Origin of the sequence: Martinezella multihospitum (genome assembly GCF_900094585.1) — a bacterium.
In the GTDB taxonomy this organism is placed as follows: Bacteria; Pseudomonadota; Alphaproteobacteria; order Rhizobiales; family Rhizobiaceae; genus Rhizobium; species Rhizobium multihospitium.
Genome location: NZ_FMAG01000004.1, coordinates 519,045 through 633,293, shown reverse-complemented (window position 1 = coordinate 633,293; position 114,249 = coordinate 519,045). Strand labels below are relative to the sequence as shown.

Here is a 114,249-nt window from a genome sequence, read left to right as displayed (position 1 = left end):
CTTGCCAGAAGAATCGCAATGCCGGGCATGACGGCGACCCACCAGAAATCGAGCATGTATTTGCGTCCATTGGAAATCATCGCGCCCCATTCCGGCGCCGGCGGCTGGGCGCCTAGCCCGAGGAAGCCAAGGGACGCCGCCGTCAGGATGATGCCTGCCATGTTGAGCGTCAGTCGCACGATGACCGACGGGACGCACATCGGCGCGATGTAGAAGAAGAGGATACGCAGCCTCGAGGCTCCATAAAGCCTCGCGGCGGCGACATAGTCGGTGTTCCTGACGACGAGCGCTTCCGCGCGCGCCAATCTTGCAATCGGCGGCCAGGCCGTCAGAGAGATGGCGATAATCGCCGTCGTCAGACCGGCACCGAGTGCCGCGGCAAAGGCAAGCGCCAGGATCAACGACGGAAAGGAGAGCACGATATCGGTGGCGCGCATCAGGAGCGCGTCGATACGTCCGCCGAAAAAGCCGGCGACCACACCAATCAGCAGACCGATCGGGCCGACGATCACCGAAATCGACAGCACCGTCTGGATGGTGATGCGCGTGCCAAAGATCAGGCGGCTGAGAATATCGCGGCCGAACTCGTCCGTTCCGGCGAGATGCGCTAGGCCCGGTGGCTTCAAGGCGTCCGACAGCACCTGTACGTTCGGATCATAGGGCGCCAGAAGCGGCGCGAAGATCGCGATCAGGCATAGCAGGGCGAGGATGATGAAGCCCGCAAGGCCAAGTGGTTCATGGGCAAGCTTGCCGCCGGCGCTTTTCAGCGAGCCTATCAAGCGGCTCGTGATATTCGGTGGACGGACGGTCACGTCCGCATGGATCGCGTCGCTCATCGGACGGCCTCCCTGGTGCGCGGATCGAAGACCGCATAGGCGATATCCGCTAGGAAATTCAAAAGCATGAAGAAGAATCCGACGATGATGGTCGCCGCAAGGATGGCATTCATATCGCCGATCATCAGGGCATTCGTCATGTATTGGCCGATACCCGGCCAGGAGAAGACGATTTCCGTCACCACGGCACCCTCGAGGAGCCCGCCATAGGAAATAGCGAGAATGGTGATGAGCTGCACGGCGATGTTCGGGAGAACATGGCCGATGATCGTTCGCGCCGGACCGACGCCCTTGGCGCGGGCCGCAATCACATAATCCTGGCTGAGCTGCTCCAGGGTAAAACTGCGGGTCATGCGGGTAATATAGGCAACGGCCGCATAGGCGAGAATGAAGGCTGGCAGGATGATGTGGCTCAGCGCATTCCAGAAAATGTCCGTCTCGCCCTGCAGGAGGCTGTCCACCAGCAGCAGGCCGGTTTGCGGCGTGACGATACCCTCATAATAGACATCGACCCGGCCAGGGCCGCCGACCCAATTCAGGCCCGCATAGAAGACGACAAGCCCGACGATCCCGAACCAGAAGACCGGAATGGAATGGCCGACGAGAGAGATGACACGCGCGATCTTGTCGATCAGCCGGTCACGAAACAGTGCTGCCACCAGACCGAGCGGCACGCCGACGAAGGTCGAGATGATGACAGCAAGCGTCGCAAGCTCGAACGTTGCCGGAAAGGCCTGGGCAAGATCGGCTGAGACGGGATTTCCCGTCAGGATGGCCGTGCCGAAATCGCCATGGGCGAGACCCTTCAGATAGATGAAGAACTGCTCGTAAACAGGCAGATCCAATCCGAGCCGCTGGCGCATCGCCGCGTAGGCGGCGGGATCGGCCAGCTCGCCGACGATCGCCCCCACTGGATCGGCCGGCAGGACGCGGCCGATCACGAAGGTGACCAACAGGAGGATGAACAGGCTGACGATCAGATGCGCGATGCGTCGGCCGAATTCGGCTACGGATAGTTCCTTCATGATCGGCTGCCTTCGATTGCTTATTCGGCGTCGGCCTTGGTCACGTTTTCAAGGCGGGTCATCTGGTTGGGATGCCCGAGATAGCCTTTGACCCTGGCAGAGAGAACAAGGGGTTCGAACCGTTCGAAAAGCGGCAGGAGCGCCGGCTTCAGATCGACGAACATCTGCTGCATCTGAGTATAGAGTTCGGCCCGCTTCTTGGCATCGGGCTCCACCGAGGTCTTTTCCGCGAGCGCCGTCAATCCGGGGATATCCCAGGCCGAACGCCAGGCAAAATTGCCGGCATTGTTGGCCTCGAGCCGGTTGTCGGGATTGTTGGCGAAATCATCCATCGAGCCGAGAACGTTGGGCATCAGCGCGCTCGTCTGCGGCAGCAGCAGGTCGAAGTTGCGCGCGCGGTGGGCGGCGATGATCTCGGAACCGTTGCCCTGCTGTATTTCGACCTTGATGCCGATCTGGCCGAGGGAGGCCTGAATGGCGGTTGCCAGATCGATGCGCGGCGTCTGCGAGATCGTCTTCAGCGTCAGCGAAAAGCCGTCCTTGAAGCCCGCGTCCGCGAGCAATTGCTTTGCCTTGGCGACATCGAGATGCCAGTCCGGATTCGGAAGCGCGTATTCGAAGTTTTCCGGAACGGGAATGTTTCGTGCCCGGCCGTAGGGACCCATGATGGTCTTCTCGATGCCTTTGTAATCGATGCCATAGGCGATGGCTTCACGAACCTTGGGGTTGGCGAGATATTGGTTGCCCGCATTCATCGCCAGTACGTAGAAACCGCCGGTGGGCACGCGCTGGATGACGAAATTGCTCTTGGTCTCGAAGGTTTCTAGATCGGACTTGGACAGCGCATTGCCGATATCGATATCGCCGCGGTCGAGCATCAGCCGCTCGACCTGGCTTTCCGGCACGTGGCGAATGATGACGCGCCGCATTTTCGGTGCGCCGCCGACATAGGCCTTGTTGGCATCCAGAATGACGATCTCGTTCGGGGTCCATTTGTTCAGCGTGAACGGCCCGGAACCTGCCGAATGGGTACGCAGCCAGGCGTTTCCTGAATCGTCGTTTGCAACATGCTTTTGCACCTCGACACTGTCGACGACGCTCGAAACGCCCAGCGCCAGCCGATAAAGCAGCCCTTCAGCCGTCACCTTGTCCGTCAGGTCGATGCGCACCGTCTTGGCATCGACCGCATGGATCTGATTGGCGACGGTTTCGGTGGAATAACCGATGCGCTTGAAATAGGAGGAACCAGACTGGTTGAGCTTCATCAGCCGGGTCAGGGAGAAGACGACATCATTGGCGGTGACTGGATTGCCTGAAGCGAAAGTGGCATCCCGCAATTTCAGCGTCAGTGACTTGCCGTCATCCGTCCAGCTTTCCGCCAGCTGCGGTACGATCTTGCCATCCGTGGTCGTTGCGACAAGCCGATCATAGAGATTGGCAAGGATTTCAAGTGCTTTGGGTTCGGTGGCCTGCTGCGGATCGAGGGACAGCACCTGCGCGAGCGACGTGCCGATTACCAACTGATCTTTAGGCGTGGCCGCCTGAAGTTGCGGCGCAGCCAGTGTCAGCATGCCGATTGTAACGCCTACAAACATGGCTTTCGAAAAGTGCTTCATTATGCTTCCTCCCTCGAATACTATATAATACGTATGATGTTATCCGCATGTCATATTATGATTTATCGAAGATCGGCGTGGTTTGCAAGGCCATGCCGGCGGCTTGATGAAAATGAACGGGGCGGGAATGACGATACTCAGCAGGAGCCGGCAAAGGCTGGCACAAAGGGTCATCGATGACTTGCGCATGCAGATTGAGACGGGCAAGCTTCAGGCAGGCGACCAGCTTCCGACGGAACCGCAGCTCGAAGCGGCCTTCGATGTCAGCCGGACCGTGGTGCGCGAGGCGATTGCCGATCTTCGTGCCGCAGGCCTCGTCAAGCCTGTTCAGGGCAAGGGCGTATTCGTTTCCGAAACGTCGGCACGATCCGGCCTGCTGCTGACGCCGGTCGAGGTCAAGAGCATTCCCGAGACGCTGGAACTGCTGGAATTCCGCATGGCTGCGGAAGGCGAGGCGGCGGCAATCGCTGCCTATCGCAGAACGGCCGAACAGGAAGCGGCGATAGCTGCCGCCAACCGCAGGATGGCGCTGCTGATAGAGCAGGGGCTATCGACCGTCGAAGCGGATTATGAATTCCACATGGCGATAGCCGCTGCCACGAACAACCGTTTCTATGTCGACGTGCTCCGGCATTTCGGCGCCCGAACCATTCCGCGTAGACAGTTTCCGACATTGCCTGAAGCGAATGATCGCGCCTATCTGGAGAAGGTGCATGCCGAGCATGCGGAAATCCTGACGGCGATTGCCGATCAGGACCCTGAGCGAGCGCGTCAGGCGATGCGGGCACATATGCTGGCCAGCCAGCGACGCTATCGCCTGCTCGCCGAGTTGCAATAGCTCTCGACACTTCACGAAATTCATATTATGTCATATGACATGGATCAATCATACGGGAGAGACGCTCGGTGTATGTAGGAACACAGGTCGAGGCGCGGGACGACGACGATTATCGCGTTTTCGCGCAATTGGGGCTGAAGCATATATGTGCGGACCCGCCGGGAAAGCCGGAGAGCTGGACGCTGTCCGATCTTGAGCGCCTCCGCGACAAGGTCGAGAGTTTTGGACTGATTCTGGATATGATCCAGCTTCCCTTGCCGTCTCAGCCGATCGAAAAGGCATCCTATCCTGATATTCTGCTTGCCGGGCCGGATCGTGATCGCCAGATCGATGCGGTCTGCAAGCTCATCGAAGATGTGGCGGCGGCCGGCATTCCCGCCGCGAAATACAACCTCAATCTCATCGGCATTCCACGCACGCCGGAAGAAGCTGGACGCGGCGGTTCGATGAATGCGAGCTTCCGCTGGGATAAGGCGGATCACCAGGCGGCCCCCGGCCTCGCCGGCATCTTGTCGGAAGATGAGAACTGGGAGCGCATCGACTATTTCCTGGAGCGGGTCGTGCCCGTGGCGGAGAGCAACCGCGTCCGCCTCGCTTGCCATCCGCACGATCCCTATACGCCGCCGGGTTATCGCGGCGTCACGCGCGTGCTCGGCTCCGTCGAAGGCTTGAAGAAGTTCGTGCTGATGCGCGAAAGCCCCTATCACGGGCTGAACTTTTGCCAGGGATCGGTCGGCGAGATGCTCGACAATCCGCGCGAGGAAATCGATGACATCATCCGCTGGTTCGGCACGCGCGGCAAACTCTTCAACGTTCATTTCCGCAACATTCGCGGCGGCAAACTCTCCTTCATGGAGACTTTTCCGGACGAGGGCGACATGGACATGGTCCGCTCCGCGAAGGTCTACAAGGAAGTCGGCTATCAATACATGCTGATGCCCGATCATGTGCCGACCATCAGCGGCCGGGACCCGACCGGCGTCGCATTCGCCTTCTGCTATGGCTATATCGCCGCCCTCATTCAGTCGCTCGAAGGCGCCTGAGACCCATTGTCCATACCGATCGATAACAGGATTCCAAGATGAACCCGATTGAACTGAAAAAGGCGGTTGGCAGCGGTCTGCTGTCCTTTCCCGTCACCCATTTCGACAGCGACCTCAAATTCGATGAGGCGAAGTACCGCCGCCATGTCGAATGGCTGGCAGGCTATGACGCCGCCGCTCTTTTTGCCGCCGGCGGAACCGGCGAATTCTTCTCCCTCAATCCCGCCGAAATCCCGCAGGTCGTCCGTGCGGCAAAGGCATCCGCGGGCAATACGCCGATCATCTCCGGAGCGGGCTACGGCACGTCGCTCGCCATCGAGATCGCCAAGGCGGCCGAGAAGGCGGGGGCCGACGGTCTGCTGCTCCTGCCGCCTTATCTCATGTTTGCGGAACAGGCCGGCCTGATCGCCCATGTCAAGGCGGTATGCCAATCCGTCGGGATCGGCGTCATCGTCTACAACCGCGACAATGCGGTGCTCAGCGCCGACAGCATCGCGCGGCTTGCCGACGAGTGCCCCAATCTCATCGGCTACAAGGACGGGGTCGGCGATGTCGACAAGGTGATCGAGATCACCACGACCCTCAAGGACCGTCTCGTCTATGTCGGCGGCATGCCGACACATGAAGTCTACGCCCAGGCCTATTTCGCAGCCGGTGTCACGACCTATTCCTCCGCCGTCTTCAATTTCATTCCCGCGCTTGCCCAGCGTTTCTACAGCGCGTTGCGGAGCGGGGACCAGGCAACGGTCGATGAAATCCTCACGGGCTTTTTCTTCCCATTCGTCGCCCTGCGCAATCGGAAGAAGGGCTATGCGGTCTCGATCATCAAGGCCGGTTTGCGCGTTCTCGGCAAAGATCCCGGCCCGGTGCGCCCGCCGCTAACCGATCTGACGCCGGAGGAGTTGGCAGCGCTCGCAAAGATCATCGAGACAGCCAAGGCTGCGTAAAGCGTAGCCAAGCGGACGCAAATGATCGTCGGCAATGCCGGCGATCGCTCTTTGTGGGAGGAGGATACTGGTGGTTAGATTATCATCTGGAATTTTTGTCGCGATCATGGCGACCTCGACAATGCTTGCGTCGACACAGGATGTGTTTGCCAGGACATTCGTCTATGTCTCCGCGGCGACGAACGGGAAGATCGACAGCTACAGCATGGACGAGAAGGCTGGCACCCTGACGCCGGCGGCGACCTTCGATGCGGGCAAAATGGTCATGCCGATGACCGTCGGCCCCGACAAGAAGCATCTCTATGCCGTCGTGCGCTCGCAGCCTTACCGGGTGCTGACGCTGGCGATCGATCCCGCAACCGGAAATCTGACACAGGCGGCGGTCGCGGCCTTGCCCGATAGCATGCCCTATGTCTCGACCGATCCCTCCGGACGCCTGCTCTTTACCTCGTCCTATGGCGGAAACAAGATCGCGGTCCTGCCGATCGATCCGGATGGCCGCGTGACGGATGGCACTCGCCAGATGATCCTGACCGGTCGCAATGCTCATTCGATCGTCAGCGACCCCACAGGCAAATATGTCTTTGCGACCAACCTCGGTTCCGACGTCGTGCTGCAGTTCGTGCTCAATCCCGAGACCGGCATGCTGGAGCCGAACAATCCGCCTGAGATCGCCACCAAGCCGGGCTTCGGGCCGCGCCATATCATTTTCTCGCCGGGCGGCAAATCGGTCTATGTCGTCACCGAACTCACCGGCCACGTCATTCACTACAGCCTCGATCCGGCAAAGGGGACGCTCACCGAAATCGAAAGCGTCGCGTCCGTTCCGGACGATGCAGGCCTGTCTCCGGGCATTGCCCCGCCGTCTCCGCCGCCGTTCAACGCCACGGCGCCGGCGGCCGCACCCGTCGATGACGGCAAGCCGAAGGTCTGGGCTGCCGATATCGGCATCACTCCGAACGGCAAATTCCTCTATACGACCGAGCGGACCACCAGCAAGCTCGCCCTCTTCCATGTTGCGGACGGGAGCGGCAACCTCACTTACGTTGCCAATTATCCGACCGAGAAGCAGCCGCGCGGCATCCGCATCGATCCGTCGGGCCGCTTCCTGATCGCGACCGGCGAAAAATCCGACAGGATCGCCGTCTATGCCATCGACCAGGCGAACGGCGCGCTCACGCCGATCAACCGCTATCCCGTCGACGCCGGCGCGAACTGGGTCGAGATCGTCACTCTTCCCTGAAAATAAACAGGGATCACGGCCACTTCGTCTCGCGGTGAGGCGAGTGGGCGTGTAATCCATTGCGGCCGAGGCGATACCTAATCGATACGGCCTGCGGCTTTGAGCGGTCCGATTGTCAAACCGACCGCTTCCTTAGGCCAATGACGGTCATGAGCACGCGATGAGCGATCGCCATGAAGCTGCCGCGCCATGGCCAGCGGATCGCCACGCTATTGCCTTACAGAAAACGTTTGACGGCCACATTGCCGCCGGATCGTTCCTCAACCCTAACCGGCGGCTGAATCTAATACGATATGCCAACCTTCGCTCTACGCCATCAAAGAGGTGTTCCCCCCGCACGACTAAGAGGAATTGAGATGATTATTCGTCATATCCCCGCTGCATCGTTGACCGCTGCAGCCTTGAGCCTGATGGTTCTCAGCAATCAAGCGTTTGCACAGCAAGCAACACAAGAGCAGCAGCCTGCCCAAGCGCAGCAGCCCGCTAGCAATGCTACTGCTGCCACAGTCAGTGATCAGAAAATAGAGGCTTTTGCGGTCGCTTATCTCCAGGTGGACAAGATCAGGCAGGAATATTCGGCCAAGATCGGCGCAACACAGGATCCGACCGCGAAACAACAGCTGCAGACCGAGGCAAGCAAGCAGATGGTGCAGGCTGTTCAGACTTCTCCGGGGATGTCGGTAGACGAATACAACGCAATTCTAACGGCTGCGAAGAAGGATCCGGCACTCGTCAAGAAAGTCCAGGACAAGATTCAGAAAGCCGCACCTGCACAGCAGTAAACGACGGCACGAGATCTCCACGTGGAGTGATACCAGGTCGATGCCGCGCCAGGTGCCGCATCCTGGCGCGGCATCGACCGGCTTCTTCATCGCGATGTCGGTAAGGCGATCGGCCGGTCTATCGCCCGGCTGCTTTCAGCAGGCCGTTTCGAGCGAAGGTCTCGCGCAGCCGCTCGTCGATGGCGACGTAGGAATCGAGTGTCAGCGCGAGTTTTTTCGCAATGACCGGTACGCTTTCGGCCAGCTTTATCAGACGCCTCGGATCGGAAAACACGATTTCTGCATAGGTATTGAAGTCATTCTCCGAGGTCGTTGCGCCATAGGCGGAGAGAAAGCCGGTTTCCACCGGCGGCGCAGTCTGGCCATTGCGAGCGATCTGATCGGTCGCACTGTTCTGAAATTGCCAACCGGCCGGCTCGAGCGCGGTGAAAGCGCGTTGCAGGGCATCGTTGCGCAGCCAGATGAAGGAGCTCGTTTCGTGGTGCACGCCAAGCTCCGCGGTCAGCTGACGCGTTTCGGCCGATACGTTGGAGGGTGCGGCGAGAAAAATCCAGTCGAGCCCATAGGTGCCGCCTGCTTCGGCGCCGTCGATCAAGATCTTGCCGGCGATGAAGATCGCCTTGATGATCCGGCCAAGGCATTGTTCCGGATAGGCTTCGAAAGCCCTGGCAATGCCGTGCAGCGAGTCCTTTACGGCAGTGCGGTCGGCTGGACTCAACGCGACGCCCTCTACGGGCGCATCGGCGGGTAGATAGGGCGGCACGTAGAAGGTTGATGGATCGCCAAAGCCGATCGTCAGACCCTGCTGCCGCCCAAGCTTGGCTGCATACGCATCAGGATCGGCAATGGCATCCTCTTCCGGTGTCGACCGGCCGAGAAGGTAGGAACCGCTCCCGGCCAGAACCACCGCTGCGCCAAGTAGAAGGCGCCGTGAGACAATCAATGCGCCAGTCCGACCCGGGCACCGACGTGCACGGCGGCCGGAACCATTGCGCGTGGCAGGGCTGTGGTGGCCGCACCGCGAAGCATCGCGAGGCCCCGCGTCAGCGAGGCGCCGGCGGCCGCGAAGGAGGCCGGATCATCGGCAACACCGACGCCGCCGGAGAAGAAATCCTCGACGAGGGTGCCGACGACAATAACGCCAGCGCCGATGACCAGGCCGGTGCCGATGACACGGCTCCAGTTGGTTCCTTCCTCGGGCTCGCGGACACGCACCGCGTCACGCACGGCTTGGGGCGAGGGCGCAGACGGAGGAATCTGTGCCTTGGGCGTGATCAGGATCACAAAGGCCACGCTCATCGCGACATAGTGGAAGGGGCCGATCCTGCCTTGCAGCTTGGAGAAGCGGACCTCGGCGCGCAGCTTCGGGATCGGGCTGCTGGAGCTGAACTCGACGCCAACCGCGGTAGCGGCCGCGTTCGGCGTTGTGCTCTGGCTGACCAGCATCGAACGCACCGTCACTTCTTTCTTCTTCGAATCATAGATGAAGCGCGTGTCGCCGACGAGCTGGCCGAAGGCGACGTTGGCCTGCTGCGAGATCTGTGTCTCCAGCCGTCCGCCGTTGCTCACGTAGGTTGCCGGGTAGCGCTTGTCCGTCATCAGGACGACATCACCGGTCATGCGGAACTCGATCGTCGCCGTCGGAGTCTCAATGACAGGCATCGTCAGATCGTTCAAGCGGTACTTGATCGAGATCGGCGAATAGACGTGCGGCAATTCCTTCTTCAGCTCCGTAGCCGGGTTGTCGGTGCGAAGCGGCTGCGGGGAGGCAGAATGCGGTGCCGGCGTGGTGGCGGACGTCGAGGGATTATGATGCTGCGAAGTATGCGGCTTATGGTGATGACCATTGCTGCCATGCTCGCGTTGACCCGGCAGAACGGGGATCAGAATTGTGTTGCCGGCATGGATCAAATCCGGATCGGGAATTCCATGGCCGGTGGCGCGGATGACATCGCGGCGGTTGTTGTAGCGCCAGATACGCGGCCATTGCGCACCATGGCCGAGATGTTCGTGGGCAATAGACCAGAGCGTATCGCCCGCCTTGATCTGATATCGTGTGCCGATCATACTTTTCCCCCGTGTGTTGTTTAACGGAATAGGATAGTTGGCTGGAGCGCCTGTCAACGCCGTATCAGTTTTTCGCTATCGTCATATGACAATAAGATTACTAATCATACCTGACGTAGAGATATTCCACCGTTAGGTGCATGCAAACGGTCGCGCTGCCGATGGCCGCGGCAGTCAGGGGCGGTGCGGAATTCAACTTGCGCGGTGCGTCGAGGCTGGCCGGCCGGAACGGCGTATTGGTTCACGACTCTGGCATAGCCGCGATTTATTGGAGCTTGGCCCGGAAGAAATTGACCAACTGCGCATTCATGCGGTGGTGAAACGCTGCTCGATCGAAGCCATTCGGATCGGCGCAGATGTCGGGCGCGTGCTTGGCGAGCACCGCACTGCATGGCGGCAGAAAGTCATAATGCCCTGCATCTGCCACGATGTGCATCTCGGGCGGATGAGGCAATGCGATGCGCACCGCCTCATCGTACCAGGGATTGGGTTGACGGTGGTCATCGGCGGCGCGCCACAGCTGGACCGGAACCGTTACATCGTTCAAACCGCCGGTCGAGAAAGTGAACCCAAATGCCGGAGCGGCCACGGCTATCGCCTTGATGCGCTGGTCTCGCACCCAGGGATCGGGAGGAACCGGTAAAGCGGCCACGGAGCTGACGCCGGCCTTCATAAGCGTGGAGCACAGATCATGAGTGGGATGATCGCGGCAATAGGGGTCGATCAGGTTCAGGTCGGGTTTTCCTCCGGCAGCCACGAGTACGGTGAAACCGCCATTCGAGAAACCGAAAGCTCCAATCCGTCTGGAGTCAACGTGAGCATGATCTCGCCAATCGTCGAGGACGAAGGTGATCAGGCGATTCAACTGCATCGGCCGCCGCCAAAGTTTCAGCACCTGTCGCTGATCGTCGAAAGTATCGCCCGCGTGATCGACCGCGGCAACGATGAAGCCTGCATGGGCGAGCGCGAGGGCGGTGTCGTAATGGCTGGCGAACGATCCCGCCCCACCGTGAGAAATGACGACCAGCGGCAACTCGCGTCCGGCGATCGCACCGTCCGTCGCCACCAATTGGCTGAAGGTCTCCAAACGTGTTTCCTGGGGCCGGGCAAGCGTCGGATACCAGATACCCGCGTGCAATGGAGGCTCGCTGCCGTTCGGAAGGGCTATCTCCTGAAAGCCGACAAACGCATGATCTTCAGAATGAGCGGTGCCCGAAAAAACCATAACGAATACAGCGGCGGCCTGCCACAAAAGGCGGAAAATCGACAGGATTGAATGCGTCTTTCCACTCATTGTCGGTCAATCTCCGTAAGATGCACGAGTCGATCTGCGTCGCGTTCGGATTGTCACTGTGCGATAGCGGCAGTGCTCTTGATTGCCGCGAACGGAGCCATGTTTCATCAAAGCTGCTTGCTGGCGGGGGATTGAACATAATAGAGGCCGTCATGAGGTTGCATGCTTATCTCACCGATCCGCGTTGCCAGGCCTATGCTCAATGCCTCCTGCGGTCTTACAAATCGGAGCTGCGGACCGAAGAAATCGCCGTATTGCTTGTCGTTGATTGTAAGCCGTTCCTTGAATATTTCCTTCATTCGATCATTGTCGATCTCCAGTACATTTGATCTTTCGGTGATCTCGTCCGGATTAAGCTTTTCGTTGCTGAAGTCTTCTCTGGCGGAGTGAAATGCAAATAGCGATTCTTTATTTGCGACCCTTTCCTTTCCCGCCAAAAACAACAGAATTGCCGCTGAATCAACATTGGAAATGGCGTATGTATTGATCGTTATATCCATAGCGCATAGCAAGTGATACAGGGCAATGCCTGATGATATGTTCCCGCCATTGGAATTCAGCATAAGATATATTACTTTGTAGCCCTTGGCCCTGAGGTCGATCAATCCATTGGTTAGACTAAGCGTCGATTTGTCGTCGATCGGTTGGGAGAAATACAAATAGGCCGTTGAGGTGCCGTTCGCATTTGCCTTCTCTTGAGCAGAGGCGAATTTGGGCTCAAGCATACCTGTAGCTAATGCAGATAGATACAGGCAGAGATCGCGGCGGTTCATGATTGCTGACATATCATATAGTCCTCGAATGGGATAAATGACTTGATGGAGCATGCGGCTTTCACAAGCATCGGCAGCACTATGCCAATGCCGTTATCTGAAAGCCGTTTGATTTCATGAGTTCCAGGATGCCGTCATTACCCAGTAAGACAGCCAACGGGAGAAGAAGAAAATTCTTCGTCGACTCAATTTTCAAGACCTGCTTCAGGAGTAACGCCTTGAATTGCGGACCTGCCAGAGAACCAAGCGGACTGACCACTCCTTCTTTGGCTATTTCCTCTCGCAACTGCGTGATCTCTGATACGCGCCGTTGCCTGTAAAGTGTTTCCATATAGCCACCGATAGGCCCCAGCTGACGGCGCTTCTCGAGAAGATAGCTGATTTGATGTGCGCCAACCGCTTTCAGCGTGAAAGTATCGGGTGGCGACCATATCGACATCAGGTCCTCATCGCTTATCAGCGGGGAGATTTGCTTTCCAGTGAAGCGAACGTGATCCATGATCACCCCCTCGACGGTCGGCGCCCATGGGTGTTGCCCTTCGCCCATCAGCAACAAGGCCACCACATATCCTGGAAGGCGATCGACCGAGGAACCTGCGGCAGCCGGCATGATGCGGCGCAGGTCGTCTGCATCCGTCGGTGCCAAATCGGAAAGAACCGGTGGTATTTGTTTTATATTCGTCGAGTACTTCAAGTGCGGAGCATTCGGGCCGATGTCGGTATAGACCGAAGTTGCCTGGTCGGATATCCGCTCTCCATCGCGAACGATGTCGGATGCCATTGCGGCACTGATGCGTTCATAGCCGAAAATGGCGATTGATCGGTCTGCCAGGTTTGCTTGCCAGAACACTGCGTTATCGTCACTTGCCGCGGCGCTTCGGCCTGCCGGAACCGTCAAAGCGCAAGCCAGAACGGCAAACTGCCGACGTGTTAGATGCATACTGGTCCTCCATTGACCATCTCAGATGGGTCAGAAGCGCAGGTCGATAGGGTCGTTCCGGATATCGCCACTAGGGACGCTCCGTTGTTGGGCGTCCACTCCAGGCGGCCGTCACGTTGCCACCGAGCCGCGGGTTGATAAATGGGCGGCGCCGAGCAATCAGGGTCGCCAATCGTGGATCGTGGAAGCGAGCCTGATACGGCTCCATCCAGGCGAGGTCGCCGGCAAAAGTCCAAGGGAAAAGATGCTGCGGTGTCGAAGTATAGGCTGAGAAGCTGCTTTCATCGAGCGCCGCATCGATCACCACATTTGCCAGGCGTCGAATGGCTCCGTTGTTTTCTGAATAGAGGTCAACATGGTGCGCTTGCGCCAGCTCCGCGGTGAAGACCAGCGGGATGAGCGCAAAATTATGATAGTGAAGCGCTCGGTCGCCGCGTTTCAGCTCGCGCTCCAATGTGCCGTTCGGCTGGATATCCTTGATACCTTCGCGCGCACGGGCAATGCCGGCGTCGATGAGGTCGGACCGTTTCGTCAGCGTTCCTATTGCCGTGAGATTCAGGCCTGCCCAGTAAACTAGATTGTTGTGGAGGCGGTTGATAGCATTTGCATCCCGCGTCGAGGCAGCTATCTCGATAAGCCATTTCGAGATAGGCGGCGCAACGGCGGGAGCGTCATCCTTTGATTGGGGAAAGAATCTGAGCAGGACCAAAGCAAAATCAGTTCCTGCCCATGAGCGCTCATAATATCCCTGATAGCCCTTGATCGGCGCCATCAAGGCATTCGCACGCGCCCAAGTGTCCAGAAGCTCGACCAGGCACGCCTTGTCGCCGCTATCGGCTGCCTTATTCACCGTTTCGACAAAGGCATGCAACGGCTTTATCGCCCTGCCATAACCATCCGGATCATCGTAGAAACCGGGTGGATCGATGGCAGAAATTGGCGGCGGGACCGTGCAGGCTTCCGCGCGTGCGGCGAAGGGAAAGGCAAAGACGAGCAACATGCCGAGCAGCATTGCCGGATATATCCGCTTCTGGCCCGCTGGCGTTTTGAATGATGCAACCATTCTCATTCTCCAGTATCGGACCGCAGCCTGCCTCGACCTCAAGAAGCCTTGTCATTCAGGTTCTCGTCAGATCTTGCGCTGCTTGAACGTGCATGCGATCGAAACCCGTCGGTCAATTTGAAAAAATTCTTCGCTGCCAGGAGCCAATGAGGTGACTTGTGGTTCGCATCCGGAAACAGCAACTGGAGCCACGAACTGCGGGCTAGTCGTGGTGGCAGGGCAGCGGCCCAACACAGCTGCCGCTGGCTGCGGGAAAATCTCCTGAACGCAGGCGTTTCCAGGTCGGTGAGGATTGCCTCTAGCTGGACCCAGGAAAAGTGGTTCGCCTCGCCAGCCCATGGGTGAATTTATCCGCTTCGCGGCTTCCACGGGCGACGGAAGCCGCTCTTCTTGTAAGGCCGTCCAGATAAAGGGCCTGGGATTTCGCTTCTCCCCGGCGGCGGCTTTCTTTGATCGGCGGGACTATTTTTCGAGCAAATGGCGTTGTCAGCGGCTAGCCAAATTCGTCGTTCCGGGGCAAATCCAGAGCGAGACGCTATCGGCTATGGTGAAGAAGTCACGGTCCGGTCTGCTGGTGCCGTCGAGCTCGTCATAGAAGGTCTGGCCGTCCCAGAGATCGGCATGGCCAAGAGCACGCGTGCCATCCGGATTCGGCCCAAAGACGATGTCGAAAATGATAATCCCCTTCTTGCCGGCAAAACTGTCGCGGCTGACGGGCTTGCCCTTCACGATAAGGTCAGGCGCGCCGAGGCGCTGTTTCAGCCATTTGTGAAATTCCTGAACCGCATAGGCATAGCGCAATCCATCTTTGCCCGCCAAAGTTCGCAAGCCCGGAAAATGTGCTGGGATCTGATAGCTGGAACCATAATTGAACGCGCGGCTCATGCGAAGGGTGCAGCTGTCGCCGATGCTGTTCATCGCCCAGTCCGTCGTAAGACCGCCGCCGATAATCTCCTTCAGGGGCTTCAACTTGACCCTTCGCGGATCGGGATAGTTCTTTACCAGATCATCGAAAGAGGGTCTCAAATGAGAACGTACCTGCTGATTCATCTCACGTCATCCTCCGGTTGACATTTTGGTCGCGTCTATATCCATTGAGTTGATGTATTGCGGATATTTTCCATCGCCTTTCTTGGCGGGAACTTGCATTTCGATCTTTTCGATATCCGTCAGCTCCAGCTTGTAGCCATGGGACTGGAAAGCCTGGGCGATGGGTGACGACTGAAGGATCGTGTTTAGCTCGGCCGTGACAACCTCGTTGAAATGGCCGCGCTTGGGTTGACCGGTCTTCGGATTCCAGTTGGCGTCCTTTTCATGCAGCTTGGCCGCCAGCTCCGTCGTCAAGCTATCCTTGGTTCCCGTCAGGAAGAGGGGAAAGGTCGCCGGCAAGTCCTTATGTTCGCTGACCAACTGACCCAGCAAGCCATCCAGGAGCTTTCCCTGTTCTTCGATGGATGGAAGCGTCTTCAGTGGTTGGCCTGTTTCACCGATGACGAAGACGACCGAAATACCGTCTTGCGGAGAGAAGTAGTTCAATCTTACCGGTACGCCATCCGCAGAGGTCGCCGTATAGCTGCTCGTCGGCCGCGGGAGCCCAGTCCCGCTTGATGATTGGCCGGCATCATCGGCCCACGCAGCAGAGAGCGCACAGGAAAGGATAAACAAGGCAATTAGGAAGGGCGCTCGAAACACTTTGGCAAGTGAAGCCATGCCGTTGGTACTCCATAGGTTTCCGCTTGAATTCCGGCGTTTGACGGCGAATGAAGCCGCCAAAAGGCACGGGCAACATAGCCTCGCAACACCTCAGATCACACTACCACGCGTGATCTAGGCCTCCGGTTGATTTTTTCGAGAGGGATGGGAGCTTTTAGTTGCCGTTATGATCGCGTGACGTGCAAAGGCAGCAGCCAGCTGGATCGATAAGGCGAGAGTTTTCTTCGACAGCATCACGCCGATTCGTCGGCGCTTGCTCAATCTGATAGGGATTTCGGTTCGATAGCCCCGGAGAGCCGACGGGGGACAGGTGTGCCCGGCCAACCGCCGGGCATACCTATTGCTTGGATCAGGTCTTTGCGGCCTTGGCGAAAGTCGGATCGAATGTCTTCTCGAAGGGTACGTCGGCATTGGCGAGCTCGGGATCGAGCGTCTTCAACACGCCCATCATGGAATTATAGCCTTCCATCGTGACCATGCCGTCCGGGGAATACATTTCCTTGGAATTCTTGAAGGCCTGCATATAGAGATCGCGATTGCCGAGCAGATATTCTTCCGGAACGACGCCGGCGACATCTTCGGGGCTTGCCGTCGCGATCCATTTCAGGGCCTTCATGAAGGCATTGACTGTCTTTTGCGTGGTGATCGGGTTCTCTTTGGCAAATTCGCGCTTGATGTAGACGGTCGCGGCCGGGTTCGGGCCGCCGAAAAGCGCACGCGTACCGGCCTCGGTGCGCGTGTCCAGAAGCACCGTGATGTCGCCGTCATACTGCAACTGCGCGATAACTGGATCGAGATGGGAAAGGCCGTCGATCTGACCGCTCTTGACCGCGGCTACCGCGCCGGCCCCGCCTCCGACGCCGATCAGCGATGCATCGTCGGTTTTCAGCCCGTTCTTCAGCATGGCATATTGGAACATCAGCGCCGTCGACGATCCCGGCGCAGTCACGCCGATCTTGCGGCCCTTCATGTCGGCCATCGACTTGATCTCGCCGGCCAGATCCTTGCGCACGGCAATGACAATCCCCGGATAACGGCCGAGATTGCAGATCGCGACGATATCCTGCCCCTTGTTCTGCATGCGGATCGTATGCTCGTAGGCGCCGGCGACGACATCGAGCGAGCCGCCGATCAGGCCTTCGAGCGACTTCGAACCGCCGGCGAAATCATTGATGGTGACATTCAGCCCTTCTTCCTTGAAGAAGCCTTTCCGCTCGGCGATCGTCAGCGGCAGGTAGTAGAGCAGCGGCTTGCCGCCGACGCCGATCAGCAGATCCGGCTTTTCCGGCTTCGCGTCCTGAGCCATCGCCGGCAGAATGCCCGCAAGCGAGGCGGCGATGCCGACGCTTGCCGTTCCGATCAGAAATGTTCTGCGTTCCATAGTTTTTCCTCCACGTCACTGTTTTCTTTCGCTACTGGCCGCGCCAGGCAAGCAGCCGTCGTTCAACCATCGTCATCACCCAATCCACCAGCAGAACGAAGGCCGTCAGCACAACCATGCCTGCAAAAACGCCGGTCACATCAAAAACACCCTCGGCCTGCTGGATGAGATAGCCAAGACCGGCGGCGGAGCCCAAATATTCGCCGACGACCGCGCCGACGACGGCAAACCCCACCGAGGTATGCAGGCTGGAAAACACCCAGGAAAGTGCGGAGGGCAGATAGACATGGCGCAGCAGCTGACGCTCGTTCATGCCAAGCATGCGGGCATTGGACAGCACCGGCTGGCTGACCTCCTTGACGCCCTGATAGACGTTGAAAAAGACGATGAAGAAGACCAGCGTGATGCCGAGCGCCACCTTGGACCAGATACCAAGGCCGAACCACAGCGCGAAGATCGGCGCGAGCACGACGCGGGGCAGGGCATTCGCCGCCTTCACATAAGGGTCGAATACCGCCGCGACCAGCGGCCGGCGAGCGAACCAGAAGCCGAAAACGATGCCGCCGAAAGCCCCGAGCAGAAAGGCCAGGATCGATTCCGACAAGGTGATCCAGAGATGGTACCAGATCGATCCGCTCGTAAACCATTGGATGACACGCAGCGCCACCTTGAGGGGATCGGCAAAGAAGAAGGATATGGTCTTCGGATTGCCGAAGAGGCCGGTATTCGTCGCCAGATGCCAGAGGACCAGAATGACTAGCGCCACCAGGATCTGCAGCAGGAGAAGGAGGGAGCGGTTCATGCGATCTCCCCGCTGCTTTGGCGATATGCCGTCATCACTTCATCGCGGAGCGCCTGCCAGATATCGCGATGAAGCTGATTGAAGACCGGATCGTGCCGGATTTCGCCGATTTCGCGCGGCCGTTCCAGCGGCACCTTGAAGTCGCCGATGATGCGGGACTTCGGACCGGCAGACATGATGACGACACGGTCGGCAAGGGCAATCGCCTCGTCGAGATCGTGTGTCACGAACATCACGGCCTTGCGGTCCTCGGACCAGAGTTTCAGTAGCAGATCGCCCATGATCAGGCGGGTCTGCGCGTCGAGCGGACCGAAAGGCTCGTCCATCAACAACAGCTTGGGATTGCGGATCAGCACCTGCGCAAGACCGACACGCTTGCGCTGGCCGCCCGAGAGCATGCGCGGAAAGCGATCCGCGAAAGCGGCAAGACCGACGCGCCCCAGCCATTCGCGAGCGCTCTTCCTGGCTTCGGTATGGCTCGCCCCGGCGATATCGAGGCCGATCGCGACATTTTCCAGCACCGTCTTCCAGGGCATGAGCGAATCCTGCTGGAAGAGATAGCCCGCCTGGCGATTGATGGATTTCAGGGGTTGGCCGAAGACTTCGACCGTACCGGACGCCGGCGTCAAAAGGCCCGCTGTTGCATTGAGAAGTGTGGATTTGCCGCATCCCGTCGGGCCGACGATGACCACGAATTCATGTGCACCAACATCCAGATCGGTGGCCGCTACGGCGTCGAACCGCGTCTTGCCGGCCATTTCAAAGGAAATCGCCACCTGCTTCAGGCTGACCGCCCGCACAGCCTCCATCGTCATGCTCTGCTGTTCCTCCCGCACGTCCATCAGCCTCGGTGGACATCAGGCATTGCCATATTCGGCGAACAGATCAAACGAGGTCGGGCCAGTCAATATGCGATCGATTGCACAGCTCGTTATGTCGCAGGAGAGGACTGAGAAGTCCTACCAAAAGCCCGGCATCAGCCGAAACCGGACATGCTTGGCATAGTCGGCATAGCCGTCGAGCTCCTGGTGCAGCAGCGCGTCTTCCCAACTCGTGCGCAGGATCAGCAAGGCGCTTGCCCACGCGGCTGGGATCAAGGCCCACCAGGAGCCGAGCGATAGGGCAAGCCCGGCAAACACCAGGATCGCGCTGACATAGCCGGGATGACGCACGAAGGCATAGGGGCCATTGCTGATGACGTGCTGGCCGCGCTCGCGCTGGAGGCGGACGCCGGGTTCGAAGAAGCGATTGACCGCCTGAGCCCAGGTTCCCACAGCGATGCCGGCGCCGAGCAGGATATAACCAAGGACGATGATAGAGATCGGCATGACAGACCATGCCATTCTGCCAGCGTCGAGCGTCGCAAGCGGAATTTCGGAAACCATGCCGAGGCACATGAGCGAAACCAGGATGATGTCCCAGCGTTTGGTGCCGGCCTGGAAGCGATTGCGAGCTCGGAAGATCGCCGGGTTGACGCGCAGCATGATCAGGATCGCTATCGCATAGCTCACCACGAGAAAGGCGATGAAGACCCATCCGGGCAGCCAGTCGAGGCGGCCGGCAGGCAGGAAGACAAGCACAAGCAGTAGCAAGGGCAGGCCGATCGCATAGGATATGGCGGCCGTGCGGGATATGGGATCGGGTTCGGTAACGGTCATGCATTTGCTCCTTGCAAGGCAAACTTGCCGCGCCCTTCGATGGATTTATGCTGCGTAGATGATGGAAGCGGACGGATCCGGCAGTTCGAAGCCTTGACACGCGATGCGCCGGGTTTAGACCGGCCGAATATCATTATGCTCCTTCCCCCGGAGATTCCATGAAATTCCTGGCATCCTTTTCCGCCTTCGTCGGCAAGACCTTTTCCATTTGGGTTATCTTGTTCGCCGTGCTCGGCTTCTTCTTTCCTGCTTTCTTCAAGCAGTTTGCACCCTGGATCGTGGTGCTTCTCGGCATCATCATGTTCGGCATGGGGCTGACCATATCCATAGACGATTTCCGCGAGCTGGCGCGTCGCCCCCACGAGGTTGCGATCGGCGTCATCGCACATTTTGGCATCATGCCCGCACTGGCACTGCTTTTGACACGAATCATTCCGATGCCGCCGGAGGTCGCCGCCGGCGTCATTCTGGTTGGCTGCTGCCCAGGCGGCACCTCGAGCAATGTCATGACCTATCTTGCCCGTGGCGATGTGGCGCTGTCGGTCGCCTGCACGAGTGTGACGACGCTTGCCGCACCGATCGTCACGCCCTTCCTCGTCTGGATGTTCGCGAGCCAATATCTGCCCGTCAATGCCTGGTCGATGTTCATCAGCATCGTGCAGGTCATTATCGTGCCGCTGCTGCTTGGCTTCATCGCGCAAAAGGCCGTGCCCGGCCTGGTTCGCGCGGCGATCCCTGTTCTGCCTCTCGTCAGCGTCATCGGCATCGTACTGATCGTTGCCGCCGTCGTCGGTGCCTCGAAGGCGGCCATCGTGCAGTCCGGCCCGCTGATTTTCGTCGTCGTCGTGCTGCACAACGGTCTCGGCTACCTCTTTGGCTATTATGCGTCGAAGGTGCTCGGGCTTAATTTCTACAAGCGCAAGGCGCTGGCGATTGAAGTCGGGATGCAGAATTCAGGGCTGGGTGCCGCACTGGCGACGGCCTATTTCTCACCGATAGCCGCCGTTCCGAGCGCGATCTTCTCCGTCTGGCACAATATTTCCGGCGCGACCCTGGCAAACTGGTTTGCCTCACGTAACGACCCGGACGCGCCGCCGCGCGCCTGATGCGGGCCTGAAGTGCGCGCACAGCCTCGACGGGGTCAGCTCATATCCCTGGCAAGGGCGCAATAGACCGGCTGACCGGCCGGTCCGGCAAGCCGGGTTACGGTGAGTACAATTGGCGGCAGCCGCGATCCGGCGCCAAGATGGATGGTTGCGCCATCGGTGCGGAGAAGGTTCAGTTGCGTCGCCAGATCGGGTTCGTCCAGCCCGTCGAATATGCCGCGACCGCTGATCTTCAGCGCAGCCTCCTTGGCGACCCAGAGGCGGTAGCAAGTCTCCAGTGCCGTCGCGCTATCGAGGGCGGCGACCGCAGCCGCTTCCTTCGGTGAAAAGTGATCGGCGGCAAAGGTCACCGGTTCGAAGCCGTTGACATCTTCGATCTCTATATCCACGCCGACAGCGCCGTCAGGCGCAAAACCCGCCAGTAGCAGATCGGCGCGATGTGAAAGCGAAACACCCAACTCGTGATAGGGCTGCCTCAGCGCCGGCCGCTCGCTCGGCCGGCGATAGATGGCAAGATCGTCCCGCTGTGTGGCTGTTCTCAAGGCTGTTTGCGCGATCTGATCACGCTCTGCTCGTCCGCCGGGCATCGGGCGGACGAGGATGGCGATCGCATCCGCGACCGTCAGGACGACCTCAAATCGAGGGGTCGCCATCCCACGCTCACGCAGCGGCGGGGGGCAGGGCCTCTTTCTGAGCCACCCGAGCCGGCTCCTGCTCGGCTTGAACCGCCTGGGCGGGGGCACCGACCCACGACGTTCCTTGCGGGATGGCCTCACCCTTCATGACCAGTGTCAGCGGTCCGATCTCGGCAAAATCGCCCACATTGGCCTCGTACAAGACGGTGCTGCCTGAGCCGATAGAGACGCCTGTGCCGATCGTGATACGGCCGACCTTCATGATGCGGTCTTCATAGAGGTGGGTCTGCGGGCAGGATCCCATATTGAGGACGGCATGGTCGCCGATATGGGTGCAATCGAACTCGCAAATGTCGGTGCTATTGATCCATGCACCCTGGCCGATCTTGGTGCCGAAGGGACGGAGCAGCCAGGGCAGGAACGGCGTGCCGCGCAGATAGTCGAGCAGCATCTTGCTGGCGAGCCCGCCGTAGAAGACCGCAACGGCTTCGGTACGCATCGCCCACCAGGACCACATCGGCCGGTTCATCGGCTTGTAGGTGCCGATGAGCGCCCATTTGAAGGCGACGGCGACGAGATACAGGATAGCCGAGGTCGCCAGGCCGGCGGCCATCAGCGTCCAGAAAAGGCTGCCCCAGGCACCATTGTCGATTTCGCTGGCCAACATGTCTGACATTGCGAGCGCCATGACGATGAGAATGGCGGTCGGTAGCGAGGTATGCATGGCCTCGAACACGATGCGCACAAGGCGCATGCGCAGAGGCGGCGCATAGGTGGCGGTCGCAGCTGCCTGCAGCCTCTCGCGCGTCGGGAACTGGAAGGCAGGGCTGCCGCACCAGGTTTCACCTGCCTTGACGTGCAGGGAGTCGGGCAGGCGCGTCTTGATACCGACGAGCGAGTCGCTTTCGATCACGGCACCCTGCGAGATGACCGAAGAGTTGCCAAAGAAGCAGCGGTCGCCGGTCTTCAGGCGCTTGAGTATCATCCAGCCGTTCTGGATTTCCTCGTCGCCGAAGATGGTCTCGTCACCGATGAAGTTGTCGCGGCCCATTTCGATCAGGTCGTAGCGACCGGCGAAGTTTGCCGAGATCTCCGTACCCTTGCCGATCTTGGCACCCATCAGGCGGTACCAGTTGCGCATGAAGACGGTGGCATAGAGCGAATTCAGGGTTTCCAGCATGGCCTCGGTGGTCAGGCCGACAACCCATTTGCGGAAATAGAGATTGCCGAAGATGGAATAGCGACCCGGTACGACACGGGGTAGCAGCACCCATCTGAGCGCCACGACGACGGCCATGGACACGACGATCAGCAGGAAGGCGGCCGGCCAGGAGAGCGCGGCGATCATCCCCCAGGACAAGGCCTCGTCGGAGCCGGGCGCGTAGATCTGCTGCACGGCGGAGAATAGATAGAAGGCCGGGAAGATCGGCAGCAGGCCGACGACGAGGCTGAGATTGTAGGCGACGAAATAGGCCGCGAACTGGAAGACGCGCCCGACGGTTCCAAGCTCCGGATGGGCAGGCATCTCTTCGTGTTCTGCGTGGCCGGTTTGGCGAGCGGGCGAGCCGTCCCAGCGCGTATGCGCCTCGACATGGGTGCCGGCGGCAATTGCCGTCAGATCGCCGATGATGGCGCCGTCGCCGATCTTGACGTTATGGCCGATGACCGAGCCATTGCCGATCTGCACGCCTTCGCCGATATCGATCGTGCCGACATGGATCTCATTGCCAATGACTTCGACATTGGCGAGCTTGATCTTGACGCCGAGGCTGGATCTTGCGCCGATGTGCACAAGATCGATCGCGCCTTCCTCGAACTCGTCGATCATCGCATCCTTGCCGACCTTGGCGCCGAGTGCGCGCATATAGACGCGGATAAGCGGCGAACCTTTAAGGAATTTCGGAGCGGTGAGCTGGACGATGCGCTGCATCAGCCAGATGCGGAAATAATAAGTGCCCCAGAGCGGATAGACGCCGGGCTTTGTGCGGCCGATGACAAGCCATTTGAGGGCGACGACGACAAGCTTCTCACCGAGATTGAGAGCGAGATAGACGCCGCCCAGAATGAGAATTTCATTCCAGACCGACGCACCGTCATCGATCAGCAGGATCGAGGCGAGCAGAAGGCCGATCCATTGCAGCGTTGCGATCGCGACGATGAAGGGTAGCACCACGGCCTGAGCGAGACCGCAAAGGAAGCGCCGGCGCCATGGAGCTGGTTCGAAACTCTTGCGCTCCTGGCTGGAGGTGCGCTCCACGCGCTGCTCCAGGATCGCGGCAATGCCGCGCAATGTGCGGCCAGCATAGACGTCGCGCAGGGCGATACCCGCGAGAAGCGGAATCTTGCGGACTTCGGAAACGAAGCGGGCCGCCAGCATGGAATGACCGCCGAGTTCGGTGAAAAAATCGGCTTCGAAATTGATGGAGCGGAGCCGAAGCGCCTCGGTCGCCGCCTTCAGCAGCTGCGCTTCGGTCCATGTGCGCGGCGGCTCCTGCGTCTGAGCCGACTGATCGGCCACCAGCGGGATTGCGGCAAGCGTCTTGCGGTCGATCTTGCCGGAGGGAAGCCGCGGCAGCGACACATGGCTGTGCCAGGCGGCAGGCACCATATAGGGCGGCAGCTTGGCGGCGAGCACGGCGCGTGCCTTGTCGCGATCGAAGTTGCTGCCTGTCGTGACCACATGGGCGACCAGCATCTCCTCGCCATCCGGCGGCCTATGCACGACTACGGAAGCAGCTTTCACATCCGCGAGCTCACCGACCACGGTCTCGATTTCGCCAAGCTCGATGCGATAGCCGCGTATTTTCACCTGATCGTCGATGCGGCCGAGGAAATGGAGCTGGCCCTCTTCATCCATCAGCACGGCGTCGCCGCTGCGGTAAAGCACCGGATCGTTATGGGTTGCGAAGGGGTTGGCGATGAACTTGGCAGCGGTCAACTGCGGCAGGTTTCTGTATCCGGCAGCAACACCCGGTCCGCCGATCAGCAATTCACCGGTATCGCCGCGTGCGACAAGCTGCTGGTTTTCATCGACGACATAGGCCGTGGTGTTGGCGATCGGGCAGCCGATCGTGATGGGTCGGGAAGGGTCGAGTTCGGCGTAGGTTGCAACCACCGTCGTCTCGGTCGGGCCATAGGTATTGATCAGGCGCCGACCCGGCTTGGAGAAACGGCTGACGATTGCCGGAGGGCAGGCTTCCCCGCCGACGATGATGACGCGCAGGCTTTCGACGTCACGTTCCAGCATAGTGAGCAGGGTCGGCACGGTATCGATGACCGTGATCTTTTCCGCCTCCAGCACGTCGGCGAGTCTGTCGAGCTCCGCCATGACAGCAGATGTCGCCACTTTCAGCGTCGCGCCGACCAGATAGGGAACGAATATTTCTTCAAGCGAAAGGTCGAAGGCGACCGAAGCCTGCTGCAGGACGACATCCGATTCGACCATGCCGAGGACGTCGTTACCCGCCCGCAGATAATGGCAGATGTTCCGGTGCGTGATGACGATGCCCTTCGGCTTGCCGGTGGAGCCGGATGTATAGATAGCATAGGCGGGATCGCCGTGAGCGGCGACACGCGGCGCAATGCCATCGTCATCTTCGGCGAGCAGCGTCTTGAGGAGCAGCGTCTGACCATCGAATTCGGGTGCAAGAGCGGCCTTCTCGTCATGCGTCAGCAGCCATGTCGCGCCGCAATCGGCCAGGCTGACGGCAACGCGGTCCGCAGGGGCAGACGCATCGAAAGGAATATAGGCAGCTCCGGCCTTGAGAATCGCCAGAAGCGCGACATGTAGCTCGAGGGAGCGCTGGAACCAAAGGCCGACGAAATCGCCGGGGCCGATACCGCGACGGCTGAGCGCGCGTGCGGCCTCATCGGAGAGTCGGTCGAGCTCGGCATAGGTCATCGCCTGGTCGGTTCCGATCAGGGTCAGTGCCGTCTTGTCGGGGCTGCGGGCGACCGTTGCCTTGAATATGTCCACCAGGGTTTCATTGCGGACGAACTCAGGCCGAATGCCGCCTGAGGAAACCGAGAGGCTGGCATTTGGGGTAATCGACGAGATCTGGATAGTCATGGTAACTTCTGCGAAACGAAACTCGGCACAATCAGCGTGCCATCTATCAATGCTTATACACCTTTCAATTTGCAGCTCTCTTACGGGCGCTGTCAGGGAATTGTAATGTTGGGAAAGCTATGTTTGGATCGGCGTGGGGCGAGCCCTGCGTGCCATCTCGGAAGAAGGATTGATATCGTTGCGCATATTCGGGCGAAGAGCCGGCTGGCCCCGCTGGCTGTCCGTTCTCTTGGTGACGGCTTTGTTGACTTCGCCAGGTGTGGAAGCATTAGCTCGTTCGCATAGCAGTGTTCTGGTCGAAGATGCCGGCACCTTGCGGCCGCTGCGCGAGATTTACGCGGTCGTCGCGCGTGAAATGCCGGGAAAGGTACTGCGAATCAAGCGGGTTCGCCGGGCTGGACGTCAGGCTTATGCCGTGCGCGTATTGAAGCCGGATGGCAAACGTGGTGACATAGTGCTCGACGGTGCAACACTCGCCGTGATCGAGAGACGCTGAAAATGCGCATTCTGATTGCTGAGGATGAGCCCAGTATTGTGGCGGACATGCGCCGCTGCCTGGAGGATCAGCATTATGTCGTCTCGACCGTGAGCAACGGCGAGGAGGCTTGGTATCGCGGCGATATCGAGCATTTCGATCTTGTCATCCTCGATCTCGGACTTCCCAAGCTGGATGGCCTGACGGTGCTGCGACGCTGGCGTGCAGAACGCCGCGGCATGCCTGTCATCATATTGACCGCGCGAGACGGCTGGCGCGACAAGGTCGACGGCATGGATGCGGGTGCAGACGACTATCTGACGAAGCCTTTCCGCATGGAAGAACTTCTAGCCCGCGTGCGCGCGCTGATGCGCCGCGCCGCCGGACAATCCTCTCCGATCCTTTCCAACGGCGTGCTGGAACTCGACACGCGCCAACGTACCGTTTCGTTCCGCGGCCAGCCGGTGCAGGTGACGGCGCTCGAATACCGGCTTCTTGCCTATCTGATGCACAATGCCGGCACAGTGCTTTCCCGAACGCAGATCGCCGACAGCATCTATGACGAAGAGACGGAGCTTCTGTCGAACGCGCTTGAAGTCGTCGTCGCACGCCTGCGCCGCAAGTTTGATGGTACCGTCATCGAGACCCGGCGCGGCCAGGGCTATATCATTCCGCGCGAGGCGCCGCCATCATGACGCCGTTTTCGCTGCGGGGGCGGTTGCTGCTGGGGTCTGCGGTGGCAATCATCGTCGCAACCTTTCTGGCAGGCGTCGGCATCAATGCCATTTCCGGCTTGGCCGTCAGGGCGCTTGCCCTCTCTGAGATAGACGAGGAATTGCGCGTTCTCTTGGCCGCGGTGGATATCAATACGTCCAACCAGCTCTTTCTCGACGATACGCCGACGGATTCCCGTTTCGGCATCCCGAATGGCGGTTTCTATTGGCAGGTCGGCCGCAACGGCAATGTGGAGCTGCGCTCGCAATCCCTCTGGGAGCAGAATCTGCCCTGGCTTCGTTCCCGCCCTCGCGATGCCGGCCGGGCAACGGATATGAAGGGACCGAATGGCAGTCATCTTCTTGCCGTCGAACGTTCCATCTCCATCCCTTCGGCCACGGGCGATCAGATGGTCGATATCTTGATGGCGCTCGACAATCGCGAGCTCGCGCCGGCGCGCTGGCGTTTCTTCTACGCCATGGCGCCATCCCTCGGAGTGCTGTCAGCCGCTCTCATCGTGGCCGTCATTGCCTTTCTGCGATACGGGCTGCGGCCGCTCAACGACCTGCGTGCAGCATTGATGGCAGTGCAGGAGCGATCCGCGCGCAAGATCACCGGTCAGTTTCCGCGAGAAGTCCAGCCTCTCGTGGACGATCTGAACGGCCTGCTCGCATCCCGTGAGACGCAGTTGACGCAGGCGCGTGCCCGCGCTGGCGATCTGGCGCATGGTCTGAAGACCCCGCTCGCGGCGCTAGAGGCGACGGCGCGCATTCTCTCCGAGGAGGGCATGTCGGAGCGGGCTGCGGCGATCCAGACGGAGGTCAGCCGGATGGAGGCGCAGATCAAGCGAACGCTTGCTCAAACCCGCGCAAGCCTGGCCGCCGCCCATACCGTCGGCGTCATGGATGCCAGCGCCGATCTCCAGAAGATCATCTCGGTCATGCGGCGTCTCTCGGCCGAGCGGAAAATCGATTTCGAACTTATGGCGCCGCCCGAGATGTGGCTGGCGATCGACGAGGCGGATTTTGCCGACATCACCGGCAATCTGATCGACAATGCCAGGAAATGGACGGCCGGCAAGGTCCAGGTTCGCTTGTCGCAGTTGCCCGAGGGGGTGGAACTGTGCATAGAGGACGATGGTCCGGGTCTGCCCGAAGATGCGGAAATGGCTTTCATCCGGCGCGGCAGACGGTTGGACGAAAGCATTGCCGGAACCGGCTTCGGCCTGGCGATCGCCAAGGATCTGGTTGAAGCCTATGACGGCAAGCTGACGCTCGCCCGCTCCAGCCTCGGGGGTCTGTCCGTCACCGTCATTTTGCCGACGCGGTTGGTCAAAGACAAGCAGGCGGCGCTGGAAAACTAGTTCGCGACATTCAGCTCAAGCATTGCCGCCCGCCTTCTTGCTTTCGCAAGGCAGGCGGACGGATTGCAGTTTGGATCTTGCCGCCTCAGGCAGCGCGGCGGGTGCGTGTTTCGTTAACGGCCTGCTCGGCAATGCGAAACTGTGCGAGCAGCTCGTTCAAGGTCGCGGCTTCCGATGCCAGGCCGTGGCTTGCGGCCGTCTGTTGCTCGACCATGGCGGCATTCTGCTGCGTGCCCTGATCCATGGTGTTGACTGCCGTGTTGATCTCCTGCAGTCCGGTCGACTGTTCGCGCGAGGCTCGCACGATCGCTTCGATGTTGCGGTTGATCTCCTGAACCTCCCGCACGATCACCTCGAGCGCTTCGCCCGTCTGGTTGACGAGGGTAACGCCGTTCTTCACCTGCTCGCCGGAGGCGGTGATCAGGGACTTGATCTCCTTGGCCGCCTGTGCGGAGCGCTGTGCGAGCTCGCGGACTTCCTGCGCGACCACGGCAAAGCCCTTGCCCGCTTCGCCGGCACGTGCCGCTTCGACACCGGCATTCAGGGCCAGAAGATTGGTCTGGAAGGCGATATCGTCGATGACGCCGATGATGTTGGAGATTTCGCCGGAGGATTTTTCGATCATATTCATGGCGCCGACCGCTTTTTCGACGATCTCGCCGGATTTTTCCGCTCCGCCGCGAGCACGCGTGACGAGCTGGCCGACCTCTTCCGCTCGACGGGCGCTATCCTTGACCGTTGTCGTGATTTCTTCGAGGGCTGCCGCAGTCTCCTCGACGGAAGCGGCCTGCTGTTCGGTGCGGCGTGCAAGATTATCCGCAGCAGCACGGATTTCTCCCGCACCCGTGTCGATTGCCCGGGCATTGCGCCCGACGGTCGCCATGGCGTCGTGGAGCCGTGCGACCGACGTATTGAAGTCGGTCCGTAGGCGGTCGAGGTCACCGGCAAAGGGAACGCTGATGCGGTGGACGAGATCGCCATTTGCAAGACGGCCAAGCCCGTCGGCGAGCGACTGCACGGCGGAAGCGATCTGCTCCTCCTCACTGGCCTTGAGGGCTTCGCGGTCGCGCCGCTCTTGCTCGCTCAGCATCCGCGTATCTTCGGCCTCCTTCGCAAGGCGGCCGCGCTGGATCATGTTGTCCCTGAAGACGGCAACTGCCGCGGCCATGCGTCCGAGCTCATCCCTGCGGTCTGTTCCCGGAATTTCGGCGGAGACATCACCGCCGGCAAGCGTGCCCATGGCGCTCGTCATCTGCAGGACCGGGCGGACCACCAATCTTGATAGCAGCACCGCCAAAACGGCGATCAGAGCGATGACGCCGATAACGGTTGCGGCGGCAGCAGCGATCCGGAACTTGGAAACACCGGCAAATGCGGCATCGCGGTCTATCTGCACACCGAGATACCAGTCGGCACGCGGCAAGCCCTGAACCGGCAGGAAGCTGACAAGGACGGGCTTGCCGTTGAAGGTCGTTTCGGAAATGCCGGAGCCGATCACGGGCGTTGCCTGCGGAAAGGCATCAGCGAGCTTCTTGGTGACCAGCTGCTGATCCTGATGGACAAGAATGGTCCCATCGCTCTTTACCAGGAATGCCGAACCTTTGCCGCCCATGGTGACCGACTTGATCATGGAGACGAGCGAGCCGAGCGAGAAATCGCTGGCGGCAACGCCGAACAGCTTGCCGTCGTGCTTGACCGGCATGGCGGCGCTGATGATGAGGTTACCCGTCGAGGCGTCATTATAGGGATCGGTCAGGACCAGCTTGTCGGCTTTCACGGCATCCTTGTACCAGGGCCGCTTGCGCGGGTCGTAATCCGCCGGAAGCGGCTGGTTGGGAACGCTGGTGAAAACACCTTGCTCGTCGCCGACATAGGTGGACATGAATTCGCGCAGCAGAACGGGATTGTCGAAGGCGCTGCTGATGCCGGCCGGATTTCCAGCCTTGGCGGCGGCATTGGCGGCAAGTTCGGTCAGCATGACGCGTGCGCCCAGCCAGTTCGAAATACTCTGCGACGCCTGAAGGCCGGAGGATTCGATCTCTCCCTTGACCGCCTCGCTGGCGGCGGTGCGCTGAAGGCTGTCTATGTAAATTGAAAAACCAGAGAGGGCGGCGATGACGACCAGAGATGCCACCACCAAAATCTTCGTCATCAAATTGAAACGGGTTTGCACGGGATCGGTCCTTTACGGTGATCCAGCGCGCCGATGACTGAAGAAGCCGACGCGCCGGATGGCCAAACGTCATGGTCATTCCAGCAAATGCCGTCATGGCGCCGCGTATGTCTTGACGAGACATGCGGTCAGATATGCTTGAGAAGCGTTAAGTTGCATTTAATCATGATCGACCCAGGCGTTGCAGAAGGGGCGGGCAGTGGAGACGGTATCCATAGCTCATTGAAACCTCAACTTACGATCGCCTTCAGGTATCTCTCCGTAGAACGTTCCACCACGCGGTTGCCGCCGCTCTCGACCGTTCGGCCGGGGAATGCGCCGTAGATGGCTTCGAAACGATAGGGTCGGACGGCTTCCGATATCGCCGTCACGGCCTTGGCATCGAGCGGAATGAGGTTCGGGTAACTGCGCATGAAGCTGACGAACTTGCGGTCCATGGTCACCTGCATCGTGTCGCCGACGAAGAGTGCGCCGCGGCCGCCTTCGAGCCAGGGGCAATGGAGCACGGAACTGCCGTCGAAATGGCCGCCACAGCGGATCATGGTCGCCTGGCCAATCGACAGCGTCTCGCCTGTCCATGGACGTAGCGTCGCATCGCGCCTTTGCACCCATTCACCATCGTCGGCGTGGATATGGATCGGCACTCCGCCACGGGCGGCACTCCATTCGGTCATCGACGAATAGAAATGAGGGTGGGAGATCGCGATCGCGCTTAAGCCGCCCATGGCGACGATCCGTGCCTTGCTGGTCTCGTCGATAAGGCTGAGGCAGTCCCAGAGGATATTGCCATCAGGTCCTTCGATCAGAAAGGCGCGCTGGCCAATGCCGAAATGGGGCGAGATCTGCAGACTGTGGACGCCTTCCGCTTCCTCGTTCCAGATTACCTCATGCTTCTGGCCGAGCCTTGCCATGTCGGTCCATTCCTGCCCCGATTGAGGTACGAACTGGCGTTCGTCTTCGCAGATTGGGCAAGCCGGAGGTGGTCCGTCGCCTTCATCGAACTGTGTGCCGCATGTGATGCAGATAAAATGCGTCATTTCGAACTCCCCGCCAGTCTGCCTTTCCAACCTGCGACCACGGACCCGCCGCACGGCAAGTGGAGGCTTCTGTGCTATATTGGCCAGACCTTGGACGGATCAAAGCAAAAAGGCGACGCAACAACCCTCAGACGATCTCGTTGAAGACAGAAAATCGTCGCTTTCAGGCCGACCTTTCCTGGAAAAATGGATATTCCTAACGAATAATGATAGGATTCATGGTAGCCTATCATTATGATTTTTAATGTAAAAATTCTTATTTCATCGATTTATGACAATCTGGCCTTGCAAAAGGCGCGAAGACAAAGAAACATAGTCGGCTAATGAAAGTTTAAACAATCGCGATATTGATGCCCGGCATCGTAGGCATATGGAGGACCACTATGGCGCTTATTTTCGGCCTCATCGCTCTGGCCGGTCACATCGCCCTTTTGCTCTGGGGCACGCGCATGGTCCAGACCGGTATCCAGCGCGCCTTCGGCCCTGATCTGCGCTCCTTTCTTGGCCGCGCGCTCAGCAATCGCACGAAGGCATTTTTTGCCGGAATCGGCGTCACCGCCATCCTGCAGAGCAGCACGGCGACTGGCTTGATGGCCTCGGGCTTTGCCGCCGGCGGGCTGGTGGATCTCGTGCCGGCGCTTGCCGTCATGCTGGGCGCCAATGTCGGCACGACCCTGATCGTTCAGGTGCTGTCCTTCGATGTTGCCGCCGCCTCGCCTGCGCTTATCCTTATCGGCGTGCTGATGTTCCGCCGGACTGCGAATTCGCGCGTGCACGATCTCGGGCGCGTCATGATCGGGCTTGGTTTCATGCTTCTGGCGCTGCATCAGCTCCTTGACCTGATGACGCAGTATGAGGGATCGAAGGCGCTCGCCTACGTCCTTGACGCGATAGCCTTGACGCCGGTGCTGAGCATGCTTCTGGCTGCCATTCTGACATGGGCAGCCCATTCCAGCGTCGCCGTCGTCCTGCTCATCATGTCGCTTGCAAGCAAGGGTCTCGTCAATGTCGATCAGGCCTTTGCGCTCGTTCTCGGTGCCAATCTCGGGACTGCAATCAATCCCCTGATCGAAGGGCAATCGGGCTTCGACCTGTCCGTCAAGCGACTGCCCATCGGCAATATGCTGACACGTATTGTCGGCGTCGCCGCGATGATCGGCCTGCTGGAGCCCGCTACCCGGTTGTCGGCGCTGGTCGATAGCGACAGCGCCCGCGCCGTGGCCAATTTTCACACCGCCTTCAATGTCGTCCTGGCTCTCATTTTCATGCCGCTGTTGCGACCCTATGCCGATCTATTGACCAGATTGCTGCCGCAGAAAGTCGACGAGGCCGATCCGACGCGCCCGAGATATCTCGATCCGGCGGCCAAGGAAACACCTGTCGTCGCTCTCGGTGCCGCGGCGCGGGAGGCGCTGAGACTGGTCGATGTGCTCTCGGAAATGCTCGGCGGCGCCAAGTCTGCCTTATCGGACACGGATCGAAAGGCACTGACGCGATTGCGGTCGCTGGACAATATCCTCGACAGCCTGAACACGGCGGTAAAGACCTATCTGACCTCGATCGATCCCGATGAGCTCGGCGAAGCCGACCGGCGGCGTCTGAACGAGATCCTGCTGTTTTCGATGAATATGGAACATGCCGGCGACGTGCTCGACCAGAACCTTCTGCCGCACCTGGCAAAGCGCCTGCGCCGAGGTTTGAGTTTCTCGAAGGAAGGACAGCTCGAACTGGCAAGATTGTTCGACCGATTACAGTCGAACCTCCAGACGGCGGCTGCTCTGTTCATGACGCAGAATGAAAGTGCCGCCCGCATGCTGGCAGAGGAGAAGGTGATTTTCCGCAAAGCGGAGCGCGAGGGGACGGAAGCCCATTTCCAGCGCTTGCGCCAGGGCGGGATCGAGACCGCCGAGACCAGCTCGCTTCACCTCGACCTTCTGCGCGACCTCAAGCAGATCAATTCCCATCTGGTCGCAGCAGCTGCTTATCCCGTTCTGGAGGAGCGCGGCGAACTCCTGCAGAGCCGGACGCCGAGCCCGGCTCCACCGGTTGTAGTGACTGCACATGACTAGACAGACCTATCTCAGCCGTCTGGCGGACGGCTGAGCCGGAATGCGGGACGCCGATATGGGTTCGAAACGTCCATTGGCTGCAGCTGTCTTATCGGCCGCAGCGCTGCGCCATCAAAAGTTCCTTTGACCCCATCGTGAGAGCCATCGTGTAGGGAAGTAGTCAGCCAAACGCTGCCATTATCCATTGGATTGCGGGAGGTGCTCCGAAATACCGAGTTCTCGCATGGATCTGTCGAAGATAAAAACACTGATCGATTTTGTTGGACGATCCAACGTTACCGAACTCACGGTAACGGAAAGAGATGTCACGGTTCGGATCTTCCGAACGCCCAATCCGACGGATTCGTTCGCGCCAGCGCAGGTGGCCGCCAGCGCAGCAACTGGTCACGCTCAACAGGGCTGCGATGTTTCCGGAAAATCACAAGGCACGGCCGTCACCGTGAAGGCGCCGATCTTCGGCGTCCTGCACCGGGCGCCGGCACCCGGGCAGGAGCCTTTCGTTAAGATCGGCGACATGGTGGAGGAGGGGCAGACGCTCTTCGTCATCGAAGCGATGAAGGTCTTCAACAAGATCGCAGCCCCGCAGGCCGGTCGCATCAGGCACCTCACCGAAATAGATGGCGGTGAAGTCGAGACGGGCGAAGTCCTGGCGGAGATCGTATGATGGCGGATTCTCTCGACAAGACCGGACTGGCAAGCCGACGTTTCGATACGGTCCTCATTGCCAATCGCGGCGAAATTGCTGTGCGAATTCAGCAGGCCTGCCGCGAACTCGGCTTGAAGACGGTCGCGATCTGCTCTGAAGCCGATAGGCAGGCGCCTTACGGCAAGACCGCCGACACCTTTCTGTGCATCGGTCCGGCGAACGCAGCCGGCAGTTATCTCAATCAAAATGCGATCCTTCTTGCCGCGCATCTGACCGGAGCGGGTGCGATCCATCCCGGCTACGGTTTTTTGTCCGAGAATGCCGCCTTTTCCGAAGCCGTCGAGAGAGCCGGCCTCGCATTCATTGGGCCGGAAGCTTCCTCGATCGCGATCATGGGCGACAAGATATCGGCGAAACGGGCAATGATTGCTGCCGGTGTGCCCTGCGTGCCTGGTCCGGATACGTCGCTTCCGGATGATCCGGCGTCGGTCGAGCAGATCGCCCAGGAGATCGGCTATCCCGTGATCATCAAGGCCGCCGGCGGCGGAGGCGGCAGAGGGATGCGGGTGGTTCCGGACGCAAGCGAGCTGCACGAGGCCATCATCCTGACACGGGAAGAGGCTCGCCAGGCTTTCGGCTCTCCGGCGCTCTACATGGAGAAGTTCCTTCAGCATCCGCGTCACATCGAAATTCAGGTGCTCTGCGATATCCATGGTAATGCCGTCTGGCTCGGGCATCGCGATTGCTCCATGCAGCGCCGGCATCAGAAGGTGGTGGAAGAGGCCCCGGCACCCGGGATCTCTTCGGAAGTGATCGAGCCCGTCGGCCTGGCTTGCGTGGAAGCCTGTCGGCAGATCGGCTACCGCGGCGTCGGAACCTTCGAATTCCTCTACGAAAACGGCGCCTTCTATTTCATCGAAATGAACACGCGCCTGCAGGTCGAGCATCCCGTCACCGAGATGACCAGCGGGATCGATATCGTTCAGGCGCAGATAATGGTCGCCCAGGGCAATTCCCTCGAAATGCGTCAGGATGATGTGGCATGTGCCGGCCATTCGTTCGAATGCCGCATCAATGCCGAGGACCCCGAAAGTTTCCTGCCTTCGGCAGGCACGATCTCCGATCTGGCACTGCCGGAAGGGCCGGGTATCCGGGTCGATACCCATATTCATGCCGGCTATCGCGTCTCGCCTTATTATGACTCGCTCATCGCCAAGTTGATCGTTCATGCGCCCACCCGGGCAGACGCGATGACAAGAATGCGCGAGGCACTTGCCGCCACCCGGATAGGTGGGATTTCCACCAACCTGCCATTGCTGCGCGCATTGTTCGAGGATGGAGGGTTTGCCCACGGCGAGACGGATATCCACTATCTGGAGCAATGGCTTCGGCACAGGAGGGCGGCGTGAGCTTGATCGACTTTAGCGACCCTTCGACCATCGCAGCCCTGGCCGATGCGCTCACGGCGGCAGGCGTCGATGGTCTGGAAATTTCGCGGCCGGGCGCCAATCTGCGCATCGTGGTTTCGAAGGCTGGGGATGCTCAAATCAGCCTGACAGGAGATGTGCAGCTTCAGCCGGCGATACCGGTGGCGGTGGCCAAAGCGCCAATGGCGGGCCACTTCTATCTCTTGCATCCTTCGGATTCCGACGAAACCGCGCATTTTCCCCGCGCTGTCTCAAGCCAGGATGTGATCGGCTTTATCCGCATCGGTTCCGTCCTGCTTCCCATTCCCGCCGGCAGGTCCGGTTTGCTGGCCAGGCAATTGGTCGAGCCCGAAACCCTGGTCGGATTTGGTGATCCCCTGTTCGAAATCGAGCCGCTATCATGATCGCTACCTCGAACACCGTCACATCGTCGCGCGAAATCGTTCCTGCCACCAAGGGCCGGGCCAGGATCTCCTGCATCGGCGCCCGATCTTTCCTGCTCGAAGCGCCGGGCGAATTCGATCTGCCCGCACAGCGGTGGATCTGGGCTCTGGCGCAAACGGTGAAGGGCTGGACTGATATAGCGGAAGTGATCCCCGGCATGACCAATCTTCTGGCGATCTTCAAGCAGATCCCCGAGGACCCCGAACTGGTGACGGGCCGGCTTCTTGAGGCATGGAACAAGGCCGAGAGCCTCGATCTGGCGGGAAAGATCATCGAAATTCCCGTTCACTATGGCGGCCCCTATGCGATTGACCTTCCCGCGATCTGCGATTTTTGCGGCTTGAGCGACCGCGAGGTCGTGCGCATCCACTATGAGGCGAGTTACCGCGTCTTTGCCTTGGGAAGCGCCCCCGGTTTCGGCTACCTGCACGGGCTCGATTCGCGCATCTACATGCCGCGCAAGACCGTTCCGTCGCTCAGGATGGAGAAGGGTAGCGTGACGATCGGGGGGATGCAGACAGGTGTTGCGATGCTGACAGGTCCGAACGGGTGGAACTCGCTCGGCCATGCGGATCTGCAGATGTTCGATCCGGCCTCCGCGACGCCAGCCCTGATGGCGCCCGGCGATACGGTGCGCTTTCTGCCGGCAAGGATCGAGCTATGATCGAGATCATTGAAACTGGCCCATTCAATACGGTTCAGGATCTCGGCCGCCCCGGCTATCGCGACATCGGCGTCACAGCCAGCGGCGCGATGGACCCTCTTGCGGTGAGGATCGGCAATATCCTCATTGGCAATGATGACGACGCGGCTGCGATAGAGGTCCAGACCTTTCCGTTCAAACTGCGGTTCGAGGCTCGTGCGGTCTTTGCCGTCACGGGCGCGGACGGCAATCCAATACTGGACGGACGGGAGTTGCTTTCCTGGTGCACCCACGTTGCCGAACCCGGTCAGATCCTTGAGCTAAGGCAGCCGCCCAGGTTCGCACGTGCTTACATCGTTTTCCGTGGCGGACTGGATGTGCCGGTTCTTATGGGCTCGCGCAGCACGTCCCTGCGCGGCGGCTTCGGCGGCAATGCCGGTCGCGCGCTCGTCAAGGGCGATCGGATTGAATTTGGCACGTCCGCGGATGAACTCCCCTTGCCGGCAGTTGGTCTTGCTGTGGTCGAGCCGGCGGTGGCGCTACGTGATATCTTTCCGGCTCCGGTCGATGGCGTGCTATCCATCCGTGCGATCGTTGCCGGCGAACATGAGCTGTTCGCCTCAGAAGGTGAGGCCTTCTGGGGCCAGATCTGGCGCATATCGTCAAGCAGCGACCGCACCGGTTATCGACTCTCCGGCGAACCCATAAGGCCGATGGCGACGGTCGAGATGCGCTCTCATGGCGTGGTGCCTGGCGTGGTTCAGGTCCCGCCCGGCGGCGAGCCGATCATTCAGATGAGCGATGCCAATACCGCAGGCGGCTATCCCAAGATCGCCGGCGTCATCGAATGCGATCTGTGGCGGCTCGGTCAGGCACGGATCGGAAGCCGGTTGCGGTTCGTCCGTTCGACGCATGCCGAGGCACGCGCGGTGGAGCAGGCCGTGACCCGCTACGTCGAGGATATCAGGCGGACGTCGCAGATGGTCAAGCGTGCTTTGAAGGCAATGGCTTGACGGCATTTTCAACGATCAGGGGAGGAAGCGATGAAGATCGATCTGAATTCCGACATGGGCGAAGGTTTCGGTCCTTATCGGCTATGCGATGACGAGGCGATGATGAAGATCGTCTCAACGGCCAACATTGCCTGTGGTTTTCATGGCGGTGATCCGGAGACGATGGCGCGCATGGTTCGTCTCGCCAAGGAGCATGGGGTGGGCATCGGCGCGCATCCGGGTCTGCCGGACCGCTCCGGCTTCGGCCGCCGCGAGATGCCGTTCCAGCCGGACGAGCTTAGGCAGCAGATGCTCTATCAGCTTGGCGCGCTGATTGCGATCGCCAGGAGCGAGGGTATGACCGTCGGACATTTCAGCTTTCACGCGGCCATGGGCAATATGGTCAATCGCGATCCGGCGCTCGCCGATCTGATGATGAATGCCATTGCCACGGTCGATCCGCATCTCGTCGTGTTTGTGACGCCTGACAGCGAAATCGAAAAGGCGGCAAAACGCGCGAAGCTCAAGACGCTGGCGCTGTTTCTGGCCGACCGCGCCTATGATGCCGGCGGCAGGCTCGTTTCCCGCGGCCTGCCGGGCGCGCTGGTCAAGGACGAGGCTTCGGTCCGGGCGCGAGTGCGCCGTTTCCTGACCAGCGGGACAGTCGAGGCCATTGACGGGACCACGATCCAGATGCCCGCCCGTTCGATCCTTGTCCACAGCGACACGCCCGGTTCGCTGGAGCTCGCCCGTATCGTCCGCAGTGAAATCGAAGCTTCCGGCGCCACCCTCGCGCCTGCGGCCGAACTTGCATCCTGATTGCCTTCAGTAGTCAGTTTTTCATTTCCATCGAAAGAGCACGCCAATGCCCTCCACAGCCGATCGTCTGAAGAACGTTTCCATCTCCGCTTCCGCCGCCATGACCCAGCGCGCCCGCGAACTGGCCGCCAAAGGCATCAAGGTCGTCAGCCTTTCATCGGGGGAGCCGGATTTTCCGACCCCGGCCCATGCGATCGAGGCGGCGCATGCTGCCGCACTGAGCGGCGATACCAAATATCCGCCGATGGATGGCACGCCGGCACTGAAGGCTGCGATCAGCCGAAAATTCAAGCGCGACAACAATCTCGATTACGATGCAAGCCAGATCGTCGTTTCCGGCGGCGGCAAGCAGGTGATCTTCAACGCGATGCTTGCCACCTGCAATCCCGGCGACGAGGTCGTCATTCCCACGCCGTCGTGGGTCAGCTACGCCGACATCGTCAAGTTTGCCGGCGGCGTCCCGGTCGCCGTCCCTTGTTTCGAGCAGGCCGGGTTCAAGTTGCGTCCGGAAGATCTGGAGGCGGTGATCACGCCGCGCACCAAATGGCTTCTCCTGAACTTCCCGAACAATCCGACAGGTGCTGCCTGCTCGCGCGCGGAAATGGCCGCGATCGCCGAGGTCATGCTACGTCACCCGAATGTATGGATACTCACCGATGATATCTACGAACACCTGGTCTATGACGGGTTCGAGTTCTGCACGATTGCCGATGCGGAACCCAGGCTCTACGACCGGGTCCTGACGATGAACGGCGTCTCCAAGGCCTATGCGATGACCGGTTGGCGCTTGGGATATTGCGCCAGCGGATCGAAGGAATTGATTGCCGCTATCAGCAACGTCAACGGTCAGAACAGCGGCGGCATCGCAACCGTCACGCAGGCAGCCGCGATCGCGGCGCTGGACGGTCCGCAGGATCTCCTGAAGGAGCGGGCGGCAATCTACAGGGAAAGACGCGATTTTGTCCTCGACCAACTGTCGAAGGTCGATGGGCTGCGCTGCCACAAGCCGGAAGGCGCCTTCTACATCTATCCCAACATGTCCGGCCTGATCGGCAAGACCACCAAGGGTGGACGCAAGATCGAGACGGACATCGATTTTGTCATGGCGCTGGTCGATGAGCACCATGTCGCGACGGTGCAAGGCTCCGCCTATGGCATGAGCCCTTATTTCCGCATCTCCTATGCGACAAGCATGGAAAAGCTTGGCGAGGGCTGCGCCCGTATTGCCGAGTTCTGCCGCGATATGCGCTGAGCCGCAATCCCGCGCGCCTCCGATCCGGTTTCCGGGTCGGAGGCTACTGGCGTCCACCTCTAAGCTCTAGACCTTCAACTGCTCGGTCAGCTCGACGAGGATGTCCTTGACGGCAAATGCCGGCTCCGACAGTGAGTTCTGATCGGATGTGCAAAGCGACAGCGTTTCCTCGATCCGCGGCGAAATCAGCCGGCAGACGAGAGGCTCGCTCGATTCCGAGACGATGCGGTCGGCAATCGCTTTCGGCATGATGGTCGCGCCAAGCCCGCTTCCGACGGCGCGCGCCAGGGTGCGTACGATCTCAACTTCGGCCACGACCTTGAGATTGATGCGGCTGCGTGTGAAGGCGGCATCGACGGCCCGGCGCACGAAATTGTAAGCCGGCGGCAACAACATTGGCATGCCATCCAGTGCGCTGACGGGCACGGGTTTCTGGTCTGAATCGATCGCGAAATTGCGATGGGCAACGAGGTAGAATTCCTCCCTCAGGATCGGCTCGAACCGCACGCCCTTGATCGGCCCCGTGCCGTGGATCAGCGCCATTTCCAGCCGGCCGGTCATGATCATCTGGCTATAGGTCTGGCCGACGCTTTCCGTCAGATGAAGCAGAATTCCGGGGTGTCTCTTCCTTGTCTCCGCCAGAAGGTCGACCGAAAGCGTGGCGGCGCTGCTGAAGGGCACGAGACCGACCGAGACGCGTCCAGCAAGCGAGTTGCCGGCGGCGGCGGCATCGGCTTGCGCCTGTTCCATCTGGCGCAGAATGATTTGCGCGTGCCGATAGACCGCGTGTCCGGCATCGGTCATGCTGACGCCCTGCTGGCTTCGGATCAGGAGCTTCTGGCCGAAATGTTCCTCGAGCGCCGCCAATTGCTGGCTCAGAGCCGGCTGCGCGAGATGCAGGATATCGGCGGCGCGCGTGATGCTGCCGCTATCGACGATGGCGATGAAGGATTTGAAGCGTCTGATATCCATGGCATTCGTACTGTTCTGTCTTTGCCGGGCATGTTTGCAGACACGCATCTGTTTTGCAACGCGGGCCGATGTCGGAAAAACCTGCGCATCGCTGCAAAAGTGAGGGAGACGACCCTCAGCTTTAACCGGCTCGCTTGCGGCCCGCACATCTCCATAAAACTTGCTTATTACTCCAAAAGTAATCGGTCTTAGGCAAGGAGTTGAAGCTCCGCTAATGTCCACACCAACAAAAAGGGGATCAGAATGCCATTCTCCGATTACAAGACCGCGCTGGTCACCGGCGCTTCCTCCGGGATCGGTGCCGCAGTGGTAGAGCGGCTTTGCCGCGAGGGCATCGAAGTGCATGCGATCGCTCGCAGTGCCGGTGCCCTGAAAGAACTGGCCGAGCGCACGGGATGCATCGCACACGTCATCGATGTCACGGATCGCGCCGCAATTGCCGCTCTTGCGAGCAGCGTAGAGTTCGACATTCTGGTCAATAATGCCGGCGTTGACCGGCCAAAGAAATTTCTTCAGGCGGACGAAGAGGACATCGATATCCTCATCGACGTCAATCTTCGCGCCGTTCTGCACATCTGCCGTCTGGTCGTGCCGGGGATGGTGGCTCGCGACCGCGGGCATGTCGTCAACATCTCCTCGATTGCCGGAAACTACAATTTCGGTGGCAACTCCACCTATCATGCCGTCAAGGCTGGCGTCGCCATGCTGTCGAACCAGCTGCGCATCGATGCATTCGGCAAGCGGGTCCGCGTCACCGAGATCTGCCCTGGTCGTGTTGCGACCGATATCTTCAACCACGTCCATGGTGATGACCCGAGCGTGCGCGAACGCTTCATCGACGGGTTCGAGCTGCCGCAGGCGGCCGATATCGCAGATGCGATCGCCTTTGCGATTTCAGCGCCGGTCGCGGTCAATATCGGTCATATGGAGATCACCCCGACATTGCAGGTGATGGGCGGCCTGCAGACGGCAAAGCCCGAGACATCCGCCGCCACCTATGATGCGGAAGGTGCGAAGCGGTGAGCGGGTTCGATCTGTCGGCCATCCTGAGGAATCCGGATTACGTCGCGATGCTCTTGCAGGGCATCGAGATGACCTTCGTCATCTATATCAGCTCTTGGCTCCTTGCGATGACGCTGGCCATCCTGCTTTTTGCCCTCCGGGTCTCGCCGCTTCGCATCGGCGAGCCGATCGTGAAGGCCTACGTCTCTTACCATCGCAACGTGCCGACGCTGGTGCAGCTGATGTTCTGGTATTTCGGGATCTATACACTGATGCCGCAGGGCGTCACCGACTGGCTTGCCGACCACAATGCCGAGGCGATCTTCGCCATCATAGGCCTGGGATTATGCCAGGCCGCCTATTTCAGCGAGGACTTGCGCTCCGGCCTGCGGTCAGTCAGCCCGGGACAGATGGAAGCGGCCAAAGCGCTCGGGCACGGCTACATCTCCGCCATGCGGTTCGTGATCATGCCTCAGGGCGTGCGCAATGCTCTGCCGCCGCTGATCAATCACAGCGTTTCCTTGTTCAAGAACAGCAGTCTCGCGATTGTCGTAGGTGCGTCTGAACTTACGCATGCCGTAAAGGAAATCGACAATGTCAGTTTCCGCACCTTTGAGATCTATCTGATCGGTACGGTCATCTATCTGTTCTTCTCCCTCATCATCATGGCCTTGGGCGCATATGTCTCCCTGCGCAGCGATCCGCTACGGAGGGCGCGCGCGTGATCCAGGATATCATCAAGATCATCCATGATTATTGGCTGCTACTGCTGATCGGCCAGTACCCCAATGGCCCGCTGGGCGGCCTTGCCAACACGCTGATCCTTTCAGCGCTTGCCATCGCACTCGCGTTTCCCGTCAGCATATTGCTAGCCATGGCTCGCCTCTCCAAATGGGCAGTCCTCAGATGGCCCGCTACCGGCCTCGTCTATATCACCCGCGGCGTTCCGCTGCTGATGCTGATCCTGTGGTGCTATTTCATCGTTCCACTATGGACGGGGGCGGATGTCCCGAGCTTTCTGATTATGTTGGTGACGCTTGTGATCTATGAGGGCGCATTCTTAAGCGAGGTCGTACGGGCCGGCATCGTCTCGCTTGGCCAGGGACAAATGGATGCTGCCAGGGCGCTTGGCCACAGTTACATCGGCGCGATGCGCTTCGTGATCCTGCCGCAGGCGCTCTACAACATGATCCCGAGCATGATCTCGACATTCGTCTCGACGATCAAGGACACGACGCTCGGTTATATCATCAATGTGCCGGATCTGACTTTCGCGGCAAGCCAGGTGAACAACCAGCTTCTGTCGCAACCCTTCCAGGTCTTCTTCATCCTCGCCGTGGTCTACTACGTGCTCTGCTGGAGCCTGACCCATGCCGCAAACAGCGTCGAACGGCGAATTGCCCGTCGACGAGCCGGGCCACGGAAGATACGCCTGCGCAGCGATGTCGTCCCCCTAAAAACATTCACGGAGCAGCTATGAGCACCCCAGTTTCCGGGCCGCAGGACGGCGCTCAGGAGATTCGTCTTCGCGAGGTCTGCAAGAGCTACGGTCATTACCAGGTGTTGAACAACATCAATGCCGATGTCAGCCGCGGCGAAGTCGTCGTCATTTGCGGTCCGTCCGGTTCCGGCAAGTCGACACTGATCCGCACGATCAATCGGCTGGAGGAGATCAATAGCGGTTCGATAGATTTTGAGGGAAAGAATATTCATGCCGCGATGGGCGCCGGTGAGCTCAATCGGCTGCGCAGCCGGATCGGCTTCGTCTTTCAGAATTTCAACCTGTTTCCCCATTTGTCGGTCGTCGACAATGTTTCGATGTCACCGATCCGGGTCAAGGGCGTGCCGGCGAAAGTGGCGCGCGACAAGGCGCTCGCGTTACTTGATCGCGTCGGCCTTGCCGATAAGGCGAATGCCTATCCAGGCCAGCTTTCCGGCGGCCAGCAGCAGCGAGTGGCCATTGCCCGCGCGCTCGCGATGGAGCCGCCGGTCATGCTCTTCGACGAGCCGACGAGCGCGCTTGATCCCGAGATGGTCGGCGAAGTGCTCAGCGTCATGAAAAGCCTGGCGGCCGAAGGAATGACCATGCTCTGCGTCACGCATGAAATGGGCTTTGCCCGCGATGTGGCCGACCGGATCTGGTTTATCGACGCCGGCGAGATCCTGGAGACCGCGCCTCCCGAGGAGTTTTTCAAAAGCCCCCGTCATCCGAGAGCTCAGCGCTTTCTTTCGGATCTGCGCCATTAGGCATCTGAAATCAATAACAAGGAGAACAGCTATGGACTGGAAATATCTTACCGTGACATTGGCGCTTTCCGGCATCGCCATTGCCCTGCCGGCCAGGGCGGATCAGCTCGACACCATCATGTCGGCAAAGACGCTGCGCTGCGCGACCTATGCCGACGTGCCGCCGTTTTCCTCGCCCGATCCAAAGACCAGAGAAATGGTCGGCTTCGACGTCGATCTATGCCGGGCGATCGCAAACGAACTCGGCGTGAAGGCCGAGGTCAAGCCGATCTCGGTCGAGGCGCGCGTCCCGGAAGTCAAGCTTGGCCGCGTCGATATCACGGTTGCCAACCTTGCCTATACGCTTAGTCGCGCAGAACAGATCCAGTTCAGCGATCCCTACTACATCGCCAAGGAAATGCTCATCGTTCCCGCAGATGATGCCGGCAAGACGAAGGCCGATTTCGAGGGCAAACGTCTTGCCTCGACCAAGGGCTCGACGTCGGAACTGGCGATCAAGCTCAATAAATCCGACCCGCTGACCTTCCAGGACACCGGGTCTGCCTATCTCGCCGTTCAGCAGGGCAAGGCGCGCGGTCTCGTCGCCAACACCATGACGACGACGCTGCTTGTCAACGAATCCAAGACGAAGGGCAAGCAGATGCGCATGATCGACGAACCCATGCTGCTGGAGCCGGTCGGTATCGGTATGCAAAAGGATCAGCCGGCTCTGACCGCAAAGATCAACGAAATCCTGCACACGCTCGACGGCAAAGGCGAGATCAACAAGATCTGGGAAAAATGGCTCGGTCCGAACACCGAGTACAAAATGACCCGTACCGAAAAGGTCGTCCCGATCACCGAATTGAAGTTCGACCCTATCCCCTGACGACAGGCCGCTTGGCCGGCCAGTCCATCCATCAAAATTGTCATTGATAACAGGCGGTGGGCGCGCCCGCCGCCGGCTTAACCATGGGAGGTTTCCGTGACTCACATCAAAGATATTGCCAAGCGCCCGAGCAAGGCCGACATCGAGGCGCTCGCCAAATTCTCGCCCGCGACGATCCATGAGGCCCAGGGCCGGCGCGGCGCGCTGTCCTCGCGGTTGAAGCCGGTGGATTACCGGATGAAGCTTTGCGGCCCGGCATTCACGGTCAAGTGCGCGCCGCGCGACAACATCATGCTGCAGCTCGCGATTAACTACGCCAAGCCGGGCGACATCATCGTCGTCTCCGCGGGCGAATATGAAGAAGCCGGCTCCTTCGGCGATGTCCTGGCCAATGCCTGCCTTGCCAAGGGCATCGGTGGCTTGGTGACCGATACCGGCGTGCGCGACACGCTGCAACTGCGAGAACTTGGATTTCCAGTCTTCTCGCTGAGCGTCTGCATCAAGGGCACGGTCAAGGAGACGATCGCCGCGGTCAACGATCCGGTCATCGTTGGTGGAGAGATCATCAATCCCGGCGACATCGTCATCGGCGACGCCGACGGACTGGTCATCGTTCGCCAGGAGGAGGCGCAGGATGTCGCGCGGCTCTCACAGGCCCGCGACGAGGCCGAAGCTGGATACATCGAGGCCTACAAACAAGGCAAGTCGGTCATTGAAGTCAGCAAGCTTGAGCCCGTATTGAAGGCTAAAGGCCTCATCGTAGGTATCTGAGCGGCCGGCGTTTGAAGTCTCTACGGTCAGCCACATAGGCGGCGATTCCATTGGCGACAGATTGTTGCTGCCGTGGCCGCCTATGACTCTATAAGGCGCTCGGCGCTGAACTTATCCGTTATCAGCGTATCGATAACTCCGATCCTGAGGGCTCCGGCGATTGCCGCGGTCTTCTTCGCTCCGCCGGCAAGCGCGATGACCCGATCGACCCGTTCGAGATCTTCAAGCGGGAAGCCGATGACGCGCTCGTCGAGCGGCGTCTTGACAGGCTTGCCGTCCTTGTTGAAGAACCGCAGCGATATATCGCCGACTGCACCTGCCTCGGCGAGATCGGCAAGCTCCCGCGACGAGAAGATATTGCCGGATCTCGCCAGCAGTTCCGACGGCTCCACGGCCCCGATGCCGACGATGGCGAGAGTGATGCTGCCGAAAAGATCCATGGTCTCCCGCACGAACGGATCCGCCTGCATCAGGAGTTTGGCCTCGCGTGAGGTCGTGACGCCCTGCACGGGAAGAAGCTTCGGCTCGGCACCCGTCAGTCGGGCAAGGCGGGTGGTCAACTGGGTGGCATGCGTCTGGACCGACGGGTCGCCCATGCCGCCAAGCGTCTGAACGACATATTTGGCCTGGGCGCTCTTCTGCGGATGAATGTTTTCCACCATCCTGAAGATCGTCTGGCTCCAGCTCGACACACCTATGATTTCGCCGGGCGCAAGCGTCACCTCCAGAAGATGCGCGGCAGCTTCGCCGATCCGGGCCATGATGGCGCCGTCCCGGTCCTCGGTGCATTCGACGACGATCGCCTCGGGGAGACCGTACTTCTCGCGTAGCGCTCCTTCGAGTTCGCTGTAGGTGCCGACGGGCGGAATGACGCTTGTCCGCACGATGTCTTCCGCCTCGGCCCGCTTCAGCATTCGCGACACGGTTGCCTGCGACAGGCGAAGGTGCTGCGCGATGTCCGCCTGCCGCTTGCCCTCTATGTGGTACATCTGGGCAACTCTTGAGATGAGGCGGAGTTCGTTAAGGCGAGCCATCGTTGATCCCGGGGTGAATTTTTATTCACCTTTAACCGGTGTTGCGCGCAACGTCGAGCGGGCCACCGCATCATTCCACCTGTTCAGGAGGCCAGTGCCGTCGATGTTTTCCGGCTCGATGACCTTATTGTTTCTCGGAAGCGCCGCGATGGCATCGAGATCCGGCCACAGGCCTATCGAAAGACCTGCAAGATAGGCTGCTCCAAGCGCCGACGCCTCCGGTGCCTCGCACTGGATGACAGCGTGTTTTACCAGGTTTGATACGCACTGCATGAGAAAGCGGTTCTGGCTCGGCCCGCCGTCGACGTAAAGCATGCCGAGATCGCCACCGCTCTGTGCCCGCATCGCAGTGATCACATCATGAACCTGGAAAGCGATCGAGTCGGTGACCGAGCGCGCCATCTGCGCGCGGGTTGTGCTGAAGTTGATCTGCGAGAAAAGGGCGCGGGCGTCAGAATTCCAGTACGGGGCGCCCAGACCGACGAAGGCGGGCACGAAGCCCGGGCCATCAGGCTCGGCGGTTGCAGCTAGGTCTACAAGGGAGCCAACATCGGGAAGACCCAGGATGCCAGCCATCCATGGCAGGCTTGCGGCGCAAACAAGAATATTGCCTTCGAATGCGAAGGTTGGCTGTCCGGCGACGCGCCAGGCGACCGTTGTGGTGATGCCATTGCGCGGTGCGATGAAGCGCGGAAGAGTGGTCATGATGGATGACCCCGTTCCGAAGGTCGCCTTGCCGTCGCCCGGCTTGAAGGCTCCGTGGCCGAACAATGCTGCGTGGCTGTCCCCGATGGCCGATCTGATCGGTGTGCCATCCGGAACGCCGGCAAGACCACGCGTTGTTCCGAAATCCGCGGAGCTGTCGAGCACTTGGGGGAGGAGCCGGATATCGACTCCGAAAATCGCGCCCAGTTCCTCGCTCCAGGCTTGGGCCTCAAGGTCGAACAACTGGCTTCGCGCGGCATTCGAGGCGTCGCAGACATGCTTGCGGCCGTCGGTAAGGCAGTGAATGAGCCAGCTGTCGATCGTTCCGATGCGGACCTTTTTCCCATGCGCGACCCGATCGAGAAGCCATCGGAACTTCGGGCCAGGAAACATCGGATCAAGGGGGAGGCCGGTCAACGCCTCGACGCGCTTGAGATGTCCGTCCGCGATGAGACGCTCGCAATCCGGCGCCGTGCGCCGGCATTGCCAGCTCAAAACCGGCCCAAGCGCCTTGCCCGTTTCGGCATCCCATATAGTGACGGATTCCCGCTGATTGGAGATCGCTATTGCTCCGATTGTCGCGCCTGGCGCGCTTTGCAGGCATAGTGCGATCGCTTCACAGACGGATGCGTAAATCCGATCGGGATCCTGTTCGACCCAGCCAGGCTGCGGATAGGAGATGCCCACCGGAGCCGAGCCTCTGGCAATGATGTCTCCGCTCTCGGAGACCAGTACCGCCTTAGAATTGGTGGTTCCCTGGTCGATTGCCAGAATGGCCCGCATCATATCCTCCACCGGAGCATGGTGCCGAAAAGTGTGAGCGGTTTTCGGACGACATCATGCTCTACTTCTTTGATTTCAGAGCGGATTCAGATTTTAGCTCGATTCGAGCTAAAATCATCCGGCTCTAATGACAGGGACGGGCGGCAATCCGCCTCGGTTCCAATGCGTGCTGTTCGTCTATTTGCGCTTGATAAGCGCTTGCGCGGCGTCCGCAATAGCCGATGGGGCCATGCCGAATTCGTCGAGCAGGAATTCGGCCGAGCCGGTCGGCGCATAGATGCCGGGAACGCCGAGGCGCGTCATCGGCACGGGGACGTTGTCGACAACAACCTCGGCCACAGCCGATCCCAGCCCGCCAAAGATCGAATGTTCTTCCGCAGTCACGATCGCGCCGGTTTCCCGGGCAGCCGCAATGATGGCATCCTCGTCGATCGGACGAACCGTGGCGAGATTGAGCACCCTGGCCTTGATGCCGCGCTGCGCGAGAATATTGGCCGCCTTCATCATGCGATGGGTCAGCGTTCCGTTTGCGATGAGCGTGACATCGGAACCTTCACGCAGGAGATTGGCCTTTCCAAGTTCGAACTTGTGCCCTTCCGTCAGAAGGTCGGGCACGCCGACCCGCGACAGGCGCAGGAAGCACGGGCCATTATAGTTTGCCGCCCATTCCACCGCGGCCGCCGTCTCGATGCGATCGCATGGCGCGATCACGGGAAGGTTGGGCAGAACGCGCGTCCAGGCGAAATCCTCGATGGAGTGATGGGTCGGGCCGAGCTCTCCATAGGCCATTCCAGAGGAAATACCGACGAGCTTGACGTTGGCATTCGAGTAGGAGATGTCGGCCTTGATCTGCTCTAGCGATCTACCTGTGAGGAATGGCGAGGCGCCGCAGACATAGGGGAGGCGTCCGCCATTGGCGAGGCCTGCGCCGACGCCGACCATGTTCTGCTCGGCAATGCCGACATTGACCAGGCGGTCGGGAAACTTCGACTTGAAGCCGCCGAGCTTCGAAGATCCGACCGAATCGTTGCAGACTGCGACGATCGTTTCGTTCTCGGCGGCAAGGCGTTCGAGCGTTGATGCGAAAGCGTCTCGGCAGTCATGGAGCTTGGGTGCATTCACGGGTGCGTTCATTAAAGTGCCTCCGACAATTCTGCCAATGCGACTTCGTACTGTTCCTTGTTCGGAACCTTGTGGTGCCAGTCGACACGGTCCTGCATGAAAGAGATTCCGTGTCCCTTGTTGGTGTGGGCCACAATGCAGTGGGGACGGTCGCTTCGGTGCTCGAGCGCCGGGACGACCTCATGCATGTTGTTGCCGTCGATTTCGGTAACGTCCCAGCCAAAGGCTTCGAGCTTAGGACGAAGAGGTGCTATGTCGTTCGTATCCGAAAGCGCGGCACCCTGCTGGAAACGGTTGTGGTCGACAATCAGGGTGAGGTTATCAAGCCGGAACTGCGCCGCGGCCATGATCGCCTCCCAGTTGGAGCCCTCCTGCATCTCGCCATCGCCGGTGATCACGTAGGTATGGTAGCCGGCGCCCGATAGTTTCGCCGCCTTGGCCATGCCAACCGCAACCGGCAGGCCGTGTCCGAGAGGACCGGTATTGGTTTCGACGCCCGGCACCTTGTTGCAATTGGGGTGGCCATTGAGCCGCGAATGCGGCTTCAGGAACGTTGAAATCTCGTCTTCCGGAATGAAACCGCGTTTCGCCAGAGTGACGTAAAGCGCGCATGCCGTATGTCCCTTCGACAGCACAAACCTGTCCCGATCGGGATGTTTCGGCTGATCCGGCCAGACGCGCAGCACGCGGAAATACAGCGCGGTCAGGAGATCGATCACGGACATCTCGCCGCCGATATGTCCGGCCCCTGCCTCGTAGACTGCCTGGAGGTCTCGCAGACGTATCTGCCGAGCAACGCGTTCAAGTTCGGAAGGCTCCATCATTTCCTCGTGTGAATAAATATTCATCTATTTATATTTTTGCACAGGAAGATCGTTAGTCAAGCCCCCGTGGATGAGTTGTCGTCAAAACAGGCCGAAAAGACTCGGTTGACAGCGCCAAGGTGAGTTGGTAATGAATTTTCCAGCATATGTGAATAAATATTCTATTTTGAAAACCTAGCCGCCAGGCATGGCCGCTAGCCTCAGGTCCCTGGGAGGAATGATGGTGGCGATCGACGTCAATGAACAGAGCCGTCCGTCCGTGGCGTGGCTGAAAAAGCTCACCGGCGCTACCGGGCCACTTGTCGGATTGCTCGCTCTTTGCGTTTTCCTGAGCATCAGCACCGATGCGTTTCTTTCGCTCCGCAATGGCCTCAACATTCTCGATCAGATCACCGTGCTTGGGATCATGGCCGTCGGCATGACCTTCGTCATCCTGATCGGTGGCATCGACCTTTCCATTGGCTCGGTTCTTGCGCTGTCCATGATGGTCATGGGCTGGACGGCAAATATTGCCGGCTTGCCGCTTGCAGCCGGGATCGCCGTCGCACTTGTCGCCTCTGCGGTGAGCGGACTGATCGTCGGACTTCTCGTCACTCTTTTCAGGGTTCCGGCCTTTATCGCGACATTGGCGATGATGTCAGCCGCGCGCGGCGTCGCGAACATGATCACGGATGGACAGCAGATCGTCGGATTTCCCGACTGGTTCATGATGCTCGCGATCGATCGCCATTTCGGTGTGCTGACAGCAACGGTCTTCCTGATGCTGGCGGTCGTCGCCGTGGCCTGGGTGTTTCTTCACTTCCGCTCCGAGGGCCGCATGCTCTATGCCGTGGGGGGCAATCCCGAAGTGGCTCGTCTTGCCGGCATCAATGTCCAGCTCGTGACGATTGCGGTCTATGTCGCAAGCGCAGTGCTCGCCGGTCTGGCCGGTATCGTGCTGGCGGCCCGCCTCGATTCCGTTCAGCCATCCAGCGGCTTTGGATACGAACTCGACACGATTGCGGCCGTCGTCATTGGCGGCACTTCGCTCTCCGGTGGATCCGGCGGTATCGGCGGCACGCTGATCGGCGTCCTGATCATCGGCGTCCTGCGCAACGGCCTCAATCTGCTCAACGTCTCGCCATTCCTGCAGCAGGTCATCATCGGCATCGTCATTGTGCTTGCGGTTGGTGCGGAAACGATCCGCAGGCGGCGGGCCTGATATTCGGATCCGCGTCCGGCGGATCCTAGCGATTTCCTCTCCGAAAGGTTTGGAGCGGATCATTTGCCCGAGGGGGAGGATATGCCCAAGGGTTCACTAAAAAAGGAGGAAATGAAATGAAACTTGCGCGCATTCTTCTGGCCTCGGCCGCCGTGCTGGCGATGTCATTGGGCTCTGTTCAGGCAAAAGACACCAAGAAGATCGGCCTTGCCGTCGCAAACCTGCAGGCAAACTTCTTCAACCAGATCAAGCAGTCCGTCGAGGATGAAGCCAAGAAGCGTGGCATTCAGGTCGTGACCGTGGATGCCAAGGGCGATGGTCCGACCCAGATCAATCAGATCCAGGATCTGCTGACCCAGAACATCGATGCCTTGATCTATATTCCGGCCGGCGCTGCGGCCGCGAGCGTTCCCGTAAAGCTCGCCAAGAATGCCGGCATTCCGGTCGTCAACGTCGATCGCAACGCCGACGGCGCGCCTGGCGACACCTTCCTTGCGACGGATTCCGTCGCGTCGGCCAAGGCCGTTTGCGACTACATCCTCAAGCAGGCTGGCGGCAAGGGCAAGATGGTGATCATCCACGGTCAGAAGGGCACAACGCCTGAGGTCGACCGCAGCAAGGGTTGCGCCGAATCGCTGAAGGCAAATCCCGATGTGAAGGTGGTGGCCGAGCAGTATTCCAACATGTGGGCTCAGGACGAGGGCTTCCAGATCATGCAGAACATGCTGCAGGCAAATCCGGATGTCTCGATCGTGTTTGCCCAGGCTGATGCGCTCGCACTCGGCGCAGCACAGGCGATCAAGGTTGCGAACCCATCCCAGAAGATCGTTGTTGGCGGCTTCGATGGCGATACGGCAGCTTTGGAAGCGCTCAGCAAGGGTGTTTTCGACGTGACCGCGACGCAGCAGACGCAGAAGATGGGCCGCGATGCGGTCGCCAACGCCGTCAAGCTCGTCGCCGGCGAGAAGGTGCCGGCGGTACAGCTGATGGACGCCACGCTGACGACCAAGGAAAATGTGGCAGGCTTCATCGCCAACCACCCGTAATCGTCCTGAAATCTTGAGGAGATGTGCCGTGACTGAGCCCGTTCTTTCCCTGAGGGGCATATCCAAGCGCTACGGACCGCTTCAGGTGCTGAAGAAAGTCAGCCTTGATGTCTATCCGGGTGAAGTGGTCGCGCTTCTCGGCGAAAACGGCGCCGGCAAATCGACATTGTCGGGCATTATCGCCGGATCACGCACGCCTTCCGAGGGAACGATGACATGGCTGGGGCAGCCCTATGCCCCGGCCACTCCACGCGAGGCGATCGACAAGGGCGTCGTCCTGATCCATCAGGAATTGCAGCTCCTGCCACATCTTTCGATCGCTGAAAATGTCTTTATCGGGCGATGGCCGATGAAGAACGGGGCTGTCGATCGCGCCCAGATGGTTCGGCGTGCGCAGGAACAGCTTGCCCGCCTGAACCTGCATATTCCAGCGACGCGAAAGGTCGCGGGCCTGTCGACGGCCAATCAGCAGCTCATCGAAATCGCCAAGGCGCTGGCGCTCAATGCCAAGCTGCTGATCCTCGACGAACCGACGGCTGCACTTGGTGGCGCGGAGACGGAAGCGCTGTTCGAGCAGGTGAGAAAGCTTCGGTCTGAAGGTGTCGGCATTGTCTACATCTCCCACCGCATGGAAGAGATCAAGCAGATCACCGATCGCATCGTTGTCCTGCGTGACGGCGAGCGCGTCCAGGAATTCGCCGATAGCGCCACCCCTGTTCGCACGATCGTCGAAAGCATGGTCGGCCGTTCGCTGGATCGGATGTTCCCGACGCTTCCCGAGCCGACGGATCGTCCCGTTCTGCAGGTCAGCGGGCTGAGCTCTCCTGATAACTCTTTCCGGGACGTGACCTTCGATGTTCGGGCCGGCGAGATCCTCGGCATTGCCGGGCTGGTTGGTGCCGGTCGCACGGAACTCGTCCGCGCCATTTCCGGAGTTGATCCGATCAGCGCCGGTTCGATCAGGCTGGAGGGCGAAGAGCTCAAGCTTCGCGATCCGGCGGATGCGATCGCCAAGGGCATCGTGATGGTGCCCGAGGATCGCAAGGAGCAGGGTCTCGTCGTCGGTCATCGGATCAGCGAAAACATCATCTATGCTAATCTCGACAAGCTCGGCGGACGTTGGATCACATCGCGCGTCAAGCGTGCTTTCGCCGAAAAGGCAGTAGCGAAGTTTGGCGTCAAAGGCCGGGCCGAGCAATATGCCTCGGACCTGTCGGGCGGCAACCAGCAAAAGGTCGTCATCGCAAAGTGGCTGATGCGCGATCCCAAGGTCGTCGTCCTCGACGAGCCGACCCGAGGCATCGATGTCGGCGCGCGAGCCAGCATCTACGACATCATCGTCAACCTCGCAAAGCGGGGGGTGGCCGTCATCGTCGTCAGCTCCGATCTCGAGGAGGTTCTTGGTGTCTCCAACCGAATTCTCGTGCTTGCACAGGGCAAACAGGCAGGCATTCTCAATCGTGACGAGGCCAATGATGTCTCTGTCATGGAACTTGCGACAATCTAGACAAACAGAAAGGAAGAGCGGTGTCCGACATCACTCTGAACGCCCCGAAGCTTTTCGATCTTGAGGGACAGGTCGCGCTTGTGACCGGCGCTGGAAGCGGGATTGGGCAGCGCATCGCAATCGGCCTTGCGCAGTGCGGCGCCAACGTCGCGCTTCTGGACCGTCGATCCGACGATGGTCTAGCGAACACGGCTTCGCATATCGAAGCGGCCGGTCGCCGTTCCATCCAGATCGCGGCTGATGTCACCAGCAAATCTTCTCTTGCGGATGCGGTTGCCCGCACAGAGGCGGAACTTGGCGCCTTGACGCTTGCCGTCAACGCCGCCGGTATCGCCAACGCCAACCCTGCGGAGGAGATGGAAGAGGACCAATACCAGACATTGATGGATATCAACCTGAAAGGCGTCTTCCTGTCCTGCCAGGCAGAAGCGCGCGCCATGCTGAAAAATGGACGCGGATCGATCGTCAATATTGCCTCCATGTCCGGCGTCATCGTCAATCGCGGCCTGAGCCAGGCCCACTACAACGCCTCCAAAGCCGGTGTGATCCACATGTCGAAGTCGCTGGCGATGGAGTGGGTCGGTCGCGGCATCCGCGTCAACACCATCTCGCCGGGATATACGGCGACGCCGATGAACACGCGTCCGGAAATGGTTCACCAGACCAAACTTTTCGAAGAGCAGACGCCGATGCAGCGCATGGCAACGGTCGATGAGATGGTCGGCCCCGCCGTCTTCCTGCTGTCGAATGCCGCGAGCTTCGTGACGGGCGTCGATCTGCTCGTCGACGGTGGCTTCTGCTGCTGGTGATGTGATGAAGAAACTGATTGTCGGCAACTGGAAAATGAACGGTCTCGCTTCCTCCCTGGCTGAGATCGAGGCGCTGAAGGGGCTAACGGGCGAGGCGGCGTGTGACATCGTCGTCTGCCCGCCCTTCACGCTGGTCGAGAAAGCAGTCGAACGGGCGCGAGGGTCGGGGATTGCCATTGGGGCACAGGATTGCCACGCGCAGACCTCAGGCGCCTATACCGGAGATGTTTCTGCCGAGATGCTCGCCGAAATCGGCGCTCGCTTTGTAATCTTGGGACATTCCGAACGGCGTTCGGCTTACAAGGAGATGGATGCCGTGGTCGCAGGCAAGGCCGCCGCCGTCCATGGGGCGGGGCTGGTAAGCATCATTTGTGTCGGCGAGACGCGAGAAGAACGGGACGAGGGCAGGGCGATCAAAGTGGTTCGTGCCCAGCTAGAAGCATCAATTCCCAACACTGCAACCAGTTCGAACACGACGATCGCCTATGAACCAGTATGGGCGATCGGAACAGGACTGGTTCCGACCCTGGAACAGATCGAGGAGATACATTCGTCTATCCGCCAGGCACTTGAAAAGCGGCTGGGAGAAAATGGGCAGGGTGTCAGAATCCTCTATGGCGGCTCGGTCAAGGCGTCGAATGCAAAGGCGATCTTCGGCGTTTCCAACGTCGATGGCGCTCTCGTCGGAGGCGCGTCGCTGAAGGCATCGGAGTTTGCCGGGATTATTACGGCGGCCGCTTGAAATCGCCAGCAACAGGCAGGGCGATCGGCCCCTTGAGCCGGCGCCTGGCGTGGCTGTCATCGCGAAAGGAATAGAGAATGCAACGCTTCGAAAACAAGACTGTCGTCATCACCGGCGCAAGCCGCGGCATCGGGGCCGCGATCGCCAAACGGTTCGCGCGTGAGGGCGCCAATCTCGTAGTCTCGGCCAATGAGGATTCCGTCCATACGGTCGCCGATGCGATCAAGGCTGACGGCGGAAAGGCGATTTCTTTCGTCGGAGATGTGACGGACAAGGCCAGTGTGAAGGGGCTCTACGATGCGGCCGAGGCAGCCTTCGGCGCCGTCCATGTTTCCATTCAGAATGCCGGCGTCATCACCATTGCCCGCGTCGAGGATATGACCGAGGATGAGTGGGACAAGGTCATGGCGGTCAATACCAAGGGCGTCTTCCTCTGCGCCCAGGAGGCGATTGCCCGCATGCGCAAGCATGGCCGCGGCGGCCGCATCATCAATACCGCCTCCGGCCAGGCGCGCGACGGCTTCATCTACACGCCGCATTATGCCGCATCGAAGATGGGCGTGGTCGGCATCACCCAGAGCCTTGCAAAGGAAGTCGCGACCGAGGGCATTACCGTGAACGCCTTTTGCCCCGGCATCATCGAAACCGACATGTGGGCCTATAACGACCAGGCTTGGGGCAAGCTGCTCGGCAACTACGGCCCCGGCGAGCTCATGAAGGAATGGGTCGCAGGCATTCCGATGAAACGGGCCGGATCGGGCGAAGACGTTGCAGGTCTCGTCACTTTCCTTGCCAGTGACGATGCGGCCTATATCACCGGCCAGACGATCAATGTCGATGGCGGCCTGATCATGTCGTAGTTCGACAATGAGGAACGGTGCGTTCATCGGACGGATCGGATTCTCGACAATTCGGCGATCAAAGCCTCTTGCGGAATGAGGCATTGATCCCGTATCTTTCACTTGTTCTCAGGGCGGGGTGCAATTCCCCACCGGCGGTATGGGGAGTTTCCTCGAGCCCGCGAGCGCCTTCCGAGCTTTCGGAAGGGTCAGCAGATCCGGTGAGATGCCGGAGCCGACGGTCATAGTCCGGATGGAAGAGAGCAACGCAGGAGACGCCGCTTCGCCGTGGCGTTCACATGCTTGTTCGCCCAAGGGAAGATGGTGGCTTTGACCGGCCATGCACGCCGTTTTAAACGGCAACCCTTGAAAGGCAGGAAAATGGTAATTTCGAAAATTGAAGATGCGATCGCTGCAATTGCGCGGGGCGAGATCATCGTGGTTGTCGATGATCGTGACCGCGAAAACGAAGGCGATCTGGTGATTGCTGCGGAAGCGGTCACACCGCAGGCGATCGCCTTCATGATGAACCACGCCCGCGGTCTCATCTGCGTTCCGATGGAAGGCGAAAGGCTCGACGAGCTCGACATTCCGTTGATGGTGCCGCGCAACACGGAGGTCCTCAAGACCGCCTTCACCGTTTCTGTCGACTACATCCCGGAAACCACGACCGGCATATCCGCGGCAGACCGGGCGGCAACCGTTCAGGCCCTCGTCAGGGACGGATCGCGTCCGGAAGAATTTGCCCGGCCCGGTCATATCTTTCCGCTTCGCGCGCATCCAAACGGCGTCCTGTCGCGCCCGGGGCACACGGAAGCAGCCGTGGATCTAGCCCGGCTTGCCGGCCTTTCGCCGGCCGGCGTCATCTGTGAAGTGGCAAACGACGACGGCACGATGGCCCGTCTTCCAGAGCTCGAAGTTTTCGCCGAGCGGCATGGCCTCCATCTTGTCACGATCGAGGATCTGATTGCCTACAGGGCTGCAAGCGCTCCCTTCAAGGCTGCCTGATCGTTCTGATACGGCCTATCCTGATCCTGACCGGATTGATGATTATGCAAGGCTCTCCCGCGCTCCTTGAGGATGAAGGAGAGCCTTCTTCAGCTGATGGATATGTCCGGCGCCAATCCCGCAGCAGCCGCCGACCATCGTCGCGCCGGCATCGACCCATGAGCAGGCGAAGCGCGAATAGGCGTCATCATTCAGATCCTCCCGGGTCGCATGAAGGCCCTCATTGGCAGCGGACTCGCCTTGTTCTCCCTCAAAGGCATTGGCATAGACGCCGATCTGCAGATTGCTGCTGCCCCGCTTGAAAACCTCCGCTGCCGCATCGACGGCCTCTCGCATGACTTCCGGTTTACTGCAGTTGAACAGGAGCGCCTCGGCGCCAGATGACGCGGCCCACCGAGCCGCATCCTCGACGGTTTCGCCGGATCGAAGCTTGGGCGAAGCGCCATTCCTTTGGGCGGCGTCATCCGCCAGTGTGAAGGAGATCCAGAACGGTTTGCCGGTTTCAGCGACCGCAGCCCGAACCGCCTCTCCCTCCGCGATCAAGCTGAGGGTTTCGCCGAGCCAGACATCGACATAAGGATCGAGGTTCTCGACCAGAACCTTGAGATAGTCCTGTACCCTTGACGGATCGAAATTCTGTGGCTCGTAGGAGCCGAAGATGGGTGGCAGCGAACCGGCGACCAGGACTTTTCGATCCTTGCATGCATCCGCGGCGTCGCGCGCCAGCCGTCCGGAAAGGGCGATGAGATCGGCTCCTTCCTTCCAGAACCGCTCCTCGCCAATGTGGAAAGGGACGAGTGCGTAGCTGTTCGTTGTAATGACGTCCGAGCCGGCGGCGATGAATTCGTCATGGACCTGCCGGACGATCGCAGGCGAATCGACGAGCGCCAGCGCCGACCATTCCGGCTGCTTCAGTTCCGCGCCAAGACGCAGCAGTTCGCGGCTCATGCCGCCATCGAGGATCAAGAGTTTGCTCATGAATGGAATCTCCAAAATGGCTCGCATCTGCGGAGAGGTTTGGCCCCTCCTTCGTGCCAGGGGTTAGCGCCGCACCGGCACCTGAGCTTCCAGAAAACGGAAGCTTCGCGCGATGATGGCTGTAAGGATGAGATAGAAGACGGTTACGACGATCAGCGGCTCGTAGACGAGCAGCGTGTCCTGGCGAACCTTGGTGGCAACGGCGTAGAGATCCATCACCGTCACGGTGAAGGCGAGCGGGGTCGCTTTCAGCTGCATGACGATTTCGCCGCCGATCGTCGGCAGTGCGATGCGAATGGCGCGCGGCAGCCAGATGCGCCGGGTCAGCGTGAAGGGCCGCATGCCGAACGCGCGGCCGGCTTCCAGCTCGCCTTTCGGGACAGCCAGCAACGCGCCGCGCAAAACCTCCGCCTCGTAAGCCGCATAATTCAGCGTGAAACTGACAGCGGCAAAGAAGAATCCTTCGCGCAGGATCGGCCAGAAGAGGCTTTGGCGGATTCCCGGGATCATCGGCAGAAGAGAGCCGACGCCGTAATAGAGCAGCCAGAGCTGTATCAGCAGCGGCGTACCCCGGAAGAAGGTGCAATAGCCACGCGCAAGGGTTCGCAGAAAAGGGCCGCCACTGACCTGGGCGAAGGCGAGGCCGATTGCGATGACGAAGCCGAAGACGACGGAAATCGCGAGCAGCGACAGCGTTTGCACGGCTCCCGTCAACAAAAGCGGCGAATAGGATGATATCCATGAGAAGGTCATGCCCGCACTCCTCACGCAAGCTTCGGCTGGCCGCGCCGCACTCGCCGCTCGACCAAGTTAAATAGGACATTCGAGACGAGTGTCAGAGCGAGATAGATGAGCGCGGAGGCGAGGAAAAAGATGAAATAGTGCTTGGTGCTCGCACCGGCGAGACGTGTGGCGAGAGCCAGTTCCTGATAACCGACGACCGCGACGAGCGCGCTGTCCTTGGTGACCGACATCCACAGATTGGCAAGACCAGGAAGGGCGTTCGGCAGCAGAGCCGGCAGAATGATGCGGCGGAAACGCAGGCGCGGCCCCATGCCGAAAGCCTTCGCCGCCTCGATCTGGCCGACGGGAATCGCAAGGATCGCACCGCGCAGCACCTCCGTCATATAGGCGCCCTGCACGAAGCCGAGCACGGCAACTGCGACCGCAAAGCCGTTCAATTCGAAGGCGGGCAGATTGAGCACGGCGAGGAGGCGATTGAGGCCGTCCATGCCCGCATAATAGAGCCCGACGATCAGGATCAGTTCGGGGACCGCACGGACGGCGGTCGTATAGAGTTCAAGCAGAAGGCGTAACGGCCTGATGCCGGAAAGCTTGCCCAATGCGCCGCCGGTACCAAGCAGCAGGCCTATCAGAAATGCGCCGGCGGAGATGGCGACCGTGGAGGCAGCCCCGGTCAAAAGTACCCCGCCCCATCCGGGCGGATAGGGGGAGAGCAGATCCAGAATGCCTTGTTGGGAGGTCGCCATCGCTGCGATCGTTTACTTGGCGCCGTAGATGTCGAAGCTAAAATACTTCTTGGTGATTTCGTCGTATTTGCCGCTGGCGCGGACCGCAGCGATCGCGGCGTTGAGCTTTGCCTTGAGCTCGGTGTCCTCCTTGCGAAGGCCGCCGGAAACGCCGGCTCCGAGGATTTCCTTGTCGTCGGCGACATCGCCCATCTTGGCGCAGCAATCCTTGCCGCCATCGCTTTTCAGGAAGGCATCGAGCGCAAGGGAATCGCCAAAGACATAGTCGATGCGGCCGGCGGAGAGATCCTGAAACGCCTCGTCGAGCGTCTGGTAGGTCTTCTCGTCGGCGACCTTGGCAAAATACTTCTTGTAATATTCCGACTGGATGGTCGACACCTGAATGCCGATGGTCTTGCCTTTGACGTCATCTGCCGTCGCGCCCGGCTTCTGCTCCTTCGGGCCGATCAGCGTGCTGGGCGTATTGTAATATTTGTCGGTGAAGTCGATGACCTTCGAGCGCTCGGCCGTATTCGACATGGATGACCAGATCACATCGAACTTCTTGCTCTGAAGCGCCGGGATGAGGCCATCCCAGGAAAGTTCGACGATAGAGCACTTCTCTTTCATCTGCTCGCAGACGGCATCCATCATGTCGATTTCCCAGCCCTGCCATTTGCCCGAGGCATCCTTGGCGAAGAATGGTGGATAGGATTCGTTCATGATGCCGAAGCGAACTTCTGCCTGCGCCGTCATGGCGGAGAGCGTAAGGGCGAGCCCGGCAAATAGAGTGGAAATCAGTTTCATGTAAGAGATTCTCCTAATGGTTTTGTCTGCGAATGGGATGAGGGTCAGGACGTCAGCATGCCGGTGAACTCCCGACAGCGAGCGCTGACCGGGGCGTCGAAGATCTGCCTGGGCGGCCCTTCCTCCTCGATCCGTCCCTGATGCAGGAAGAGAACGTGGTTAGAGACATCGCGGGCAAAGCGCATCTCGTGGGTGACCAGCAGCATGGTCCGGCCTTCCTCGGCCAGATCCCGGATGACCTTGAGGACTTCGCCAACCAGTTCTGGATCGAGCGCCGATGTCGGCTCGTCGAAGAGCATCACTGCCGGGTCGATGCAAAGCGCGCGAGCGATTGCCGCTCTTTGCTGCTGACCGCCAGAGAGAAAGGCCGGATAGGCATCGCGCTTGTCGTAAAGCCCGACTTTATTGAGAAGAGCCTCCGCCTTCTCGATCGCCTCGCGACGGGGAACGCGGAGGACATGCACCGGAGCCTCGATGATGTTTTCGAGAACGGTCATGTGCGCCCAGAGATTGAAGCTCTGGAATACCATGCCCAACCCGCTACGTATCCGCTCGATCTGCCGCCAGTTTTTCGGCTGCATCTGTCCGTGGCGTCCCCGCTTGAGAGCGACTTCCTCGCCGTTGACGACGATGCGGCCGCGATCGGGCATTTCAAGCAGGTTTATGCAGCGCAGAAACGTGCTTTTTCCGGAGCCGGACGAGCCGATGATGGAAATCACGTCCCCTTGATTGGCGGTGGTTGAAACGCCCTTGAGAACCTGATGTGACCCAAAGCTCTTGTGGAGATCTTCCACGCAAAGCGCCTGGGAGGACAGCTCTGTCATACATAATTCCGATGAAAAACAATTTGCGGAGAATATCGCGAAGAAGGGCGGAATTTGCGCGCAATTTCAGATTATTTTGCATAAAAAATGCAAAAATGTATTTCTTGTGCATCTTTTGTGATAGAATAGAGATATCGTCAGGTGATTTTATTAGCGATCAGAGGAGTAGGAATGGAAAACCTGGATCGATTTGATCGCGATATTCTCGATATCGTTCAGCGCAATTGCCAACTCACTGCCGAAGCGATCGCAGAGGAGGTCGGCCTTTCGACATCCGCCGTACAGCGGCGCCTGAAAAGGTTGCGCGAGGATGGCATCATCAAGGCTGAAATCGCGGTCGTCGACCGCAAGGCGACCGGAACTCCAATGGTGTTCATCGTCGGCATGGAGATCGAGCGGGACAATTACGATGCGCTTGCCAAGTTCCGCCTTTGGGCGGAAAAGCAGGATCATATCCAGCAGGTCTATTATGTCACTGGTGCCGTCGACCTCATTGCCATCGTCACTGCCAGGGATGTCGAGCACTATGACGACATCGCCGCCGTCATCATGGCGGAAAATCCGCAGATCCGGCGCATGCACACCAATGTTGTATTGCGTGACGTCAAGCTCGGATTATTCGTGCCGCTGGCAGAGGGTAACGACGCCGGACGATAACCTGCGGATTGCAGAATGATTGGCGAGCACGCCGTGCCCGCCTCTCATCCGCATATAACGAGACGAGAAGGAACTATCCTCTGGACATATCCAGGGGCGGCATCACATCTGCATGCAGCGGACTGACATAGGGTTTGCGGGCGGTTTGTTCGGCCAGGGCGGCTTTTGCGCTTTCCATCAAAATCGGATCAGTGATCGCGGCAAGCCCTGTCGCTGCCATCGCTTTTGCTGCATGCACCATCGCTTTGTGTGCCACCGGCATCTTGCCCTGGGCCACCACCTGCCATGTATGAAACGGCGTGCCGATCGCAACCGTCGGCGCGTGAACCTGAACGGTCGGGATGACCCAGCTGACGTCGCCAACATCCGTCGACCCGATCAATGGCTTGCGGTTTGCGTTTTGCGGGGTGAGAAAGGTCGCGAGCGGTTCGTCGGTGACGGGCATTCCGATGGCCTGGTATTCGGCCGTGATATCGGCATCCGACAAAGTGCCCTGAATTTTCCTGGCAAATGCGCGATCGTCGTCATCGAAAGACGGTACGCCCAGTTCGTCCATCGCATTGTAAAGAGCCTGTTCGAGCGGCCTGTTGCCCAAAGTGTTGGAGACTGCACTGACGACCTTCATTTCCACGCTGGTTTCGGTCATCAGGGCAGCGCCCTGCGCAATCTTGTAGACGCGTTGCACCAGCTCGAGCATGTCCTGCAATTCCATGGCGCGTATCGAGTATCGGACACGCGCATGGGCTTGAACCACGTTGGGAGCGATGCCGCCGGTGTCCAGTATGGCCGAATGGACACGGGCATCGGACGGCATATGTTCCCGCATATAGTTGACGCCGACGCTCATCAGCTCAACGGCATCCAATGCGCTGCGCCCCAGATGTGGGGTGGCTGCGGCATGTGAGGCGCGGCCCTTGAAGACGAAATCGGCGCGGGTATTGGCCAATGATAATGGTGGCGCCACCTCCCAGAAGCTGTTGGGATGCCACGATATGGCGATATCGACATCGTCGAAAGCGCCTTCGCGTACCATGAAGGCCTTGGCAGCGCCGCCTTCTTCTGCCGGACATCCATAATAGCGAACACGCGCCGGAATAGCTTTTTCCTTCAGGAAGTTTGCCAAGCCGACAGCGGCGAGCATGGCGCCGGAGCCGAGCAAGTTGTGGCCGCAACCATGACCGTGACCGCCCGTCTCGACAGGCTTGTGTTCGGCAATACCCGCTTCCTGGCTGAGGCCTGGCAGCGCATCATATTCTCCGAGGAATGCGATGACAGGTCCGCTCTCGCCAATCTCTCCAACAAGCGATGTTGGAATTCCGGCTATGCCTTCCTTCACGCGAAAGCCTTGATGCAGGAGTTCGGCCTTATGTTCCGCAGCGGAGCGCACCTCTGTATAGCAAACCTCGGGCATCCCCCAAACGCGGTCGCTCAATTCGATGAGCCGCTGTTTGGCGTCATCGATTTTCGCCCAAAGCTCCTGGCGGTCATTCGCATTCATTTGCAACTCCGATTTTTGTTAAATCCTGCGGATTGTCCGCCATCAGGAAGGTGTCGTGTTCGCGTGGCATCTTATGCTCGCTGCGTTTTCGACATGCAATCGTTTTGAGCTATTGGCTCTGGCAACGGTCGGAAAGCGTCGTTTGGTTGCAAGACGGCCAGCGTTCTCGGCCCGATCGCAAGGCCTTCACCGCCTCAGACTGCGACGCAACAAACTGCTTCAACGCATTGTTTCTGTTGCCCGCAACAACGCGCCGCGTGATCGCAAGTTGGTGGCGCTTTACAAAACGAACTAGTTCGTACATTATTGCTGACGAGGAGTGACGGTGCTGCATCGTGCAGCATTGATGACTGTGAGGATGATCTCGGATGTCCTTGCAAGCGGGTGCAGGCGGAGGCCGGATGCGCACGGTTGCGATATGTCCTCGACATCCGAATGCTCTGGGGAGGAACGACCATGAAAACACAAATCGAACATAAAACACCCAAGCGCGCGGCTCTTGCGAGCTGGTTGGGAAGCGCCGTCGAATATTATGATTTCTTCGTCTACGGTACGGCGGCAGCGCTCATTTTCCCGAAGATCTTCTTTTCGGCGGAAGACCCGCAAACGGCGGCCATCGCCTCATTCGCGACCTTTGGCGTCGCCTATATCATGCGGCCGTTGGGCGCAGTCGTCCTGGGTCACGTCGGCGACAAATTCGGCCGCAAGAAGGTGCTGACCTTCACCCTGCTCCTTATGGGGGTTTCGACCTTCATCATCGGCTGCCTGCCAACCTATAATCAGGCCGGCATCCTGGCGCCTATTCTTTTGGTCCTGGCGCGCTTGCTGCAAGGCATTTCGGCCGCCGGCGAGCAGGCCGGCGCCAGCTCTATGACGCTTGAGCACGCGCCAGAGCATCGGCGGGCCTTCTTTACCAGCTTCACGCTGAGCGGAACGCAGGCCGGGCTGATCCTTGCGACATTGGTCTTCATTCCGCTTGGAAAGCTCGATGAAGCCGCATTGATGTCATGGGGTTGGCGCATCCCCTTCTTTCTAAGCTTCGTGGTGGTTCTCGTCGGCTTCTGGGTCCGCCGGACGCTTGCCGAAACACCTGCCTTTCTGGAGGAAACGAAGAAGGGCGAGGTCGTAAAAGTGCCACTCGTCTCGCTTATCACCAATTATTGGGCCGATGTCCTGCGCATCATCTTTGCCGCATTGATTTCCGTCGTCAGCACGATCTTCAGCGTCTTCACGCTGTCCTATGCCGTCAACACGATGCATATCGATCGTTCGACGATGCTGACCGTTCTGGTGCTTGCCAATATCGTGGCGCTGGGCGCGATTCCCGCATGGGCCATTCTCGCAGACCGCATCGGCCGCAAGCCCGTGTTCATCTTTGGCGCCGTCGGCTGCGCGGTGCTGATCTGGCCCTATATCTGGGCCATCAGCCAGAACAACCTCCTGCTCGTCTTCGTCCTCGGCATCCTGCTTTCGGGCGTGGTCTACAGTGCATCGAACGGCATCTGGCCGGCCCTCTATGCAGAGATGTTCGACACGCGCGTTCGTCTGTCAGGCATGGCGGTCGGAACCCAGATCGGCTTTGCGCTCGGCGGCTTTGCGCCAACGATCAGTGCGGCGGTCATGGGCACAGGACCGATGGGTTGGGTGCCGGTTGCGGTGTTTACTTCGATCACAGCCTTGATTGCTGCCATTTCGGCGGCAACCGCAACGGAGACCTACCGGATGCCGATCGATCAACTCGGCAGGGATGAGCGACGCTTAGCGGCCTCTGTTCGCCATGCCGATCGCGCGGTCTAGTCGTCGCGTCTGATCTTGATGGCGATAACGTGTCGCGATCGCGGATGAGTTTGTTGAAAATCGTCAAGTAACGGGATGAAACAATGAAAACCTCGATTGCGACCGTTTCGATCAGCGGTGACCTCAAGGAAAAGCTTCAGGCCATTGCCAAGGCAGGTTTCGATGGTGTCGAAATCTTTGAGAACGACTTTCTCGCCTTCGATGAATCACCGCGCCAGGTCGGTCAGATGGTCAGGGATCATGGGCTGGAGATCACGCTCTTTCAGCCGTTCCGCGACTTTGAAGGCATGCCCGAACCCCTGCGCAGCCGCACCTTCGACCGGGCCGAACGCAAATTCGACCTGATGCAGGAGATGGGGACCGACCTCGTTCTCGTTTGTTCGAATGTCTCGTCCGCGGCGCTGGGCGGTATTGATCGTGCCGCAGCCGACTTCTTCGAGCTCGGCGAGAGGGCGGCCAAACGCGGCCTGCGGGTCGGATATGAGGCGCTTGCCTGGGGGCGGCACATTCACGACCACCGCGATGCCTGGGAAATCGTCCGTCGGGCCGATCATCCGAATATCGGTCTCATTCTCGACAGCTTCCATACGCTTTCGCGAAAGATCGACGTCAATTCGATCCGGTCGATCCCGAAAGAGAAGATCTTCATCATCCAGCTTGCCGACGCGCCGTTGATCGACATGGATCTGCTCTATTGGAGCCGCCATTTCCGCAACATGCCGGGGGAGGGCGACCTTCCCGTGCTCGAATTCATGAAGGCTGTCGCTGCAACGGGTTACGACGGCTATCTCTCGCTGGAGATTTTCAACGACCAGTTTCGCGGCGGTTCGCCGACCGCCATCGCCGTCGATGGCCGGCGCTCGCTCATCTATCTCGGCGACCAGGTTCATCGTGCGGAAAGCAGCAGCCTCACCTTGCCGCCGATGCCCGCACGTGCCGAGGTTGATGGCGTTGCCTTTGTCGAATTTACCGTCGACGAAGCCGAGGCGCCCGGTCTTTCAGATCGGCTGCGCACGCTTGGCTTTCGCCATGTCGGGCGCCACAAGAGCAAGCGCGTCGATGTGTTCCGGCAAGGCGATATCAATCTGGTCGTCAATACCGATCCGGACGGATTTGCCAGCGCCTCCTATGCTTTGCATGGGCAGTCGGCCTATGCGATGGGATTGTGGGTGGATGATGCCGAGGCCGCACTTGCGCGGGCAGTGGCCCTTGGCGCCGAACGCTTCGAACAGCCATTGGCACCCGGCGAGATCGAAATGCCTGGTGTCAGGGGCATTGGTGGCGGCATCCTGTATTTCCTCGATCGCAGGAGCGCGCTCGGCCGCATATGGGAGATCGAATTCGATCCGGTCAACGACAATACCGATTTGCAGCTCGTCGGGCTGACGGGCATAGACCATGTCGCGCAAACGATGAAATATGAGGAGCTGCTGACATGGCTGCTCTTTTACACGGCGATATTGAAGGCGCATAAGACGCCGATGGTCGACATTATCGATCCTGCCGGCGTCGTCCGCAGCCAGGTCGTCGAAAACGAAAAAGGCACCTTGCGCATCACGCTGAACGGTGCGGAAAATCGGAACACGCTCGCCGGCCATTTCATCGCCGAGACTTTTGGCTCCGGCATCCAGCACCTGGCCTTTGCGACCGATGATATTTTCGCAGCAGCAGCCGCCCTGTCGGAGAACGGTTTTGCCACCTTGATGATCTCGCCCAACTATTACGACGATCTGGAAGCGAGATTTGGCCTGGAGCCGGCTTTCACGGATCGCCTGAAGGCGCACAACATCCTCTATGACCGCGACGATCACGGCGAATATTTCCAGCTTTACAGCCCCACTTACGGCGAAGGCTTCTTCTTCGAAATCGTCCAGCGCAGCGGCTATCGGGGCTATGGTGCGGCGAACGCCATCTTTCGCATCGCAGCGCTGAGGCGGCATCTGCGACCGATTGGTCTGCCGAAACTTTAGGCTCTCCCCATTGGCGTGAAGCCTGTGTTAAAGCTTTGATCTTCAATGATGGGCAGAGACAGACCCAGGAAGACGGGCAAGGCATGACCAAAGCGCAAGCGGCCAAGATCGAGCGTCTTACGCGGAAGAACGATCCAGACGCGACCAAGGAAAATATCCTGAAGATCGCCACCGAGGAATTCGTCGCAGCCGGTTTTTCCGGCGCGCGCGTAGACGAGATCGCCGAGCGCACCAAGACGTCCAAGCGTATGATCTACTATTATTTCGGCAGCAAGGAAGGGCTCTATCTTGCCGTTCTCGAGCAGGCCTATACGAAGATCCGCACGCTGGAGAGCGAGCTTGATCTCGAAAACATGCCGCCCGTTCAGGCTATGGCGCAATTGATCGCAAGTACCTTCGATCATGACGACCAAAATCCGGATTTCGTACGGCTGGTCAGCATCGAGAACATCCATCGCGCCGAACATATGAAGCGTTCTGTCGTCCTGTCGCAGATGAACATCGCCATCATCGATATCATCACGCAAATCCTGGAACGGGGCTACGCCGATGGCAGCTTTGTTCGCCGAGTAGACCCGGTCGATCTGCATATGATGATCAGCGCCCAGTGCTTTTTTCGCGTTTCCAATCGGCATACTTTCGGGGCGATCTTCGAGCGTGACCTGTCGTCCGAAGCCTTGAAGAGGCGGCATAAATCTCTGATCGTCGATGCGATCCTTGCATTTCTAAGACATCCTTCCTCCGAAATGGCCTGACGAGGGACAGAGTTATTGGATTGGCTTTGGCGTCTTCCCACTGCACTCAATCACGCCTCATATTGACTTTACGTACTAGTTCGTACATTTTGCAAATAAGCCAGCGGCACGGCTTTGTTTTGCTGCTCGGGAGGAAAGATTGAACACTCAAGCCGCCATTGCCCCTCGTCAACTTCATGTCGGATTAATCGGTGCCGGGATAGGCCGTTCGCTGACGCCGGCCATGCATATGCGCGAAGGCGAGCATTGCGGCCTGTCCTATCGTTACGATCTCATCGATCTGGATGCACGTGGTCTTTCCGTGTCGGATCTGCCAGCTCTTGTCGACGAAGCCGAGGCGCAGGGCTTTGCCGGCCTCAATATCACGCATCCTTGCAAGCAGGCGGCTGTCGCGTTGGTGGACAAGCTTTCGCCCGATGCCCAGGCGCTGCGATCCATCAACACGATCGTTTTTGATGGGCAGCGCCGGATCGGCCACAATACCGATTGGTGGGGATTTGCCGAAAGCTTCCGGCGCGGGCTGGCCGGGGTTTCACTCGACCATGTCGTGCAGCTGGGCGCAGGCGGTGCCGGCGTTGCCGTTGCGCATGCGGTGGCTGAAATGGGCGCGCATTCCGTAGAGATATTCGATCTCGACCCTTCTCGCGCGCAGGCGCTTGTCGACCAGCTTCAGCCGGCGCATGCCACTTGCCGTTTCTCGATTGGTCATGATCTTGCCGCGGCACTGGATGCGGCTGATGGTCTGGTTCATGCAACACCGACCGGCATGGCCGCTCATCCCGGGCTCCCGCTCGATGCGCAACTCCTATCCGATCGTCTTTGGGTCGCGGAAATCGTCTATTTCCCGATTGAGACCGAGCTGGTAAAACGCGCCCGACAGACAGGGTGCCGTGTTCTCGACGGCGGCGGCATGGCGGTATTCCAGGCCGTAAAGGCTTTCGAACTGTTCACCGGCATCCGCCCGGCGGCCGAGCGTATGATGCAGCATTTCAATTCGCTGCGCGCCTAAACGCCGATCAATGATTGAAGAGCCTCAATCCCAAAACTCCGGCGCCGAAGTTTCATCCTCGGCGCCGGAGACGTCACAGCTGGTATCAGACCGATTGCTCGATCACCAATACGCCGTAGCCGGCAAGTTCGGTCGTGCCCGATATGGCTTTGCCCGTCAGCAGGTCGGTACCTGCCGGCAGATTGACGATCTTCGTTTCATGCTCGGTATTGAGCACGAACAGCAGCCTCCTGCCGCCACCCTCGCGCAGTGACACTTCGACGCCATCGGGCAGATCCTGCACCAGCGGCGCGGCAACACCGTTGCTGACGAGAAGCTCGCGAACGACCTCTGCAAGCGGCGCGGTAAGATAGGTGCCGAGGTAGTAGACCTGACCGTGGCCATGCCGGCGGCGCGTCAACATTGGCGTGCCTTCCAGGAAGCGATCGGACCAGCGGCCAACGGTCTCTGTATCCGCCGTTGTTTCCAGCTTCTCGTAAAGGTGCCCGGCCTCGAGCTGACGATTGCCGATCGTATAAGCGTATTTGCGCGAGGCGGAGGTTGCCGCTGGACGTGGCGACGGTTGATGGCTACCGATGCCGCCCTCGCGGAAACCGGTGAACAGTCCATCCGCCCCTGGCGCGGAAACAGGACCGAATTCATAGACACGCACGCCCGAAAGCTCCGAGAGCGCCTTGCCCGGTGCCTGAGTGCGGATGATGTGATTGTTGTCGTCGCGAGTTCCGGTCATCGCCGACAGGATGAGCGTGCCGCCATCGGCGACGAACTTCTCCACGGCTGGCGACCACTCCTCCTTCCACATGACCCAATGAGGAACATAAAGGGCCTTGATGCGTGAGAGATCGTCTTCCGGATGGATGAAGCCGCAGGCAATGCCGGCCTCATAGCATGCGCGGTGCAGATGGGCTGCATCCTGCATCGGGCTTGGCAGGCCGATCGCGTAGGTCTTGTATGCTTCCTGGTTGTCGAAATCTGCCCCGGCGATGGCAACATCCATACGGACGGTCGTGCCGAGCAGCTTGTCCTCGATCTTGCGGATGTCGGACGCGAATTGCTTGGCTTCCTCATAACGGCGGCGCGGGACGTCATCGTGGTCGATGATGCCGTTCCAGTAGATCTCGGCGCCGAAATGCGCCGGCCGCCAGCGGAAGAACATCAGACCGTCCGCACCGCGCGACACCGAGGTCATCGCCATGCGGCGCATCTCGCCGGGCTCCGGCACGGAGGAGGAAAAGCCCGGCTGGCTACCGAGGCCGGAGGCTTGCTCTGGAACGATGAAATTGCCGGAATAGGCGCGGCATTGGTCGAGATGGAAAGCCTGCGTGATCGCATGGCCGCCGCCGCGACGCATCTCGTCATAGAGGAAGGGGTAGATGTCGAAGCCGATGAAATCGAGATCCTGGCCGAACTGGCCGCGGAAATCGATATCAGCAAGGTTGCCGAGATTATGGAAGATGAACCATGCCGGATTAATGGCTCTGAGAATCTCCACCTGATCGTGCTGGAAGAGGGCCGTCGCGAAGGCGAGGAAGCGGTGATAGTCCTGCACATGACCGGGGCTGGAGAAGGACGGATTCATTGGCTGCGGGAAGACGATCTGCTCGAAGGTCTGGTACGCCGTTGCCCAGAAGTCGCCGCCCCAGGCAAAATTCAGTGCGTCGATCGTGCCGTATTTTGCGCGGCAGAACTTCTGGAACTCGATGAGTGCCGAGGGCGAGTAGCTTTCGGAGGTGGTCGTGTTCAACTCGTTGTCCGTCTGCCAGCCGATCACGTGCGGATTGTCCCGGTAATGCTCGGCCATGACCTGGGTAATGCGCTGGCTGTGCCGGCGCAGCACCGGGCTCGTCGTGTCGCAATGCTGGCGCGATCCATGGCTTGCCTGCCTGCCATTGGCATCGACGCGCAGGACTTCAGGGTACTTTGCCGTCAGCCAGCGCGGCGGCGTCGCCGTCGGCGTGCAGAGAATGGTCTTGATGCCGTGCTTGGCCAGGCCGACGATCGCCTTGTCGAAGAGCGAGAAATCGAAATGATCCTCATGCAGCTCCATGATGTGCCACGCGAATTCCGCCATGCGAACGGTGTTGAAACCGGCAGCCGCCATGCGTTCGGCGTCGCGGTCCCAATAGCTCTCGTCGACATGTTCGGGATAATGCGGCACGCCGACCATGAAGCCGTCGAGATTGAGCGTCCGCCAGACCGAGAGCGGCTTTCTTTCCAAAACTTTCATGAGATCACAAGCTTTCTTTACAGAGAGGCAATGATTGATTTCGGCCGGCTGAGGGTTCTGCCATCCGGGCCGAAGAGATAGAGGGAGGATGTCGAGGCGGACAGCTTGATCTGCTCGCCGGCGGAAAAGCTGGTGGCATTGCCGAGCTGAACGGTGAAATTGCGTGTGCCGCTTTCCGAGCCGATCGTGGCGAGCGGGCCTGCGTCGACGTAAAGAATGGTTTCGCGGCCGAGCTGCTCGACGAGCCGGACCTTGCCGTCGAATGAAATGGCGGCGTCCTCGGCGGAGGGACCGATCTTCAGCGATTCCGGCCGGATGCCCAGGGTGAGATGGGACTCAGCCTTAAGATCGCCGACATCGCCCACCGGAACGCGGACCGTCGTGCCGCTACCTTCGAGCGTGACTTCAGCGATGCCGTCGCGAAGGGAAACAAGCTTTGCATTGACGAAATTGATCCGTGGCGCACCGAGAAAGCCGGCGACGAATTGGTTTGCCGGATTGTGATAGAGGTTGAGTGGCGCGCCTTCCTGCTCGATGATCCCCTTGTTGAACACGACGATCCGGCTCGCCATGGTCATCGCCTCGACCTGATCGTGCGTCACATAGATCATCGTCGAGCCGAGCTGCTGATGCAGCGTTGAAAGCTCGACGCGCATTTGCGTGCGCAGCGCCGCATCGAGATTGGAGAGCGGTTCGTCGAAGAGGAAGACCTCCGGCGAGCGGGTGATGGCGCGGCCGATGGCGACGCGCTGGCGCTGGCCGCCCGAAAGCTGCTTCGGGCGCTTGTCGAGCTGGTCGGATATTCTAAGGATTTCGGCCGCTCGCTTGACGGCGGCGTCGATCTCGGCTTGCGGGCGCTTGGCCATCTTCAGGCCGAAGCCCATGTTCTCGGCGACCGTCATGTGCGGATAAAGCGCGTAGGACTGGAAGACCATCGCGATGCCGCGATCGCCTGGCTCCTCGCGCGTGACGTTGCGGCCGTTGATCCAGATCTCGCCGGAGCTGATGTTTTCAAGCCCCGCAATCGTCTTCAGCGTGGTGGACTTGCCGCAGCCCGATGGGCCGACCATGACGATGAACTCGCCCTTGTCGACGGAAAGATTGACCGAACGCAGGGCATGATAGCCGCCATAGTGTTTGTCGATATCGATCAGCTGTACATGGCTCATGAGTGATACTCCAAATCGGTTCGCGCGGTGCGGAAAGCGTCAGCCCTTGACGGCGCCCATGGTCAGGCCTGCGATGAAATGCTTCTGCATCAGGAAGAACATCAGGACCGGGGGGACGGCGACGAACAATGTTGCCGCCGCCACGATATTCCAGGCAGACGTCCATTCGCCTCTGAGATTGTTCAAGCCCGCCGTCACGGGTTTCACGACATCGCTCTGGGTGAGTACGATCGCCCAAAAATAATCGTTCCAGACGAAGGTGAAGATCAGGATCGCAAGGGCTGCGAGCGCCGGCCGCATCAGCGGTATGACGACGTGGCGCATCGTCTGCCAGGGGGAGGCGCCTTCCGCGCGTGCCGCCTGGAACAATTCATCGGGCAGCGCCGCGATGAAATTGCGCATGAATAGGGTCGCAAAGCCGGTCTGGAAGGCGACATGGAAGATGATTAGCGCGAAATAGGTGTCGTATAGGCCGACCGAGACCATGAGGTCGCGCACCGGGATCATCATGATCTGTGCAGGCAGGAAGTTGCCGCCGACGAAGAGCGAGAAGAGCAGGGCGTTGCCGCGGAAATTATAGCGCGCCAGCACATAGCCGGTCAGCGTCGAGAACACGAGAACCAGCAATACAGAAGGCAAGGTGATGATGAGGCTGTTGATGAAATAGCCCCACATATTCGTCTGCTGGAAGACGGACTGGAAGTTCTCAACGAGATTGAAGTGCTCGGGCCATGTCCAGTATTTGCCGGCCATGATTTCATCGGCTGTCTTGGATGCGGTCAACATGACCGCAAAGAGCGGCAGCAGCCACAATATGAGGATCAGGCCGACGAAGCCGGCATAAAGGCCGCGAAGCGCCGGCTTTTCTTCGGGGATGGGGCGAGGATACATCAGCGTGTCTCCCGTTCCATGCGCACCATGACGCGCAGATACCAGGTGATGAAAACGATCATGATTGCAAAGAGGATGGTGGCGATCGCCGCGCCGTAGCCGAAGCGATAGGAGAAGATCGACTGCTCGTACATCTGGTAGGCCAGCACCTCCGACGAGCCGAAGGGGCCGCCCGATGTCATCACCGCAATCATGTCGAAGGATCGCAATGCACCGACGACGGTCACGGCCAGGGCGATGAAACCCACCTGGCGCAATTGCGGCAGCACGACGTGCCAGAGCATGTTCCAGCCGCGTGCGCCATCGACACGTCCGGCCCCGATGATGTCGGAACTCAGATTGTTGAGGCCCGCAAGAAAGAGCACCATGCAAAATGCGATCTGCGGCCAGAGCGCGGCGGCGACCACGGCGAAGGTCACGAAATGCTCGTCGGCAAGCAGGGCAGGCGCCGTTGCACCGAAGAGACTGAAGATGAGGGCAAGAAGCCCGTAATTCGGGTCATAGACCCAGCCGAACACGACGCCGACCGTGACCGTCGCAAGCACGAGCGGGATGAAGAAGAGCGACTTCAAGATCCGCATGCCGGCGATCTGTTGATTGACGAGCAGCGCCAGCGCCAATCCGAGCGGCGGCGCCGCCATGAACATGACGAGCCAGATAATGTTGTTCTTCAGCGAGACGTAGAATTGCGGATCGGCAAAGAGTTCGGAATAGTTTGCCAATCCCACCCAGGTCTTCTGCCCGACACCGTCCCAATCGAAGAACGATATCCAGATCGATTCCACCGAGGAAGCGATGATGATCGTACCGAACAGGATGCATCCCGGCACAATGAAGAGGACAGGCGTCAGCCAGTTCCTGTGTTTTTTCCACATGGCTCAGACTTCTTGGTTCGATAATTCAAGGCACGTCGGAAGGTGCGAGTTTTTCAAGGCAGCGCGGCGGAGTGAGGGCTTAAAGCCGATGCCCGCCGCGCCTTGGTCCGGGAGGACTATTTGAAAATGCGCGCGCGGGTCTTTTCGAGACGCGCCAGGATCTGGTCGCGCCGCTCGGGCTTGACCGTGAATTCCTGGAAGCCCTTCATGCCGTCCTGCGCCATGTCCGGGTCGGTGTCGCGGTCATAATATTGCGACGTTCCCTTCACGGTCTTGAGCGACTCCACGGCGATGTTGACCAAGGGATCCTTGCTCGGAGGGCAGTCGTTGCGCGGCGGAATGGTGCCTTCGGCTTCGAGGAATGCGCCGAGATTTTCCGGCTGATAAAAGTAAGCAAGGAAATCACGCGCGCCCTGCCGGTTCTTCGCCTTGGCCGGGATATGCACCGAGTTGACCGAGAAATCCTCATAGCGTTCGACACCGGATACGATTTCCGGGAAAGAGGCAAAGGCGATCTGGGCCTCGTCGCCTGCCGGGAAGGCGGACTTGATGAAGCCTCCGAGGTCCATCATCGCGGCCTTCTTCTGTGCGAGAGCCGCGCCCGCCTGTTCCCAGCCGAAGGACGGCCCGCTTGCGGAGAAGAAATTGGCCTTGATGAGCTCTTCCCATTTGTCGAAGACCGGTTTCAGCATCGGGTCGGTATAGGGAACCTTGCCTTCCATCAGGGCGAGATGCTTTTCAAGGCCGTTGATGCGCAGGTTCATGTGGTCGAACCAGCCGCCCGTCGGCCACAGTTCCTTCGTGCCCATGCTGATGGGGGTCATGCCGGCAGACTTCGCCGCCTCGCCGAATTTCAGGAATTCGTCCCAATTCTTCGGTGCCGTCCAGCCCTTCTCGGCGAAAACGTCCTTGCGGTAGAAAAGGCCCCAGAGAATGCCGCCAAGCGGCAGGCCGTATTGCTTGCCGTTGACGGTGACGGCCGTCATGGTGGCGCCCAGCTTGTCTCTGTAGCCTTCCTTGGCGAACAGGTCGGAAATGTCGTCGAACAGTCCGCGGTCGACGAAAGCCTTCATGCGGTTGCCGGAGAACCAGAAGCAGATATCAGGGGCGCCGACGACGAGGTAGCTGCGGATAGCCGTCTTGTGGGCCTCGTGATCCATATTGTTGATGGTGACTTTCGTTCCCGTCTTCTTGGTAAAGTCGGCGGCAATGCGCTCGAGGACGGCGCGCTGGTCGGCATTGCCGATATCCGAAATGATCGTCACCTCGCCGCCATTGGCAATTGCCGGGCGATAAAGCGCCGTAGCGGCCAGGGCAGCGCCCGTGCCGATCACGAACTGGCGCCGAGACGCCCTGATTGCATTGATGAGTGAAAGTTCGTTCTTCGATGCCATCTTTTTCCTCCCGAGGCACATCAAATCCTGGCCCGCCCACCGATATGAGCAGCCGCTAACCTTCAGAAATTACGCAATAAACCGGCATTGCCGCTCGTGTTGATACAAGCGGACATTCCTCCATTGCCATGTGCTATTGCATACCGTATCTTCCGGGAAGCGACAATAGTTAATTTACAAAATAAATTTAAAGGATCACCGTGCGCGGCAACCCTAGTACCTCCCGAGCCCTCAACCGGCGGCTCATCCTCAACCTGCTGCGAAACCGTGGGGCAATGCCGCGTGCCGAAATCGCCACGGTGACGGGTCTCAGCCCGGCGGCCGTGACCTTCGTGGTCACGGAACTGATCGAGGAGAGGCTCGTCGTCGAAGGAAAAGCGCAGACGGGCGCAACCGGGCGCCGGCCCGTACCGGTCGATATCAACTATGACGGCCATCTGGCTGTTGGATTCAAGCTTCGCCACGACAGCATCGATTGTGTCCTGACTGATCTCGCCACGACTCCGATCGCCTCCTTCGATATGCCTGTGCCCGACACGCTGCCCGGAACGATGGTCGACGCCATCGCGACGGCGATCCCGAAGCTGCTGGCCGATGCCGGCCGCACCGGTTCGCCGGTCATGGGCGTCGGCGTTTCCATCCCCGGCGAGGTGGATGCCGTCAACGGAATCTGCGTCCAGAGTCCACGCTTCGGCTGGCGCAATCTCGCCTTTCCCGAATTGCTGCGCGAACGGGTTCATATTCCAGTCTGGATCGATGACGATATCAGCGCCTTCACCGTCGCACAGCGGCTCTTCGGTGCAGGCCGCAACTACAGCAATTTCGCAACGATCGCAGTCGGTACCGGCGTCGGGTCATCGCTCGTTATGGGTGGAGAAATCTATCATGGAAGCCATGGCTTGGCCGGAAAGCTTGGTCATATCATCACGATTCCCGGCGGCCGGCTTTGCGAATGCGGGAGAAGAGGCTGCCTTCAGGCTCACGCAGCCGAGGCTGCGATGATCGAGGAATGGGGCCGGCGCCGCGGCGCAAAGACCAATCGCGACGAGTTCGCAGCGGCGATCGATGGCGGCGATCCGGCGGCTCTCCAGGTCATGGCGGAAGCGGGAGAACTGATCGGACGTCACGTGGCGGATCTGGTGAACCTGTTCGATCCCGAGGTTCTCATTGCCGGCGGCGAAGCCATGCAGTTTGGCGAGGCGATTCTCGAGCCGATCCGCCGTTCGATGGCAAAATACGTCTTTTTGAATACGCCGGAGTTGCTTCCTGATTGGGTGCCGGGCTCCTGGGCGCGGGGCGCCGCAGCCCTTGCGACCCAGCACTTCTTCGATCTGGATGTTGAATGATGCCGCTGCGCGCATGATCCGCATATGCGCGCCGTGTCGCCAAGAGGCCACCTGTCGGACCCCGGCTCGTCCTCCATCGGGGGCCGTTGGCGAAGCTGGCGGTCATTGCCACATCAGATCCCCACCGCAGCTTCAGGCATGTGCGCGCCGCAACTCCGTGGGAGATTGTCCGTAGAGCCGGCGAAAGAGTCTTGCAAAATGGGAGGCGCTGTCGAAGCCGACCTCCAGTGCGATTTCAATGAGCGGCGCCTCTGTCTGGAGAACGAGCTGCTTGGCACGTTCCATGCGAATGCGGGTGTAGACGGCTCCGGGAGAGGTTTTCATTTCCTCGGTAAACAGACGTTCGAGCTGCCGCCGGGACAGCCCGACCGATGCAGCAAGATCTTCGGTCGGCACCACGTCCTCGATATGGCTCTCCATGGTAATCAGCACGGCTTTCAGGCGTGGATCCTGGCATTCGATCGCGAGCGGCTTGCGCGGCTGAATATCCAGCCCGGATCGGGCGCGCTCGATCTGCAGCACTTCCAGCGCATTTCGTTCGGCATCTCGGCTGATGTGCCGTCTGACAAGAAAGGCCGCCATGTCGGCAGCGCTGCTTCCACCAGCGCATGATCCGCGGCTCCGGTCGAGATTGAACAGGCGATCGGAGCGAACGGGGTTTTCGGGGAATTGCTCCCGGTAGGCCTGGTAATGCAGCCAGCTGACGCAGGTCTGGTGTGTCTTCATCAAGCCAAGGCGTGCCAAGATGAACGTGCCGGTGCAAACCCCGATCAGCGGGATCTTCTGAGCCGCAGCCTTCTTCAGATAATCGGAAGTCTGTTGATCGATCGTGATGTCGGCATTCAAAAGTCCGCCGACGACGACAATGTAGTGGAATTCCTTTGGGTCGATAAAGTCCGATGTCGGTGCCACCTGAACACCGCAGCTCGATGTGATGAGATGCCGGGTACTACCCAAGACCTGCCAGTCGGCTAGCACTCTGCCCGATTTGTCGGCCTCGTCGCTCGCCAATCTCAGCGTATCGACGAACAGAGCGAAGGCGGAAAGCGTAAATGATCGTGCGAGGATGAACCCGACCTTCAAGGGATCGTGCTTAGCTTCTTGTTTGACGGATTTCATGCAATGCCTCGCGGGACCGACCTCTTCTATTTGATCTGGAAACCATAGGCCAAAGGATCTCGATCGTCGACGAAGATCGTGTTGTGGCCGATGATCCGCGCCCAGCCCTCGACGCTCGGCCTGATACCCCTGAAATCTCCGACTTCAACCTCCGACTCGATACATCCTTCGAATATCGTGCCGATCAGGCTCTCCTGACGAAAGGTGTCGCCGACCTTCAGTCGGCCCTTGCCATGCAGTTGAGCAAGGCGGGCGGAGGTGCCGGTGCCGCCGGGGGAGCGATCTATCGCCTTGTCGCCATAGAAAACCGCGCCCCGCCCATCGGCTTTGTCGCTTGTCGGCGCGTCGCACCATAGGGCGTGGTGGACGCCTCTTATCCTTTCATCCTCGGGATGAACCGGATTGCAGATCGGCTCGAGGGCATCGCGCAGCTTCCTGCTGATGTCGACGATGTCATCACTCGACATGCCGTCCAATCCAGGCCAGTTTCTTTGCGGTTCGACGACGGCGTAATAGTTGCCGCCATAGGCGACGTCGATCGTCAGGGCGCCGAGCCCCGGCAAATCGACTTCGACATCGGCCGCATGCAGGTAGCTTGCGACATTGAACATGCGGACGGCCTCGACGAATTCGCCCGGCTTGTCATAGTCGATATCCACGCGGCCCGCCGGCGTCTCGATGGACAGTTTGCCGGGAATGCGTGGCGTGACGAGGCCTTCTTCGATTGCCGCCGTTACCAGACCGATTGTGCCGGCTCCGCACATGGGCAGGCATCCGCTGACCTCGATGAAGATCACGGCAAGGTCGCAGTCTTCACGATAGGCGGGATAGATGATGGCGCCGGACATGATGTCATGTCCGCGCGGTTCGAACATCAGAGCCTTGCGGATCCAATCATGATCGCGGACGAAGATTTCGCGCCGCTCGGCGATCGGAAGATGTGGGAGCAAGGGGCCGCCGCCTGCGACAAGCCGTACCGGATTGCCGCAGGTGTGGGAATCGATGCAGAAGAAACTGTGGCGCATTCGATGATCTTTCCGCTTAGAGCAATTCCAGGAAAAGTGCGCAGCGGCTTTCCGTCCGGAATTGCATGAAAACAATGAGCTAGAGCGTTTCAGAGATTCCGCGAAAAGCTGAGCCGCTCTAGCCGTGCTTTGCCGATGACCGGGCGTGATCCTGCAACGCGCCCTTTGACAACCTGTCGAGCAGGATGGCTATGGCGACGATCGCAAGGCCGGCCCGCAGCCCAAGTCCCATTTCCATCCGGGTCAGGCCCCGCGTCACCTCGGCTCCAAGCCCGCCGGCTCCAACGAGCCCGGCAAGCACGACCATGGCCAGCGAAAGAAGAATGCACTGGTTGAGGCCAACGAGCAGGGTAGGCATTGCGGAGGGAATCTCGATCTTGAAGAGGATCGAGCGCGGCGGCGCGCCTGTGGCTTGTCCAAGCTCGAGAAGGTCTTTCGGCACCTGGTTGAACGCCAGCGTCGTCAGACGCAGCATCGGCGGCACGCCATAGACGATCGTTGCGATGATCGCCGGAACACGGCCGAGACTGAAGATCATGACGGCCGGTATGAGATAGACCCAGGGCGGAACGGTCTGCATGATGTCGAGCAACGGCCTTACAACCTTCTCGAAGGTCTTGTAGCGTGACGCAAGAATGCCGAGCGGGAAGGCGATCGAGACGGAGATGGCGACTGCGACCGTTACCAGAGCCAGGGTCTGCATGGATGCAGCCCAGAAGCCGGTGAGCAGACAGAAGGTGAGAGCGACGGCCGTCACCGCCGCAACTCTGATATTGATGACAAAGGCTGCAAAAAGCACGGCTATGGCAATCACCGCATAGGGCGGCAGGTAAAGAAGCGCCGATTCGATCCCACCAAGCACCGCTTCGATAAGCCAGGTGATGCCTTCGAAGACGGGATGAAAGTTGGTGTTCAGCCAATCGACAATGGGGGCCAGATAGGTACCGGGCGAAAACCGGAGAAGATCGAGGTTCATCTTGCACCTGCCTTGGCGCGGCCGGCCGCGCTCTGCGTCAATCTGTCGAGTACCATCGTCAGGATGACGATTGCGATTGCGGCGTTGATAGACGTCGCCATGTCGAGCGTGCGCACAGCGCTGTAGATGGTTTCGCCGAGGCCGCCGGAGCCGACGATGCCTGCGATCACAACCATGCCGAATGCCATCATCAGGCTCTGGTTGATGCCCGCCAGGACACTTGGGATGGCAAATGGCAGCCTGATCTTCGTGAACATTTGCCATGGCGTCAGGCCGCTCGCCTGTCCTAATTCTATAAAGGCTGGCGGCGTCATGCGGATACCGAGCGAGGTCAGGCGGATGGCGGGCGGCATCGCCACGATGAAGGTCGCAACGAGCGCGGTCGCGGGGCCGAAGCCAAGAAGGGCAATCGCCGGCAGAAGGTAGATATATGGCGGCAATGTCTGAATGAGGTCGAGGACCGGCTCCAGAGCCCTGTCGAACCACCGTATGAAGCCCGCGGCGATACCGATCGGAATTCCGATGGCAAGTGCGAGTATGGTGGCGGTGGTGACGAGGGCAAGCGTGCTCATGGTTTCGTTCCACAATCCCATGACTGCGCAGAAGAACAGGCCCAGTCCCGCCAGTATGGCGGACAAAGCGCTGATCAGGCGCCACGCGAGAAGTGCTACGATGACCACGATGACGTAGAAGGGCGCCAAATGAAGCAGCCAGAGGACGCCATTATAGGTTCCCTCCAGGATCGCCCTCAAGGGAGTGAACAGCCAGTCGCCGTTGTCGCTGATCCAGCCTAGCGCGTCATCGGTCCAGGCATCGAAGGTATCCGCAATGACCGAGATGTCCATTTTCCTATGTCCTTCTACGCCGGCATTTGCTGTTGCGCCGGGGAACCGGCGACGCCGCGAAGCAATCCGCGCGTGGTGACGACACCGACAATGGAACCATTGTCGACCACCGCCACAGCATCGCGATCCGACTTCATCGTAAGGTCTATGAGCTCGCCGATATCCGCTTCCGGAGAGGTCTTCAGCAGCGCATCTACGTCATGCTGCGGCTGCAGGCTCCGGTATTCCGCGATCGACTGCATGACCGAATGGGCCTTGACGAGATGAATCCTTGATATGCCCGCGACGAAGTCGGCGACATAGTCGTCGGCAGGCTTCGTCACGATCTCTTCTGCGGTTCCTACCTGAACGATGACGCCGTCCTTCATGATGGCGATCCGGTCACCGATGCGGATGGCTTCTTCGAGATCATGCGTGATGAAGACTGCGGATTTGCCGAGCGACTTCGTCAGCTCCCGGAACTCATCCTGCAGCTGGCGGCGAATAAGGGGGTCAAGCGCGCTGAACGGCTCGTCCATGAGGATGATCTCGGGATCGGCCGCCAGAGCTCGGGCCAGGCCGACGCGCTGCTGCATCCCGCCCGATAGCTCCGAGAGGTATCTGGAGGTCCAGTCGGAGAGGCCGACCTTGTCGAGTGCTGCGCGGGCGGTCGCGTTGCGCTCGTCCTTCGCAACGCCGCGGACCTCCAATCCGAAGGCGGCATTCTCGAGAACGGTGCGATTTGGAAGCAGCGCCACACTCTGGAATACCATGCCGATATTGCGGGCGCGCATATCGCGCAGTTCGGCCGCATTCAGCCTGGCGATTTCCTTGCCCTTGATCGTGATCCTGCCGAGACTCGGTTCGATAAGGCGGTTGAGAAGGCGGACCAGAGTGGATTTTCCGCTTCCCGAGAGGCCCATGATGCAGAAAATCTCGCCGCGACGGACCTGGAGGTGGGCATCGGAGACACCGACGACACAGTTGAACTCCTGAAGCACCTGCTTCTTGGAAAGGCCACGCTCGGAAACGGCCTTCACGGCAGCGGTCGCACGCGCACCGAAAATCTTCCAGACGTTCTGGCAATCGACCAGGACTTCGCCGGTGTTATCCATGACAGTGTTCATTTTCTTCCCCGCGCGGCCGGTCCATTGCCGGCCTGTTCGTCTTCGTTGAGGGATGCGGGCCGCCCTGACGGCGGCCCGCCGTCGGGATCATTCGCTCTTGATATTCTCCCACCGCTTCAGGAGGTCGGCGTGGCTGGTGGTCCAGTCCTTGACGGCATCGTCCATCGTCTTGCCGTCATTCACAGCGCTGTTGATGGCGGTGATGTCGGCAAGCGGCACGTAGACGCTGGCAATGACTTCACGAGCATGCGGATAATCGGCGGAGAAACCTTTCTTGCCGATCCAGTAGTAGCTCTGCGGCGGCGGGAAGATACCCTTGGGGTCCTTGAGGAATTTCACATCGTATTTCTGCATCATCCAGGACGGCTCCCAGATGGTGACGGCGATCCATTCCTTCCGGTCGACAGCCGACTTCAGGGCGGCCGTCATGGCTGCGGTGCTGCCCTCGACGAGCTGCAGTTTCAGGTCATAGCCTTTGACCGCGTTGGCGGTATCGCGCATCAGGCCCGAGCCCGGCTCTATGCCGACGATCTTGCCGCCGAATTTGTCGGCATTGGCATTCAGCTGGTCCATGGAGTCGATCGGCACGTATTTCGGTACGGCGACGCCCTGGAACAGGCCGTGAGAAACGGGCGAGATCTTCTCGAGACGCTTCTTGTTCTTGTCCCAATAGTCCTGCGCGACGTAATCGGTCTGAGAGGCGAGGATCTGGATGTCACCCTTGCTGAGTGCTGCATAGGCGATGCCCCATTCGGAGAACGGCACGACCTTCACGGTGTAGCCGGCATCTTCCAGCACCTTTTTGGTAATCCCGGTGATCGGTGTCAGGTCTTCCCACGACATCGTTCCCACGGTGATGCTCTTCTCTTCCGAATGGGCGGAAAATGCGGTCATTCCGACCATCGCGGCTGCGCAAAGCGCCTTCCACAAAGTCTTCATTTTTCTTAACTCCTAGTTTTCGTTCCCATTTTATTGAAGACCTGCGGTCGGCTCAGTCTTCATATTGCGCGGCGACGGATCATCCCTCGCGGCCTGCGCGCAATTCCTGCAAACGGATCACCGAATTGATGCCGAGCCATGCGAAGGGTTCCGGCGGCAACCGGGATGGCGCGGCGTGATCCATATATTGTTCGAGATGCTGAGAGCTCGTGCCGGTTGCCAGTTCGGCGGCCATGATGCCCGCCAATGTGCTCTTGACGGTGCCGAGCCCATTTTCACAGCATGCCGAGTATAGCCCTTCGTCAAGCGCGCCGAATGCCGGCACATGGTTCCGACTGAGGCAAAGGCGCCCGGCCCAGCTGTGTTCGAAAGGGATGTCCTTTAGCCCCGGAAACCGCGCATCGAGCGAATTTCTGTGCTCTTCGGCCATCTTGGCCATGCGCCGATCAGAAACGGTGATCGACGTCTCGTAGGTATATTTCGTCCGAATGACGATGCGCGACTGTCCGCCCGAGGTGATCTTTCGCACCGTCGCGCCCATGGCATCGGCGGGAAGCAGAGCCCATTTATCCCGTCCCGAAATCTTTCGGCCGAGGTCTTCGGCTGGGAATGGAGCCGTCATGGAGGCATAGGCAAAGATATGCATCAAACGGCCGCCGAAGTGGCCGAAGTCCGTGATGTGACCGTTGACACCCAGGATAACATTCGGAGCGGTGACCTTGCCTCGGGTGGAGGCGGCGATCCAGGTTCCATTCTCGCGCGTCAAGGAAGTAACGGGCGAGCGCTCGAAGATGTCCAGCCTGTGCGACAGCCCTGCGGCAAATGCGCGAACATAGTCAGCCGGCTGGATCAGGACGGCGCCTGGTGTGAAGAGGCCACCGAGATAATAGTCGGAACCTGTAATTTCCCGCATCTCGCGAGCGTCGAAAAACATATGTTTCTCACCGGCGCTCCTCAAGGACTGGCCGAAGCTGATGTTTAGCTTCATTCCACGCGCAGTCGCTGCAGCGTTGATCTTGCCCGCAGGATCGAAAGTCTCGGGCGACATGTCGTATTCGTCCGCGGCTTCTTTGGCAAAGGCGATCGCAGCCCTGTTCTGAGCCATCTCCAGGCGAGTGGCGTCCAGACCGCCACTCGAATATTCGCTCGACGAAAGGTTGTGCGGGACGTCGATCATGAAGCCGGAATTGCGGCCCGATGTGCCTTTGCCGACTTCGCTTGCATCAAGCACGACGATTTTGTCGTCTGGCCGGAGCTGCAGAAGACGGCGCGCCGCCGAGAGCCCGGCAAAGCCTGCACCAATGATCAGCCAGTCCGCGGTCACGTTGCCTTCCAGGCTCCGGACCGGGAGAGAACGTCGACTGATCGCCTCCCAGCCCGAGGCGCCGTTTTCTGCCGGCAAACGCTTGACGGACGTCGTGATCATCGGATCGTCTCGTCCACCGAGCGATCGGAGATATCGATCCAGATCGTCTTCAATTCGCAATAATTGTCGTGCGCGAAGATCGACTTGTCGCGTCCTCCGAAGCCCGACTCCTTATAGCCGCCGAACGGTGTCGTCGCGTCGCCTTCGCCGAAGCAATTGACGGTGACGAGGCCGGCCCGGATATCGCGCGACAGCCGGATCGCATTCTTCAGGCTGCCGGTATAGACCGATGCCGTCAGGCCATAATTGGTGTCGTTGGCAAGTGCGACGGCCTCGGCCAGCGTGTTGAACGTCGTCACCGACAGGATCGGCCCGAAGATCTCCTCCTTGAACAGCCGGCTGGCGGCGGTAACGCCGTCAACCACCGTCGGCTCGACGAAGATGCCGCCATGCGTTTCGCCGCCATGGGCGATCGTCAGCTTCTCGCTTTTGACGTCGTCGAGGAAGGATGTGACCTTCTCGTAGTGGTTCTTGCTGACCAGTGCGCCGACGCGGTTTTCCGGATCAAGGGGATCACCGGTTTTCCACTCGCGCATATAGGCACCGATGCGCTTGAGCAGCTCGTCCTTGATTTTGGCATGGACGATGAGGCGTGAACTCGCGCTGCAGTTTTCACCCATGTTCCAGAAGGCACCGTTGACGATCTGCTCGGCGACGAGATCGAGATCTTCGGCATCTTCCAGCACCACGGCCGGGTTCTTGCCACCGCATTCGAGTACGACCTTCTTCAGGTTGGAATCGGCGGAATAATGCAGGAAACGGCGACCGGTCGGCGTCGAGCCGGTAAAGGCCACCATGTCGACATCCATGTGCAGGCCCAGCGGTTCGCCGACATCCCGGCCGCTGCCGGTGACGACATTGAAGACGCCGGCCGGGATGCCGGCTTCATAGGCAAGTTCGGCAACTCGCAGCGTTGTCAGCGTCGTCTCCTGCGCAGGCTTGACGACGACGGAGCAACCGGCAGCCAGCGCCGGGCCGATCTTCCACGCAAGCATCAGCAACGGGAAATTCCAGGGCAGCACGCAGCCGACGACGCCGATCGGCTCGCGCACCACCATCGCCAGCGCATTCGGGCCGACCGGATTGGTGTTGTCATAGAGCTTGTCGATCGCCTCGGCGTGCCAACGAAGGGTGTGGATGGTATCGGGCACGTCGACGGTCTGGCATTCGCGAACCGGCTTGCCGCTATCGAGACTTTCCATGACCGCCAACTCGTGACGGTTCTCTTCGAGCAGCCGGGCGAACTTGATGAGCGTTGCCTTGCGCTCGCCCGGCGATAGCTGGCGCCAGCGGCCATCCTCGAAGGCCTCTCTTGCCTTGAGTACGGCGTAATCGACGTCGCTGACATCACAGGCGGCAATGTTAGCCAGGCGTTCGCCGGTCGCCGGATTGGTCGTCTCGAACGTTTTACCGGAATTGGCCGGACGGAAGGAGCCGTCGATAAAGGCGTTCGTCGGCAAATCGAGGCCAGCGGCAATCGCCTTGTATTCGGCTGCGGTCAAAGGTTCATGCATGATTGGCTCCCGACGTGATCTGGGCGACCGTGCGCTTCAAGGTGGCGACGACAGTCTGGAGGGTTCTTTTTTCCTCGGAGGTCATTCCGCGCAGCGGCGCGCGGACAGGGCCGGCCTTGAGGCCGATGATTTCGCAGCCATGCTTGATCGATTGCACGAACTTGCCGGTTTCGAGAAAATCCATCAGCGGCAGCATCGCCGACATGATAGCGCGGCCCTTGTCGAAATTCTTCTCGAGCACGCAGGCTTCGTAGAGCGCGACGTGTTCCCGCGGCAGGAAGTTCGAGCCGGCGCACACCCAGCTTTTTGCCCCCCAGGCGAAGAATTCGAGCGCCTGGTCATCCCAGCCGCAAGACAGGGCGATGTGAGGAAATTTCCGTGCCAGCAGATGGACGTTCGCCATCTCTCCCGAACTTTCCTTGATCGCTCTCACATTCTTGGATTTGCCGACGCGCGAGAAATATTCGTCGCCCATCATCACACCCATGCGGGCAGGGTAGTTGTAGAGCATGATCGGCAGATCGGCGGCGCGGTCGACCGTCAATGCGTGAATGGCATTTTCCTTCTCCGTCGGCAGGGCATAGGGCGGCGACGTCACGAGGATGGCATCCGCGCCGATCTCTTTTGCTGCCGTGGCATAGGCGACCGAGTCCTCGGTACGGGTCGCTCCGGTGCCGACGATCAGCGGCAGACGCTTTGCGATGACCTGCTTGGCGTACGCCGCAAGATCGAGCCGTTCCTGCATGGATTGGGCATAATATTCGCCCGTGGAGCCGCCGATGATGATGCCATGGACCTTGGCCTCGACGAGCGATTCCAGGACGGCTGCGAATGCAGCCTTGTCTATCTGGCCGTCCGGTCCATGCGGCGTGATCGCCGGCGTATAGATGCCTTCGAAATTCAAGACGATTTCTCCATCGATGTGACGGGCACTTCGACGAGCGCATCCGCCTTCATTCCTTGCGGCGCGATGAACATTTCCATGTTCTCGCGCGACAGTTCCCAATGTTCGAAGACCAGGTCCACGACGGTGTCTTCATCATGCCGCGCGATCGCCTCGATGAAGCCGTCATGATGCTCCACGGCGAGTTGAAGCCGTTCGCGCATGTCGTCGTTCTTCGGCCGGAAAAAGGTGTGGCCGATCCGTGCATGGTCGATCAGCAGGCGGCCCAGGCTCGGCTGCAGATAGGCGTTGAACGACATTTCGCCGATGATTTCGTGGAAGCGATTGTTCTCCAGCACCATGGCGAGAGCATCGCCCGAGCTGCTTGCCGATCGGAACCGATCCTGCGTCTCCTTCAGATCCACGAGTTGCTTCGGCTTGAAGTTCTGCACCGCGAGTCGGCCGATTGCGGCATAGATCATCGGCGCCACCAGGAAGAAGTGCCTGAGGGTCTGATGGTTCATCGGGCTGACGCGCGCGCCGCGATTGGCCCGGATGTCGATATAGCCTTCGCCTTCGAGGCGCCGAAAGATTTCCCGGACGGGTGTGCGGGAGAGGCCGTATTGCTCGCTGAGGCTTGCTTCGTCCAAATCCTGATCGGGATCGAGCTCCATCGTCAGAATTTGACGCTTCAGATCGTCGTAAAGATTGCTCTTCCCGCCCTTCATTGCGACCTCCTCCTTGGAATTTTGCAGGGAACTGAACCCGCCGGTTCCTGCTGATGGGAGAAAGGTCGCACAGGCAGATCATCGAGTCAATAAAATTGTATAATCTGCGTACACAATAGATGTTGTAAGAATATACAATCCTGTTTTTGCTGCCAATTACGTGGTGCGGGGGCGACGCCGAGCCCTGTCAGGATCGTCAGGCCTCCAGCGGTCGATATGTCGCGGCGAGGCTTTTCACGAAAAATCGCCACTCGGATGTCAGAGGGAATTGATCCGGCGCCTCGGATTTCACCGACGGAGGCGTGTGGATGGCGAGCGGTGGTGCGGGCTTGCCATTTGGCAATAGCGCGGCGGGGCCTCGTCGCTAATTCGCCGCGCTCAAGGCAGGTCAGTCAAAGCTGAGCGGATTTTATGGAAATCCTTTAGGTGACATGGGGCGTCACGGCATCGGATGCCGATTTAATGGATATCAGTGGCTCAATGCGTGCGCTGTGAACTGGAGATAGGCCGCAAGGCTGACGGCGGAAAGCGCCACAATGGCAATGGGTTGGGAGAGGTTCTTGCTGATGGCCGCGAGCAGCAGACCGAGTAGGACGATGGCGCCTCCCAGCAACGGCCCCTTATCGGCAAAGGACAATGCAAGGGCGGTCAGGCTGACGGCCGCCGCGACCATCGTAACCGGCATCTGGTTTTGAAGACTGTCACCGCGGCTTGCGAAGGTGAGCAGAAACCTATTCCAGCTCAAACCGAGGGAAATGCTCAAAAGTAGCGGCAGGAGAATGGACAGCATAAATATCGTCTCTTCCGATGGATCGATCGTAAAGACGCAATTCATGTGCCAGTAAGTGCAGGTGTTGATCCGGCCGGGTATATCGCAGCGCAGGCATGAACCGCTGCCCGTTTGGGCGGCGATCTGCCACTCTATTTGGCATCCCATCGGAAGCGGCAGATTCAAAGCCCGGCAGGAAAAAGGGCATTGAGCTCATCGATAGCGCGGCCCTGCTTGCGTGACGATCACGTCCATCGGAATGTCATGAGCGAGCGGGCGGATGGTATCGATCCTCTGCGTTTCGAAGCCGACACCGATGACCAAGGGCTTGCGCTTCAGGGCCGCAAGGGTTCTGTCGAAAAATCCGCCTCCATAACCAAGACGGTAATGACGTGAATCGAAGCCGACCAGGGGCGCGATGACGATATCCGGAACCGCTTGCCTGCCCTCTGCCGGCACGGGAATGTTCCATACCCCGTGTTCGAGCGGCTCCCCCGTTTTCCATGATCGGAATATCAGGGGGGTTGCCTTGGCCACGACGACCGGCAACAGGCAGTTCGCGCCGCGGGCCGTCAAGGCCGCCATCCATCCTCTCAGGTCCGGCTCTCCCGAGAAGGGCCAGAACAGGCTGATGTGTCTGCCGTCGATATCGGTGACAACCTGATCGAGATAGGCAGCAATTGCGCCTGCATATTCTTCACGCTTTGCAATTGGCAGCGCCTTTCGCTCGCCGATCAGCCTTTGCCGCTCAGCCTTTCGCCATTTGAAAATATCAGAGATCTGGTCCTCATCGGGCGAAATGCCGCTATAGGCCGGATCGACCTCGTGCAGCATGCAGGCAGGCGACGCGTATTCGCGGATTGCCTCGTCGGTTTGATGTCGATCTGATTTTGCCATCCGCCGGTCAGAACTCCATCCCCTGGCTCGATGCCGAAACATGCTTGAGCTGCGACAATGATTTTTATATAGGGAATGATAAGACAACTTAATTCCTGAATCGAGATCTTTTCATTGGACCTCTCATCAATCGAGATCTTCCTTGCCGTGGCCAGTGACCGCAGCGTGACCAAGGCTGCGAAGGCCGTGGGACGTGTGCCGTCGAATGTGACGACGCGTATCCAGCAGTTGGAAGACTATCTGGGCGTCCTGCTCTTCAGCCGCGACGGCAAGAAGATGACGCTGACGAAAGAAGGCGAGACATTTCACCTCTATGCCAATCGGCTCGCCGCGCTTGCGCTCGAGGCGCGTCAGGCGGTCAGGCCCCAGCGCCCAACGGGCACATTGCGTCTGGGAACGATGGAAAGCACGGCGGCAAGCCGGTTGCCTGCGGCGCTCAGCCGGTTCAACCACATGTGGCCGGATGTATCGCTCCAGCTGACGCTTGGCGCTTCCCGCGATCTTGCTCAAGATGTTCTGCGCGATGTTCTGGACTGCGCGCTGATCGCCCGGCCGCCAAAAGCGATGCTGGATGAAGATCCAAGTTTTGCGGCTGAGCTCAAACAACTCGAGGCCGAACCGGTATTTGTCGAGGATCTGCTGCTCCTGCTGCCATCCGGGCATCCGTCGATCCGATCGGCTGCCGATTTGCGTGTAGGATCGATTGCTGCCCTTGAGCCCGGATGCACTTATCGCAGGATTGCAGAAGGCTGGGCACGCAAGTCGAGCTCTCTGCCGACCACCGAACTTGGCTCCTATCATGCCATTCTGGCCAGTGTTGCGACCGGCAACGCAGCCGGTGTCATGCCAAAGTCGGTTCTCGATCTCATGCACTGGCCGTCGACATCGGCGACACATCAGCTCGCTGCCGTCGACACGATCCTTATCTCCCGCAAGAATAATCGCCCGAGTTCGTTCGATGCGTTTCATGAAGTTCTCGGTGCCACCAAGGGCAAGAGCCTGCCGCTAGCGCCGAACTAGCCAGCCTCCTGCCGTTCATCCAAGGAATACCCTTCTCTAAAACTGGTTTCATCATGCAGCATCCAGAGTCCCACCAGGCGGGAGCCAGCCGGTTTCGCCTGTTTTCCCCGATCCTCGCCGGAGCGACCCTGCGCGAGCGGCTGATCGCGTGTCTTGGCGCCTTGATCGGCATCGGCCTTACCGGGATCATCAGCGGCTATCTCTTCGGGCAGGGACCGCATCTTCCACTCATCGTCGCGCCGATGGGAGCGTCCGCGGTGCTGCTTTTCGCCGTTCCGGCAAGCCCGCTTGCCCAGCCTTGGTCGATTATCGGCGGTAATACCATTTCGGCCATGATGGGTATCATCGCCGCCTATCTCATCCACGATCCGATCATCGCAATCGGGGTCGGAGTCTCGCTTGCGATAGGAGCGATGTCATTTACGCGATGCCTGCATCCGCCGGGGGGTGCTGCAGCCTTGACCGCCGTTCTTGGCGGCCCAGTCGTTGCGGGCTGGGGCTTCCTGTTTCCGTTCGTGCCGGTTGCCTTGAACTCCTGCATACTCGTCGGTCTCGGACTTGTGTTTCACAAGCTCTCCAGGCGCAATTATCCGCATGTCCTTGCAAAGCCTGCCGAGAATACCCATCAGACACGTGATCTGCCGCCGCCCTTGCGGGTGGGCTTTCGAGAAGAAGACGTCGATGCTGCCCTGGATGTACTCGACGAGACCTTCGATATCGATCGCGCAGACCTTAGCCGCCTCTTGCGGCAGGTCGAATTGCAGGCAGCGGTGCGATCGCATGGAGACATAAGCTGTGCTGACATCATGTCGCGTGATGTCATCGCCATTGGCGAGGATGCCGAGCCGGATCACGCGCGACATCTTCTGCTGAAGCACAATATTCGCACGTTGCCGGTCAAGGATCGGGAGGGCCGCCTGATCGGCACGGTCGGCTTGCGCGAACTCTCGGGCGGCCTCGACACCATCGCGCATGCCATATCGAAACCGGCTGTCGCCGATGCGGCCGATCCTGCTCTTTCGCTCCTGCCTGTTCTGACGGACGGACGCACACATGCGGTCATCGTCGTTGATGCCGATTGGCGTGTCCTTGGTCTGATATCGCAGACGGATCTGTTGAGCGCGATGGCACGGCTTCTGCCGACCGGGGATGTCTCAGCGCTGGCGGTCGCCCGAGGTAGATAAGGAGGTTCCGAAGCGTTTTCGCCTTCGGACGAGGGCGGCGGTCAATTCGATCTACCCGAGGCTTGCGGCGAAATCCGACAGCAGATCCTCTTCAGCTTCCAGGCCGACGGAGACCCTGAGCAACCCATCACCGATGCCAACGGCGCGGCGGGTGATGGCACTATAGGCCTTATCGTCCGCGATCCCATTTGCGGCCGCCATCGTCCTGAAATCCTTGTTGATCGACATGTGGAAATTGTCTTTGACGAATTGGTGCGCAAATTGGAAGTTTATAGGATTGGTTCCGGTACGGGTCGATATTGTTTCCTGTTCTCGAAGCGCATTGATTTACATGAGCCAATCGATGCCCGAGACGGATCAATTTTAACAGGGACGGTAGCGGATCACTTTGGAATAATTTTACCCTTAGCCAAGAAACGAGGCCTGCACTCGATGCCTAAAGCCAAGAAGAAGATGCTGCCGAAGAATTTCGAGGAATTGCTGAAGGTGGGTAATTCCGATGTGATCAAGGCTGTATTCGATATATGCGATGTGAATGCACGTGGTGGTTCCTTCAAGAGAACTGCTCTGGCCTTCAACGAGCTTCCGGACCACGTTGCACGATGGCTGGTCGATCGGGGCGCGGACATTTCTGCACCCAACAGCTATGGCGAGACCCCTCTGCATGATCGTGCCGGTCACTGGCAGGGAAAGATCAATGTCTTGCTGGAACTGGGCGCGGATGTGAATAGCAGCGATGGCAGGGGCGATACCCCGCTTCACAAGGCTGCTTCAGTCGGCAACATCCAAACTGCTCGGATTCTGCTTGAACGCGGCGCACGTGTTGATGCTTCCAACAACAGCGGTCTGACCCCATTGGCGCTTGCCCTCCAGCAATGCAGTAACGCGAAAATCCGGCAGATTGCCGAAATGGCTGAACTGTTGCTGGCCATGCAGCCGCGCCAGCAGAGCGGTATCCGCTCGTTCGCCTCGCGTTTGCTTGGACGGGGGCAAAAGGATGATGATCGAATTTCTCCGGAAATACAGGGCTTTGTGCGGCGTATTGGAACGGATTTCGAATTCCATCGTAGCAACTTCAATCCGGAAAGCAGAGAGGCGACCAGTGCTGCGCTCGATAAGCTCTATGTCTTGTTCGGCGTCGTTCCTGTACCACGCCGAAGTATGCACGATGGCAAGTCGCCTATTGTGGCGAAGGCAGCCAAGTGGGAGGATCGCCATCAGGAATTGTGGGGGCTATTGGTGCCATCAAGCGGGGCAGCCAATACAGTACAAGGTGAAGTCGTTCGTATTTCAGGGCGCATTGCCAGAGAGCTTGACGGTAATGGTGGCATAAATTGGGACAAAGAGTTCGAACAGATGGCTGACGCGCTGCTGATGCATCTCAGTTCTGGTAAGCCATTGCCACCGGCCGAATTGAAAGAGGCGGCAACGATCATCGGTGAAGTGAAGCGAAAATATGGCGATACGCGGCGTCTAAGTGAGTTGGCAGTCGAGTGGGTGGCGCTGAACCCAAATCCAACTGCGCTCGCAACGCCCTCATACAGGCGTTAGTGGACGCGCTGAGAGCTTCACCGCCATAAACTGCGGCTCAACGATCTACTGCCCGGTGATGAAGTTCATGAGCACGATAGCATTGTTGTGTTCGGTGTCTCTCGCACCATAAAGAAGCGTGGCAGTCGATGGCCCGATCTGCTCTCTAAGCTCTTCCACCGCCTTCGAGTTCTTCTTGAGTTCATCCTGGTAACGCCGGCGAAATTCATCCCATTTTTTTGGATCATGATCGAACCAGCGTCGCAGCTCGGCGCTCGGGGCGATGTCCTTCAGCCAGGCGTCAATATGAGCGTCGTTCTTGCTGATGCCGCGAGGCCATAGACGGTCGACGAGGATACGCTTGCCGTCGCCGTCATCAGCGGGTTCATAAATTCGTTTGATGCGCAGAGGCATGTCCATCGCCTTTCCGGGGCAGTTGCCCCTTGCCGATGATAACATCCGTCTGCGGAGCTTGCTCAATAATCGGAAGACCAGTGTTTTTTGTGCCTCAGAAATCGGCGACCTTACCCCAAACGGATGAGGCAAAGCGGCTTGGATGATAGGGCAGTGGATCGACGATAGGCGCAGCACCGGTCACGATGTCGGCAATCAAATGGCCGGCGCCGGGTCCGATCCCGAAGCCATGGCCGGAAAATCCGGCGGCGAGGATGAAGCCGGGGAGGCTCTGTATTTCCCCAATGCCGGGAACACCGTCCGGCGTGCTGTCGATATAGCCGGCCCAGGCGGCCGTGATCTTGGTCTTGTGAAGCTCTGGCAGGAGTTCCAGTGCCCTCGCATGCGTCAGTTCGATCGTAGAATGGTCCGGCCTTGGATCGAGAACGCGCCTATGCTCCATCGGCGTCGTTCGGTCGAGCCGCCAGCGTTTCAGTGATTCATGACCGGAGCGAAAACCTTCGAGACCGCCGGGTGACAGGCTTTTTCGCCGCTTAAGGAACATGGGAACGAATTGCGACGAGAACCGCAATTGTTGAGGCGTCACGTCGACCCGGCCGCGACCGCTGATGGCCAGCGTATAGCCGCCGTCGCCACGCCGCGTGACCGAGACGCCGCTGGTGTGCAAGGCATCCGGCAAGCCTTCGGCACCGGCCGAAACGGCTAGAATGGACGAACGAACGGAGGCTTGAGGAAAGCGGATGCCCAGCTGTCGACAAAAGGATGACGCCCAGGCGCCACCGGCAAGGATTGCGGTCCTGGTGCGGATCACGCCGCTTTCGGTGATCACGCCGCTGACGCGCCCCGCTTCCGTTTCCAGGCCGCGGGCAGCGCAACTCTGATGGACCGTGCTGCCGAGCTTCATGATCGCGCGTGCAACCGCCGGCGCCGCATTGGCTGGGTCGGCAATACCGTCGGTCGGCGAGAAGACCCCGCCTTTCCAGATGCGCCCCGTGGCACGCCCACGCTCGCTCGCCGCAGCGCTGTCGAGCATATGCGTCGTGACACCGACCGTTCTGGCAAAGTCGTGCCAGCGCGCCCAACCGGCGATCTCCTGTTCGTCATTGCTGAGATAGAACAGGCCGCAGCGGCGGAAGCCTGTGTCCTCGCCGCTATCAGCGGCAAATCGTTCCCAGAGATCGAGGCTTTTCGTCGCGATCGGCAGTTCTCGGCCGTCGCGGTTCTGCTGCCGGCACCATCCCCAATTGCGGCTGGATTGCTCCGCGCCGATCCTGCCTTTTTCGACAAGGGCGACGCGCAGGCCCGACCGTGCGAGATAGTATGCGGCGAAAACACCGACAATCCCCCCGCCGATCACGACGACATCGGCGGACTTCGGCAATATCGGCGAGCTTTCGACAAGGCAAAGCGGTGCAGGCATGCGCGATCTCCAGGTTCGAACCAAATCTACCTCATTGCTTCGCCAGACGTTGCCGGAGATCGCCGGCTTGCCAAATTTTATGCCGTGATTGATGCACTCTATAAACTATTGTGCTTCAAAGGAGATTTGTCTTCCGGATAGACATAACCGGGCAATATGCTACGCTCTGCTTTGCGTGATAACAGCATTTTGTGCCGTCTTTCCCCGGCACTCTTTCAATGGTGGGCCTCTCATGAAACTGGATCGGATCGATATCAAAATCCTCTACGAGCTTCAGAGAAACGGCCGCATCACCAATGTCGAGCTGGCAGAACTGGTGGCTCTTTCCCCCAGCCCATGCCTGATGCGCGTCAAGCGGCTGCAGGCGGAGGGATATATCGAAGGCTATTCAGCGCAGATCAACCTCGCCAAGCTCGGCCAGACGCTGACCGTCTTTACCGAAATCACCCTGAAGAATCACAGGCAGATCGATTTTGCCCGCTTCCTCAACGTGGTCGAGAAAATCGACCAGGTGATCGAGTGCCATCTCGTATCGGGCGGCTACGATTATCTCATCAAGTTCGTCACCGCCGGGATCGGCGAATACCAGACCATCATGGAACGGCTGACCGACATGGATATCGGCATCGACAAGTATTTCAGCTTCGTCGTGCTCAAATCACCGATCGTCAAGTCGCACATGCCGCTGACCAGCCTGTTTCCCATGTGACAAGCCCTCTGAGGCTAGGTCGGCGGCTAGCCATGGCCATATTCGCGCTTGAGCTCCGGATCCTGAACGAGATTGTCGAGCCAGGTCGGATCGAGCTTCGGAACGGACCCGAACAGCAGCTGCGAATAGGGGTGACGGGGCGCATTCGTGGTCTCGCGCGTGATTTGCTCCACCTTCTTGCCGCCATACATCACGACGATCTCGTCGCAGATTGCCTCGACGACCGAGAGATCATGACTGATGAAGATGTAGGACAGATGCAGCTCACGCTGCAGTTCCTTGAGAAGATCGATGATCGCGGCGGCAACGACGGTGTCGAGGGCGGAGGTGATCTCATCGCAGATGATCAGGCGCGGGTCTGCCGCGAGCGCGCGGGCGAAATTCACGCGCTGCTTCTGTCCGCCTGACAATTCCGAGGGATAGCGATAGCGAAGCGCGCGCGGCAATCGCACCATGTCAAGCAGTTGATCGACTCTCGCCTCCCGAGCCTTGCGATCCATCCCGTGATAAAATGCCAGGGGTCGCTCGAGGATGTCGGCGATCGACTTTGCCGGATTGAGTGCGGTGTCGGCATATTGAAAGACGATCTGCATTTCCCGCAATTGATCGCGCGTGCGCGATTTGGCGGCGCGATGGATATCGCTGCCATTGAAGCCGATGGTGCCTGACACGGCCGGCAGTATTCCGGCGATTGCACGCGCCAGCGTGGACTTTCCACATCCGGATTCGCCGATGATGCCGAGATTCTTGCCTTTCTCCACCGCAAGGCTCACGGATTGAACCGCGCAGACCGCTGGCAGACCGTTGGCCTGGATATCGCCATAGCCTGCAATCAGACTGTCGATCCTCAGCACGGGCGCAGTCGATCCATTTATGTGACTGTCGCGGACGGCCTGCTTCGGCTCGAAGGCTGCCAGCAGCTCGCGCGTATAGGGATGGCTCGGCCGCGTCAGGATCGCCTCGGTCCTCGCCAATTCCTGGATTTCGCCGCCCTTGAGCACGGCAATGCGATCGGCGATCTGGGCGACGACCGCCAGATCATGCGACACATAGACGCCGGCAATATCACCGGCCCGGATGACGGATTTGAACGCCTTCAGCACGTCGATCTGCGTCGTCACGTCGAGTGCGGTGGTCGGCTCGTCAAAGATAACGAGCTTGGGTTCGCCGATCAGGGCCATGGCGGCGGCCAGCCGCTGCAGCTGGCCGCCAGAGACCTGATGTGGATATCGTTCGCCGATCGTTTCGGGGTTCGGCAGTGAGAGTGCTCGGAAGAGCTCGACCGCGCGCCGGCGTGCTTGTTCAGGAGGCATCAGCCGGTGAATGCGGGTGACCTCGATCACCTGCTCCATGATTTTCGTGGCCGGGTTGAAGGCGGCTGCCGCGCTTTGCGGGATATAGGCAACCGTCGTGCCGCGGACCTTTGCACGCTCGCTTTCGGAGCGCGCGGCCATGTCCTGACCGTCGACGTAAATCTTGCCGCCCGAGATGCGGCAGCCCTCCCGCGCATGTCCCATGAGCGTCAGCGCGATCGTCGTTTTGCCAGAGCCGCTTTCGCCGATGAGCGCGATAATTTCGCCCTTTGCGATGTCGAAGCTGACGTCCTTGATAATCTCGATGACGCGGCCGGAGTCTGTCCTGGCCTCGACCTTCAAGTTCTTGATTTCTACGAGGTTGGTCATCGTCATGCGCTCCTGTCCCTGATCCTGCGTGGCAGGTTGTCGATCAGCAGGTTGACGCTGATGGTGAGGCTGGCAATGGCGAAGGAAGGCACGATCACGGCAGGGGCGGCGAAGGGCAGGCCGCCGATATTCTCGCGGACCAGGGCTCCCCAATCGGCATAGGGCGGCTGCAGGCCGAGGCCGAGAAAGGAAAGACCCGAGAGCAGGAGTACGACAAAGACGAAGCGCAGGCCGAAGTCCGCCAGAACCGGCCGAATAATGTTCGGTAGAATTTCGGAGGCGATGATGTAGCCGACCTTCTCGCCGCGGGTACGCGCAACCGTGATGAAATCCATCGTGTTGATATTGACGGCGAGCGCGCGAGCAAAGCGATAGGCGCCGGGCGTGTAGATGACGGCGAGCGTGATGATCAGCACCGGAACGGACGAGCCGACGGCGGCAACGACGACCAGGCCGAAAAGCTTGCTCGGGATCGAGTTCAGGGCGTCGAGAAACCGGCTCAGAATCGTGTCGAACCAACCGCCAATGACCGCCGCTGTCATGCCGAGCGCCACGCCGCAAAAGCAGCAGAGCGCCACGGCAGCCAAGGAAATGCCGACCGTGTAGCGCGCGCCCATCAGGACGCGCGAAAGCATGTCACGGCCAAGATAGTCGGAGCCAAGCCACAATTGCGGGCTCATCGGCCCGAAGTAGTCCGTGTCGACGATGTCACCGACGGAATAGGGGATGATATAGGGCGCGAAGAGGGCGATGATCGTCCAGCCGAGGATGATGGTAAATGTCAGGACGCCAACTGGACTAACCTTGTAGCCAAGGATGGATGGGGTGCGGGGAGCCAGGCTTTTCGTGGTCATCGCAACCTCGGATTCGACAGGATCGCAATGATATCGGCGGCGGTGATCAACAGGAGATAACCAAGGCAGAAGATCATCGCGCAGCTCTGGATGAGCGGCAGATCGCGGGTCGCGACTGCGTCCACCATCAGCTTGGCGATGCCCGGATAGTTAAAGATGGTTTCAACGATGATTACACCGCCGACGAGGTAGGAGAGCGAAAGCGCGATGGCATTGACGATCGGCCCGAGAGCATTGGGCAAGGCATGCCTGAACACCATGCGGCTGCGCGAGGCGCCCTTGAGCAGGGCCATTTCGACATAGGGGGTCTTCAGCGTTTCGATGAGCGCTGCCCGGGTCATGCGGATCATTTGCGCGGAGATGACGAAGGTGAGCGTGATGACTGGCATGGCGTAGATTTTCATGAGGTCGAAGAGCGTATGGGCCTCGCTCGTCGACGATAGTGCCGGCAGCCAGCGCAGATAGACGGCAAACAGCAAAACAGCGAGCGTCGCGACCATGAATTCGGGCACCGATATCACGCCGATCGAGATGACGGTTACGAGCCGGTCATAATAGGAGCCGCGAAGCATGGCGGAGGTGATGCCGAGCAGCAGTGCCAGCGGCACCGAGACGAGCGTCGTTATGGCAGCGAGCTCCAACGTCGCCACCAGGCGACCGCCGATCAGCTGCGCGACAGGCATGTTATTCGCATAGGAGATGCCGAGGTCGCCCCTCATCAGACCCAAAAGCCATCCCATGAACCGCAGGATTGCCGGCTCGTCGAGATGCATGGCCTTGCGCAAGCCCGCAACCGCCTCGGGCGTCGCCGCCTGGCCGAGCAGGATCGAAGCCGTATCTCCCGGCAGCATGCTGGTTGCGAAAAAGACGGCGAACGACACGATCAGCAAGGAGATGATCGCAATGAAAAGCCGGTTCAGGACAAGAATGGAAACCTCGGATCTCAAACAAATCGCTCCTGCGGCGTTCTACGAAACGAATGGCGTTCGCGGGACGGCTCCCGGTGACGGCTTCAACCGTCCCCGGGAGAGATGTCCAGCAGCGGTCAGGCCTGGAGCCAGAGATATTCCGCCATCGCGTAGCCCATCATGCCACCGAGCGGATTGGCTTCCAATCCGTGTACCTTGCTCGAAATGGCATCCACATTCGAGATATAGGCAGGGATGATGGTGCCCGCCTCGTCGGCGATCATCACCTGCATTTCGTCGTAGATCTGCTTGCGCTTGGTCTGATCGAGCAAGCCGCGGGCTTCGATCAGCATCTTGTCGAATTTCTCCGACTTGTACTGGCTCTCGTTCCATGGCGCGTTGGAGGCATAGAGGAGCGAGAACAGGATGTCGGGCGTCGGGCGCGGATTGATGTTGCCGAAATGGATCGGCGCCTTCAGCCAGTAATTGTCCCAGTAGCCATCGGACGGAACGCGCTGGACATCGAGCTTCATGCCGATGTTCGCGCCGGCCGCCTGAATGATCATTGCCATGTCGATCGACGAACCTGCCGCGTCGGAGGCGATCACCGGAATGGATTGGCCGAGCACACCCGCTTTCTGAAAGTGGAACTTTGCCTTGTCCGGATCGAAGGCCTTCGGCTTCAAATCATTGTTATGGTAGATGTTCGCCGGAGAAACCGGTTGATCGTTGGCCACTTCGCCAAAGCCGCGCAACGCCGATTTGACGATCTGCTCGCGGTTGACCAGGGACTTCATCCCGTCGACGAAGTCCTTCTTGTTCCCCGGCGTCATGTCGAGGCGCATGTTGAGGTTGGTGTAGTTGCCGCTTGTCGTTTTCGACAGGGCAAAGCCGGACTGGCCATCGACCAGCTTCACGGCGCGGGGATTGATGGCGGCAGCAAGATGAATGTCGCCCGAGAGCAGGGCATTCACGCGGGCATTGTCATCGCTGATCGCGAAGAACTCGAAGGAGTCGAGATAGGGTTGGCCTGACTTCCAGTAGTTCTTGTTTTTGACGACGACCGAGCGGTTGCCCGGATCGAAGGTTTCGAGAACGAAGGCGCCGGTACCATTGCCTTTCGAAAAGTCGGTCGTGCCGTTGGCAACGATCATGAAGTGATGCAGCGCCAGAATGGTCGGCAAGTCGGCATTCGGGTCGGCAAGCGTAATTTCGACGGTCGATTTGTCGACCGCCTTGAAGCCGGTCATCTGGGCGGCAATCTTGGCAACCTTGGAGCCGACGCCGGGGTCGAGATGGCGCTTCAGCGAGAAGACGACGTCGTCGGCCGTCAGTTCCTTGCCGTCATGGAAGGTCACGCCCTTGCGCAGCTTGATCGTCCAGGTCTTGGCGTCCTTGCTTTCGATGCTCTCGGCAAGCTCCATTTGCGTCACACCGGCCTTGTCGATGAAGGTCAGGCGATTGTAGAGCGAGCAGCAGCGCACATAGTCCGTCGACAAGGACGCTTTTGCGGGATCCAGCGTGTCGGCGGTCGAGGAAGACCAGCCGGCCCCCTTGAACGCGCCGCCCGAGACCGGCGTGGCTGCGACGGCCTGCGTGGCACGGCCGAGAATGATGCCCGCTGACGATACCGCCACGCCTCCCGCCAGCATCAGTTTCAGAAGATCGCGCCGCGTTGCGCCGCGCCGGATGGCGTTCTCCACCATTGCGTCGTCGGCGGTGGTCCAGTTCGTAATTCCGTCAGTCATCTCATTCCCCTTTTTCTGTTGATTGATGGGATGCCCGTCTTGATCGCAAGCTCTCCCGGGTTGGGTCACTGTCTTTCGGTCAGCCTCTCCTTGACCGCCGAGGCGAAGGCCGCCATCGACGTGAAGTGGTAGTCGGGTTGAGTGAAGCTCTTTGGCTCTATCGTGCCGCCATAGCCGTCCTGCGCATGACGGCGCTCGATCCAGCAATTGGTCAGCCCAAGCTTTCGCGAAATGCCGATGTCGTGGTACTGGCTTTGAGCGACATGCAGGATATCGTTCTTGCTCGCCCCTTTGCCGGCGACGAATTCGAATACCTGTTCGAAGAAGGCGGGATCTGGCTTTTCCGTGCCGGTATCGTCGGCCGTAAAGCTCGCGAAGAACGGCGAACCCAGCTTCTTTTCAAAGTGATCGAGCGCCCAGCGGCGAGCGTTCGTCATCGCGATGAGGCGATGTGTTTTCCCAAGTTCGGCAAGCGCTGCCGTGCTGTCGTCGAACGCGTTCCAGTTGGCGACGGAATCACGCAGCCGCCGCGCATAGCGATCTTCCGCCGGCAGGCCGAGTGCGGGCGAGATAGCCATATAGACGCGGACCAGATCATCCGGAAAGAGATCCGCATCCTCGCTGTAGCGCGCCTGGCGATAGAGCCTCAGCGCTTCTTCGCCGTCGATGAAGGTGCCAGCTTCCGCCGCAATCTCGGCGAGGCAGGCCTTTATGCCGCCTTCGAAGTCGATGAGGGTGCCGACGACATCGAAGGTAAGATATTTGAAGTCCTGAAAGTCTTTGGCCAAGTCATGCTCTCCTTCATGATCTGCTGCGGACAAGCCGCTTGCAGCATAAAATTCTGGCCCAAAGGGCGGAAATCTCCCTGGCAAGGCCTCGGAAAAGCCGGCTTTCAGCCGTTCTAGGAGGCAGTTTGGCAGTTCCTGAACGGCGGAGTCGCCGAATCGATGGCGTGCCGCGGCACAAAATTCCGAATTTCCGGCTCTGTCCGACATTTCACCAATGAAGAACGGCATATGCCGCTTCAACGCATCGCTTCCCGAACGTCCGGATCTTCCAAAGTCTGGTCGAGGGTTTTTTGTGTGCGCTCCAGGATCGCGTCGATATCACCATCCGTGCAGCAAAGCGGCGGAGCGTATCCAAGCACGCCATGGGCGAATGCGCGGATGACGAGGCCATTGTCCCAGGCACGATCGAAAATCCTGCGCGCCGGCGCGGCAGCACTTGGCAATGGCGTCTTCTTGATCTTGTCGACGACCAGCTCGACGGCGGCCAGCATCCCGCGGCCGCGGACGTCGCCGACCAGCGGATGGTCACGCAGGCTTTCCAGCCCCTCCATCAGGCGCGCACCGGCTTTGATGCCGTTTTCGAGAAGGCCACCCTCGTAGAGCTTCAGCACTTCGAGCCCGACAGCGGCGCTGACGGGATGGGCCGAATAGGTGTAGCCATGGCCGACCGCTGCACTGCCCGCAGCATCGGCGATGACATCATAGACACGATCGGACATGAACACCGCGCCCATAGGCACGTAGCCGGAGGTCAGACCCTTGGCCGTCGTCATGAAATCAGGAACGATTTCGTCATACGAGCAGGCAAACAGCGGACCGGTTCTGCCGAAGCCGGTGATGACCTCATCGGCGATGAAGAGAATGTCATATTGGCTGCAGAGATCGCGGATTGCCTTCAGCCAGCCTTTCGGCGGCACGATGACGCCGCCCGATCCCTGGATAGGTTCGGCATAAAATGCCGCCACGCGCTCGGCGCCGATCGCTTCGATCTTTGATTTGAGGTCCGCGATCGAGGCGGCAATGATCGCGTCCGCTTCTTCGCCGACCGGATTGCGGTACGGATAGGGCGAAGGGATCTTGTGCTGCCAATCGAAGGGGACGCCGAAGCCGGCGTGAAATCCCGGCAACGCCGTCAAACCGGCTCCGACGGTCGAGGAGCCGTGGTAGCCCTGCTCGATCGAGATGAATTGATCGCGCTCCGGCTTGCCCTTGGCATGCCAATAGTAGCGGACGAAACGCACCGTGCTGTCGACGGCATCCGATCCGCCGAGCGTGAAGAAGACATGGTTGAGGTCGCCGGGCGCCCGGTCGGCGAGTTCGGCGGCAAGACGAATAGCTGCCTCGCTACCGATATCGAAATAGCCCGTCGCGTAGGGCAGTTCACGCATCTGGCGGGCTGCTGCTTCGACGATGCTCTCATGCCCGTAGCCGGCGTTCACGCACCAGAGTCCGGCAAATCCATCGACAAGCTGATGGCCCGATGCATCGGTGACGGTTGCGCCCTTTGCGGATCGCAACACCCGCACGCCCAGCTTTTCATGGCCGCGATAGGATGAGACCGGATGGATGAGGTGCGCGCGATCGAGTTCGATGAGCGAGTTGGCGAGCATGATGATCTCCAGATTATCCGAGAGCCTGATTGGCCAATGCAAATATTCTCGCGTCCCGGCTGACGGCTCCAGCGCCGACCGGACGTCGCATCGCGATACCGCCACCCACATGGTTGAGGCCGATTTCCGCCAGCCAGCCGGTCAGCCCCGAGCTTTCGTTCGTATCGACGCGCAGGAATCCGCTCGGCTTGCGAAGGGCAAGCGCCGTTATCAGCGATTTCGCATCCTCGGCATTCGATGCGACGACAGGCCCGATCACATCGCCGCGCCCAAAGGCGCGCAGCGCACCAAAAGCCTCGACACGGCCACGTCGCCGAATGACGACCACCTGCGCGACGTCTGTGAGCGCGTCGATCAACGTGCGGCGGTCCGCACCGAAGGCCGCGTGATCGAGCGCTTTGATCGCGGAAAAATCATCGGCGGTCGCGATCTCGACATCCCCGGCCGGAGCGAGATCGGCAAGATGCCCCTGATGCTGAAAGATCTCGCCCTCGGCAACAAAGCCGAGCTTGCGATAAAGCGGCAGTCCGTCCGTGGTCGCAATGAGCCTGAGAGGGCGGTCGCCTGCAAGCGCCATTGCCGCATCCATGAGCTTGCGGCCAAGCCCGTGGCCCCGCAGTTTCTCGTCGACGATCACCATATTGATCGTCGCACAATCATCCCTGTAGGGGGTCATCAGGATGGTGCCCGCGACACGACCCTCGTCCACGGCTGCTACGCCTCGGCTCAAACGCAAGGCCAGACGCCAGTCCTCGGCACGATGAGGCCATTTGGCCTGACGGGAGAGCGCGAGCGCGCCGTCTATATGCTCCGGTGTGAAGCTGACCAGATTTATGCTGTCGGTTCGCATGGGGCATCCTTTCCTTGCCCCAAGTCTCGGCGATCGCCGCACGGCAGATTATCTGAAGGCGCGGTTCGTCGTGATATCTTTCGCCGTAGCGGACGCGCTTGGCCGCATCTTATGCTGAGGATGCCTTTTCGGTCGCTCCGCAATGGTCCAAAAACAACGCCGCGACGTAAATCCGCTGCAACACTCTGCCAAAGGACGCCGCGCATACGAAACAATATGCTTTGCGGAGACGCCAATTCGATCATGTCCGTCGCGAGACTTCAGCCTATGATCGTCTCAGTAAAGAACGCAGATGCCCTTTAGATAGAGGACGAACGGACATGGCGCCTTTCCGGCCGAAATACATCACCTTCGATTGCTATGGCACGCTCATCAATTTCGAGATGGCCGAGGCGGCGCGCGACATCTATGGCTCCGAGCTCGATGCAGCGAAGATGCAGCAGTTTACAAAGAACTTCGCCGCCTATCGGCTGGACGAGGTTCTCGGCGATTGGAAGCCTTATGCCGAAGTCGTTCACAACGCAGTCGAGCGGACCTGCCGCGCGAATGGCGTCAGGTTTCGCGCGGAAGACGCCAAGACGATCTATGAACGCGTACCCGGTTGGGGGCCGCATCCGGATGTGCCGGCCGGACTGGCGAAGGTTGCCAAGGAGATCCCTCTGGTCATCCTTTCCAACGCGATGAACAGCCAGATCATGTCGAATGTCGAGAAACTCGGCGCGCCTTTCCATGCCGTCTATACAGCGGAGCAGGCCAATGCCTATAAGCCGCGCTTCAAGGCGTTCGAATATATGTTCGACATGCTGGGCTGCGGGCCGGAGGATATTCTGCATTGCTCGTCCTCTTTCCGTTATGACCTCATGTCGGCACATGATCTCGGCATCAAGAACAAGGTCTGGGTCAACCGTGGCCATGAGCCGGCAAATCCCTATTATGGCTATGTCGAGATCGCAGACATATCCGGCCTGCCCGGCGTCGTCGGACTTTAAGGGAAAGGCAGCCTCATGAAATTCGTCTCCTATTGGCACGATACGGCGCCGGCCTTTGCCGGAGGCCGACAAGGCCCAGTCGAGGGGCGATACGACGCCTGTGTCATAGGAGCCGGTTTCACTGGATTGTCTGCGGCCCGGCAACTGGCCAAGGCCGGTGCGAGGGTCGTCGTTCTCGAAGCCGAGCGTGTCGGCTGGGGCGCCTCGGGCCGCAATGGCGGTCATCTGAACAACGGTCTCGCCCACAGTTATCCGGCCGCCAAAGCGGAGCTCGGCAAGGAGAGGGCGATCGCTCTCTACAAGGCGCTCGACGCTTCCATCGACACGATCGAGGCGCTTGTCACCGAAGAAGGAATCGACTGCAATTTTCGCCGGGCCGGAAAGCTGAAGCTGGCATCGAAGCCACAGCATTTCGGACCGATTGCCCGCAATTTCGAAGAGGTCCATGCCGAAGTCGATCCGGATACGGCGCTGCTTACGCCGGACGATCTCAAACGGGAAGTCGGCTCGCCTTTCCATGGAGCCATGCTCTTCAAGAAAAGCGCGATGATGCATATGGGCCGTTATGCCGTCGGCCTTGCGGATGCAGCGGTTCGCCATGGCGCAGCAATTTACGAGGCTGCGCCGGTGACGAACAGGCTGCAGGAAAAGGGTAAGCATCGGTTGGTGACCCCGCGCGGCGAAATCACGGCCGACAATGTGCTGGTGGCGACCGGCGCCTATACGACCCCGAATTTCGGTTATTTCCGCCGGCGGATCATCTCGGTCGGCAGCTTCCTGATTGCCACCCGGCCGCTAACGGCGGATGAGATCGCGTCGGTCATGCCGGGAAACCGCACCTGCGTCACCTCGATGAATATCGGCAATTATTTCCGCCTGTCTCCCGATAACCGGTTGCTGTTCGGCGGCCGGGCACGATTTTCCGCTACCTCCGACCATCGTTCCGACGCCAAGAGCGGCGCAATCCTGAAGGCGGGTCTCGCCGAAATCTTCCCTCAGCTCGCAGGCATCGATGTCGATTACTGCTGGGGCGGTCTCGTCGACATGACCAAGGATCGCTATCCGCGCGCCGGCTATCATGATGGAAGCTGGTATGCGATGGGCTATTCCGGCCATGGCGCACAACTGTCGACGCATCTCGGCATGATCATGGCTGACGCCATGCTCGGCCGCGAGGATCGCAATCCCATGAAGGATGTCGACTGGCCGGCTGTACCCGGCCATTTCGGCAAGCCGTGGTTCCTGCCGCTGGTGGGCCTCTACTATAAGACGCTGGACAGGTTCCAGTAACCACAGCTACCAGCTTTAAAGCGGGCCGATCACGAATAGATCGGCCCGCTGCTGTTTTGGCACCCGATTAGAGCATTTCCGATTTTCCTCGAAATGCTTTAGCTCAGCCCGCCCATGTGAAAGCTCTTCATCTCGAGATATTCCTCGATACCGGCCTGTGCGCCCTCGCGGCCGATGCCGGATTGCTTGACGCCGCCGAAGGGCGCGACTTCCATGGAGACGGAGCCGGTATTGAGCCCCACCATGCCGAATTCCAGAGCCTCGCCGACGCGCCAGGCACGCTTGAGATTATCGGTATAGAAGTAGGAAGCCAGGCCAAAGGGCGTACCGTTGGCGATCGCGATCGCCTCGTCTTCGGTCTCGAAGCGGAAGAGCGGCGCCACCGGCCCGAAGGTCTCTTCGCCGGCAAGCTCCATCTCCGTCGTCGCCCCGGTCAGAACGATTGGCGACGTATATTGCTCGCCATCGGGTAGCTGCCGAGCGGCCGTGATGATCTTGGCACCCTTCGCTAGCGCGTCGCGGACATGCCGGTCGATTTTCTCGATTGCCGCCCGATTGATCATCGGGCCGACCGATACGCCGGCTTCCGTGCCCGGGCCGACCTTCATGGCATCGACCTTTGCCTTCAGCTTCGCCGCGAAGGCGTCATAGACGCCTGCTTGCACGAGGAGCCGGTTGGCGCAGACGCAGGTCTGGCCGCCATTGCGGAACTTGGAAGCGAGGGCGCCTTCGACGGCCAGATCGAGATCGGCGTCATCAAAGACGATGAAGGGCGCGTTGCCGCCGAGTTCGAGGCTGAGGCGTTTGATGCTGTCGGCAGCGCCGCGCATCAGGAGCGCTCCGACCCGGGTCGAGCCGGTGAAGGAGATCTTGCGCACGGTTTCATTGCGCATCATCTCATTGCCGATCTCCGTCGGCATGCCGGTGACGATGTTGATGACGCCGGCCGGGATGCCGGCGCGTTCGGCCAGCACCCCGAGCGCAAGAGCGGAATAGGGGGTGAATTCCGAGGGCTTGATGACGACGGTGCAGCCGGCGGCAAGAGCCGGCGCGACCTTGCGGGTGATCATGGCGTTCGGAAAATTCCAGGGCGTGATGATACCGCAGACGCCGACCGGCTCCTTGAGCACGATGATGCGACGATCCGGCGTGGGGGAGGGTATCGTGTGACCGTTGATGCGGCGGGCTTCCTCGGCGAACCACTTGACGAAAGAGGCGCCGTAGCGGATTTCGCCACGGGCTTCATCGAGCGGCTTGCCCTGTTCCGTCGTCAGAATGAGGGCGAGATCGTCGACGTTTTCAAGCATAAGGTCGTGCCAGGCTTCGAGAAGTGCGGCACGCTCTGCGTTGGTCTTGCGCTTCCAGCGGCGTTGTGCGCACTCAGCCGCCGCGATTGCATTGCGTGTCTCCACGCCGCCCATATCGGGCACGGTGCCGATTGCAGCCTGTTTGGACGGGTCGTGAACATCCACGGTTGCGCCGGACGTCGCTGCGACCCAGAGCCCGTCGATCAATCCCTTGTCGCGGAAAAGCTGCTTGTCTTTCAAATCCAACATGAAGTCCTCTGCAATCAGGAGAGCGCGGCGATGATGCCGGCGGTGATGGTTTCCGTTCGATCCTTGCCCGGAAGTGTGCCGATGCCACGCGCGGTTGCGGCCTCCATGCCCGCGATGATGCGGGTGGCCGCATCCTTCTCGCCCAGATGATCGAGCATCATTGCTCCCGACCAGATAGCGGCAATCGGATTGGCGATACCGCGCCCGGCAATATCCGGGGCCGAACCGTGAACCGGCTCGAACATCGAAGGCGCGTTGCGCTGCGGATTGATATTGGCTGAGGCCGCAAATCCTAGCCCACCCTGAATGGCGGCGCCAAGATCGGTCAGGATGTCGCCAAACAGATTCGAGGCGACGACGACATCGAGGCTTTCCGGCGCCATCACCATGCGGGCGGCCATGGCATCGATGTGATAGCTCGTAACTTCGACATCGGGATACTCGGCCGAAAGCCTGGCCGTGATTTCGTCCCAGAACACCATGGAATATTTCTGGGCATTGGACTTGGTGACGGAAGCGAGCTTGCCGCGCCGCGCACGCGCCTGCTCGAAGCCAAAGCGCAGGATGCGTTCGACACCCGTGCGGGTAAAGATCGAGGTCTCCACCGCGACTTCATCAGCCGTGCCCTGATGGACGCCGCCGCCGGCGCCCGAATACTCACCCTCTGTATTTTCGCGGATGCAGAGAATGTCGAACGTCTCCGCCCGCAGCGGTCCCTGCACTCCAGGCAGCAGCCGGTGCGGCCGGATATTGGCATATTGCACGAAGGCCTTGCGGATCGGCAGCAACAGGCCGTGTAGCGAGACCGAATCCGGCACCTCGGCCGGCCAGCCGACAGCCCCGAGCAGGATCGCATCGAACGACCTCAGCGTCTCGATCCCGTCTTCGGGCATCATCCGTCCCGTCTGCTTGTAGAATTTGCAGGACCACGGAAATTCGGTGCCATTCAGTGCGAAGCCGCCAGCCTTGGCGGCAACTTGCAGCACCGACCAGGCGGCGTCCGTCACATCCGTGCCGATGCCGTCACCTGGGATCAGAGCGATGGAGTAGGTCTTCATGGTATGGCTCCCTCAAAGGCTGATGAGCACGCTCTTCGTTTTGCGATTGGCAAGATAGGCCTCGCGCCCCAGGTCCTTGCCGATGCCGGAGCGCTTGTAGCCGCCGGTCGGCAAGATATGATCCCGCGAGCGGCTATAGCGATTGATCCAGACTGTACCTGCCTGGATCTGCCGGCTGAGGCGGATGGTGCGCGACAGGTCCGATGTAAACAGGCCCGCAGCAAGCCCATAGGTCGGGTGATCGGCAAGCGCCATCGCTTCCTCCTCGTCCTCGAAGGTCTGCAGCGTCAGGACCGGCCCGAAGATTTCCTCAAGAATGGCCGGAGACGACGGATCGAGATCGGTCAAAAGCGTCGGCTCGTAAAAATAGCCTGACCGGTCCATGGGCTTGCCGCCGGCAATACAGCGGCCGCCTTCTTTGATCGCGGCGGCGACGATCGCGTCGATCCGGTCGCGCTGGCGCTCGGAAATGATCGGCGAATAGCGCGTCGCCTCATCCCAGGTGGGGCCAGGCCCGATATCCGCCATCCGCGCGATGAGGGCTTCCGTAAATTGGCCGGCAACGCTTGCCTCCACGATCACGCGTGTCGCGGCGACGCAAGCCTGGCCGGCATTGAAGAGAACGCTGCCGACGATTGCATCGGCCGCTTTCGAGAGATCGGCATCTTGGAAGACGATCTGCGGGCTCTTGCCGCCAAGCTCTAAGGTCACGGGCTTGATGCCGGTACGGGCGATATTCTCCATGATCGCCGAGCCGGCGCGCGTCGAGCCGGTGAAGCTGACCTTGGCGATGTCGAGATGGCCTGTGAGCGCCGTACCGGTGGAAAGCCCGTCGCCGAGAACCACGTTGAAGAGACCGGCCGGCAATCCCGCTCTCACGGCGAGCTCGGCCAGATAGACCGTAGAAAACGGTGTCATCTCCGAGGGTTTGAGAACAACGGCATTCCCGGCCGCAAGCGCGGGGCCTAGTTTCCAGCCGGCCATGGAGACCGGAAAGTTCCAGGGCGTGATCGCGCCGACGACGCCATAGGGTTCGCTGAGGATCATGCCGAAAGTCTTGTCATCGGTCGGGACGACATCGCCGCCTTCCTTGTCGGCGAATTCGGCAAAGAAGCGGATCTGTTCTGCGGTGACCGCTATGTCGCCGGCCGCCAACTGACTGATCAACCGGGTGGAGGATAGAGCCTCCATTCGAGCGAGCGTCTCCGCCTCCGCTTCGATCAGGTCTGCCCAGGCATGCATTACGCGGACACGTTCGCGCGGCCGCAGGCCGCCCCAGTTGCTGGTCTTCAATGCCGCCTTGGCCGTTTCGACGGCCCTGTCCACCGTGGCAGGACTGGCGATCGGGCAGCCTGCATAGGGCTTGCCGTCGGAGGGCCTTTTCATGTCGATCTCGCCGGGAACTTCAATGAGTTCCCCGCCGATGAAATGGCCGATCGGCAATGGCAATGTGTCAGGATCGAAACTCAAGCTCATGGGAAGCTCTTTCTGAGGCATTTGCCAAAGCCTAGCGCCGGCTTGCGAGCAGCTTGCTTCGTATGCCGGCGGGCATGCCGACGAATCTTGCGTTTTAGCGAGGGCGAACAGTGATTTCTGTTGCGGCAGCCAGCCGCCTTCATCCCACGGTCACGTAGATCTTGCGGACGGTCTCGATCGTCTTCCAGCGACCGACGAAACCCGGCTTCATCACAAAGCTGTCGCCAGCCCTGTAGACCGCCGGCTCTCCGCCATCAGGGGTGATTTCAACGACACCGGACAGTATATGGCAAAATTCGAAGGTCTCGCCCTTGATCGACCGGGTCTCGCCGGGCGTTGCCTCCCAGATGCCAGTGCGCACCGCACCGTCCTTTGCCTCATCCTGTGCCCAGGTCTTGAACGATGGATCGCCGGCAATCAGCCTTTCCGGCAAGGCCTTGGATTCGCGCGGAGCCGTCTCAGGATTGGTTATAACGGTCTTGAGGAGGGTCATGTCGAGCCTTTCATTGCTATGGGTTCAATATCCGCGCTGACGATCGACGAGCCCGATGGGATCCAGGCCTGCGCGATAACGACGGATGTTGTCGATCACCGCGCGTGCGGCGGTATCGGGCTGTGTCACGCTGGCGATATGCGGGGTAAGCATGATTCTCGGATGTCTCCACAAGGGGTGATCCGAGGGCAGGGGCTCAGGGTCGGTCACATCGATTACCGCCGCTGCCAGATGGCCGCTATCGAGCGCTTCGATCAGCGCATGTGCATCGAGCTGCGGGCCGCGACCGGCGTGCACGAGCATCGCCCCCGCCGGAAGGCCGCCAAGAAGCGTGTCGTTCAGAAACCCCGTGGTCTCCGGCGTCAGAGGCAGCAGGCAAATGAGAATATCTGTCGCCGCCACCATGGTTCTGAGGCCGGTTTCACCATGATGGCACTCGACACCCTCGATCGTCCGGGGCGATCTGCTCCAGCCGGCGAGCGGAAAGCCGAAGGGCTTCAACCGCTCGAGCACGGCTGTTCCGAGAACCCCCAATCCCAGAACTCCGATCCGTCTTTCATGTGCCTGACGCTGAGGCAGGCCGCGCCATTCCCCGACGCGCTGCTGCGTAAGATAGGAGAGGAGGTCGCGATGCAGCGCGAGCACGGCAAGCGTCACATATTCCTGCATCATCCTGACGATGCCATCCTCGACCATGCGGACGATCTTCACATGCTCGGGCACGAGATCCGTCTTGAACTGGTCGACGCCGGCACCGATCGAAAACAGGATTTCCAAATTGCGATAGCGAGCGAGGTCGTCTGGCACCGTCCAAGTGATGAGGAAGCGAACCTCATCAGGATCGACGCTCGCCGCATCCGTGGAAAATGCCAGATCCGGCAGTTCCTCGGCGAAGGCGCGCGCGAAGATCGCTCCGCGCTTGGCATCCGAATTGAAGAGAAATGTCATGGCGATTGCTCCCTCAAGACCGTGCGCATCGCGCAGCCAGGGCCAATATCATTTGGCGGCACTCCTCGAGTTCGTCCTCCAGAATGTATTCGTCGGGCTTGTGGGCACGTTCGATGTCGCCAGGCCCACAGATGATCGCATCGATCCCGGCTGCCTGATATAGGCCGGCCTCGGTCCCGTAGCTGACCGCGGCAAGCGACGGCCTGCCGGTGATTTCTTCCAACAGGACTGCAAGCGGCGCATCCTTCGCAAGCGACAGTGCGGGATAGGCACTGAGCGGGGTCCAATCCACGGAAAAACCCTGTCCGGTGAGAATCTCCGCGCTATGCCTGATCGGGGCAAGCAGTTCCTCAGGGGTCACGCCGGCAATAGCACGTGCCTCGAGGTCGAGCCGGCAATTGTCGGGAACGATGTTCAACGCCAGTCCACCGGACATGATACCAGCCTGAAGCGTCGAGTAAGGAGGCTCGAATGCGGGGTCGAACGGACCAAGCGTCAGTCTCTGAGCTTCATCGACAACCGAGCTGAGCACCTCCGACATGGCATGAATGGCATTGAGCGCCAGGTCCGGACGAGACGAGTGGCCCGCCCGTCCACCGATGGTGACGCGTGCTGCCGCCTTGCCCTTATGGGCGCGCACGGCCTGCATGCGGCTCGGCTCGCCGATGACAGCACCTTGCGGAGGTGCGCAAAGTTCCTTCATCCGCGCCAGTAGATGCGGCACGCCCCGGCATCCCGCTTCTTCGTCATAGGAGAATGCGAGATGAATAGGGCGGGCAAGATTTGCCCTGGCAAGTTCCGGCGCTGCAGCAAGTGCTGCGGCAAGAAACCCTTTCATATCGGACGTACCACGCCCATAGAGCCGGTCTGCCTCCTTCCTGAGCAAAAAAGGTTCCGAGGTCCAGCTCGGCTCTCCGGCGGGAACGACATCCATATGTCCGGACAGAATATAACCTGCGATATCCCCGGGGCCGATCGTGGCAAAGATGTTGGACCTGTCGCCCTCAGGCCCTGGAATCACGGCGACGTGGATTCCCAGACCTTGCAGATATGTCCGGATCCAGCCGACGATGCCGTCATTCGGCGTGCCGACGACGCTCGGAAAGGCGACAAGATGGGCGAGGATTTCAACCGTATCCATATGCTCCTCAGCGGCTGCAGCAATTTGCCGATATTTCCCCAATAGCATTGGCGTCCGCTTTCATAATTGCATGCCGAATGTCGAAATGTTTCAGTGGATTGTTGCGCGGACACAGGCAATTCGAGCTAATTGTATCGGCAGGTGTCGCCTATCCTTGTCGGCGGGGAGCGCCTCTGTTTTGGCGTATGGCTATGGGTAGCAAGTTTTGAGGTGGTCCAGTGAAGGTATCAGACAGTTTACGGGTCGATGCTTTCTCCATGCATATCGGCGACATCAAGGACGTGGAACTCGATCAGTTGCATGCGTTGTCGATCTCGGTCCGGTGGCCGCATCGAGCCGAAGACTGGGAATTTCTGCGGCAGACCGGTAGCGGCATCGTCGCACTCGACGAGATCGGTCGCGTCATGGGATCCGCCATGTGGTTTCCGCACGGAGACGAGTTTGCCACCGTTGGGATGGTGATTACTTCGCCGCGGCTGCAGACCAATGGCACCGGCCAATGGCTGATGAGCCGGATCCTGGACAAGGTCGCGGGACGCCGCCTTAGCCTCAGTGCGACCCAGGCGGCGCGCCGCCTGTATCTTTCGCTGGATTTCAAGCCGGAAAAGACGGTCTACCAATGTCAGGGGGAGGCACGGATCGCAAAGGATTTTGCACCGTTGACTTCGGAAGGCACGGTGCGGCAGCTTGGCCCTGGCGATCTTGCTGCGATCCTTCGGCTTGATGCCATTGCCTTCGGTGTCGACCGCTCGGAGCTGGTCAGGCGTCTCAATGAGCAATCGATCGGGTATGGTCTGTTCCGTGGCGCGGATCTGCAGGCTTTCGCGTTGTGCCGACCCTTCGGACGCAGCCATGTCGTCGGCCCGGTCGTTGCGTCCAATGACGCCGACGCTATTGCCGTGGTCGCACCGCATGTGCGCAACCATGCCGGCCAATTTCTCCGTCTCGATACCCATATGGAGACCGGCGACTTTGCATCTTACGTCTCCCAGAGTGGCATGATCGTCCACGATACCGTTCTGACCATGTCGCTTGGCAATCATCCCTCCAATAGAAACAGGGCTGTCACCGGTATGGTGGCTAGGTATGCTCTTGCCAGTCAGGCGCTCGGTTAAGGCCTCGGCGCAGCCTCACCCTGCGCAGGCCTTTCGCGTGTCAGCCAGATCGTTCCGAACAGGGCAAGCGCAAAAGCAGCAGCCATGCCGCTTCCGACGATCACCGGCAACCATATTTCCTGGAAGGATGCGATGATCGCGTCATGCGGATCGTCACGCCGATAATAGACGGGGATCTGATCGCCAATCCTGGCCTGATTGTAGCTCG

Annotated in this window: 107 protein-coding genes and 1 riboswitch (2 of these 108 running past the window's edge); of the genes, 43 read left to right on the top strand and 64 right to left on the bottom strand. The window is 59.7% G+C overall.

From position 1 onward, the window contains the following. The 3 genes in view from GA0061103_RS19050 to GA0061103_RS19040 are tightly spaced (at most 20 nt apart) and all read right to left on the bottom strand, a layout consistent with a single transcriptional unit that may run on beyond the window. Positions 1 to 836, bottom strand: partial view of an ABC transporter permease gene (locus GA0061103_RS19050; protein WP_092713825.1) — the 5' portion only. 67 nt of this gene lie to the left of the window's left edge; only the first 836 of its 903 coding nucleotides appear in the window; its start codon is at positions 834 to 836; the stop codon falls past the left edge of the window. Further along, positions 833 to 1,861 carry an ABC transporter permease gene (locus GA0061103_RS19045; protein ID WP_092713823.1) on the bottom strand — a complete coding sequence of 343 codons (1,029 nt, stop codon included), beginning with the start codon at positions 1,859 to 1,861 and terminating at the stop codon, positions 833 to 835. Before GA0061103_RS19045 ends, GA0061103_RS19050 begins: the two co-directional genes overlap by 4 nt. A 20-nt stretch (positions 1,862 to 1,881) precedes the next feature. Beyond that, positions 1,882 to 3,477, bottom strand: coding sequence for an ABC transporter substrate-binding protein (locus GA0061103_RS19040; RefSeq protein ID WP_092713821.1), 1,596 nt, complete (start codon positions 3,475 to 3,477; stop codon positions 1,882 to 1,884). A 127-nt stretch (positions 3,478 to 3,604) separates the two neighbouring features. Between GA0061103_RS19040 and GA0061103_RS19035 the strand changes: the two genes are divergently transcribed. From GA0061103_RS19035 to GA0061103_RS19015, 5 genes are all read left to right on the top strand, one after another. Then, positions 3,605 to 4,315 carry a FadR/GntR family transcriptional regulator gene (locus GA0061103_RS19035; protein WP_092713819.1) on the top strand — a complete coding sequence of 237 codons (711 nt, stop codon included), beginning with the start codon at positions 3,605 to 3,607 and terminating at the stop codon, positions 4,313 to 4,315. A gap of 68 nt (positions 4,316 to 4,383) precedes the next feature. Further along, on the top strand, positions 4,384 to 5,358 hold the full coding sequence (locus tag GA0061103_RS19030) for a mannonate dehydratase (protein ID WP_092713817.1): 975 nt from the start codon (positions 4,384 to 4,386) through the stop codon (positions 5,356 to 5,358). A 38-nt stretch (positions 5,359 to 5,396) separates the two neighbouring features. Further along, positions 5,397 to 6,305, top strand: a complete 909-nt coding sequence (gene kdgD / locus GA0061103_RS19025; RefSeq protein WP_092713815.1) for a 5-dehydro-4-deoxyglucarate dehydratase — start codon at positions 5,397 to 5,399, stop codon at positions 6,303 to 6,305. A gap of 70 nt (positions 6,306 to 6,375) precedes the next feature. After that, positions 6,376 to 7,548, top strand: a complete 1,173-nt coding sequence (locus GA0061103_RS19020) for a lactonase family protein (protein ID WP_092713813.1) — start codon at positions 6,376 to 6,378, stop codon at positions 7,546 to 7,548. Positions 7,549 to 7,904: 356 nt separating this feature from the next. Then, positions 7,905 to 8,330, top strand: coding sequence for a DUF4168 domain-containing protein (locus GA0061103_RS19015; RefSeq protein WP_092713811.1), 426 nt, complete (start codon positions 7,905 to 7,907; stop codon positions 8,328 to 8,330). 118 nt (positions 8,331 to 8,448) lie between these two features. On the opposite strand, the gene GA0061103_RS19010 is transcribed toward GA0061103_RS19015, so the two are convergent. The 12 genes from GA0061103_RS19010 to GA0061103_RS18955 form a co-directional block, all read right to left on the bottom strand. After that, entirely contained in the window at positions 8,449 to 9,273 is an 825-nt protein-coding gene (locus tag GA0061103_RS19010) for a hypothetical protein (RefSeq protein WP_141694446.1), read from the bottom strand. Next, positions 9,270 to 10,397, bottom strand: a complete 1,128-nt coding sequence (locus tag GA0061103_RS19005; protein ID WP_092713807.1) for a LysM peptidoglycan-binding domain-containing protein — start codon at positions 10,395 to 10,397, stop codon at positions 9,270 to 9,272. The genes GA0061103_RS19010 and GA0061103_RS19005 overlap by 4 nt, the downstream gene beginning before the upstream one ends. A gap of 265 nt (positions 10,398 to 10,662) precedes the next feature. Continuing rightward, a complete protein-coding gene (locus GA0061103_RS19000; protein WP_245304800.1) occupies positions 10,663 to 11,691 on the bottom strand; it encodes an alpha/beta hydrolase family protein in 1,029 nt (342 codons plus the stop codon). 107 nt (positions 11,692 to 11,798) lie between these two features. Further along, positions 11,799 to 12,476, bottom strand: a complete 678-nt coding sequence (locus tag GA0061103_RS18995; protein WP_245304799.1) for an ATP-dependent Clp protease proteolytic subunit — start codon at positions 12,474 to 12,476, stop codon at positions 11,799 to 11,801. A 67-nt stretch (positions 12,477 to 12,543) separates the two neighbouring features. Continuing rightward, entirely contained in the window at positions 12,544 to 13,404 is an 861-nt protein-coding gene (locus tag GA0061103_RS18990; RefSeq protein ID WP_092713803.1) for a hypothetical protein, read from the bottom strand. A 70-nt stretch (positions 13,405 to 13,474) separates the two neighbouring features. Continuing rightward, positions 13,475 to 14,467, bottom strand: coding sequence for an alginate lyase family protein (locus tag GA0061103_RS18985; protein ID WP_208603529.1), 993 nt, complete (start codon positions 14,465 to 14,467; stop codon positions 13,475 to 13,477). Positions 14,468 to 14,953: 486 nt separating this feature from the next. Beyond that, positions 14,954 to 15,517 (bottom strand): T6SS effector amidase Tae4 family protein, encoded by a 564-nt coding sequence (locus GA0061103_RS18980; RefSeq protein WP_092713801.1) that lies wholly within the window; start codon positions 15,515 to 15,517, stop codon positions 14,954 to 14,956. A 6-nt stretch (positions 15,518 to 15,523) separates the two neighbouring features. Continuing rightward, positions 15,524 to 16,240, bottom strand: coding sequence for a hypothetical protein (locus GA0061103_RS18975; RefSeq protein WP_141694445.1), 717 nt, complete (start codon positions 16,238 to 16,240; stop codon positions 15,524 to 15,526). 289 nt (positions 16,241 to 16,529) lie between these two features. Continuing rightward, on the bottom strand, positions 16,530 to 17,561 hold the full coding sequence (locus tag GA0061103_RS18970) for an ABC transporter substrate-binding protein (RefSeq protein WP_092713797.1): 1,032 nt from the start codon (positions 17,559 to 17,561) through the stop codon (positions 16,530 to 16,532). Positions 17,562 to 17,592: 31 nt separating this feature from the next. Then, positions 17,593 to 18,363 (bottom strand): ABC transporter permease, encoded by a 771-nt coding sequence (locus GA0061103_RS18965; RefSeq protein WP_092713795.1) that lies wholly within the window; start codon positions 18,361 to 18,363, stop codon positions 17,593 to 17,595. Continuing rightward, positions 18,360 to 19,178, bottom strand: coding sequence for an ABC transporter ATP-binding protein (locus GA0061103_RS18960; RefSeq protein ID WP_092714381.1), 819 nt, complete (start codon positions 19,176 to 19,178; stop codon positions 18,360 to 18,362). The genes GA0061103_RS18965 and GA0061103_RS18960 overlap by 4 nt, the downstream gene beginning before the upstream one ends. A 144-nt stretch (positions 19,179 to 19,322) precedes the next feature. After that, positions 19,323 to 20,021 (bottom strand): methyltransferase family protein, encoded by a 699-nt coding sequence (locus GA0061103_RS18955; protein ID WP_092713793.1) that lies wholly within the window; start codon positions 20,019 to 20,021, stop codon positions 19,323 to 19,325. 158 nt (positions 20,022 to 20,179) lie between these two features. Between GA0061103_RS18955 and GA0061103_RS18950 the strand changes: the two genes are divergently transcribed. Beyond that, positions 20,180 to 21,127 (top strand): bile acid:sodium symporter family protein, encoded by a 948-nt coding sequence (locus GA0061103_RS18950; protein ID WP_092713791.1) that lies wholly within the window; start codon positions 20,180 to 20,182, stop codon positions 21,125 to 21,127. A 35-nt stretch (positions 21,128 to 21,162) separates the two neighbouring features. Here GA0061103_RS18950 and GA0061103_RS18945 read toward each other — a convergent pair whose 3' ends face one another. Both GA0061103_RS18945 and GA0061103_RS18940 read right to left on the bottom strand, forming a co-directional pair. After that, positions 21,163 to 21,780 (bottom strand): 4'-phosphopantetheinyl transferase family protein, encoded by a 618-nt coding sequence (locus GA0061103_RS18945; protein ID WP_092713789.1) that lies wholly within the window; start codon positions 21,778 to 21,780, stop codon positions 21,163 to 21,165. 7 nt (positions 21,781 to 21,787) lie between these two features. After that, positions 21,788 to 25,831, bottom strand: a complete 4,044-nt coding sequence (locus tag GA0061103_RS18940; RefSeq protein ID WP_092713787.1) for a Pls/PosA family non-ribosomal peptide synthetase — start codon at positions 25,829 to 25,831, stop codon at positions 21,788 to 21,790. A 241-nt stretch (positions 25,832 to 26,072) separates the two neighbouring features. On the opposite strand from GA0061103_RS18940, the gene GA0061103_RS18935 reads away from it, so the two are divergent. From GA0061103_RS18935 to GA0061103_RS18925, 3 genes are read left to right on the top strand one after another with little or no spacing between them, the layout of a single operon-like run. Next, the gene (locus GA0061103_RS18935; protein WP_245304798.1) at positions 26,073 to 26,327 is read left to right on the top strand and encodes a PepSY domain-containing protein; all 255 of its coding nucleotides are present in this window, start codon (positions 26,073 to 26,075) and stop codon (positions 26,325 to 26,327) included. A 2-nt stretch (positions 26,328 to 26,329) separates the two neighbouring features. Beyond that, complete coding sequence (locus tag GA0061103_RS18930; protein ID WP_015342375.1) at positions 26,330 to 27,001, top strand: response regulator transcription factor; 672 nt, start codon at positions 26,330 to 26,332, stop codon at positions 26,999 to 27,001. Further along, positions 26,998 to 28,383 carry an ATP-binding protein gene (locus GA0061103_RS18925; protein ID WP_092713785.1) on the top strand — a complete coding sequence of 462 codons (1,386 nt, stop codon included), beginning with the start codon at positions 26,998 to 27,000 and terminating at the stop codon, positions 28,381 to 28,383. The genes GA0061103_RS18930 and GA0061103_RS18925 overlap by 4 nt, the downstream gene beginning before the upstream one ends. A gap of 85 nt (positions 28,384 to 28,468) precedes the next feature. On the opposite strand, the gene mcpU is transcribed toward GA0061103_RS18925, so the two are convergent. Both mcpU and GA0061103_RS18915 read right to left on the bottom strand, forming a co-directional pair. Next, positions 28,469 to 30,556, bottom strand: a complete 2,088-nt coding sequence (gene mcpU / locus GA0061103_RS18920) for a methyl-accepting chemotaxis protein McpU (RefSeq protein ID WP_167376611.1) — start codon at positions 30,554 to 30,556, stop codon at positions 28,469 to 28,471. 230 nt (positions 30,557 to 30,786) lie between these two features. Beyond that, a complete protein-coding gene (locus GA0061103_RS18915; protein WP_092713781.1) occupies positions 30,787 to 31,593 on the bottom strand; it encodes an MBL fold metallo-hydrolase in 807 nt (268 codons plus the stop codon). A 383-nt stretch (positions 31,594 to 31,976) separates the two neighbouring features. Here GA0061103_RS18915 and GA0061103_RS18910 point away from each other — a divergent pair, with 383 nt between their 5' ends. The 8 genes from GA0061103_RS18910 to GA0061103_RS18875 all read left to right on the top strand — a co-directional run bounded on the left by GA0061103_RS18910 (position 31,977) and on the right by GA0061103_RS18875 (position 39,885). Then, on the top strand, positions 31,977 to 33,662 hold the full coding sequence (locus GA0061103_RS18910; protein ID WP_092713779.1) for a Na/Pi cotransporter family protein: 1,686 nt from the start codon (positions 31,977 to 31,979) through the stop codon (positions 33,660 to 33,662). Positions 33,663 to 33,885: 223 nt separating this feature from the next. Beyond that, positions 33,886 to 34,326: an acetyl-CoA carboxylase biotin carboxyl carrier protein gene (locus tag GA0061103_RS18905; protein ID WP_092713777.1), complete on the top strand. Its 441-nt coding sequence runs from the start codon at positions 33,886 to 33,888 to the stop codon at positions 34,324 to 34,326. After that, a complete protein-coding gene (gene accC, locus GA0061103_RS18900) occupies positions 34,326 to 35,717 on the top strand; it encodes an acetyl-CoA carboxylase biotin carboxylase subunit (RefSeq protein ID WP_092713775.1) in 1,392 nt (463 codons plus the stop codon). Before GA0061103_RS18905 ends, accC begins: the two co-directional genes overlap by 1 nt. Further along, positions 35,714 to 36,139, top strand: coding sequence for an acetyl-CoA carboxylase (locus GA0061103_RS18895; protein WP_092714378.1), 426 nt, complete (start codon positions 35,714 to 35,716; stop codon positions 36,137 to 36,139). The genes accC and GA0061103_RS18895 overlap by 4 nt, the downstream gene beginning before the upstream one ends. After that, on the top strand, positions 36,136 to 36,843 hold the full coding sequence (gene pxpB / locus GA0061103_RS18890; protein WP_092713773.1) for a 5-oxoprolinase subunit PxpB: 708 nt from the start codon (positions 36,136 to 36,138) through the stop codon (positions 36,841 to 36,843). The genes GA0061103_RS18895 and pxpB overlap by 4 nt, the downstream gene beginning before the upstream one ends. Further along, positions 36,840 to 37,835: a 5-oxoprolinase subunit C family protein gene (locus tag GA0061103_RS18885; RefSeq protein WP_092713771.1), complete on the top strand. Its 996-nt coding sequence runs from the start codon at positions 36,840 to 36,842 to the stop codon at positions 37,833 to 37,835. The genes pxpB and GA0061103_RS18885 overlap by 4 nt, the downstream gene beginning before the upstream one ends. 30 nt (positions 37,836 to 37,865) lie before the next feature. Beyond that, positions 37,866 to 38,633 (top strand): 5-oxoprolinase subunit PxpA, encoded by a 768-nt coding sequence (locus GA0061103_RS18880; protein WP_092713769.1) that lies wholly within the window; start codon positions 37,866 to 37,868, stop codon positions 38,631 to 38,633. A 46-nt stretch (positions 38,634 to 38,679) separates the two neighbouring features. Next, positions 38,680 to 39,885, top strand: a complete 1,206-nt coding sequence (locus tag GA0061103_RS18875; RefSeq protein WP_092713766.1) for a pyridoxal phosphate-dependent aminotransferase — start codon at positions 38,680 to 38,682, stop codon at positions 39,883 to 39,885. 66 nt (positions 39,886 to 39,951) lie between these two features. Here the strand turns inward: GA0061103_RS18875 and nac are convergent, their stop codons facing one another. Further along, positions 39,952 to 40,905, bottom strand: a complete 954-nt coding sequence (gene nac / locus GA0061103_RS18870) for a nitrogen assimilation transcriptional regulator NAC (RefSeq protein ID WP_208603528.1) — start codon at positions 40,903 to 40,905, stop codon at positions 39,952 to 39,954. 195 nt (positions 40,906 to 41,100) lie between these two features. Between nac and GA0061103_RS18865 the strand changes: the two genes are divergently transcribed. The 6 genes from GA0061103_RS18865 (at position 41,101) to GA0061103_RS18840 (ending at position 45,745) form a co-directional block, all read left to right on the top strand. Continuing rightward, positions 41,101 to 41,880, top strand: a complete 780-nt coding sequence (locus GA0061103_RS18865; protein WP_092713762.1) for an SDR family oxidoreductase — start codon at positions 41,101 to 41,103, stop codon at positions 41,878 to 41,880. After that, a complete protein-coding gene (locus tag GA0061103_RS18860; RefSeq protein WP_092713760.1) occupies positions 41,877 to 42,584 on the top strand; it encodes an amino acid ABC transporter permease in 708 nt (235 codons plus the stop codon). The genes GA0061103_RS18865 and GA0061103_RS18860 overlap by 4 nt, the downstream gene beginning before the upstream one ends. Then, positions 42,581 to 43,339 (top strand): amino acid ABC transporter permease, encoded by a 759-nt coding sequence (locus GA0061103_RS18855; RefSeq protein WP_092713758.1) that lies wholly within the window; start codon positions 42,581 to 42,583, stop codon positions 43,337 to 43,339. The genes GA0061103_RS18860 and GA0061103_RS18855 overlap by 4 nt, the downstream gene beginning before the upstream one ends. Then, entirely contained in the window at positions 43,336 to 44,106 is a 771-nt protein-coding gene (locus tag GA0061103_RS18850; RefSeq protein ID WP_092713756.1) for an amino acid ABC transporter ATP-binding protein, read from the top strand. Before GA0061103_RS18855 ends, GA0061103_RS18850 begins: the two co-directional genes overlap by 4 nt. A gap of 31 nt (positions 44,107 to 44,137) precedes the next feature. Beyond that, positions 44,138 to 44,974, top strand: a complete 837-nt coding sequence (locus GA0061103_RS18845) for an ABC transporter substrate-binding protein (protein ID WP_092713754.1) — start codon at positions 44,138 to 44,140, stop codon at positions 44,972 to 44,974. Positions 44,975 to 45,070: 96 nt separating this feature from the next. Continuing rightward, positions 45,071 to 45,745 carry a 4-carboxy-4-hydroxy-2-oxoadipate aldolase/oxaloacetate decarboxylase gene (locus GA0061103_RS18840; protein ID WP_092713752.1) on the top strand — a complete coding sequence of 225 codons (675 nt, stop codon included), beginning with the start codon at positions 45,071 to 45,073 and terminating at the stop codon, positions 45,743 to 45,745. 80 nt (positions 45,746 to 45,825) lie between these two features. Here the strand turns inward: GA0061103_RS18840 and GA0061103_RS18835 are convergent, their stop codons facing one another. The 4 genes from GA0061103_RS18835 to GA0061103_RS18820 form a co-directional block, all read right to left on the bottom strand. Then, positions 45,826 to 46,779 (bottom strand): sugar-binding transcriptional regulator, encoded by a 954-nt coding sequence (locus GA0061103_RS18835; protein WP_075855981.1) that lies wholly within the window; start codon positions 46,777 to 46,779, stop codon positions 45,826 to 45,828. Between the two features lie 21 nt (positions 46,780 to 46,800). Then, the gene (locus GA0061103_RS18830) at positions 46,801 to 48,267 is read right to left on the bottom strand and encodes an FGGY family carbohydrate kinase (RefSeq protein ID WP_092714376.1); all 1,467 of its coding nucleotides are present in this window, start codon (positions 48,265 to 48,267) and stop codon (positions 46,801 to 46,803) included. Between the two features lie 177 nt (positions 48,268 to 48,444). Continuing rightward, complete coding sequence (locus GA0061103_RS18825) at positions 48,445 to 49,401, bottom strand: transketolase family protein (RefSeq protein WP_092713750.1); 957 nt, start codon at positions 49,399 to 49,401, stop codon at positions 48,445 to 48,447. Next, complete coding sequence (locus tag GA0061103_RS18820) at positions 49,401 to 50,210, bottom strand: transketolase (protein ID WP_092714374.1); 810 nt, start codon at positions 50,208 to 50,210, stop codon at positions 49,401 to 49,403. The genes GA0061103_RS18825 and GA0061103_RS18820 overlap by 1 nt, the downstream gene beginning before the upstream one ends. A 223-nt stretch (positions 50,211 to 50,433) precedes the next feature. Here GA0061103_RS18820 and GA0061103_RS18815 point away from each other — a divergent pair, with 223 nt between their 5' ends. The 7 genes from GA0061103_RS18815 to ribB all read left to right on the top strand — a co-directional run bounded on the left by GA0061103_RS18815 (position 50,434) and on the right by ribB (position 57,365). Next, positions 50,434 to 51,414 (top strand): ABC transporter permease, encoded by a 981-nt coding sequence (locus GA0061103_RS18815; RefSeq protein WP_092713748.1) that lies wholly within the window; start codon positions 50,434 to 50,436, stop codon positions 51,412 to 51,414. Positions 51,415 to 51,530: 116 nt separating this feature from the next. Then, the gene (locus GA0061103_RS18810; RefSeq protein WP_092713746.1) at positions 51,531 to 52,460 is read left to right on the top strand and encodes a sugar ABC transporter substrate-binding protein; all 930 of its coding nucleotides are present in this window, start codon (positions 51,531 to 51,533) and stop codon (positions 52,458 to 52,460) included. A gap of 28 nt (positions 52,461 to 52,488) precedes the next feature. Then, on the top strand, positions 52,489 to 53,967 hold the full coding sequence (locus GA0061103_RS18805) for a sugar ABC transporter ATP-binding protein (protein ID WP_092713744.1): 1,479 nt from the start codon (positions 52,489 to 52,491) through the stop codon (positions 53,965 to 53,967). A gap of 20 nt (positions 53,968 to 53,987) precedes the next feature. Further along, positions 53,988 to 54,776 carry an SDR family oxidoreductase gene (locus GA0061103_RS18800; protein WP_092713743.1) on the top strand — a complete coding sequence of 263 codons (789 nt, stop codon included), beginning with the start codon at positions 53,988 to 53,990 and terminating at the stop codon, positions 54,774 to 54,776. 4 nt (positions 54,777 to 54,780) lie between these two features. Continuing rightward, positions 54,781 to 55,518: a triose-phosphate isomerase gene (gene tpiA, locus GA0061103_RS18795; protein ID WP_092713741.1), complete on the top strand. Its 738-nt coding sequence runs from the start codon at positions 54,781 to 54,783 to the stop codon at positions 55,516 to 55,518. Positions 55,519 to 55,595: 77 nt separating this feature from the next. Then, the gene (locus tag GA0061103_RS18790; RefSeq protein WP_092713739.1) at positions 55,596 to 56,378 is read left to right on the top strand and encodes a glucose 1-dehydrogenase; all 783 of its coding nucleotides are present in this window, start codon (positions 55,596 to 55,598) and stop codon (positions 56,376 to 56,378) included. 100 nt (positions 56,379 to 56,478) lie between these two features. Beyond that, a riboswitch (FMN riboswitch) is annotated at positions 56,479 to 56,626 on the top strand. Between the two features lie 112 nt (positions 56,627 to 56,738). Then, positions 56,739 to 57,365, top strand: a complete 627-nt coding sequence (ribB, locus tag GA0061103_RS18785) for a 3,4-dihydroxy-2-butanone-4-phosphate synthase (RefSeq protein WP_092713737.1) — start codon at positions 56,739 to 56,741, stop codon at positions 57,363 to 57,365. Between the two features lie 42 nt (positions 57,366 to 57,407). Here ribB and GA0061103_RS18780 read toward each other — a convergent pair whose 3' ends face one another. The 5 genes from GA0061103_RS18780 to GA0061103_RS18760 all read right to left on the bottom strand — a co-directional run bounded on the left by GA0061103_RS18780 (position 57,408) and on the right by GA0061103_RS18760 (position 61,443). Further along, positions 57,408 to 58,343 carry a homocysteine S-methyltransferase family protein gene (locus GA0061103_RS18780; RefSeq protein ID WP_092713735.1) on the bottom strand — a complete coding sequence of 312 codons (936 nt, stop codon included), beginning with the start codon at positions 58,341 to 58,343 and terminating at the stop codon, positions 57,408 to 57,410. A 63-nt stretch (positions 58,344 to 58,406) separates the two neighbouring features. After that, a complete protein-coding gene (locus tag GA0061103_RS18775) occupies positions 58,407 to 59,096 on the bottom strand; it encodes an ABC transporter permease (protein ID WP_092713733.1) in 690 nt (229 codons plus the stop codon). Between the two features lie 11 nt (positions 59,097 to 59,107). Next, a complete protein-coding gene (locus tag GA0061103_RS18770) occupies positions 59,108 to 59,833 on the bottom strand; it encodes an ABC transporter permease (protein ID WP_092713731.1) in 726 nt (241 codons plus the stop codon). 12 nt (positions 59,834 to 59,845) lie between these two features. Continuing rightward, positions 59,846 to 60,619, bottom strand: a complete 774-nt coding sequence (locus GA0061103_RS18765) for a transporter substrate-binding domain-containing protein (protein WP_092713729.1) — start codon at positions 60,617 to 60,619, stop codon at positions 59,846 to 59,848. Between the two features lie 44 nt (positions 60,620 to 60,663). Then, a complete protein-coding gene (locus GA0061103_RS18760; RefSeq protein ID WP_092713727.1) occupies positions 60,664 to 61,443 on the bottom strand; it encodes an ABC transporter ATP-binding protein in 780 nt (259 codons plus the stop codon). Between the two features lie 171 nt (positions 61,444 to 61,614). On the opposite strand from GA0061103_RS18760, the gene GA0061103_RS18755 reads away from it, so the two are divergent. After that, positions 61,615 to 62,100 carry an Lrp/AsnC family transcriptional regulator gene (locus tag GA0061103_RS18755; protein WP_092713725.1) on the top strand — a complete coding sequence of 162 codons (486 nt, stop codon included), beginning with the start codon at positions 61,615 to 61,617 and terminating at the stop codon, positions 62,098 to 62,100. 73 nt (positions 62,101 to 62,173) lie between these two features. Here GA0061103_RS18755 and GA0061103_RS18750 read toward each other — a convergent pair whose 3' ends face one another. Further along, the gene (locus GA0061103_RS18750; RefSeq protein WP_092713723.1) at positions 62,174 to 63,598 is read right to left on the bottom strand and encodes a M20 family metallopeptidase; all 1,425 of its coding nucleotides are present in this window, start codon (positions 63,596 to 63,598) and stop codon (positions 62,174 to 62,176) included. 456 nt (positions 63,599 to 64,054) lie between these two features. On the opposite strand from GA0061103_RS18750, the gene GA0061103_RS18745 reads away from it, so the two are divergent. From GA0061103_RS18745 to GA0061103_RS18730, 4 genes are all read left to right on the top strand, one after another. Next, positions 64,055 to 65,395: an MFS transporter gene (locus tag GA0061103_RS18745; protein WP_092713721.1), complete on the top strand. Its 1,341-nt coding sequence runs from the start codon at positions 64,055 to 64,057 to the stop codon at positions 65,393 to 65,395. 83 nt (positions 65,396 to 65,478) lie between these two features. Further along, positions 65,479 to 67,365 carry a bifunctional sugar phosphate isomerase/epimerase/4-hydroxyphenylpyruvate dioxygenase family protein gene (locus GA0061103_RS18740; RefSeq protein ID WP_092713719.1) on the top strand — a complete coding sequence of 629 codons (1,887 nt, stop codon included), beginning with the start codon at positions 65,479 to 65,481 and terminating at the stop codon, positions 67,363 to 67,365. Between the two features lie 83 nt (positions 67,366 to 67,448). Further along, entirely contained in the window at positions 67,449 to 68,120 is a 672-nt protein-coding gene (locus GA0061103_RS18735) for a TetR/AcrR family transcriptional regulator (protein ID WP_092713717.1), read from the top strand. A gap of 139 nt (positions 68,121 to 68,259) precedes the next feature. Next, positions 68,260 to 69,129, top strand: a complete 870-nt coding sequence (locus GA0061103_RS18730) for a shikimate dehydrogenase (protein WP_092713715.1) — start codon at positions 68,260 to 68,262, stop codon at positions 69,127 to 69,129. A gap of 85 nt (positions 69,130 to 69,214) precedes the next feature. On the opposite strand, the gene GA0061103_RS18725 is transcribed toward GA0061103_RS18730, so the two are convergent. The 5 genes from GA0061103_RS18725 to GA0061103_RS18705 all read right to left on the bottom strand — a co-directional run bounded on the left by GA0061103_RS18725 (position 69,215) and on the right by GA0061103_RS18705 (position 75,685). Then, entirely contained in the window at positions 69,215 to 71,356 is a 2,142-nt protein-coding gene (locus tag GA0061103_RS18725; protein ID WP_092713713.1) for a beta-galactosidase, read from the bottom strand. A gap of 17 nt (positions 71,357 to 71,373) precedes the next feature. Further along, on the bottom strand, positions 71,374 to 72,525 hold the full coding sequence (locus tag GA0061103_RS18720) for an ABC transporter ATP-binding protein (RefSeq protein ID WP_092713712.1): 1,152 nt from the start codon (positions 72,523 to 72,525) through the stop codon (positions 71,374 to 71,376). Positions 72,526 to 72,564: 39 nt separating this feature from the next. Beyond that, the gene (locus GA0061103_RS18715; protein ID WP_092713710.1) at positions 72,565 to 73,416 is read right to left on the bottom strand and encodes a carbohydrate ABC transporter permease; all 852 of its coding nucleotides are present in this window, start codon (positions 73,414 to 73,416) and stop codon (positions 72,565 to 72,567) included. After that, on the bottom strand, positions 73,416 to 74,291 hold the full coding sequence (locus GA0061103_RS18710) for a carbohydrate ABC transporter permease (RefSeq protein ID WP_092713708.1): 876 nt from the start codon (positions 74,289 to 74,291) through the stop codon (positions 73,416 to 73,418). Before GA0061103_RS18710 ends, GA0061103_RS18715 begins: the two co-directional genes overlap by 1 nt. 116 nt (positions 74,292 to 74,407) lie before the next feature. Beyond that, positions 74,408 to 75,685 (bottom strand): ABC transporter substrate-binding protein, encoded by a 1,278-nt coding sequence (locus tag GA0061103_RS18705; RefSeq protein WP_092713706.1) that lies wholly within the window; start codon positions 75,683 to 75,685, stop codon positions 74,408 to 74,410. A gap of 200 nt (positions 75,686 to 75,885) precedes the next feature. Here GA0061103_RS18705 and GA0061103_RS18700 point away from each other — a divergent pair, with 200 nt between their 5' ends. Continuing rightward, on the top strand, positions 75,886 to 77,031 hold the full coding sequence (locus GA0061103_RS18700; RefSeq protein WP_092713704.1) for an ROK family protein: 1,146 nt from the start codon (positions 75,886 to 75,888) through the stop codon (positions 77,029 to 77,031). 132 nt (positions 77,032 to 77,163) lie between these two features. Here GA0061103_RS18700 and GA0061103_RS18695 read toward each other — a convergent pair whose 3' ends face one another. The 12 genes from GA0061103_RS18695 to GA0061103_RS18640 form a co-directional block, all read right to left on the bottom strand. Further along, positions 77,164 to 78,150: a GlxA family transcriptional regulator gene (locus GA0061103_RS18695; protein WP_092713702.1), complete on the bottom strand. Its 987-nt coding sequence runs from the start codon at positions 78,148 to 78,150 to the stop codon at positions 77,164 to 77,166. Between the two features lie 26 nt (positions 78,151 to 78,176). Further along, positions 78,177 to 79,175: a 4-hydroxyproline epimerase gene (locus GA0061103_RS18690; RefSeq protein WP_092713700.1), complete on the bottom strand. Its 999-nt coding sequence runs from the start codon at positions 79,173 to 79,175 to the stop codon at positions 78,177 to 78,179. Positions 79,176 to 79,293: 118 nt separating this feature from the next. Then, positions 79,294 to 80,151, bottom strand: coding sequence for an ABC transporter permease (locus GA0061103_RS18685; protein WP_092713698.1), 858 nt, complete (start codon positions 80,149 to 80,151; stop codon positions 79,294 to 79,296). Then, positions 80,148 to 80,996, bottom strand: a complete 849-nt coding sequence (locus GA0061103_RS18680; protein WP_092713696.1) for an ABC transporter permease — start codon at positions 80,994 to 80,996, stop codon at positions 80,148 to 80,150. The genes GA0061103_RS18685 and GA0061103_RS18680 overlap by 4 nt, the downstream gene beginning before the upstream one ends. 14 nt (positions 80,997 to 81,010) lie before the next feature. Beyond that, positions 81,011 to 82,102 carry a quaternary amine ABC transporter ATP-binding protein gene (locus GA0061103_RS18675; protein WP_092713694.1) on the bottom strand — a complete coding sequence of 364 codons (1,092 nt, stop codon included), beginning with the start codon at positions 82,100 to 82,102 and terminating at the stop codon, positions 81,011 to 81,013. A gap of 87 nt (positions 82,103 to 82,189) precedes the next feature. Beyond that, positions 82,190 to 83,041 (bottom strand): glycine betaine ABC transporter substrate-binding protein, encoded by an 852-nt coding sequence (locus tag GA0061103_RS18670; protein WP_092713692.1) that lies wholly within the window; start codon positions 83,039 to 83,041, stop codon positions 82,190 to 82,192. Between the two features lie 79 nt (positions 83,042 to 83,120). Continuing rightward, the gene (locus GA0061103_RS18665; protein ID WP_092713690.1) at positions 83,121 to 84,467 is read right to left on the bottom strand and encodes an NAD(P)/FAD-dependent oxidoreductase; all 1,347 of its coding nucleotides are present in this window, start codon (positions 84,465 to 84,467) and stop codon (positions 83,121 to 83,123) included. Further along, positions 84,464 to 85,981, bottom strand: coding sequence for an aldehyde dehydrogenase (locus GA0061103_RS18660; RefSeq protein WP_092713688.1), 1,518 nt, complete (start codon positions 85,979 to 85,981; stop codon positions 84,464 to 84,466). Before GA0061103_RS18660 ends, GA0061103_RS18665 begins: the two co-directional genes overlap by 4 nt. Next, a complete protein-coding gene (locus tag GA0061103_RS18655; RefSeq protein ID WP_092713686.1) occupies positions 85,974 to 86,885 on the bottom strand; it encodes a dihydrodipicolinate synthase family protein in 912 nt (303 codons plus the stop codon). The genes GA0061103_RS18660 and GA0061103_RS18655 overlap by 8 nt, the downstream gene beginning before the upstream one ends. Continuing rightward, positions 86,882 to 87,592, bottom strand: coding sequence for a GntR family transcriptional regulator (locus GA0061103_RS18650; RefSeq protein WP_092713685.1), 711 nt, complete (start codon positions 87,590 to 87,592; stop codon positions 86,882 to 86,884). The genes GA0061103_RS18655 and GA0061103_RS18650 overlap by 4 nt, the downstream gene beginning before the upstream one ends. Positions 87,593 to 88,061: 469 nt before the next feature. Further along, positions 88,062 to 88,382 carry a hypothetical protein gene (locus GA0061103_RS18645; protein WP_141694444.1) on the bottom strand — a complete coding sequence of 107 codons (321 nt, stop codon included), beginning with the start codon at positions 88,380 to 88,382 and terminating at the stop codon, positions 88,062 to 88,064. A 192-nt stretch (positions 88,383 to 88,574) separates the two neighbouring features. Further along, positions 88,575 to 89,258, bottom strand: coding sequence for a 5-formyltetrahydrofolate cyclo-ligase (locus GA0061103_RS18640; protein WP_092713681.1), 684 nt, complete (start codon positions 89,256 to 89,258; stop codon positions 88,575 to 88,577). A gap of 114 nt (positions 89,259 to 89,372) precedes the next feature. Here GA0061103_RS18640 and GA0061103_RS18635 point away from each other — a divergent pair, with 114 nt between their 5' ends. Next, positions 89,373 to 90,278, top strand: a complete 906-nt coding sequence (locus tag GA0061103_RS18635) for a LysR family transcriptional regulator (RefSeq protein WP_092713679.1) — start codon at positions 89,373 to 89,375, stop codon at positions 90,276 to 90,278. A 53-nt stretch (positions 90,279 to 90,331) separates the two neighbouring features. After that, positions 90,332 to 91,462 (top strand): HPP family protein, encoded by a 1,131-nt coding sequence (locus GA0061103_RS18630; protein ID WP_092713677.1) that lies wholly within the window; start codon positions 90,332 to 90,334, stop codon positions 91,460 to 91,462. A gap of 51 nt (positions 91,463 to 91,513) precedes the next feature. Here GA0061103_RS18630 and GA0061103_RS34775 read toward each other — a convergent pair whose 3' ends face one another. Beyond that, the gene (locus GA0061103_RS34775; RefSeq protein WP_141694443.1) at positions 91,514 to 91,690 is read right to left on the bottom strand and encodes a PLP-dependent transferase; all 177 of its coding nucleotides are present in this window, start codon (positions 91,688 to 91,690) and stop codon (positions 91,514 to 91,516) included. On the opposite strand from GA0061103_RS34775, the gene GA0061103_RS18625 reads away from it, so the two are divergent. Further along, entirely contained in the window at positions 91,691 to 93,013 is a 1,323-nt protein-coding gene (locus tag GA0061103_RS18625; RefSeq protein ID WP_208603527.1) for an ankyrin repeat domain-containing protein, read from the top strand. Positions 93,014 to 93,058: 45 nt separating this feature from the next. On the opposite strand, the gene GA0061103_RS18620 is transcribed toward GA0061103_RS18625, so the two are convergent. Beyond that, complete coding sequence (locus GA0061103_RS18620; protein ID WP_092714372.1) at positions 93,059 to 93,406, bottom strand: DUF488 domain-containing protein; 348 nt, start codon at positions 93,404 to 93,406, stop codon at positions 93,059 to 93,061. 94 nt (positions 93,407 to 93,500) lie between these two features. Then, on the bottom strand, positions 93,501 to 94,826 hold the full coding sequence (locus GA0061103_RS18615; RefSeq protein ID WP_092713674.1) for an NAD(P)/FAD-dependent oxidoreductase: 1,326 nt from the start codon (positions 94,824 to 94,826) through the stop codon (positions 93,501 to 93,503). A gap of 232 nt (positions 94,827 to 95,058) precedes the next feature. Here GA0061103_RS18615 and GA0061103_RS18610 point away from each other — a divergent pair, with 232 nt between their 5' ends. After that, complete coding sequence (locus GA0061103_RS18610; RefSeq protein WP_092713673.1) at positions 95,059 to 95,535, top strand: Lrp/AsnC family transcriptional regulator; 477 nt, start codon at positions 95,059 to 95,061, stop codon at positions 95,533 to 95,535. Between the two features lie 26 nt (positions 95,536 to 95,561). On the opposite strand, the gene GA0061103_RS18605 is transcribed toward GA0061103_RS18610, so the two are convergent. The 7 genes from GA0061103_RS18605 to GA0061103_RS18575 form a co-directional block, all read right to left on the bottom strand. Beyond that, the gene (locus GA0061103_RS18605; RefSeq protein ID WP_092713672.1) at positions 95,562 to 97,217 is read right to left on the bottom strand and encodes an ABC transporter ATP-binding protein; all 1,656 of its coding nucleotides are present in this window, start codon (positions 97,215 to 97,217) and stop codon (positions 95,562 to 95,564) included. Positions 97,218 to 97,219: 2 nt separating this feature from the next. Continuing rightward, positions 97,220 to 98,071: an ABC transporter permease gene (locus tag GA0061103_RS18600; RefSeq protein WP_092713670.1), complete on the bottom strand. Its 852-nt coding sequence runs from the start codon at positions 98,069 to 98,071 to the stop codon at positions 97,220 to 97,222. Further along, positions 98,068 to 99,018, bottom strand: a complete 951-nt coding sequence (locus GA0061103_RS18595; protein ID WP_092713668.1) for an ABC transporter permease — start codon at positions 99,016 to 99,018, stop codon at positions 98,068 to 98,070. The genes GA0061103_RS18600 and GA0061103_RS18595 overlap by 4 nt, the downstream gene beginning before the upstream one ends. A gap of 98 nt (positions 99,019 to 99,116) precedes the next feature. Beyond that, positions 99,117 to 100,727 (bottom strand): ABC transporter substrate-binding protein, encoded by a 1,611-nt coding sequence (locus GA0061103_RS18590; protein ID WP_092713666.1) that lies wholly within the window; start codon positions 100,725 to 100,727, stop codon positions 99,117 to 99,119. A gap of 65 nt (positions 100,728 to 100,792) precedes the next feature. Beyond that, complete coding sequence (locus GA0061103_RS18585; protein WP_167376610.1) at positions 100,793 to 101,515, bottom strand: HAD-IA family hydrolase; 723 nt, start codon at positions 101,513 to 101,515, stop codon at positions 100,793 to 100,795. A gap of 236 nt (positions 101,516 to 101,751) precedes the next feature. Beyond that, on the bottom strand, positions 101,752 to 103,125 hold the full coding sequence (locus GA0061103_RS18580) for an aspartate aminotransferase family protein (RefSeq protein ID WP_092713664.1): 1,374 nt from the start codon (positions 103,123 to 103,125) through the stop codon (positions 101,752 to 101,754). 13 nt (positions 103,126 to 103,138) lie between these two features. After that, positions 103,139 to 103,975, bottom strand: coding sequence for a GNAT family N-acetyltransferase (locus tag GA0061103_RS18575; protein WP_092713662.1), 837 nt, complete (start codon positions 103,973 to 103,975; stop codon positions 103,139 to 103,141). Positions 103,976 to 104,295: 320 nt separating this feature from the next. On the opposite strand from GA0061103_RS18575, the gene GA0061103_RS18570 reads away from it, so the two are divergent. Both GA0061103_RS18570 and GA0061103_RS18565 read left to right on the top strand, forming a co-directional pair. Continuing rightward, on the top strand, positions 104,296 to 104,964 hold the full coding sequence (locus GA0061103_RS18570) for a haloacid dehalogenase type II (RefSeq protein ID WP_092713660.1): 669 nt from the start codon (positions 104,296 to 104,298) through the stop codon (positions 104,962 to 104,964). Between the two features lie 15 nt (positions 104,965 to 104,979). Next, positions 104,980 to 106,254, top strand: a complete 1,275-nt coding sequence (locus GA0061103_RS18565) for an NAD(P)/FAD-dependent oxidoreductase (RefSeq protein WP_092713658.1) — start codon at positions 104,980 to 104,982, stop codon at positions 106,252 to 106,254. Positions 106,255 to 106,352: 98 nt separating this feature from the next. Here the strand turns inward: GA0061103_RS18565 and GA0061103_RS18560 are convergent, their stop codons facing one another. The 6 genes from GA0061103_RS18560 to argE all read right to left on the bottom strand — a co-directional run bounded on the left by GA0061103_RS18560 (position 106,353) and on the right by argE (position 112,926). Next, positions 106,353 to 107,810, bottom strand: a complete 1,458-nt coding sequence (locus GA0061103_RS18560; RefSeq protein WP_092713656.1) for an NAD-dependent succinate-semialdehyde dehydrogenase — start codon at positions 107,808 to 107,810, stop codon at positions 106,353 to 106,355. Between the two features lie 14 nt (positions 107,811 to 107,824). Then, complete coding sequence (locus GA0061103_RS18555) at positions 107,825 to 108,868, bottom strand: tartrate dehydrogenase (RefSeq protein WP_092713654.1); 1,044 nt, start codon at positions 108,866 to 108,868, stop codon at positions 107,825 to 107,827. 12 nt (positions 108,869 to 108,880) lie between these two features. Further along, positions 108,881 to 110,344 carry an aldehyde dehydrogenase family protein gene (locus tag GA0061103_RS18550; RefSeq protein WP_092713652.1) on the bottom strand — a complete coding sequence of 488 codons (1,464 nt, stop codon included), beginning with the start codon at positions 110,342 to 110,344 and terminating at the stop codon, positions 108,881 to 108,883. Between the two features lie 139 nt (positions 110,345 to 110,483). Continuing rightward, complete coding sequence (locus tag GA0061103_RS18545; protein WP_092713650.1) at positions 110,484 to 110,837, bottom strand: cupin domain-containing protein; 354 nt, start codon at positions 110,835 to 110,837, stop codon at positions 110,484 to 110,486. Positions 110,838 to 110,861: 24 nt separating this feature from the next. After that, complete coding sequence (locus tag GA0061103_RS18540; RefSeq protein ID WP_092713649.1) at positions 110,862 to 111,785, bottom strand: 2-hydroxyacid dehydrogenase; 924 nt, start codon at positions 111,783 to 111,785, stop codon at positions 110,862 to 110,864. A 13-nt stretch (positions 111,786 to 111,798) separates the two neighbouring features. Further along, positions 111,799 to 112,926 carry an acetylornithine deacetylase gene (argE, locus tag GA0061103_RS18535; protein ID WP_092713647.1) on the bottom strand — a complete coding sequence of 376 codons (1,128 nt, stop codon included), beginning with the start codon at positions 112,924 to 112,926 and terminating at the stop codon, positions 111,799 to 111,801. A gap of 257 nt (positions 112,927 to 113,183) precedes the next feature. Between argE and GA0061103_RS18530 the strand changes: the two genes are divergently transcribed. After that, positions 113,184 to 114,041, top strand: coding sequence for a GNAT family N-acetyltransferase (locus GA0061103_RS18530; RefSeq protein WP_092713645.1), 858 nt, complete (start codon positions 113,184 to 113,186; stop codon positions 114,039 to 114,041). On the opposite strand, the gene GA0061103_RS35665 is transcribed toward GA0061103_RS18530, so the two are convergent. Then, positions 114,038 to 114,249, bottom strand: partial view of a DUF3592 domain-containing protein gene (locus tag GA0061103_RS35665; RefSeq protein ID WP_425349515.1) — the 3' portion only. Its footprint extends 97 nt past the window's final position; only the last 212 of its 309 coding nucleotides appear in the window; its start codon lies off the right edge, out of view; it ends in the stop codon at positions 114,038 to 114,040. The two genes, GA0061103_RS18530 and GA0061103_RS35665, sit on opposite strands and share 4 nt — an antisense overlap.

Excerpts from the sequence above, each read along its gene's own strand:
- kdgD (WP_092713815.1), top strand. The coding sequence starts at position 5,397 with ATGAACCCGATTGAACTGAAAAAGGCGGTTGGCAGCGGTCTGCTGTCC.
- GA0061103_RS19035 (WP_092713819.1), top strand. The coding sequence starts at position 3,605 with ATGACGATACTCAGCAGGAGCCGGCAAAGGCTGGCACAAAGGGTCATC.
- GA0061103_RS18615 (WP_092713674.1), bottom strand. The coding sequence starts at position 94,826 with ATGCCTGCACCGCTTTGCCTTGTCGAAAGCTCGCCGATATTGCCGAAG.
- nac (WP_208603528.1), bottom strand. The coding sequence starts at position 40,905 with ATGCGTGTCTGCAAACATGCCCGGCAAAGACAGAACAGTACGAATGCC.
- GA0061103_RS18530 (WP_092713645.1), top strand. The coding sequence starts at position 113,184 with ATGCATATCGGCGACATCAAGGACGTGGAACTCGATCAGTTGCATGCG.
- GA0061103_RS18555 (WP_092713654.1), bottom strand. The coding sequence starts at position 108,868 with ATGAAGACCTACTCCATCGCTCTGATCCCAGGTGACGGCATCGGCACG.
- GA0061103_RS18675 (WP_092713694.1), bottom strand. The coding sequence starts at position 82,102 with ATGAACACTGTCATGGATAACACCGGCGAAGTCCTGGTCGATTGCCAG.
- GA0061103_RS19015 (WP_092713811.1), top strand. The coding sequence starts at position 7,905 with ATGATTATTCGTCATATCCCCGCTGCATCGTTGACCGCTGCAGCCTTG.
- GA0061103_RS18995 (WP_245304799.1), bottom strand. The coding sequence starts at position 12,476 with ATGTCAGCAATCATGAACCGCCGCGATCTCTGCCTGTATCTATCTGCA.
- GA0061103_RS18930 (WP_015342375.1), top strand. The coding sequence starts at position 26,330 with ATGCGCATTCTGATTGCTGAGGATGAGCCCAGTATTGTGGCGGACATG.
- GA0061103_RS18560 (WP_092713656.1), bottom strand. The coding sequence starts at position 107,810 with ATGTTGGATTTGAAAGACAAGCAGCTTTTCCGCGACAAGGGATTGATC.
- GA0061103_RS18885 (WP_092713771.1), top strand. The coding sequence starts at position 36,840 with ATGATCGAGATCATTGAAACTGGCCCATTCAATACGGTTCAGGATCTC.
- GA0061103_RS18540 (WP_092713649.1), bottom strand. The coding sequence starts at position 111,785 with ATGACATTTCTCTTCAATTCGGATGCCAAGCGCGGAGCGATCTTCGCG.
- GA0061103_RS18830 (WP_092714376.1), bottom strand. The coding sequence starts at position 48,267 with ATGCGGGCCATTCTGGCAATCGACCAGGGAACCACCAATTCTAAGGCG.
- GA0061103_RS18680 (WP_092713696.1), bottom strand. The coding sequence starts at position 80,996 with ATGGACATCTCGGTCATTGCGGATACCTTCGATGCCTGGACCGATGAC.
- GA0061103_RS18910 (WP_092713779.1), top strand. The coding sequence starts at position 31,977 with ATGGCGCTTATTTTCGGCCTCATCGCTCTGGCCGGTCACATCGCCCTT.
- GA0061103_RS18955 (WP_092713793.1), bottom strand. The coding sequence starts at position 20,021 with ATGACCGTTACCGAACCCGATCCCATATCCCGCACGGCCGCCATATCC.
- GA0061103_RS18660 (WP_092713688.1), bottom strand. The coding sequence starts at position 85,981 with ATGCATGAACCTTTGACCGCAGCCGAATACAAGGCGATTGCCGCTGGC.
- GA0061103_RS18780 (WP_092713735.1), bottom strand. The coding sequence starts at position 58,343 with ATGAGCAAACTCTTGATCCTCGATGGCGGCATGAGCCGCGAACTGCTG.
- GA0061103_RS18695 (WP_092713702.1), bottom strand. The coding sequence starts at position 78,150 with ATGAAATCCGTCAAACAAGAAGCTAAGCACGATCCCTTGAAGGTCGGG.
- GA0061103_RS19040 (WP_092713821.1), bottom strand. The coding sequence starts at position 3,477 with ATGAAGCACTTTTCGAAAGCCATGTTTGTAGGCGTTACAATCGGCATG.
- GA0061103_RS18820 (WP_092714374.1), bottom strand. The coding sequence starts at position 50,210 with ATGGAGCCTTCCGAACTTGAACGCGTTGCTCGGCAGATACGTCTGCGA.
- GA0061103_RS18810 (WP_092713746.1), top strand. The coding sequence starts at position 51,531 with ATGAAACTTGCGCGCATTCTTCTGGCCTCGGCCGCCGTGCTGGCGATG.
- GA0061103_RS18925 (WP_092713785.1), top strand. The coding sequence starts at position 26,998 with ATGACGCCGTTTTCGCTGCGGGGGCGGTTGCTGCTGGGGTCTGCGGTG.
- GA0061103_RS18720 (WP_092713712.1), bottom strand. The coding sequence starts at position 72,525 with ATGAGCCATGTACAGCTGATCGATATCGACAAACACTATGGCGGCTAT.
- GA0061103_RS34775 (WP_141694443.1), bottom strand. The coding sequence starts at position 91,690 with ATGTCGATCAACAAGGATTTCAGGACGATGGCGGCCGCAAATGGGATC.
- GA0061103_RS18760 (WP_092713727.1), bottom strand. The coding sequence starts at position 61,443 with ATGACAGAGCTGTCCTCCCAGGCGCTTTGCGTGGAAGATCTCCACAAG.
- GA0061103_RS18580 (WP_092713664.1), bottom strand. The coding sequence starts at position 103,125 with ATGCTCGCCAACTCGCTCATCGAACTCGATCGCGCGCACCTCATCCAT.
- GA0061103_RS18965 (WP_092713795.1), bottom strand. The coding sequence starts at position 18,363 with ATGAACCGCTCCCTCCTTCTCCTGCTGCAGATCCTGGTGGCGCTAGTC.
- GA0061103_RS18915 (WP_092713781.1), bottom strand. The coding sequence starts at position 31,593 with ATGACGCATTTTATCTGCATCACATGCGGCACACAGTTCGATGAAGGC.
- ribB (WP_092713737.1), top strand. The coding sequence starts at position 56,739 with ATGGTAATTTCGAAAATTGAAGATGCGATCGCTGCAATTGCGCGGGGC.
- GA0061103_RS18590 (WP_092713666.1), bottom strand. The coding sequence starts at position 100,727 with ATGACTGACGGAATTACGAACTGGACCACCGCCGACGACGCAATGGTG.
- GA0061103_RS18945 (WP_092713789.1), bottom strand. The coding sequence starts at position 21,780 with ATGGCGACCCCTCGATTTGAGGTCGTCCTGACGGTCGCGGATGCGATC.
- GA0061103_RS18705 (WP_092713706.1), bottom strand. The coding sequence starts at position 75,685 with ATGGCATCGAAGAACGAACTTTCACTCATCAATGCAATCAGGGCGTCT.
- GA0061103_RS18950 (WP_092713791.1), top strand. The coding sequence starts at position 20,180 with ATGAAATTCCTGGCATCCTTTTCCGCCTTCGTCGGCAAGACCTTTTCC.
- GA0061103_RS18610 (WP_092713673.1), top strand. The coding sequence starts at position 95,059 with ATGAAACTGGATCGGATCGATATCAAAATCCTCTACGAGCTTCAGAGA.
- GA0061103_RS18970 (WP_092713797.1), bottom strand. The coding sequence starts at position 17,561 with ATGGAACGCAGAACATTTCTGATCGGAACGGCAAGCGTCGGCATCGCC.
- GA0061103_RS18575 (WP_092713662.1), bottom strand. The coding sequence starts at position 103,975 with ATGCGAACCGACAGCATAAATCTGGTCAGCTTCACACCGGAGCATATA.
- GA0061103_RS18600 (WP_092713670.1), bottom strand. The coding sequence starts at position 98,071 with ATGACCACGAAAAGCCTGGCTCCCCGCACCCCATCCATCCTTGGCTAC.
- GA0061103_RS18815 (WP_092713748.1), top strand. The coding sequence starts at position 50,434 with ATGGTGGCGATCGACGTCAATGAACAGAGCCGTCCGTCCGTGGCGTGG.
- GA0061103_RS18940 (WP_092713787.1), bottom strand. The coding sequence starts at position 25,831 with ATGACTATCCAGATCTCGTCGATTACCCCAAATGCCAGCCTCTCGGTT.
- argE (WP_092713647.1), bottom strand. The coding sequence starts at position 112,926 with ATGGATACGGTTGAAATCCTCGCCCATCTTGTCGCCTTTCCGAGCGTC.
- GA0061103_RS18565 (WP_092713658.1), top strand. The coding sequence starts at position 104,980 with ATGAAATTCGTCTCCTATTGGCACGATACGGCGCCGGCCTTTGCCGGA.
- GA0061103_RS18550 (WP_092713652.1), bottom strand. The coding sequence starts at position 110,344 with ATGAGCTTGAGTTTCGATCCTGACACATTGCCATTGCCGATCGGCCAT.
- GA0061103_RS18845 (WP_092713754.1), top strand. The coding sequence starts at position 44,138 with ATGGACTGGAAATATCTTACCGTGACATTGGCGCTTTCCGGCATCGCC.
- GA0061103_RS18880 (WP_092713769.1), top strand. The coding sequence starts at position 37,866 with ATGAAGATCGATCTGAATTCCGACATGGGCGAAGGTTTCGGTCCTTAT.
- GA0061103_RS18775 (WP_092713733.1), bottom strand. The coding sequence starts at position 59,096 with ATGACCTTCTCATGGATATCATCCTATTCGCCGCTTTTGTTGACGGGA.
- pxpB (WP_092713773.1), top strand. The coding sequence starts at position 36,136 with ATGATCGCTACCTCGAACACCGTCACATCGTCGCGCGAAATCGTTCCT.
- GA0061103_RS18630 (WP_092713677.1), top strand. The coding sequence starts at position 90,332 with ATGCAGCATCCAGAGTCCCACCAGGCGGGAGCCAGCCGGTTTCGCCTG.
- GA0061103_RS19000 (WP_245304800.1), bottom strand. The coding sequence starts at position 11,691 with ATGAGTGGAAAGACGCATTCAATCCTGTCGATTTTCCGCCTTTTGTGG.
- GA0061103_RS18960 (WP_092714381.1), bottom strand. The coding sequence starts at position 19,178 with ATGACGATGGAGGCTGTGCGGGCGGTCAGCCTGAAGCAGGTGGCGATT.
- GA0061103_RS18770 (WP_092713731.1), bottom strand. The coding sequence starts at position 59,833 with ATGGCGACCTCCCAACAAGGCATTCTGGATCTGCTCTCCCCCTATCCG.
- GA0061103_RS18670 (WP_092713692.1), bottom strand. The coding sequence starts at position 83,041 with ATGAAGACTTTGTGGAAGGCGCTTTGCGCAGCCGCGATGGTCGGAATG.
- GA0061103_RS18825 (WP_092713750.1), bottom strand. The coding sequence starts at position 49,401 with ATGAACGCACCCGTGAATGCACCCAAGCTCCATGACTGCCGAGACGCT.
- GA0061103_RS18835 (WP_075855981.1), bottom strand. The coding sequence starts at position 46,779 with ATGGCTCGCCTTAACGAACTCCGCCTCATCTCAAGAGTTGCCCAGATG.
- GA0061103_RS18985 (WP_208603529.1), bottom strand. The coding sequence starts at position 14,467 with ATGGTTGCATCATTCAAAACGCCAGCGGGCCAGAAGCGGATATATCCG.
- GA0061103_RS18685 (WP_092713698.1), bottom strand. The coding sequence starts at position 80,151 with ATGAACCTCGATCTTCTCCGGTTTTCGCCCGGTACCTATCTGGCCCCC.
- GA0061103_RS18735 (WP_092713717.1), top strand. The coding sequence starts at position 67,449 with ATGACCAAAGCGCAAGCGGCCAAGATCGAGCGTCTTACGCGGAAGAAC.
- GA0061103_RS18980 (WP_092713801.1), bottom strand. The coding sequence starts at position 15,517 with ATGAATCAGCAGGTACGTTCTCATTTGAGACCCTCTTTCGATGATCTG.
- GA0061103_RS18545 (WP_092713650.1), bottom strand. The coding sequence starts at position 110,837 with ATGACCCTCCTCAAGACCGTTATAACCAATCCTGAGACGGCTCCGCGC.
- GA0061103_RS18765 (WP_092713729.1), bottom strand. The coding sequence starts at position 60,619 with ATGAAACTGATTTCCACTCTATTTGCCGGGCTCGCCCTTACGCTCTCC.
- GA0061103_RS18710 (WP_092713708.1), bottom strand. The coding sequence starts at position 74,291 with ATGTGGAAAAAACACAGGAACTGGCTGACGCCTGTCCTCTTCATTGTG.
- GA0061103_RS18690 (WP_092713700.1), bottom strand. The coding sequence starts at position 79,175 with ATGCGCCACAGTTTCTTCTGCATCGATTCCCACACCTGCGGCAATCCG.
- GA0061103_RS18865 (WP_092713762.1), top strand. The coding sequence starts at position 41,101 with ATGCCATTCTCCGATTACAAGACCGCGCTGGTCACCGGCGCTTCCTCC.
- GA0061103_RS18850 (WP_092713756.1), top strand. The coding sequence starts at position 43,336 with ATGAGCACCCCAGTTTCCGGGCCGCAGGACGGCGCTCAGGAGATTCGT.
- GA0061103_RS18665 (WP_092713690.1), bottom strand. The coding sequence starts at position 84,467 with ATGATCACGACGTCCGTCAAGCGTTTGCCGGCAGAAAACGGCGCCTCG.
- GA0061103_RS18740 (WP_092713719.1), top strand. The coding sequence starts at position 65,479 with ATGAAAACCTCGATTGCGACCGTTTCGATCAGCGGTGACCTCAAGGAA.
- GA0061103_RS18755 (WP_092713725.1), top strand. The coding sequence starts at position 61,615 with ATGGAAAACCTGGATCGATTTGATCGCGATATTCTCGATATCGTTCAG.
- GA0061103_RS18715 (WP_092713710.1), bottom strand. The coding sequence starts at position 73,416 with ATGTATCCTCGCCCCATCCCCGAAGAAAAGCCGGCGCTTCGCGGCCTT.
- GA0061103_RS18725 (WP_092713713.1), bottom strand. The coding sequence starts at position 71,356 with ATGAAAGTTTTGGAAAGAAAGCCGCTCTCGGTCTGGCGGACGCTCAAT.
- GA0061103_RS18750 (WP_092713723.1), bottom strand. The coding sequence starts at position 63,598 with ATGAATGCGAATGACCGCCAGGAGCTTTGGGCGAAAATCGATGACGCC.
- GA0061103_RS18570 (WP_092713660.1), top strand. The coding sequence starts at position 104,296 with ATGGCGCCTTTCCGGCCGAAATACATCACCTTCGATTGCTATGGCACG.
- GA0061103_RS18620 (WP_092714372.1), bottom strand. The coding sequence starts at position 93,406 with ATGCCTCTGCGCATCAAACGAATTTATGAACCCGCTGATGACGGCGAC.
- GA0061103_RS18905 (WP_092713777.1), top strand. The coding sequence starts at position 33,886 with ATGGATCTGTCGAAGATAAAAACACTGATCGATTTTGTTGGACGATCC.
- GA0061103_RS19005 (WP_092713807.1), bottom strand. The coding sequence starts at position 10,397 with ATGATCGGCACACGATATCAGATCAAGGCGGGCGATACGCTCTGGTCT.
- GA0061103_RS18990 (WP_092713803.1), bottom strand. The coding sequence starts at position 13,404 with ATGCATCTAACACGTCGGCAGTTTGCCGTTCTGGCTTGCGCTTTGACG.
- GA0061103_RS18875 (WP_092713766.1), top strand. The coding sequence starts at position 38,680 with ATGCCCTCCACAGCCGATCGTCTGAAGAACGTTTCCATCTCCGCTTCC.
- GA0061103_RS18790 (WP_092713739.1), top strand. The coding sequence starts at position 55,596 with ATGCAACGCTTCGAAAACAAGACTGTCGTCATCACCGGCGCAAGCCGC.
- accC (WP_092713775.1), top strand. The coding sequence starts at position 34,326 with ATGGCGGATTCTCTCGACAAGACCGGACTGGCAAGCCGACGTTTCGAT.
- tpiA (WP_092713741.1), top strand. The coding sequence starts at position 54,781 with ATGAAGAAACTGATTGTCGGCAACTGGAAAATGAACGGTCTCGCTTCC.
- GA0061103_RS18605 (WP_092713672.1), bottom strand. The coding sequence starts at position 97,217 with ATGACCAACCTCGTAGAAATCAAGAACTTGAAGGTCGAGGCCAGGACA.
- GA0061103_RS18640 (WP_092713681.1), bottom strand. The coding sequence starts at position 89,258 with ATGGCAAAATCAGATCGACATCAAACCGACGAGGCAATCCGCGAATAC.
- GA0061103_RS18745 (WP_092713721.1), top strand. The coding sequence starts at position 64,055 with ATGAAAACACAAATCGAACATAAAACACCCAAGCGCGCGGCTCTTGCG.
- GA0061103_RS19045 (WP_092713823.1), bottom strand. The coding sequence starts at position 1,861 with ATGAAGGAACTATCCGTAGCCGAATTCGGCCGACGCATCGCGCATCTG.
- GA0061103_RS18645 (WP_141694444.1), bottom strand. The coding sequence starts at position 88,382 with ATGCTGTCCATTCTCCTGCCGCTACTTTTGAGCATTTCCCTCGGTTTG.
- GA0061103_RS18650 (WP_092713685.1), bottom strand. The coding sequence starts at position 87,592 with ATGAAGGGCGGGAAGAGCAATCTTTACGACGATCTGAAGCGTCAAATT.